General features: G+C 38.9%; 114 protein-coding genes and 3 pseudogenes (2 of these 117 running past the window's edge). 16 read left to right on the top strand and 101 right to left on the bottom strand.

What is annotated here, in order from left to right; all coding sequences use genetic code 11:
• The 12 genes from QSJ81_RS08125 to QSJ81_RS08070 form a co-directional block, all read right to left on the bottom strand.
• Nucleotides 1–452: the 5' end (the start) of an McrC family protein gene (locus tag QSJ81_RS08125; protein ID WP_285716909.1), read on the bottom strand. The gene continues 847 nt to the left of window position 1, outside the view; the window shows 452 of its 1,299 coding nt (coding positions 1–452); it begins with the start codon at nucleotides 450–452; its stop codon lies beyond the left edge, outside the window.
• Nucleotides 445–2,871: an MrcB family domain-containing protein gene (locus QSJ81_RS08120; RefSeq protein ID WP_285716908.1), complete on the bottom strand. Its 2,427-nt coding sequence runs from the start codon at nucleotides 2,869–2,871 to the stop codon at nucleotides 445–447. The genes QSJ81_RS08125 and QSJ81_RS08120 overlap by 8 nt, the downstream gene beginning before the upstream one ends.
• Nucleotides 2,872–3,113: 242 nt before the next feature.
• A complete protein-coding gene (locus QSJ81_RS08115) occupies nucleotides 3,114–3,737 on the bottom strand; it encodes a uracil-DNA glycosylase family protein (RefSeq protein ID WP_285716907.1) in 624 nt (207 codons plus the stop codon).
• Between the two features lie 128 nt (nucleotides 3,738–3,865).
• Nucleotides 3,866–4,123, bottom strand: coding sequence for a hypothetical protein (locus QSJ81_RS08110; RefSeq protein ID WP_285716906.1), 258 nt, complete (start codon nucleotides 4,121–4,123; stop codon nucleotides 3,866–3,868).
• 114 nt (nucleotides 4,124–4,237) lie between these two features.
• Nucleotides 4,238–4,495 carry a hypothetical protein gene (locus tag QSJ81_RS08105; RefSeq protein WP_285716905.1) on the bottom strand — a complete coding sequence of 86 codons (258 nt, stop codon included), beginning with the start codon at nucleotides 4,493–4,495 and terminating at the stop codon, nucleotides 4,238–4,240.
• A gap of 395 nt (nucleotides 4,496–4,890) precedes the next feature.
• A complete protein-coding gene (locus QSJ81_RS08100) occupies nucleotides 4,891–5,310 on the bottom strand; it encodes a hypothetical protein (protein ID WP_285716904.1) in 420 nt (139 codons plus the stop codon).
• 345 nt (nucleotides 5,311–5,655) lie between these two features.
• The gene (locus QSJ81_RS08095; protein ID WP_285716903.1) at nucleotides 5,656–6,333 is read right to left on the bottom strand and encodes a DUF2625 domain-containing protein; all 678 of its coding nucleotides are present in this window, start codon (nucleotides 6,331–6,333) and stop codon (nucleotides 5,656–5,658) included.
• A 275-nt stretch (nucleotides 6,334–6,608) separates the two neighbouring features.
• Nucleotides 6,609–7,373, bottom strand: coding sequence for a serine hydrolase (locus QSJ81_RS08090; protein WP_285716902.1), 765 nt, complete (start codon nucleotides 7,371–7,373; stop codon nucleotides 6,609–6,611).
• 371 nt (nucleotides 7,374–7,744) lie between these two features.
• The gene (locus tag QSJ81_RS08085; protein ID WP_285716901.1) at nucleotides 7,745–8,374 is read right to left on the bottom strand and encodes an HAD-IA family hydrolase; all 630 of its coding nucleotides are present in this window, start codon (nucleotides 8,372–8,374) and stop codon (nucleotides 7,745–7,747) included.
• 145 nt (nucleotides 8,375–8,519) lie between these two features.
• Nucleotides 8,520–8,855, bottom strand: a complete 336-nt coding sequence (locus QSJ81_RS08080) for a YddF family protein (RefSeq protein WP_285716900.1) — start codon at nucleotides 8,853–8,855, stop codon at nucleotides 8,520–8,522.
• A 1-nt stretch (nucleotide 8,856) separates the two neighbouring features.
• On the bottom strand, nucleotides 8,857–9,480 hold the full coding sequence (locus QSJ81_RS08075) for a dienelactone hydrolase family protein (RefSeq protein WP_285716899.1): 624 nt from the start codon (nucleotides 9,478–9,480) through the stop codon (nucleotides 8,857–8,859).
• A 142-nt stretch (nucleotides 9,481–9,622) separates the two neighbouring features.
• Nucleotides 9,623–11,056: a DHA2 family efflux MFS transporter permease subunit gene (locus tag QSJ81_RS08070; RefSeq protein ID WP_285716898.1), complete on the bottom strand. Its 1,434-nt coding sequence runs from the start codon at nucleotides 11,054–11,056 to the stop codon at nucleotides 9,623–9,625.
• 161 nt (nucleotides 11,057–11,217) lie between these two features.
• On the opposite strand from QSJ81_RS08070, the gene QSJ81_RS08065 reads away from it, so the two are divergent.
• Together QSJ81_RS08065 and QSJ81_RS08060 are read left to right on the top strand one after the other, a co-directional pair.
• Nucleotides 11,218–12,114 (top strand): LysR family transcriptional regulator, encoded by an 897-nt coding sequence (locus QSJ81_RS08065; protein WP_285716897.1) that lies wholly within the window; start codon nucleotides 11,218–11,220, stop codon nucleotides 12,112–12,114.
• Between the two features lie 198 nt (nucleotides 12,115–12,312).
• Nucleotides 12,313–12,564: a DUF4405 domain-containing protein gene (locus tag QSJ81_RS08060; RefSeq protein ID WP_285716896.1), complete on the top strand. Its 252-nt coding sequence runs from the start codon at nucleotides 12,313–12,315 to the stop codon at nucleotides 12,562–12,564.
• Nucleotides 12,565–12,669: 105 nt separating this feature from the next.
• Here the strand turns inward: QSJ81_RS08060 and QSJ81_RS08055 are convergent, their stop codons facing one another.
• From QSJ81_RS08055 to QSJ81_RS08010, 10 genes are all read right to left on the bottom strand, one after another.
• Nucleotides 12,670–13,641, bottom strand: a complete 972-nt coding sequence (locus QSJ81_RS08055; RefSeq protein ID WP_285716895.1) for an alpha/beta hydrolase fold domain-containing protein — start codon at nucleotides 13,639–13,641, stop codon at nucleotides 12,670–12,672.
• 10 nt (nucleotides 13,642–13,651) lie between these two features.
• Complete coding sequence (locus tag QSJ81_RS08050; protein ID WP_285716894.1) at nucleotides 13,652–14,173, bottom strand: phenolic acid decarboxylase; 522 nt, start codon at nucleotides 14,171–14,173, stop codon at nucleotides 13,652–13,654.
• Nucleotides 14,174–14,216: 43 nt separating this feature from the next.
• Nucleotides 14,217–14,648: a MarR family winged helix-turn-helix transcriptional regulator gene (locus tag QSJ81_RS08045; protein ID WP_285716893.1), complete on the bottom strand. Its 432-nt coding sequence runs from the start codon at nucleotides 14,646–14,648 to the stop codon at nucleotides 14,217–14,219.
• 208 nt (nucleotides 14,649–14,856) lie between these two features.
• Entirely contained in the window at nucleotides 14,857–16,038 is a 1,182-nt protein-coding gene (locus QSJ81_RS08040; RefSeq protein ID WP_285716892.1) for an acetyl-CoA C-acetyltransferase, read from the bottom strand.
• Between the two features lie 49 nt (nucleotides 16,039–16,087).
• Entirely contained in the window at nucleotides 16,088–17,410 is a 1,323-nt protein-coding gene (locus tag QSJ81_RS08035; RefSeq protein WP_285716891.1) for a TIGR00366 family protein, read from the bottom strand.
• 27 nt (nucleotides 17,411–17,437) lie between these two features.
• Nucleotides 17,438–18,091, bottom strand: a complete 654-nt coding sequence (locus QSJ81_RS08030) for a 3-oxoacid CoA-transferase subunit B (protein ID WP_285716890.1) — start codon at nucleotides 18,089–18,091, stop codon at nucleotides 17,438–17,440.
• On the bottom strand, nucleotides 18,091–18,753 hold the full coding sequence (gene atoD, locus QSJ81_RS08025; RefSeq protein WP_285716889.1) for an acetate CoA-transferase subunit alpha: 663 nt from the start codon (nucleotides 18,751–18,753) through the stop codon (nucleotides 18,091–18,093). Before atoD ends, QSJ81_RS08030 begins: the two co-directional genes overlap by 1 nt.
• Before the next feature lie 218 nt (nucleotides 18,754–18,971).
• Nucleotides 18,972–20,348 carry a sigma 54-interacting transcriptional regulator gene (locus QSJ81_RS08020; protein WP_285716888.1) on the bottom strand — a complete coding sequence of 459 codons (1,377 nt, stop codon included), beginning with the start codon at nucleotides 20,346–20,348 and terminating at the stop codon, nucleotides 18,972–18,974.
• Nucleotides 20,338–22,182: a two-component system sensor histidine kinase AtoS gene (gene atoS / locus QSJ81_RS08015; RefSeq protein ID WP_285716887.1), complete on the bottom strand. Its 1,845-nt coding sequence runs from the start codon at nucleotides 22,180–22,182 to the stop codon at nucleotides 20,338–20,340. The genes QSJ81_RS08020 and atoS overlap by 11 nt, the downstream gene beginning before the upstream one ends.
• Nucleotides 22,183–22,612: 430 nt before the next feature.
• Complete coding sequence (locus QSJ81_RS08010) at nucleotides 22,613–23,233, bottom strand: hypothetical protein (RefSeq protein ID WP_285716886.1); 621 nt, start codon at nucleotides 23,231–23,233, stop codon at nucleotides 22,613–22,615.
• Between the two features lie 622 nt (nucleotides 23,234–23,855).
• On the opposite strand from QSJ81_RS08010, the gene QSJ81_RS08005 reads away from it, so the two are divergent.
• On the top strand, nucleotides 23,856–24,026 hold the full coding sequence (locus QSJ81_RS08005; protein WP_285716885.1) for a hypothetical protein: 171 nt from the start codon (nucleotides 23,856–23,858) through the stop codon (nucleotides 24,024–24,026).
• A gap of 164 nt (nucleotides 24,027–24,190) precedes the next feature.
• On the opposite strand, the gene QSJ81_RS08000 is transcribed toward QSJ81_RS08005, so the two are convergent.
• The 39 genes and pseudogenes from QSJ81_RS08000 to QSJ81_RS07815 form a co-directional block, all read right to left on the bottom strand.
• Nucleotides 24,191–24,607 carry a hypothetical protein gene (locus tag QSJ81_RS08000; protein WP_285716884.1) on the bottom strand — a complete coding sequence of 139 codons (417 nt, stop codon included), beginning with the start codon at nucleotides 24,605–24,607 and terminating at the stop codon, nucleotides 24,191–24,193.
• A gap of 215 nt (nucleotides 24,608–24,822) precedes the next feature.
• Nucleotides 24,823–25,407 carry a nitroreductase family protein gene (locus QSJ81_RS07995; protein ID WP_285716883.1) on the bottom strand — a complete coding sequence of 195 codons (585 nt, stop codon included), beginning with the start codon at nucleotides 25,405–25,407 and terminating at the stop codon, nucleotides 24,823–24,825.
• Between the two features lie 19 nt (nucleotides 25,408–25,426).
• Complete coding sequence (locus tag QSJ81_RS07990) at nucleotides 25,427–25,804, bottom strand: VOC family protein (protein WP_285716882.1); 378 nt, start codon at nucleotides 25,802–25,804, stop codon at nucleotides 25,427–25,429.
• Nucleotides 25,805–26,122: 318 nt separating this feature from the next.
• Nucleotides 26,123–27,418, bottom strand: a complete 1,296-nt coding sequence (locus QSJ81_RS07985; protein WP_285716881.1) for an SLC13 family permease — start codon at nucleotides 27,416–27,418, stop codon at nucleotides 26,123–26,125.
• A gap of 49 nt (nucleotides 27,419–27,467) precedes the next feature.
• Complete coding sequence (locus QSJ81_RS07980; RefSeq protein ID WP_285716880.1) at nucleotides 27,468–28,319, bottom strand: DUF6282 family protein; 852 nt, start codon at nucleotides 28,317–28,319, stop codon at nucleotides 27,468–27,470.
• Nucleotides 28,320–28,493: 174 nt separating this feature from the next.
• Nucleotides 28,494–30,209, bottom strand: coding sequence for a methyl-accepting chemotaxis protein (locus QSJ81_RS07975; protein WP_285716879.1), 1,716 nt, complete (start codon nucleotides 30,207–30,209; stop codon nucleotides 28,494–28,496).
• Between the two features lie 120 nt (nucleotides 30,210–30,329).
• The gene (locus tag QSJ81_RS07970; protein WP_285716878.1) at nucleotides 30,330–31,010 is read right to left on the bottom strand and encodes a GntR family transcriptional regulator; all 681 of its coding nucleotides are present in this window, start codon (nucleotides 31,008–31,010) and stop codon (nucleotides 30,330–30,332) included.
• 633 nt (nucleotides 31,011–31,643) lie between these two features.
• Nucleotides 31,644–32,060 carry a hypothetical protein gene (locus QSJ81_RS07965; RefSeq protein ID WP_285716877.1) on the bottom strand — a complete coding sequence of 139 codons (417 nt, stop codon included), beginning with the start codon at nucleotides 32,058–32,060 and terminating at the stop codon, nucleotides 31,644–31,646.
• 12 nt (nucleotides 32,061–32,072) lie between these two features.
• Nucleotides 32,073–32,489 carry a tetratricopeptide repeat protein gene (locus QSJ81_RS07960; protein ID WP_285716876.1) on the bottom strand — a complete coding sequence of 139 codons (417 nt, stop codon included), beginning with the start codon at nucleotides 32,487–32,489 and terminating at the stop codon, nucleotides 32,073–32,075.
• A 4-nt stretch (nucleotides 32,490–32,493) separates the two neighbouring features.
• A complete protein-coding gene (locus tag QSJ81_RS07955; RefSeq protein ID WP_285716875.1) occupies nucleotides 32,494–32,781 on the bottom strand; it encodes a GH-E family nuclease in 288 nt (95 codons plus the stop codon).
• Nucleotides 32,782–33,020: 239 nt separating this feature from the next.
• Nucleotides 33,021–33,677, bottom strand: coding sequence for a suppressor of fused domain protein (locus QSJ81_RS07950; protein WP_285716874.1), 657 nt, complete (start codon nucleotides 33,675–33,677; stop codon nucleotides 33,021–33,023).
• A gap of 546 nt (nucleotides 33,678–34,223) precedes the next feature.
• A complete protein-coding gene (locus tag QSJ81_RS07945; protein WP_285716873.1) occupies nucleotides 34,224–34,715 on the bottom strand; it encodes a hypothetical protein in 492 nt (163 codons plus the stop codon).
• A gap of 28 nt (nucleotides 34,716–34,743) precedes the next feature.
• Nucleotides 34,744–34,866, bottom strand: a complete 123-nt coding sequence (locus QSJ81_RS07940) for a hypothetical protein (protein ID WP_285716872.1) — start codon at nucleotides 34,864–34,866, stop codon at nucleotides 34,744–34,746.
• 247 nt (nucleotides 34,867–35,113) lie between these two features.
• Nucleotides 35,114–35,566: a YrhA family protein gene (locus QSJ81_RS07935; protein WP_285716871.1), complete on the bottom strand. Its 453-nt coding sequence runs from the start codon at nucleotides 35,564–35,566 to the stop codon at nucleotides 35,114–35,116.
• Between the two features lie 270 nt (nucleotides 35,567–35,836).
• Complete coding sequence (locus QSJ81_RS07930; protein ID WP_285716870.1) at nucleotides 35,837–35,989, bottom strand: hypothetical protein; 153 nt, start codon at nucleotides 35,987–35,989, stop codon at nucleotides 35,837–35,839.
• 163 nt (nucleotides 35,990–36,152) lie between these two features.
• On the bottom strand, nucleotides 36,153–36,650 hold the full coding sequence (locus QSJ81_RS07925; RefSeq protein ID WP_285716869.1) for an SMI1/KNR4 family protein: 498 nt from the start codon (nucleotides 36,648–36,650) through the stop codon (nucleotides 36,153–36,155).
• 288 nt (nucleotides 36,651–36,938) lie between these two features.
• Entirely contained in the window at nucleotides 36,939–37,412 is a 474-nt protein-coding gene (locus QSJ81_RS07920; protein ID WP_285716868.1) for an SMI1/KNR4 family protein, read from the bottom strand.
• A gap of 170 nt (nucleotides 37,413–37,582) precedes the next feature.
• The gene (locus QSJ81_RS07915; protein ID WP_285716867.1) at nucleotides 37,583–38,113 is read right to left on the bottom strand and encodes an Imm21 family immunity protein; all 531 of its coding nucleotides are present in this window, start codon (nucleotides 38,111–38,113) and stop codon (nucleotides 37,583–37,585) included.
• Nucleotides 38,114–38,176: 63 nt separating this feature from the next.
• Nucleotides 38,177–38,296, bottom strand: coding sequence for an immunity protein Imm33 domain-containing protein (locus tag QSJ81_RS25795; protein ID WP_502929642.1), 120 nt, complete (start codon nucleotides 38,294–38,296; stop codon nucleotides 38,177–38,179).
• 466 nt (nucleotides 38,297–38,762) lie between these two features.
• Nucleotides 38,763–39,107 carry a hypothetical protein gene (locus QSJ81_RS07910; RefSeq protein WP_285716866.1) on the bottom strand — a complete coding sequence of 115 codons (345 nt, stop codon included), beginning with the start codon at nucleotides 39,105–39,107 and terminating at the stop codon, nucleotides 38,763–38,765.
• 147 nt (nucleotides 39,108–39,254) lie between these two features.
• Nucleotides 39,255–39,650 carry a DUF6572 domain-containing protein gene (locus QSJ81_RS07905; RefSeq protein WP_285716865.1) on the bottom strand — a complete coding sequence of 132 codons (396 nt, stop codon included), beginning with the start codon at nucleotides 39,648–39,650 and terminating at the stop codon, nucleotides 39,255–39,257.
• On the bottom strand, nucleotides 39,622–39,969 hold the full coding sequence (locus tag QSJ81_RS07900; RefSeq protein WP_285716864.1) for a hypothetical protein: 348 nt from the start codon (nucleotides 39,967–39,969) through the stop codon (nucleotides 39,622–39,624). Before QSJ81_RS07900 ends, QSJ81_RS07905 begins: the two co-directional genes overlap by 29 nt.
• Before the next feature lie 59 nt (nucleotides 39,970–40,028).
• Nucleotides 40,029–40,424 (bottom strand): Imm10 family immunity protein, encoded by a 396-nt coding sequence (locus QSJ81_RS07895; protein WP_285716863.1) that lies wholly within the window; start codon nucleotides 40,422–40,424, stop codon nucleotides 40,029–40,031.
• An 18-nt stretch (nucleotides 40,425–40,442) separates the two neighbouring features.
• Nucleotides 40,443–40,739 (bottom strand): annotated as a pseudogene (locus tag QSJ81_RS07890) (hypothetical protein); the annotation flags it as partial.
• A gap of 610 nt (nucleotides 40,740–41,349) precedes the next feature.
• Nucleotides 41,350–41,826, bottom strand: a complete 477-nt coding sequence (locus tag QSJ81_RS07885) for an immunity protein YezG family protein (RefSeq protein WP_285716862.1) — start codon at nucleotides 41,824–41,826, stop codon at nucleotides 41,350–41,352.
• Nucleotides 41,827–42,090, bottom strand: a pseudogene (locus tag QSJ81_RS07880) (DNA/RNA non-specific endonuclease); the annotation flags it as partial.
• A 95-nt stretch (nucleotides 42,091–42,185) separates the two neighbouring features.
• Nucleotides 42,186–43,043 carry a transposase gene (locus QSJ81_RS07875; protein ID WP_285716860.1) on the bottom strand — a complete coding sequence of 286 codons (858 nt, stop codon included), beginning with the start codon at nucleotides 43,041–43,043 and terminating at the stop codon, nucleotides 42,186–42,188.
• A gap of 20 nt (nucleotides 43,044–43,063) precedes the next feature.
• Nucleotides 43,064–43,285 (bottom strand): hypothetical protein, encoded by a 222-nt coding sequence (locus tag QSJ81_RS07870; RefSeq protein WP_285716859.1) that lies wholly within the window; start codon nucleotides 43,283–43,285, stop codon nucleotides 43,064–43,066.
• A 412-nt stretch (nucleotides 43,286–43,697) separates the two neighbouring features.
• Nucleotides 43,698–44,171, bottom strand: coding sequence for an SMI1/KNR4 family protein (locus QSJ81_RS07865; RefSeq protein WP_285716858.1), 474 nt, complete (start codon nucleotides 44,169–44,171; stop codon nucleotides 43,698–43,700).
• A 26-nt stretch (nucleotides 44,172–44,197) separates the two neighbouring features.
• On the bottom strand, nucleotides 44,198–44,806 hold the full coding sequence (locus tag QSJ81_RS07860) for an HNH endonuclease signature motif containing protein (protein ID WP_285716857.1): 609 nt from the start codon (nucleotides 44,804–44,806) through the stop codon (nucleotides 44,198–44,200).
• A gap of 160 nt (nucleotides 44,807–44,966) precedes the next feature.
• Entirely contained in the window at nucleotides 44,967–46,730 is a 1,764-nt protein-coding gene (locus QSJ81_RS07855) for a contractile injection system protein, VgrG/Pvc8 family (RefSeq protein ID WP_285716856.1), read from the bottom strand.
• A gap of 10 nt (nucleotides 46,731–46,740) precedes the next feature.
• Entirely contained in the window at nucleotides 46,741–47,121 is a 381-nt protein-coding gene (locus QSJ81_RS07850; protein ID WP_285716855.1) for a DUF4280 domain-containing protein, read from the bottom strand.
• A gap of 18 nt (nucleotides 47,122–47,139) precedes the next feature.
• Nucleotides 47,140–47,664 (bottom strand): hypothetical protein, encoded by a 525-nt coding sequence (locus QSJ81_RS07845; RefSeq protein WP_285716854.1) that lies wholly within the window; start codon nucleotides 47,662–47,664, stop codon nucleotides 47,140–47,142.
• A gap of 14 nt (nucleotides 47,665–47,678) precedes the next feature.
• Nucleotides 47,679–48,890 carry a pentapeptide repeat-containing protein gene (locus QSJ81_RS07840; protein WP_285716853.1) on the bottom strand — a complete coding sequence of 404 codons (1,212 nt, stop codon included), beginning with the start codon at nucleotides 48,888–48,890 and terminating at the stop codon, nucleotides 47,679–47,681.
• Nucleotides 48,891–48,953: 63 nt separating this feature from the next.
• The gene (locus QSJ81_RS07835; RefSeq protein ID WP_285716852.1) at nucleotides 48,954–50,918 is read right to left on the bottom strand and encodes a contractile injection system protein, VgrG/Pvc8 family; all 1,965 of its coding nucleotides are present in this window, start codon (nucleotides 50,916–50,918) and stop codon (nucleotides 48,954–48,956) included.
• Nucleotides 50,915–51,583 carry a hypothetical protein gene (locus tag QSJ81_RS07830; RefSeq protein ID WP_285716851.1) on the bottom strand — a complete coding sequence of 223 codons (669 nt, stop codon included), beginning with the start codon at nucleotides 51,581–51,583 and terminating at the stop codon, nucleotides 50,915–50,917. The genes QSJ81_RS07835 and QSJ81_RS07830 overlap by 4 nt, the downstream gene beginning before the upstream one ends.
• Nucleotides 51,584–51,626: 43 nt before the next feature.
• Nucleotides 51,627–52,376: a hypothetical protein gene (locus QSJ81_RS07825; RefSeq protein ID WP_285716850.1), complete on the bottom strand. Its 750-nt coding sequence runs from the start codon at nucleotides 52,374–52,376 to the stop codon at nucleotides 51,627–51,629.
• 537 nt (nucleotides 52,377–52,913) lie between these two features.
• The gene (locus tag QSJ81_RS07820) at nucleotides 52,914–53,558 is read right to left on the bottom strand and encodes a flavodoxin family protein (RefSeq protein ID WP_285716849.1); all 645 of its coding nucleotides are present in this window, start codon (nucleotides 53,556–53,558) and stop codon (nucleotides 52,914–52,916) included.
• A 38-nt stretch (nucleotides 53,559–53,596) separates the two neighbouring features.
• Nucleotides 53,597–54,586, bottom strand: a complete 990-nt coding sequence (locus QSJ81_RS07815; protein WP_285716848.1) for an NADH:flavin oxidoreductase — start codon at nucleotides 54,584–54,586, stop codon at nucleotides 53,597–53,599.
• A gap of 395 nt (nucleotides 54,587–54,981) precedes the next feature.
• On the opposite strand from QSJ81_RS07815, the gene QSJ81_RS07810 reads away from it, so the two are divergent.
• Complete coding sequence (locus QSJ81_RS07810) at nucleotides 54,982–55,890, top strand: MBL fold metallo-hydrolase (RefSeq protein WP_285716847.1); 909 nt, start codon at nucleotides 54,982–54,984, stop codon at nucleotides 55,888–55,890.
• A gap of 317 nt (nucleotides 55,891–56,207) precedes the next feature.
• Here QSJ81_RS07810 and QSJ81_RS07805 read toward each other — a convergent pair whose 3' ends face one another.
• From QSJ81_RS07805 to QSJ81_RS07770, 8 genes are all read right to left on the bottom strand, one after another.
• Entirely contained in the window at nucleotides 56,208–56,912 is a 705-nt protein-coding gene (locus tag QSJ81_RS07805) for a hypothetical protein (RefSeq protein ID WP_285716846.1), read from the bottom strand.
• On the bottom strand, nucleotides 56,912–57,607 hold the full coding sequence (locus QSJ81_RS07800; protein ID WP_285716845.1) for an ABC transporter ATP-binding protein: 696 nt from the start codon (nucleotides 57,605–57,607) through the stop codon (nucleotides 56,912–56,914). The genes QSJ81_RS07805 and QSJ81_RS07800 overlap by 1 nt, the downstream gene beginning before the upstream one ends.
• Nucleotides 57,600–57,977, bottom strand: a complete 378-nt coding sequence (locus QSJ81_RS07795) for a GntR family transcriptional regulator (protein ID WP_285716844.1) — start codon at nucleotides 57,975–57,977, stop codon at nucleotides 57,600–57,602. Before QSJ81_RS07795 ends, QSJ81_RS07800 begins: the two co-directional genes overlap by 8 nt.
• Nucleotides 57,978–58,235: 258 nt before the next feature.
• Nucleotides 58,236–59,315, bottom strand: a complete 1,080-nt coding sequence (locus tag QSJ81_RS07790) for an FUSC family protein (protein ID WP_285716843.1) — start codon at nucleotides 59,313–59,315, stop codon at nucleotides 58,236–58,238.
• Between the two features lie 225 nt (nucleotides 59,316–59,540).
• A complete protein-coding gene (gene thiT / locus QSJ81_RS07785; RefSeq protein ID WP_285716842.1) occupies nucleotides 59,541–60,194 on the bottom strand; it encodes an energy-coupled thiamine transporter ThiT in 654 nt (217 codons plus the stop codon).
• Nucleotides 60,195–60,379: 185 nt separating this feature from the next.
• Complete coding sequence (locus QSJ81_RS07780) at nucleotides 60,380–61,108, bottom strand: thiamine diphosphokinase (RefSeq protein WP_285716841.1); 729 nt, start codon at nucleotides 61,106–61,108, stop codon at nucleotides 60,380–60,382.
• A gap of 31 nt (nucleotides 61,109–61,139) precedes the next feature.
• Nucleotides 61,140–62,201 carry a hypothetical protein gene (locus QSJ81_RS07775; protein ID WP_285716840.1) on the bottom strand — a complete coding sequence of 354 codons (1,062 nt, stop codon included), beginning with the start codon at nucleotides 62,199–62,201 and terminating at the stop codon, nucleotides 61,140–61,142.
• A gap of 316 nt (nucleotides 62,202–62,517) precedes the next feature.
• Nucleotides 62,518–65,157 carry a bifunctional diguanylate cyclase/phosphodiesterase gene (locus tag QSJ81_RS07770; RefSeq protein WP_285716839.1) on the bottom strand — a complete coding sequence of 880 codons (2,640 nt, stop codon included), beginning with the start codon at nucleotides 65,155–65,157 and terminating at the stop codon, nucleotides 62,518–62,520.
• An 805-nt stretch (nucleotides 65,158–65,962) separates the two neighbouring features.
• Here QSJ81_RS07770 and QSJ81_RS07765 point away from each other — a divergent pair.
• Complete coding sequence (locus QSJ81_RS07765) at nucleotides 65,963–66,589, top strand: hypothetical protein (RefSeq protein ID WP_285716838.1); 627 nt, start codon at nucleotides 65,963–65,965, stop codon at nucleotides 66,587–66,589.
• A gap of 206 nt (nucleotides 66,590–66,795) precedes the next feature.
• Here QSJ81_RS07765 and QSJ81_RS07760 read toward each other — a convergent pair whose 3' ends face one another.
• The 10 genes from QSJ81_RS07760 to yjeM form a co-directional block, all read right to left on the bottom strand.
• Nucleotides 66,796–66,984: a hypothetical protein gene (locus QSJ81_RS07760; RefSeq protein ID WP_285716837.1), complete on the bottom strand. Its 189-nt coding sequence runs from the start codon at nucleotides 66,982–66,984 to the stop codon at nucleotides 66,796–66,798.
• Between the two features lie 138 nt (nucleotides 66,985–67,122).
• On the bottom strand, nucleotides 67,123–69,285 hold the full coding sequence (locus tag QSJ81_RS07755; RefSeq protein ID WP_285716836.1) for a peptidase domain-containing ABC transporter: 2,163 nt from the start codon (nucleotides 69,283–69,285) through the stop codon (nucleotides 67,123–67,125).
• A 4-nt stretch (nucleotides 69,286–69,289) separates the two neighbouring features.
• Entirely contained in the window at nucleotides 69,290–70,708 is a 1,419-nt protein-coding gene (locus QSJ81_RS07750) for an HlyD family type I secretion periplasmic adaptor subunit (RefSeq protein WP_285716835.1), read from the bottom strand.
• Entirely contained in the window at nucleotides 70,701–72,836 is a 2,136-nt protein-coding gene (locus tag QSJ81_RS07745) for a peptidase domain-containing ABC transporter (protein WP_285716834.1), read from the bottom strand. The genes QSJ81_RS07750 and QSJ81_RS07745 overlap by 8 nt, the downstream gene beginning before the upstream one ends.
• A 387-nt stretch (nucleotides 72,837–73,223) precedes the next feature.
• Nucleotides 73,224–73,913: a hypothetical protein gene (locus tag QSJ81_RS07740; protein WP_285716833.1), complete on the bottom strand. Its 690-nt coding sequence runs from the start codon at nucleotides 73,911–73,913 to the stop codon at nucleotides 73,224–73,226.
• A gap of 271 nt (nucleotides 73,914–74,184) precedes the next feature.
• Nucleotides 74,185–74,934: a gamma-glutamyl-gamma-aminobutyrate hydrolase family protein gene (locus QSJ81_RS07735; RefSeq protein WP_285716832.1), complete on the bottom strand. Its 750-nt coding sequence runs from the start codon at nucleotides 74,932–74,934 to the stop codon at nucleotides 74,185–74,187.
• A 93-nt stretch (nucleotides 74,935–75,027) separates the two neighbouring features.
• Nucleotides 75,028–76,140 (bottom strand): aminopeptidase, encoded by a 1,113-nt coding sequence (locus QSJ81_RS07730; protein WP_285716831.1) that lies wholly within the window; start codon nucleotides 76,138–76,140, stop codon nucleotides 75,028–75,030.
• 59 nt (nucleotides 76,141–76,199) lie between these two features.
• Nucleotides 76,200–77,456: an S-layer homology domain-containing protein gene (locus QSJ81_RS07725; protein WP_285716830.1), complete on the bottom strand. Its 1,257-nt coding sequence runs from the start codon at nucleotides 77,454–77,456 to the stop codon at nucleotides 76,200–76,202.
• A 29-nt stretch (nucleotides 77,457–77,485) separates the two neighbouring features.
• Entirely contained in the window at nucleotides 77,486–78,478 is a 993-nt protein-coding gene (locus QSJ81_RS07720; protein ID WP_285716829.1) for a type II asparaginase, read from the bottom strand.
• Nucleotides 78,479–78,573: 95 nt separating this feature from the next.
• Nucleotides 78,574–80,085, bottom strand: coding sequence for a glutamate/gamma-aminobutyrate family transporter YjeM (gene yjeM / locus QSJ81_RS07715; RefSeq protein WP_285716828.1), 1,512 nt, complete (start codon nucleotides 80,083–80,085; stop codon nucleotides 78,574–78,576).
• 546 nt (nucleotides 80,086–80,631) lie between these two features.
• On the opposite strand from yjeM, the gene QSJ81_RS07710 reads away from it, so the two are divergent.
• Together QSJ81_RS07710 and mrdA are read left to right on the top strand one after the other, a co-directional pair.
• Nucleotides 80,632–82,647, top strand: a complete 2,016-nt coding sequence (locus tag QSJ81_RS07710) for a sigma-54 interaction domain-containing protein (protein WP_285716827.1) — start codon at nucleotides 80,632–80,634, stop codon at nucleotides 82,645–82,647.
• Between the two features lie 180 nt (nucleotides 82,648–82,827).
• The gene (gene mrdA, locus QSJ81_RS07705; protein ID WP_285716826.1) at nucleotides 82,828–84,687 is read left to right on the top strand and encodes a penicillin-binding protein 2; all 1,860 of its coding nucleotides are present in this window, start codon (nucleotides 82,828–82,830) and stop codon (nucleotides 84,685–84,687) included.
• 17 nt (nucleotides 84,688–84,704) lie between these two features.
• Here the strand turns inward: mrdA and QSJ81_RS07700 are convergent, their stop codons facing one another.
• The 5 genes and pseudogenes from QSJ81_RS07700 to QSJ81_RS07680 all read right to left on the bottom strand — a co-directional run bounded on the left by QSJ81_RS07700 (nucleotide 84,705) and on the right by QSJ81_RS07680 (nucleotide 86,677).
• A complete protein-coding gene (locus tag QSJ81_RS07700) occupies nucleotides 84,705–85,268 on the bottom strand; it encodes a flavin reductase family protein (protein ID WP_285716825.1) in 564 nt (187 codons plus the stop codon).
• 290 nt (nucleotides 85,269–85,558) lie between these two features.
• A pseudogene (locus QSJ81_RS07695) lies at nucleotides 85,559–85,846 on the bottom strand (GNAT family N-acetyltransferase); the annotation flags it as partial.
• 18 nt (nucleotides 85,847–85,864) lie between these two features.
• Nucleotides 85,865–86,092, bottom strand: coding sequence for a hypothetical protein (locus tag QSJ81_RS07690; protein ID WP_285716824.1), 228 nt, complete (start codon nucleotides 86,090–86,092; stop codon nucleotides 85,865–85,867).
• Nucleotides 86,089–86,388, bottom strand: a complete 300-nt coding sequence (locus tag QSJ81_RS07685; RefSeq protein ID WP_285717204.1) for a DUF1294 domain-containing protein — start codon at nucleotides 86,386–86,388, stop codon at nucleotides 86,089–86,091. The genes QSJ81_RS07690 and QSJ81_RS07685 overlap by 4 nt, the downstream gene beginning before the upstream one ends.
• A gap of 133 nt (nucleotides 86,389–86,521) precedes the next feature.
• Nucleotides 86,522–86,677, bottom strand: coding sequence for a ribbon-helix-helix domain-containing protein (locus tag QSJ81_RS07680; protein WP_285716823.1), 156 nt, complete (start codon nucleotides 86,675–86,677; stop codon nucleotides 86,522–86,524).
• 151 nt (nucleotides 86,678–86,828) lie between these two features.
• On the opposite strand from QSJ81_RS07680, the gene QSJ81_RS07675 reads away from it, so the two are divergent.
• Nucleotides 86,829–87,116: a hypothetical protein gene (locus tag QSJ81_RS07675; protein WP_285716822.1), complete on the top strand. Its 288-nt coding sequence runs from the start codon at nucleotides 86,829–86,831 to the stop codon at nucleotides 87,114–87,116.
• A gap of 51 nt (nucleotides 87,117–87,167) precedes the next feature.
• On the opposite strand, the gene QSJ81_RS07670 is transcribed toward QSJ81_RS07675, so the two are convergent.
• The gene (locus tag QSJ81_RS07670; RefSeq protein WP_285716821.1) at nucleotides 87,168–87,422 is read right to left on the bottom strand and encodes a hypothetical protein; all 255 of its coding nucleotides are present in this window, start codon (nucleotides 87,420–87,422) and stop codon (nucleotides 87,168–87,170) included.
• 315 nt (nucleotides 87,423–87,737) lie between these two features.
• Here QSJ81_RS07670 and uxaC point away from each other — a divergent pair, with 315 nt between their 5' ends.
• Both uxaC and QSJ81_RS07660 read left to right on the top strand, forming a co-directional pair.
• Complete coding sequence (gene uxaC / locus QSJ81_RS07665) at nucleotides 87,738–89,147, top strand: glucuronate isomerase (RefSeq protein ID WP_285716820.1); 1,410 nt, start codon at nucleotides 87,738–87,740, stop codon at nucleotides 89,145–89,147.
• Between the two features lie 201 nt (nucleotides 89,148–89,348).
• The gene (locus QSJ81_RS07660; RefSeq protein ID WP_285716819.1) at nucleotides 89,349–89,537 is read left to right on the top strand and encodes a hypothetical protein; all 189 of its coding nucleotides are present in this window, start codon (nucleotides 89,349–89,351) and stop codon (nucleotides 89,535–89,537) included.
• A 124-nt stretch (nucleotides 89,538–89,661) separates the two neighbouring features.
• Here the strand turns inward: QSJ81_RS07660 and QSJ81_RS07655 are convergent, their stop codons facing one another.
• From QSJ81_RS07655 to QSJ81_RS07585, 15 genes are all read right to left on the bottom strand, one after another.
• Nucleotides 89,662–90,954, bottom strand: coding sequence for a sensor histidine kinase (locus tag QSJ81_RS07655; RefSeq protein WP_285716818.1), 1,293 nt, complete (start codon nucleotides 90,952–90,954; stop codon nucleotides 89,662–89,664).
• Entirely contained in the window at nucleotides 90,944–91,630 is a 687-nt protein-coding gene (locus QSJ81_RS07650; RefSeq protein WP_285716817.1) for a response regulator transcription factor, read from the bottom strand. The genes QSJ81_RS07655 and QSJ81_RS07650 overlap by 11 nt, the downstream gene beginning before the upstream one ends.
• 86 nt (nucleotides 91,631–91,716) lie before the next feature.
• Nucleotides 91,717–93,270, bottom strand: coding sequence for an ArnT family glycosyltransferase (locus QSJ81_RS07645; protein ID WP_285716816.1), 1,554 nt, complete (start codon nucleotides 93,268–93,270; stop codon nucleotides 91,717–91,719).
• 242 nt (nucleotides 93,271–93,512) lie between these two features.
• Nucleotides 93,513–94,727, bottom strand: coding sequence for an MFS transporter (locus QSJ81_RS07640; RefSeq protein WP_285716815.1), 1,215 nt, complete (start codon nucleotides 94,725–94,727; stop codon nucleotides 93,513–93,515).
• Between the two features lie 130 nt (nucleotides 94,728–94,857).
• On the bottom strand, nucleotides 94,858–95,199 hold the full coding sequence (locus tag QSJ81_RS07635) for a zinc ribbon domain-containing protein YjdM (protein ID WP_285716814.1): 342 nt from the start codon (nucleotides 95,197–95,199) through the stop codon (nucleotides 94,858–94,860).
• 410 nt (nucleotides 95,200–95,609) lie between these two features.
• The gene (locus QSJ81_RS07630) at nucleotides 95,610–96,332 is read right to left on the bottom strand and encodes a LutC/YkgG family protein (protein WP_285716813.1); all 723 of its coding nucleotides are present in this window, start codon (nucleotides 96,330–96,332) and stop codon (nucleotides 95,610–95,612) included.
• Nucleotides 96,333–96,336: 4 nt separating this feature from the next.
• Nucleotides 96,337–97,758 carry a LutB/LldF family L-lactate oxidation iron-sulfur protein gene (locus QSJ81_RS07625; protein ID WP_285716812.1) on the bottom strand — a complete coding sequence of 474 codons (1,422 nt, stop codon included), beginning with the start codon at nucleotides 97,756–97,758 and terminating at the stop codon, nucleotides 96,337–96,339.
• Nucleotides 97,748–98,485: a (Fe-S)-binding protein gene (locus QSJ81_RS07620; RefSeq protein WP_285716811.1), complete on the bottom strand. Its 738-nt coding sequence runs from the start codon at nucleotides 98,483–98,485 to the stop codon at nucleotides 97,748–97,750. Before QSJ81_RS07620 ends, QSJ81_RS07625 begins: the two co-directional genes overlap by 11 nt.
• Before the next feature lie 621 nt (nucleotides 98,486–99,106).
• Complete coding sequence (locus QSJ81_RS07615) at nucleotides 99,107–99,319, bottom strand: ATP-binding protein (RefSeq protein WP_285716810.1); 213 nt, start codon at nucleotides 99,317–99,319, stop codon at nucleotides 99,107–99,109.
• A 539-nt stretch (nucleotides 99,320–99,858) separates the two neighbouring features.
• Entirely contained in the window at nucleotides 99,859–100,608 is a 750-nt protein-coding gene (locus QSJ81_RS07610) for a LytR/AlgR family response regulator transcription factor (RefSeq protein ID WP_285716809.1), read from the bottom strand.
• 28 nt (nucleotides 100,609–100,636) lie between these two features.
• Complete coding sequence (locus tag QSJ81_RS07605; protein WP_285716808.1) at nucleotides 100,637–100,774, bottom strand: cyclic lactone autoinducer peptide; 138 nt, start codon at nucleotides 100,772–100,774, stop codon at nucleotides 100,637–100,639.
• A gap of 109 nt (nucleotides 100,775–100,883) precedes the next feature.
• Nucleotides 100,884–101,510 (bottom strand): accessory gene regulator ArgB-like protein, encoded by a 627-nt coding sequence (locus tag QSJ81_RS07600; RefSeq protein WP_285716807.1) that lies wholly within the window; start codon nucleotides 101,508–101,510, stop codon nucleotides 100,884–100,886.
• A gap of 32 nt (nucleotides 101,511–101,542) precedes the next feature.
• Nucleotides 101,543–102,880, bottom strand: a complete 1,338-nt coding sequence (locus QSJ81_RS07595; protein ID WP_285716806.1) for a sensor histidine kinase — start codon at nucleotides 102,878–102,880, stop codon at nucleotides 101,543–101,545.
• A gap of 585 nt (nucleotides 102,881–103,465) precedes the next feature.
• Nucleotides 103,466–103,975, bottom strand: a complete 510-nt coding sequence (locus tag QSJ81_RS07590; RefSeq protein WP_285716805.1) for a 3-isopropylmalate dehydratase small subunit — start codon at nucleotides 103,973–103,975, stop codon at nucleotides 103,466–103,468.
• Between the two features lie 10 nt (nucleotides 103,976–103,985).
• A complete protein-coding gene (locus QSJ81_RS07585) occupies nucleotides 103,986–105,239 on the bottom strand; it encodes a 3-isopropylmalate dehydratase large subunit (RefSeq protein WP_285716804.1) in 1,254 nt (417 codons plus the stop codon).
• Between the two features lie 317 nt (nucleotides 105,240–105,556).
• Between QSJ81_RS07585 and QSJ81_RS07580 the strand changes: the two genes are divergently transcribed.
• From QSJ81_RS07580 to QSJ81_RS07555, 6 genes are all read left to right on the top strand, one after another.
• A complete protein-coding gene (locus QSJ81_RS07580; protein ID WP_285716803.1) occupies nucleotides 105,557–107,434 on the top strand; it encodes a sigma 54-interacting transcriptional regulator in 1,878 nt (625 codons plus the stop codon).
• Between the two features lie 361 nt (nucleotides 107,435–107,795).
• Complete coding sequence (locus tag QSJ81_RS07575) at nucleotides 107,796–108,425, top strand: TetR/AcrR family transcriptional regulator (protein WP_285716802.1); 630 nt, start codon at nucleotides 107,796–107,798, stop codon at nucleotides 108,423–108,425.
• Nucleotides 108,426–108,549: 124 nt separating this feature from the next.
• On the top strand, nucleotides 108,550–109,683 hold the full coding sequence (locus QSJ81_RS07570) for an efflux RND transporter periplasmic adaptor subunit (RefSeq protein ID WP_285716801.1): 1,134 nt from the start codon (nucleotides 108,550–108,552) through the stop codon (nucleotides 109,681–109,683).
• The gene (locus QSJ81_RS07565; RefSeq protein ID WP_285716800.1) at nucleotides 109,680–112,772 is read left to right on the top strand and encodes an efflux RND transporter permease subunit; all 3,093 of its coding nucleotides are present in this window, start codon (nucleotides 109,680–109,682) and stop codon (nucleotides 112,770–112,772) included. Before QSJ81_RS07570 ends, QSJ81_RS07565 begins: the two co-directional genes overlap by 4 nt.
• A gap of 257 nt (nucleotides 112,773–113,029) precedes the next feature.
• On the top strand, nucleotides 113,030–113,485 hold the full coding sequence (locus QSJ81_RS07560) for a hypothetical protein (RefSeq protein WP_285716799.1): 456 nt from the start codon (nucleotides 113,030–113,032) through the stop codon (nucleotides 113,483–113,485).
• A gap of 19 nt (nucleotides 113,486–113,504) precedes the next feature.
• Nucleotides 113,505–114,821, top strand: a complete 1,317-nt coding sequence (locus QSJ81_RS07555; RefSeq protein ID WP_285716798.1) for a lipase family protein — start codon at nucleotides 113,505–113,507, stop codon at nucleotides 114,819–114,821.
• A gap of 260 nt (nucleotides 114,822–115,081) precedes the next feature.
• Here the strand turns inward: QSJ81_RS07555 and QSJ81_RS07550 are convergent, their stop codons facing one another.
• Nucleotides 115,082–115,343, bottom strand: the 3' portion of a protein-coding gene (locus QSJ81_RS07550) for a VOC family protein (protein ID WP_285716797.1). It continues 176 nt past the right edge of the window; only the last 262 of its 438 coding nucleotides appear in the window; the start codon falls outside the window, past its right edge; it ends in the stop codon at nucleotides 115,082–115,084.

The following is a 115,343-nucleotide window of genomic DNA, read 5'->3' as shown; positions in this document are numbered from 1 at the left end:
TTATTTTCTACCAACATATATGAAGCAGCTGCACCTCTAAGCAACTCTTTCTTAAGATTTTCTGCAAATAAATAGCCAAAAATCTCAAATAAGTTATGCTTAACGTCCTTTAGTTCACTAATTGCAGAGTAGTCTACCTCACAGTATCGACTATGGTAAAGCATATCCAGTAAGACTTTTCTACTATGCTCACCAGTGGCAGTACCTGTCTTAGGTAAGATTTCAATCGCGACTGTCGATAATCGAATATATCCTACATAGTTAATAATTCTCAAACTTTGTCGACCCCAAACAAAATTGCAATTATCTAAATTACTTTGTTTAATATAGCTAGCCATTTCATTCGCTTCTCGATTCGTTAAAGCATGTGGATCATTATCACATATAGGGATTTCCTGGTAGCATTCTTGTACAATTATTGTTTTTATACTACCAGCCTTCCTGTTAGCCATTTGATACATCTCCATAAATTCGTTGAAATGCTTTTACTGAAGGATTTTCTATTACACGGAAACGAACTTTCTTCTGTTCTTCCCTACCAAATGCCTTACCAAAGATCTTATCCGAATTTAACTCTTCTTTAACTAAAAAATAGCTATCATCTTCTTCTATTGCTGCCCCATCAAAAATTAGTTCAATCTTTTCCCAGTCTTCATAAAAATACTCTTGTAGTAATGGAATGACCTTGTATTTCATTACTTCGATAAGGTCATATATGGTCTTAGCACCAATAAAGTAAGCATGACCGATCATATGATCCCGATCATATAAAAATTCAATTCTCTCATTGAGTGTTCGTAGCATTTGCCTTACATCTATGCCGTCAATGTCATCCGATAGCAATGAATAATCCGTCAAAAGCTCCTTAAAGCAAAAGCGACGACGTAAGGCGGTATCAAGCAATGCTATGGAACGATCTGCTGTGTTCATCGTACCTAAAATATAAAGATTCTGCGGAACACCGAAGGTATCCCCTGAATATGGTAATGTCACCGTAATTTCATTCCTTGCTCCCAAGCGCTTGTCCGGCTCAATCAATGTAATCAGTTCACCAAAAATTTTTGATATATTACCCCGGTTAATTTCATCAATTATCAGGATAAATTTTTTCGGTAGTTGCTCTTTTATATCTGAAATATAACTTCTCAAATTTTCGAAGTTTATATCTACCTTGTTGTGCATATAAATGGTCTGTTGTGAAAAAACCTTATCTTTCAAAATTTGCTTCACAGGAATCATGGCATCCTTACTTATATATAGCCACTCGACCGATCGAAAATGGTTGTACCCTATACTAGTATTGGGATCATAGAAATATTCGCCCGTTATTCTTGCGATAGCTTTCAAATTATGGTTTCCATGAGATATAAACACCATATCGCCTATCTTAAACTGATTCTTAAATCGATCAATAGCAGTAATATTAAAAGTTTCATTATTATTGTTATATTTTGCTTTATACCGTTGTTCAACTAATTGTTTATCAGAGCAACCCTTATAATCAATATCACTACCCCAGCCTAGCGCAATCACATTGTTATCCAAACAATATTCATATATATCTTCTTCACCATCTAATGTATTACCTAATGACATTTTGCAAAAATCTATTTTATTCTCATCAAAATTATAACCAGTAACCAGCTCGGTTGTACTTGCCACCGCCGAATCACAAATTTGGCGAAAGATTCCTGGGGTTGGTATAAATCCCCCATTTGCACCACTACGTAATCCTTCCACAAACTCCTCATATCCGTAAGATTGGTGAAAAGTGCAAAAAGCAACTCTGCCATTGTTTACTAATCGTTTAAACTCTGCCATAGCTTCATTTCTCTTACTAGGATTATCAATCAAAAGCTCATATTGGGTACTATCCATAATCTCTAAACATCGATCAATAACACTATATGTTTTTCCTGTTCCTGGAGGACCGTAAAGGATGGTGTTATATTCGCATTGTTTTAACTCTTCTATAATTTCTATCGGCTCTTTTATATTATTTTCTGTATTCATTGCTGGTTGAGATTGATATGCATGTAATACCACATCAATGTCTTTTAATATATCTGAATCCTCAGGTACACTACCAGCTGCATAAAATTTATGGGCAATGGTAGATATATTATAGTTGGAGCCAATACCAGAATCCGACTTTAAATCAATGTCACTATCTAATGAATAACCTCTCTCTTTTAATGAGTCAAGCTCTTCACGAAGTATTTCTGCATTTTTAGCAAGAAATAAATGTCCTTCTTTTTTACCCAATTGCGCTACAGGATTTGTAATACCTTGATTATAGGTACAGTAAAAGCCACTCATATCTTTGCAGAATAAGATGACAAAATAAATCCCTTTTTTCATCGATGTCTTATTTTTATCCAACATTGCTAACCAAGGAATATTGGCCCAAGTACCCTTGCCAACCGACCATTCAACTTCTATATTTGGATACTTTTTCAACATATCACTTTGTTGTATTCCCTTTTTCACTTGCTCAATAGCAATGCAAACTGGACTCAAATAATTTAATGTTTCTCTTTTGGCTTCCCCGTAGTTAGCTAAAATAATTTCCAGCGCTTGTTGAATAGAATCTGGCTCCTCTTGACTAAGCTTATCATGTAATTTTACAATCGAGAACTCTCGCCTTTCTAGATAAGAATTTGCTTCGTAGCCACCATAAAATTTATTTTTGGGTGTCCCTGTGGCTCTTGATACAATCTCCTTTACTGGATATAGGACTCCCTCATAAGAAATCGCATATTTGTGATTTGCATGTTCATCCCAATTTACCCACTCTTTTGTATTCCTCAATGTAGTATCAAAAAATTGTAATACTTCAATAATTTTCTCTTTGCTAACATCTTGAATCATACACGCACATCCTTTAGATATCTTCAAAAACAAAACCTATAACGTTTACCGTTAAATCTAATACTGGCTTAGAAAAGAATATAAATTATTTCATCGTCTCTAACTCTTCCATTGTAAGATCTACACATATAACTTATTACCATATTTCGACCCTTTAACATCATGAGATAATCTAGTATTTGAAATTTCTATTGATATCTCATATAATAACTGAAAATAATTTATCCATCTTTCAAAATCGATTATTTAAAATAAGAATTTATACCACTCTTAAAACTTTTTACGGCATCACCATAGATATCAGCTACCCTAAAGGTTTTTATATGTAGGCAAGGTGTGTAATCAAAGGATACTCCCTGGACAGAAGCTCTTATTAAATTTCCCGAAAATGCTTGTTGCATCTTCTGAGGAACATTGTTCTGATCAAGAACAGTTCTAAACAACTTGTGAGTTGATTCACCTAACGTCATTACTAAATGAGGCTTGTACAATCCAATTTCCTCAACTACATACTTCTTACAATTTTTAAAGAAGGGAGTTAAATACTTAAACCCTCCCTCTAGCGTCTTAGATGGTGGAACTTTAAACGTACACTTAACAATATTTGTCGCATAAATAGAAACTTGGTCAAATTGATCATCAAATATATTTCTCAGCCATCTTGAAATTTGTCCATTTTCTTTATCAAGCATTAAAACCGTCTTAACTTTATTTCTGCCTTTAAAAATAGTTGGATCTTGCCCTATGAGCATTAGGCGTATATTACTTTCTACTCGTTTTTCGTAAAAGGGATGAACAACTTCTAAATTACATTCATCAACGTCCTTGCATAAATCACAGATTTGGGGATATCCAAAATCATTCATAAATACATTCCATCCCTTTTTAATCAATTTTGGGAACTGTAATTTCAACATAACAAAACGGTTTCATTCACCATCTTTTATTATCTTTTAGCTACTACTAGTACAGATCATCCTTCCCTAATGAAGCCTTATTCGTCTAACGTCATTCGAATCTCAATATGTTCTGATACGGTAGATATAAGGATATCAATTAGCTCTTGATCCATAAATTGATATTCATCTGGTATATTGAGACATACAACTTTTTTGTTTGGGAGCATATCACTGAAACTTTCTCTAAGCCGTCTTATATGTTTCTTTTCCATTACAAAGATGAAGTCTGCCCAGCCAATATGCCCTCTTGTTACTTTGATACGGGCTTTGTCCTCAGTCCCTGCCGACCTCACCTCATAGCCATTAACACCATGTAAGAAACATGGGGACAGGCACCATGTTTCAAGTAGACTCAGATCACCATCTTTTAGATATACTACTAAAGATCATCCTTCTTTAAAGAAGTCCTACTCATCTAACGTCATTGGAATCTCAATATGTTCTGATACGGTGGATATAAGAATATCAATTAGCTCTTGATCCATAAATTGATATTCATCTGGTATATTGAGGCATACAACTTTTTTGTTTGGGAGTATATCACTGAAGTTTTCTCTAAGTCGTCTTATATGTTTCTTTTCCATTACAAAAATGAAGTCCGCCCAGCCAATATGCCCTCTTGTTACCTTAATACGAGCCTTGTCCTCAGTCCCTACCGACCTCACTTCATGGCCATTAACACCATGAAATATTTTCTCGGCTGTTAAGCTTCGCCATTTGTTTCTACTGCATATAAATAGTAGTTTTATGCTTTGTCACCATCCATATATCTTTCAATTTTCACTACTATGTCAAATCTAAAAGAGAAGATACCCATAATCTAGTATCCAAGTAGATTATGGGTATCTTCTCTTTATTAAATGCTAAATCCTGCTAAAATTTTACAATATACATTGTTTTACCAAGATAGGGTTCTGTTTTAGGCTTTCCTCTTCGGGACAATTAACCTATCCCTCATAACTTTAATACTAAGCGAGAGTTTCTTTTATCTTTAATCACCAACTAAATGCCAAGTAATCGCCAACCAATCGCCAAGTTTATTCTATCTAGTTATATAAATCTACTCAAGTAGTTCGAATAAAAGCCAATAGATTCCCAAGATAAAACAGAAAAAGGCCGTTCCAAAATACAGTGTTTTCTTAGGAACTCTTTCCGGATTCGTGATGTGATTACCTACCCCTATTAAGATGATACCTAGAAAAATCATACCCATACTCGCTAAAAGCTGAGCAAATACAGAAAAATCATCTAGCTTACCCGTAATCATCATTACACCTACTATGGAGCCAATAATAATACTATACATTCCAGCAAAATTAATTATGTTATATTTTTTTCTGTCTGTAATGACGTATACGAAAAACACCAAAATTGCAAGAAGCATAGCCATAAGATTCAATGGATACTGTAAGTGTAGACAAATAGGCGTTATTATTGAACTAATTAGAAGGCCTTGCCAAACTGATAGCTCCTTGTCCATAATACATATCTCCTTTATGGATTGGTCTATTGTTTAGTCATCATGATTAGGCATGTCGATTCCATCTACAACTTCACATTCCATGTTTAAAGGAGCTTTTTAAATCGTAGGAGCTCCTTTAAGTTCTCCATAAATAACCAAGAATACTGGATTTATCAAAATTAGCACCAAAAACGATGCCTACGTAATCATTTCTGTACTTAAAGGGAGGTTTAAATTTATACTAAACGGGAATTTTTAATATCTGTAATCGCCATGTAATCGCCAACTAATTGCCAAGTAATCGCCAACTAATCGCCAAGATTATTTCTATCTAGTTATATAAATCTGCTAAAGTAATCATTATTAATAGGAACAGCAACCGAACTTTTCCCGATACATCATATTTAAGTTCCAAAGTTCTTCTATCGGTACGATTGACCTCGCTGGGTTAATTACCTCTTCGCCTCTCGTCCATATATGAGGATATATTTGTATTCCATGATTGCCATTGGTTTTTTTGACTCCTTCTTCCCAACGATTCCATCGAAAGGTCTCATAAAACTGTTCTAACTTTCCTGTGCAAGCCCAATACAAAAACTCAGAATATCCCATTTCTAGCCACTCCCATTCCAGTGTATCGGGAGCAAGATAAAATACATCTCCTATTTTCCCTTCAAATAATCCACGATTTAAAGCAAAGAATCCGCCTACTACATCGTCTGCAATGAGCAAACCGCCATCTAATTTTCTTGCTTTTCTTTGGGTATCAAATTGATTCCATGTTGATAAGTTTCTAGGCAGCAAGTTATGCCCTGAGCCCAAGAAACGCAACCAACCATTATCAAATAATATCCCACCTGTATGATAAGCGACTGTACCTAATGAGGAGCGAGTCGTAACCTGCAAATCGCATAGAACTGTTTCAGCTTGCTCTTTATTCACCGGAAGAACTTCCACCTTATTCCTTGCTTTTGAAAGCCAGTTTTGTATAAGAGGCCATGCAGAATCTTGATTATTAATCAATTCATCAAGCGGTTTCATAAATTCTCATTCACGCCTTTCTATTCAAATTCAAGTCTTAATAACATCAACTAAGAGCTCTATGATTACAAGTACCACCAGTCCAAAATTAATCGCTACTATAAAGGTAAGCAAATGGGTGTTATCACGATCCAATTAGAGCCCTCCCTTGCATGGTCCAAATCTTTCCTTAGAGCCTACACCGAATCCTCCCGCCCGATAATTGTCAACGGGTGGCTAGAGTAATAGGAAAGAACTGTGTTGAAACATTCGTTTCATCACAGTCTAACTTGCTACTATTTTCTCCTCAGGGCGTTATAAAGCTTTGCTGATTCGCTAGCAATAAAATTGCTGGAATAGGTATGATCCCCAGTCGCCGTAAAAAAGCTGATCAGGATCGGATCATGACCATCCTGGATTACCCCTACATCGCAAAGTATCTCATCCAGCTCACCTACTTTATGAAATACTGGAGTCAACATGTAGCGGGGGATTTCGTCATTATAAATCGTATTCGCCAACTCGTATTTCATCTGCTCACTTTTGCCCTTATTCAGGTACTTGTCGTTATAGATCTTCTCAAATACTTTCCCCATTTCGTAGGGTGTTGTTACACTATGGTATTGATATTTCTTAAAAGCATCTTCATTATGAATTTGGGTTTTGCGAAGCTCAAGATTCTTGACAGTCTGACTCAAAACATCCTTGTGGTCAGTGTCCATCTCATTTAACAATTCATCAAATGAATTGTTGTCACTAACCGTCATCATCAGCTGAATTTGCTGATCATATTGACTGGCCTTGGCTGAATCGGCCTGAGGATACAAATATTTATAGGTCGCTAAGGCAACCACTAATTTGCTGGTTGAAGCCGAGGGAAATATATCGTCCTTGTTAAATTCAATCGTCCGTCCAGTTTTCAAATTTTGAGCAAAGACGCCAACTCGGCCATCAAACTTTTGCAAATCATTTTTTATTTCTCGCTCAAGGGGAGAAGCTGCCAAAGCTTGAGCAGTAACGAGAGTCAATAATGTAAATAGTAACGTAACTTTTTTTATCATGTAGCCACCTCAAAATAATTTATCTTTGGAAAGTTCAATACGTTTTGTATGTATCCGATTTTCTTTCTTGTATAGTATAGAATAAAACCATGACCAAATTATGACAAAACAGCTGGATTCTGCTATTAATAATTCATCGAATTAAGAAAAACGCTACGCGTCCTTTTTGAACCACAAAGACACAAAGGTCACAAAGGGGTTCTATCCATTTCATTCCCATCTTCTTTGTGTGCCGCGATAGCGGCATTGTGTCTTTGTGGTTCAATCTTTTTAACTAGAAACTTATAAATTCTGATACCAGAACCAAAAAGAAGATACCCATAATCTACTAATAAGGTTGATTATGGGTATCTTCTCTATTTAATTATTATTTAAATCGACTGGCAAATACTTAAAATTTCATCTGGTTTATTCACGATATAGTTTGGATCTTCCTTTTTCGCATTATCAATATGATCAAATCCCCAACTTACCCAGATTACCTTGACACCACTTTTTTTGCCCGCAATAATGTCTCTTGCTTCGTCCCCTACATAAATCACTTCGGAATCTTTCAGGTCGTGTTTTTTCATAAATCTTTTAATATCTTCATTCTTGCCAAACATATTGTTTGAACAAATAATTTCACTAATAAAGCCAATCTGGTTACGCTCAAGACATTCTCTTATATTTTGCTCCGCATTTGTTGATACAATTGCCAGTTGCAAACCACTGGCGTTTAATTCTTCCAATAGTTCCTTAACTCCAGCAAACAAAATAAGATCCTTTATGGAGTGTTTATATAGTTTGTAAATATCGATGGCTAGAAGTGGGAGTTTATATAATTTTAAATCAAGAAACTTAGCTCTCTCCATAATCGATAATCCTTTTAGATAGGCAATATCCTTTTGCTCTATCTGATTTGACTTATACTCCCCAGCAAGCCGATTATACACTTCGATAACAACATGCAGTGAATCAACCAAAGTACCATTAAAGTCAAATATTACGTACTTTATCATGAAAATCGTATCCTCCTTTTTAACCTATAACCACCCCATATTCAGTAATATGTTACATCAAAAAGGAAGATACCCATAATAATCTAATTATCCGGTAGATTATTATAGATATCTTCCTTTTCTATTTCTATTATTATGTAAGCCTCTAGGAAAGCCTGGATAGTAACTGAAATTGGTATCCAAATTCCTCAATTTCATCACGAGTGAGGATGATACCCTCTGGGGGCCGAGTGTTGAGCTTGAACACCAGTGCCTGTTGCCCCGCTTCTTGATGGAAGTCAATTCGATTTAAAGCCACTTCTGTTTCCAGAAGGTCACTTATTACTTCTGCTGTTGCTTTGTGCCCTACGGCAGAAATAATTTTTGGTGCGCACTGAATCAGTTTTTTGCATTCTTCTAGGCTGATTGTGCGACAGGAATATTCTCCATCTGCTGTAATGATTGCACCGTTCAGGATAGCGATGGGTTGCTCATTTACCATTTTATATTTCTCCTTTGTAATCTAAAATGGACGCTTCTTTAATACATGATTGTATTTCCTTATAAGCTTTACTTGACGATTGTTCATTATAATTTCGCGAAAACCGGTTAGCAAATCCATGCTCACCAGGTAGTTTCTCTACTTGTATATTACTAACGTTATTTAACCGTGAAATCAATTCATCCACATCAAACGATTTTTCTTCACTAGGAAAAAACAATAGGACAGGGCATTTCGGCTTGATCTCAAGATAGTCTCGTATTCTCGAACCATAAAATCCGATACTTACATCACACAAACCAGTTTGACTACACAACCAAGCAAGTGTCGCTCCTACACTATACCCCAACACATACACCTTTTTATACTTATGTCGTACATTATGTAGAACCTCTTTTGCCTGCTTAAATGCACTTTCAAAACCAACAGTATTCATAAAATAATGATAAGCCGTCGTTTCTTGGTCATAACTAAATGGCTCTCTGCCATTCATCAAATTAGGAGCAATAACATCCATCTCATATTTTGAAAATCTTTCGCATACATCCATAATATGTTCGTCAAGTCCATAAATTTCATGTAGAATGACAATTACTGTATCAGAATGATGAATATAGGTTAACATCAATATCTCCGTCCCATTATTTCCTATATTTCTTGATTTATCTTTTCGAAAACATTCTTATCTTTCTATTTCATTTACCATTACAAATGCAAACTCCTGCAAACTAAACTAGTTTGCAGGAGAGTATTTTTAAAATTGCCTTCTAGATTTCTACTATTTCGCTACGTGTACGACGTAGTAATAAGATAAGTAGCAGTGCGAGAGCGAAAAAGAGGATGAAAAATAAGAAACTATTATCGATAGAATGAACCAAACTAGTTTTTATATTTTGATCCTGCGCCTCCAAACCTCCCATCAATGCCTGAGAAATGATGTCTGGGGCCACACTGAATTCCACTGCCGCCAACGCCAAGGTTTGGCTCAACGCACTACCCACATAATAGATGGTGTAAAACATCCCTGAAGCGGATCCGGAGTGTTCTCTTGGTGCAGCCGAAAGGACGGTCTTTGCCAGGGATGGCCAAGCAATTCCATTGGAAATGGAAATAATAATTAGTGGTACCACTACTGCAGCCATGGACAATTGCACTCCTAGGTTCCCCAAGAGAAATAAACCACCTGAGAGAAAGATAATGCCGATCATCATCATGCGCACTGGGCCAAAACGATCGGCAAGTACACCGCCTAAGGGACCCATAATAAGCTGTGGCGCTGATAACGGGATCAGCAGCATTCCTGACTGTAGAGGACTTAGATGTAGTGCTCCCTGAAGATAAAGGGTTAAAAGAAAAGTGATACCAAAGTAGCCAATGCAATAATTTAGCGTAATCCCCAATCCCGCTGAGTAATGTATATTGGATAATAGGCTAAAATTGAACATTGGATGCGTTACCCGTAGTTCAGTGATGACAAAGGCAATCCAAGCCACCAACGTTGTTAGAAACAAGCCAAGAGTTGCTGCCGAACCCCAGCCCCATGCCTGTCCCTCGGAAAGGGCGATTAATAGTGCGACCAATCCAATACCGAAAGTCGCCATACCCATCCAGTCCGTCTTTGACTTTACAGGAGCACTTGTGCCTTCGAGAACGAACCAAGCAGCGATCATGCCAATCACCCCAAAGGGCACGGTTACGAAAAATATAGCTGGCCATCCATATTGGCTGATTAGTGCTCCACCAACCACTGGACCTGCGATGGATCCAATGACCCAGGAAGTAGAGTTGATTCCCACTGCCAAGCCAAGTTGATGAGGCGGAAATGTCCGCACAATGATGGGTGTCGCTGTTGCTAGAGCCAAGGCAGCGCCAGCTCCTTGAATAAATCTAAAAATTATTAGCGAAGTTCCTGAGTTGGCGATGCCACATAGCACTGTAGCAATTGTGAAAATCCCAAGTCCCAAAATGAAAATAGGTTTCGTTCCTACCATATCGGCCCACCTTCCTGCGGGGAGTAAAAATATAGTGCTAGTAATAATATAGGACGTAATAATCCATAGTCCTGTTACCATCGTAATATGCAATCCTTCTACCATACTTGGTAATCCGATAATAACGATCGTGGCATCCACGTTAGTAATAAATGAAACTAACGTCACAACGGCCAAAACAATCCACTTTCGTGGCCATACAGTTGTCATATAAAATCCTCCTCTTATTCTGAGAGTGAGCAAAGGGTTTGCTCACTGCATTCCTTCAACTTATTGCCTACGCCTAGTTTACAGGAGATTAACTATCATGTAAAATGAAGGAATATGATTCAATGATTCGTTTTTAATGATAGATAAGAGGAGGACTTCACATGGAGAGCAATGAACTGCGCATTTTCCGGGCAGTGGCCCAGGAAGGCAGCATTACAAAAGCGGCACAAGCTCTAGGCTATGTTCAGTCAAATGTGACTGCGAGGGTGCAACAACTAGAAACGGAGTTAAAAACACAGCTATTTTATCGTCAACGAGGCATGGTATTAACTCCAACAGGTGAAAAACTGTTGTGTTACGCCGAACAAATTCTCCACTTACTTGACGAAGCGAAAAAAGCAATGAATGATTCGCTTGAACCTAGTGGACGCTTATCCATCGGCGCTAACCAAACGGTTTCCACACTCAATCTTCCACAAGTTTTAGCTCAGTATCACAAAGCGTATCCCAAGGTTGATCTGTCACTCACAACAGGTTCAACAGACGAACTTGTGCATAAGATACTACATTTTCAACTAGACGGTGCCTTTGTTAAAGCATCTGTCAAAGACGACAATATTGTAGAAGAGCTCGTATCTGAAGAAACCCTCGTATTGATTACCAGTCCTGAGGATCTTGATATGAAAACAATTTATTCCAAACCCTTTCTCATGAGCACTGTAGGATGTCCCAATCGAGACCAACTTGAAAGTTGGCTTAAAGCAAACGCGATTAACAATCTACGATTTATGGAATTCAATAATCTGGATGCCATTATTAGTGGTGTAATAGCAGGCCTAGGCGCGTCTTTCGTCCCTCAATCTGCCATTGAAAAACATGAAAAGCTTGGGCTTCTACGATCCTTTTCAATTCCTAAGCAATATAGTTCCGCAAAAACATTCTTGATTCGGCATAGGGCTGCTTTAATGACCAGCGCCCTGGATAAATTCATTGAGATGGTAGAAACAAGCACCCCTTATCATCCAATTGTATCTCTTGATTTATTAAAAACGCAGTAAACTCGTTTAACCATGCATCTGTACATTTTTTTATCTGCATAAAAAGAGATGGACTTGGTTTAAAAGTACCAAGTCCATCTCTTTCTGATTTTCTAATTTATATAAACTTTTTTTATTTCCGTAAAGAAAATCGTAACATACCTGTCACATTCAGCGATTATAATTAGCATGAATTAAAACAAATCGGAGGATCAACTTATGTTAGTAAAACCTAAAAAAAATTATTATTTAGATATCGCCTTACTCTTATTGGGAGTCGTGAGCATCATGACAGGAATTGCTCTATCAATAAAACCACCTGCTTTAATGCCATTTCTAAGGGCCATAAACGTCAAATCTTTGCATGAATGGGCAAGTTATGCCCTTACCGTTTTAGTTATACTTCATGTTGTATTCCATATGGACTGGATCAAAGCAATGACGAAAAACACGATTAACACGAAGAATTAGCGCTTCGTTTTAGACTAAGGGAATTATTAAAATATATCGCAAAAATGAAGGATGTTTCACCTTGTGAAACATCCTTCATTTTTTTATAATCACTTTATCAAATTCTTATTTTAAATGTTTGTCTAGGAAATCAATAACAATATTCATAACCTCAGGTTGAAGCCAATATGGCCCGCCATGGGCGGCACCTTTTACAATATATCGAGTGGAATCCACCCCTTTACTAATTAAAGCTTCGTGCAAAATTTCGGTTTGTTTTGGTGATACAACAGTATCTTGGTTTCCATGCATCAGTAAGAAAGGAGGAGCATCTTTCGTAATATATGTAATCGGATTGGCTGCTGCCGCTTTTTCTGGAACATCATTAATTGAACCTAGTTCACCAAATACGGAAGACCCATTTACCCACAAGGCTTCTGTTGCTCCAGGTGATTTATGTCTGTCTTGTATTTCTTGCGGAAAGCCATCAGCTACCTTAGTTAAGTCAGATAAACCATATTGATCGATGACTGCTTGTACATCACTGCTCTGATCAAGATGTTCTCCTTGATCAAACTTTTTAATGCCGTTTGTTACTCCCGTAAATGCGGCAAGATATCCTCCTGCAGATCCTCCCATTACCGCAATGCGCTGAGGATCAATGCCAAATTTCGCGGCATTCGCTCGCAGGTAGCGAACGGCCGATTTTACATCTTCAAGCGGTGCTGGAAATGTGCTGGTAGGGGCAACTCGATATTCAATACTAGCCACAACATACCCAGCATTGGCAATATCCATTCTTTGCTGGAGGTAATTATCCTTATTGGCATTGATAAAGCCTCCACCAGTAACAAATACAACCGCCGGTATCGCTTTTTTGCTAGCTGGTTGTAAAATATCCATTTTTAGAGGAACATTATCAAATCCACGCATGGATGGTTGGGAAAAAACAACATTTGAAATTAATTTTACAGGATTTCTAGTAAGGGAAACCTCCAACTCCTGACTGTCACGAGAAGAAGCCGATGCAATTGTATTACAAGAAATAAACAGAGTAGCAATTAATAATAAAATAGAGTACATACTTTTCATTTTCATCGTAACCCTCCTATAAATTCCAACTACGACGGCTGGCATATTGGGCCGGTAGTTCGCTGGGTGGGCAATTAATCACGTCATCGCGATTCGCACCACAGTCTTCAGCAAATGTAATAGTTGCAAACTCATCAATCACCAGTTTTGGATACGTCGGACCTGCATCCCGATATTGTTTCATGAGATCCAAGTGCTCGTTTTGGTAGCAAACAGTCTTTTCTGGTGCTTCGGCAACCCATCGCGGAAAGAAAATCACACCGTGCAAGTGACGCGCGGTTGTGTTGATGGACAAACTGACCGTTGTTCCTGTAGGCTCGTCCCAAGAAATTTTGAAAACATTGTCCGAGATAGCGACAATGAATGCTTTCTGATCCGTTACCCACCGACCGCCTACCATGCCGCTATGAATACGATAGTCAAAAGTATCTGCATTTTTAACATAAATTTCATATTGCCAGCCATTGTCATACGTGTAGATAAAATGCTTGCCGATAATACCATTCAATGCATTGTCATTTTGATACGTTGTTGTCATAATAATAACCCTCTTTCCTTACTATTTATTTACTATGGATCGACTATGACTTACTGTTTATATTTGTATTTATCTGAAAAAGAAATTTGCGTAATAACGCAATTTCATCTGCAGATAGTGAAGCACATACATCGTTTAATAATTCTTCATCTAGAGGTGCCAATTGTTTAATTAACAGTAGCCCATCATCAGTAACATACACTAAAAAAGAGCGTCGGTCTTGTGGATTCGCGATTCTTTTTACCCACCCTTTTCGTTCTAATTGATCTAATATTTTTGTAATATTATTTGAGTCTTTCTCTGTATGCTCTGCCAACTCCCGTTGGGAAATTCCATCTCGCTCCGCTAATTTATTTAATACTGACCACTGTTCCGAAGTAATATCAAACGACTGAAACCTTAAACTGAAATATTGGTTTAGCTTTCTGCCAGTGGTGCTGATGATATAGCCAATGGAATCATTAATACTTAGCATAAATTTCTCCTTTAGTACGTATATTAATAATCATTAATATTATTATACGCATACGTATTAATTTTGTCAATTAAAGGATATTATTTTCCAACAGGATTCCACCTAAATTTTGATATTTCAAATGGCAGGGCTCATGGACAGCACCTGTATAACAAACAGATGGACTTGGTATCGGCTGTACCAAGTCCATCTATGCAAAACCTATTTCCTATACTAACTCTACAATTGTTGCTACGCCTTGCCCACCACCAATACATAAGGTTGCCAAGCCCACTTTTGCATCTTTTTGCTTCATTCCGTGTAAGAGTGTTACCAAAATACGAGCTCCACTAGCCCCTATAGGATGTCCAATGGCGATCGCCCCACCATGGATATTCACCTTTTCCTTAGCAAAACCGAGTTCTTGACCTACAGCCAAGAACTGAGCTGCAAAAGCTTCGTTGGCTTCGACTAAATCAAGATCTGCTACTGTTAAACCAGCCTTAGCCAGTGCCTTACGAGTAGCCGATACAGGTCCCATACCCATAATGCTTGGATCGACACCTCCCGAGCCAAAAGAGCGAATCCTAGCCAAAGGCGTAATACCTAATTCTTTCGCTTTATCAGCCGACATAAGCAAGATGGCAGCTGCCCCATCATTAATGCCAGAAGCATTGCCAGCAGTAACTGTTCCTTCTTTCTTAAAGGCAGGTTTTAGCCCACTTAATTTTTCAGCAGTTGTCCCTGCTCTAGGAAATTCATCTGTATCAAAAATAACTTCACCTTTTTTCGTCTTAATAACAATTGGTACAATTTCTTCTTTAAAAACACCATCTGCAATTCCTTGAACAGCTTTTTGCTGAGATTCTACTGCTAATTGATCTTGTTGTTCACGACTAATACCATACTTTTCTGCAACATTTTCAGCAGTAATACCCATATGATAATCATTAAATGCGCACCACAGACCATCCTGAATCATTGAATCAACAACTTTTGCATTACCCATACGAAGTCCCCAACGCGCCTTAGTATCGAGTACATAGGCAGCATTGGTCATGCTTTCCATCCCGCCTGCTATTACAATATCAGCATCACCTGTCATAATTGCTTGTGCTGCTAAGTTTACGGATTTCAGTCCAGAACCACATACTTTATTTATTGTATAAGCCGATGTTTCAACAGGTATACCCGCTTTAACTGCTGCTTGACGAGCGGGGTTTTGCCCTAAACCCGCTTGTAATACATTACCGAAAATCACTTCTTCAACTTGGTCTACGCTGATACCACCACGAGCAATTACTTCTTTAATTACAATTGCTCCTAAATCAACTGCCGTAAAAGGTGCCAAGGTACCATTAAAACTACCTACAGCAGTACGTACAGCACTGACAATGACTACTTCTTTCATATCATCATACCTCCATTTATATATTGAAAAATCTCACTGACCCTATTACTCAAAAGAAATGTAAGCCCACAATAAAGATAATTCCAGAGAACAGCAAGGCTGTTACACAATATCCCATAATATCTCTAACACCCAATCCAGCAATGGCTAGTGCAGGCAGTGCCCAAAATGGTTGCGCCATATTCATCCAAGCTTCACCATAGGCAATGGCCATAGCAGCCTTACCCAAATCGGAGCCTAACGCCTGAGCTGCTGGCATAACAAAAGGCCCTTGTATCACCCAATGTCCGCCGCCTGATGGTACTGCAAAATTAACTAATGCTGAGCTAAAGAAAGCCATAAGAGGGAAGGTTTCTTTGGTGGCAACATCCACAAACCAATTCGTAATAATGCCTCCCAAACCAGAGTGCTCCATCATAATTTGAATCCCAGCATAAAAAGGAAATTGAATTAAAATACCAGAGGTACCACGGGTTGCCATTGTAATGGCCCTGGCATATGCCATAGGTGTTTTATGTAGTAAAATCCCAGCCGTTAAGAAAATGAGATTGACCGTATTTACATTAAGATCAAAGCCTTTTTGGGAAAAATACATTCCTAAATACACAATCCCAAAACCTCCGACAACAAGGGCTAATAAGCGGCTTTCTTCAATTTTTTCTGCCCAAGTAGCACTATCACCTAATTCTCTGGTAACTGCTGCTTCATCTTGTAAAAGAGCAGGATCAACGGCAATCACCTCACTCTCCTTAGGCATCATCATACGAGTCAAAAAGGGCAGCATGATAATTAACGCCACGGTAATAAAAATATTATAAGGAGTAAAAAGTGTCTCAGAAATTGGAATGAGACCAACCATTTTTTCCATAGGATTGCCTTTGGTAGCAGCCACCAATGGAATCGAAGCAGATAAGCCACCATGCCATGTCAAAAATCCCATATACGCTGATGCAATCAGCAAACGATAATCAGATTTTGGAATACGACGGGCAACTTCACGGGCAAACATAGCCCCAACAACCAATCCAAAACCCCAATTAATGGCACAAGCAACAGCAGACATAAAAGACACTAACATAACTCCCTGGGCTGGCGTCTTTGCAATTGATGCTAGTTTCGTCATGCCCTTCTTAACGGGTGATGAGCTAGCTAAGGCATGTCCCGTAACTAATACTAAAGCCATCTGCATAGCAAATCCCAGCAAGTTCCAAAAACCATTCCCCCATAACATAACCATATCCAATGGGCTCTTGGGAGTCATAGTAATACCTAAGAAAAAAACAAGAATCGTTAATAAGATAGCGAAAACCAACGGATCTGGTAAAAAGCGATTTACGATATTAGTGAAAAATTTTGCGATTGCATTGACCATATTTTTCTCCCCCTTTTTGCATTTTTTTTATGTAAGGTTCTGCATAGTTTTAAGATCTGGACTGATAATTAGTGTTGCTTCCGTTTTGGCTACGATATTTTCTACCTCTACCCCTGGAGCAATTTCTTCTAATACAAGACCTTCTGGCGCTACGCGAAATACACCTAATTCCGTCACAAGAACATTCACTTTTCCCTTACCAGTAAGGGGCAAGGTGCACTCTTTTAAAATTTTAGCAGTACCATCTTTCGCACAATGCTCCATAGCGACAATCACTTTTTTAGCACCCGTCACTAAATCCATAGCCCCTCCCATACCAGGAACCATTTTTCCTGGCACCATCCAGTTCGCCAAATTGCCATATTGATCTACCTGTAATCCACCCAGTACAGTGACATCAACATGTCCGCCACGGATTAAAGAAAAGGACATTGCACTATCAAAAGTAGCACCGCCAAGCTGAATACCACAATGTTGCCCACCTGCATTGACCAGATTATCGTCAGGAGTTGCTCCCACGCTGCACAGACCAACAAAACCATTCTCCGACTGTAGGATCACACTGATGCCTTCAGGCAAGTAATTTGCTACCATTGTAGGTAAGCCAATCCCTAGATTTACAACATCTCCATCCTGCATTTCTAGTGCTACTCTTCTAGCAATTATCTCTTTTGCGTTCATTATTTACTGCCTCCTATACATATGATTTGATCTACAAGTACGCCCGGCGTCATCACTTCATCAGGATCAATTTTCCCATTCTCTACTAATTCGTCAACTTCTACAATGACAAGATCAGCAGCTAAGGCCATAACTGGATTAAAATTGCGGGCAGATTTTTCATAAATCAAGTTACCAGCTCGATCCGCCTTTTTCGCTTTTAATAAGGCGATATCGGCGCGCAAGGCTTTCTCTAGGAGATACTCCACGCCATCAACGCACAATATCTGTTTATTTTTTTCCACGATAGTGCCGACACCCGTTGGCGTCAGTACACCGCCTAAACCTGATCCCCCACAACGTATTCTTTCTGCCAAGGTTCCTTGGGGCACTAACTCTACCAGCATTTCTCCAGCAATCATTTGCCTACCCGTTTCAGCATTCGTACCAACATGGGACGCAATCACTTTCTTCACCTGATGCTTAACGATTAATGGTCCCACCCCCTTATCTACAAAGCCAGTATCACTTGTAATCAAGGTAATTTCTTTAATCTCCTTGTCCAAAATCGCTTTTACTAACAACTCAGGTGCACCCACGCCCAAGAAACCACCAACCATTACTGTCATACCATCTTTAAAAGATTGACTTACTTGTTCAATGCTCACGTGTTTGTTACTCATAATAAACCTCCTAACTTAATTCCTAGTCTCTATAAATAAACTATTGCAAGATGCGCGCCAAAAAATAAAAGCTGCCTTATCTTTTTTCGATAAGGCAGCTGAAGCACTGTAAATGCTGTTCATAGCTCATAGTTCAGTATCCATTTGCTTACTTTTTTCTATTCCTTTGCCGCAAGGAGTGCGCATTTTCTTGCGCACTCCTTGCGGCAATTTTCACACTATTCAATTTCATACTCCTGAGTTTTATAGATTAAGGTCCGTCGACTAATTCCTAGTTCTTTAGCAGTCTTCATTTTATTTCCACGATTGCTTAGTAGTGCCTGCTTAATAAGCTTACATTCTTGTTCTTTAATCATTTCCTTAAGAGTATACCCTAGGGGGTTATTCTTTTCAGGTTTAATTTCACCAATCATACTATTTTTACGCAAAGCATCTGGCAAATCTTCTGTAAATATCATGCTACCAGTACTCATAATTACCGCACGTTCAATCACATTCGCTAACTCTCTCACATTTCCTGGCCAATTATATTCTTCTAATTTAGCAATTGCGTCATTATCGAAGCTTACAATTCCTCGATCATTTTCCCCAGAAAATTTTTGCAAAAAGTGATCGGCCAGCAGCCTTATATCCTCTTTACGCTCCCGCAGGGGTATGGAGTTGAGGCAGATTACATTCATGCGATAATATAAATCCTGACGAAATTGGCCATTTTGAACCATTTGTTCTAAATTTCGATTTGTTGCCGTAATGATACGAACATCTACCTTTACGGTTTCATTCCCGCCCACTCGTTCAAATTCTCGCTCCTGTAGCACACGCAGCAACTTAACCTGCAACTTCGTGGATATTTCTCCTATTTCATCTAAAAATAATGTACCTTTATCAGCTTGCTCAAACCTTCCTGATCGGCGCATTACAGCTCCAGTAAACGCACCTTTTTCATGACCAAATAATTCACTTTCCAATAGCCCTTCAGGCAAGGCACTACAATTAATTTTAATAAATGGCCCCTTACATCGAGGACTATTATAGTGAATTGCATTGGCAATTAGCTCCTTACCTGTACCGCTCTCCCCAACAATCAAAACACTTGCATTACTTTTGGCGACCTTATCAATTACTTGATATAGCTTTTCCACCTTTTTACTATTGGTTAATACTTTATCTGAACGATAGGAATCATTTAGCTCACGATGCAACACCGTAATTTCTTTTTCCATACGCTGTATTTGTACAGCGCGGTTAACTAATAAAGTAACTTCATCAATATCAAAGGGTTTAATGAGATAATCAAAGGCCCCAAGTTTTATAGCAGCCACCGCGGTTTCAACTGCAGCAAAAGCTGTCATTAGAATGACTGTCACATCGGAATGCTTTTTTTTCATTTCCGTAAAAGTGGCAATGCCGTTCATCGTAGGCATTCTAATATCCATTAATACTACATGGGGCCTAACTGTGTTATATTTTTCTAAAGCATCTTGCCCATCAATCGCACTCTCTACATGATAACCTTCACGCTTCAGTACCGCCATTAATAATTTTCGCACACTCTCTTCATCATCAACTATCAATATTGTATAGTTATCCTTCAACTTGCCTACCTCCTTGATGGACTATAGGCAGTTTCAAGATCACCGCTGTCCATTCATTGTCTTGGCTATCAATATGAATCTGACCATAATGAGCGCTGATAATACGCTGGACTACTGCTAGGCCTAGTCCGGTTCCAGCTGCCTTAGTAGTAAAAAAGGGATCGAAGATTTTGTGTTTATCTTCTTCCTTAATACCAATACCTGTATCTGTGACCCTAACACAAACCCAAGAAGGGTCAGGTTGCCAAGTATCAATCACCACAGAACCCTTGTCAGGGATAGCCTGCATAGCATTAATCAGTAAGTTGAGCAATACTTGTTTAATCTGTTCTGCATCAGCTTCGATAAGTGGTAGACCAGGAGCAAGAATTAAACGAAATTCCACCTTATGGCTCGTCGTTTTATTCTGAACTAGTACTAAGGTTTTTTCTAATAATTCATTGATATTCACCAGTGAATAATAGGTTTCAGAAGGTCTTGCAAAATATAATAATTCTTCAATTACACGGTTGACACGGTCTACTTCCTTTATAATAATCGGCATATATTCTTCTCGCTCTTCAATGCTATCCACATTCTGCAAATACTGTACAAAGCCTTTAATTGAAGTTAATGGATTACGTATTTCATGAGCAATACTTGCCATCAGTTCACCTAATGCAGCTAAGCGTTCGGCCCGATACACTTGTTCTTGCAGGATATGTTGCTGGGTTAAATCTTTATAAACAACAACTGCGCCAATGCTCTTGTTATGGCTATCGAGTAATATACTCGTGCTGACACTAATATAAATACTCTTGTCCTTAACTGGATAATTTACTTCAATGCCAATATGATTCTCCCCCGTTTCCAGGGTGTTTAATAACAAGCTATTAAATTGATGATTTTCACAAAATATTTCTCGGTATGGCTTCCCAATCACTTCTTCGAGTGTGAAACCTGTTATTTGTCTAGCTGCCTGATTCATTGTTGTGATAATACCTTGCGTATCCACGGTAACAACACCATCGGCAATACTGTACATAATATTTTCAGTCAGTGATCGGGCATCAATTAAAGACTGGGCCATATGATGAATTGCCTCAGCAATTTCTCCCATTTCTCCTTGCAGCGGGCCAATTTTTTTATGCAAATCAAACTTTATATTTTCTAGTCCAGTTTTTATTTTCTCTACATCTTTTAAGAAATTATTTGTTAAACCTGTAATTAGAAATATACCAACAATAATCCCAATTAAAACTGACAAATAGATATTTTTATCCATAACTGCCAGTTGGGCCTGAATATCATCGGTTAATTCATTGGCCCATATATATCCTATTATTTGTCCATCCCTTTGAATTGGGATCATGACATTCATAATATTCCCCCGTACTAGGGGGCCAAACTCAACCATACGATGACCCGTTTCCATGACTTTTCGTCCTGGATGCAACTCTTCAATGGAAATACCTACCTTATCAGCATAGCTGCTGCTAGGACCATACGTAATAATCGCATCGAGTTCTTTACTATAGTAACCTACACCAATTCCTACATCTGCACCCGCAACAATATCTGTATAATGAGATAATTCCTCATTAAGCGCTTTTATTTTTTCTACGCGATTCCCATCTACTGCATGCTTTTCTGCTAGAATTCTATTAAAACCAGCCCCAAGATGTTCATCCAGTAATCGAGCAATACCGAATAATTTTGTCTGCTTCTCTGCTAATAGAGCCTCTTTCGCTTGAATTTTTACAACATATCCTGTAAGCAAAATAGGTATGCTGACAATAATTAGCATCAATAATAACATTTGATAACGTAACGTTTTGGGGAAATATCTTCTCATCCTTATTCTCTCCCTATCATTGCACAATGCCTGTTTTTACTTGTTAGACGACTAAAATTCTGTTTGTTGTCTTGTCTATTATTTCTTCTTAACTATGTAATCAATATAGCGTTTTATATCCATATTCACCGAAAATCTCCAATGGTGGGCAATCTCCTCCTGCGCCGCAGCCTAATACGACTTGTTCTACTCCACTTTCTTCGCAATATTGCAAAAATTTCATATAATTACATCTGCCGAAATATAGTTTTCATGATACTCTCTAGAATAAGTATTTGTTAAGCTAATTCACTATTTAAAGATACTTCCTTTTATATTTCACCTTCGGTCTTTGTTTTCCTTGTTTAACTCTTTTACGAAATAAGCTTCTAAAAAAAAAGACATGAAACCATTTTGCAATGGCTCATGTCTTTTTTGCTTCTTTACAATATTAGGACGTTGCTTGATTTGCTTCCTTAGCCCAATCATCTAAACCTTTTAGTGTGGCTTCCAGTGTTTGCTTACTAATCTCCGGCAATTCACCGCCCCATGCCTTTTCAGCGGCTTTATAGCCTTCTTCTATACTATTTTTTAATAATGCGAACTTAGATGGATCTCCACCAGAAAGGGCTTTTGCAAACTCAATAACCCTTGCTGATGTCTGCTTAACTCCCCAATAACCATCTTCAGCAATTTCCTGTTGCGCATTAAGGCGAGTTGAATCATCAACCTCCATGTTTTGATAAAGCTCTTTTAGTTTACCATCATATTTCTTCATTATCTGATCATAGCTTAGCCCTTGAGCTTCACCATTTTTTACATTCTGCGTTGAAATAAGTTTTTCTACTACTGCACGAAAAGAAGATAGTTTCATTTCAGCTTGCTTCTTAATTTCATTTAAGGTCACTGTATCTCGAGTGTATGTCTTCGCGTCAGTATCATTTTTATCTGACTTTTCGTATATGGCAGCTTTTTCACTCGATGTAGCATTACTGGCAGTGACCTCACTGGAAGTATTTTTCTCATTGTTCTTGTCATTTTTTAGTGATATAGAAATTGGATTAATAGCCATAAGAAATCCTCCTTTTCCTTTCAAGATACTGTCAGATCTATTACTAAAAGCTCTCATATAATATATCGTGATTTTTTGTTAAAAAGATAATGTCATATCACCCTTTCAGTACCAAATAGTTACATTATTGTGTCATATTTCTGTCAAAATATTGTTATATAATAACAATATACACGCATAGTGAATCAAAGAGTACATCTAGAGAAACCAACAGTCCTTTGTCTCTTTGAAGATAAGATAGGTTCTTAATCTCACTATTAGTTAAACAATCGCAATCGTGATATTTTCAGTATAAAGAGAAGGACTCAATGAAAGGAGAATTGTATGGGCGAAAAATTCTACTATATTGTAGAAATTATAATATTTTCGTATTTAGCACTATTGGTGGTTACTAATCCTATCTTTTTAGCAAAAGGTATTTTAAAATCTTTTACAAATATAAAGTACCGCATACTAATCGCAATTGTAGCAATGCTTAATGTTATCAGATGTTCAAATGAACTTTTTAAATAGAAACTGTTCTATGGTAATCGGCTTTTATCCCGCCATATTTTACCAATAGACTTTTTTACGTCGAAGAAGCTATACTAAAAACAAATATTTTTTAAAATGAGGTGATATTTTGAAACATATTAAACGTAATATTAGATTATCAGCTGTTGAATGGTCTAAAAAAGCATATCCTGATTGTACTAGCGAATGGGATAAGCAACAGCAAGCATTGAAAAATTTGAAGCCGGTCGCTGTATTACTACATAAGAAACCACAAGATAATAAAACAATTAACGAATAGGTGACATCCGTCACTTTTTTTTTGCCTTCAGGGTACAAACTGTTTACTATAAATGTTTGCTAAATCAGCAACTAAAAGACAAAGCATAATGAAAACATGGATCTGGTCATAAAACCGATCCATGTTTTTTAGTGAAACGTATTTTATATTTTCATAAAGGTTTTTTAGCCTTTAGCATTAACTTTGGCAATGTCATAATAAGGATTCTCAGCATACTTTTCCATAGCTTGTATTTTTTCCTGTGGATTGTTTCTTGGTAGTGCTGCCGTTATTGACTGTTGATATCCCATCAACGTTTGAACGTTATTTGACATTGTATGGACGTTTTTCTTATCTGTTGCATCTCCCGTTTTTTTCTCATCTTTATCTTTATCTTTATCTTCATCCTTAGGAACTCTGCCAACCAATATCTTGAAGTCGCCTATGACGACATAGGTGTATTCATAGTTTCCCTCTGTTTCCGTAACATATTTACTTTGATTCTTACTTTTCGTGTTTTCCTTCGCACCATTTTTATCATTTTGATCAATGCTAGACTTACTTTGCGGTGACAAAGAAATCCCCACTACGTCTAAACTCATAGCAAACCATCATTCCCTTCGTGAATTATGTTTAAAGGCTAATGCAAACCTGTCATCCTTATTGTAGAAATGACTCAAACCTTCTATAAGTAATATCGCATAAAATATGGAATATCTTTAGCTATTTTTACCAAATTTTTTTATTGATTTAATTTTAAAAAAGACGAGGGGATCAGTTGATGTCCCCTCGCCCCTTTCAGACTCTTATGAATAAATCATTTTATGATAGTTACAGTACCTTCTTTACGTGGGGTCGCCTTTGGCTGATTGCCTGCTGCATATCCCAAAGCTGCGGCACCACAAACTTTATAATTTTCTGGAATGCCAAGTGAAGTTAGCAATTCTCGCATTGCTGGTTCGTCACCAAACCAGGTCAATTGGTTGATCCAGCAGGAACCAATTTTTAATGCATGAGCAGCTAAAAAGATATTTTGAAGCGCTACTGAAGAATCGGCCATAGCATTGGAATACTCCCGATCATTGGACACGATTATTAGAGTAGGAGCATGGTAATAAAAATTATACTTACTATTTTCCGCCGCTTTTTTCCCTGCTATCTTTGAACGATACGTTCTATCATCAACTATCAAATCCTTAAAGGACTCACGAACAAGAGAATTGAGCTGATTAAGCTTTTCTTCGTTCTGTACAACAGTAAAATGCCAAGACTGGGAATTACCACCACTTGGTGCATATTTGGCTGCCTCTAAAATAGCCTCTAACTCGGCATCTTGGATTTGCTCTTTCGTATAAGTTCTAATACTTCTACGGGTCAAAAGGTTCTCTATAATTTCATTCACTTACTATCCCTCCTACTAATTATAGCATTCCCTGTATGAACTCCAATCGCTCTCCATCAGGCCCTAGGAAAAAGAAGTTTTGCAAACTTTTCCCCAAAGAATTTGGTTTATCAGATAAGAGAGTGACTCCGGCAGCACGCAGCCTTTCCATTTCTGCTGAGACATCCTCTACTTCAAAGGCAATGTGGTCTACTACTCCAGCTGTACGTTGCTCTGGTACACTCTCTTGTAAACGCTGTACCAATTCGATAATTTGCCCACCAGAATTGAGGAAAACCAACTTTATCCGCTCATCTTGATAGGAATTAACCAACTCACATTTTAAAATCTGCTGATAAAACAAGCTCGATTGATCTGCGTCCTTCACGACGAGTCCAACATGTGCTACTTTGTACATTTCATTCACTCCATTTCTATAATACTCTTCTGCTGATAACAACAGTTTTCTTTGAAAAACAAATCCATATTCTCATTGTATTTACCATTAAAATACAAACTCCTGCAAGGCCAAGCTATGAAAATAAAAGATGAGCAATAAACCAATTTCTTTGGCTCGTTGCTCATCTTTTTCCCTACTTATAAAGAAGACTTGATTCAGATGGAGTTTTAACTCCATCTGAATCTTAGTCGCACTTATCCAGGGACTTAGCCGCTCTTAACTCCCACTTATGAAAGATGGGAGTCTTAGAGCGGTTTAGTCATCGGATAATTTTAATTATAGGACAATAAAGATTATTATACTTACGATTGTAGAGGTTGTAAGACATAAAGGAACCGCACGGAACATTAGCCGAGAAAATAAACTATTACGATCTTCCTCAGTAGTACATGAACCTAATAGCAGACTTCCGCCGGAAGAAAAAGGAGAAATCGCCGTCGCTTGGGCACCAATAACAACACAGGTAAAGAGGATCATAGGATTAATGCCTGTTACAGCTGCAATTGACGGGATGATGGGAAAAAGAGCCGGACAAACGACCCCCAGTGTACTGCTGAAGAATGACATGATTCCGCCAACAATACATAGAGCAATCGGCACCAATAAAGTTGGAATGTTGGTACCAATCCAACTTGCCAAAATCGTAATAGTTCCTGCTTTGATTGCCACGGAAATGAGCATGCCGACACCGCAAATCATAATCAATGTGCTCCAAGGAACCTGGGCAATCACCCTTTTCTCATCAGCAAGCTTGAGCATAAGTGCCACTACAGAAAGCACTATGGCAATAAGACCAATGTCCATTTTTGAATTGATAAAGGTAATATTCTTGTTAAGAGGAAGGATCATGTGTAAAATAGGAGCGGCTAATACGATTACCATCATCAAAACAATAAGATACAGGGTTATCTTCTGCTTCTGATCAAAAATTTCCGGCCTTTCGATATTCAAGTTTTTACTAAGTATCTTTTTATTATTAGTGAATAATAAGAGCCCGGAAATAACCAAAATAGGGATAATCATAGTGGTTATGAAGATAGTCGTTGTATAAGCAAAAGCCGTATCATGATAGCCGGCGGCTTCAATCAAACTTTTAAAGATAATACCACTTTGACTGGTCATAAAATTAGCCCCGGCCAGTGCGCCATAGTTTACGGCCACTGCACCGATCATTTTGCTCATCCCTGTTTTTTCACATAACAGGAGCGTAATAGGAGCCATAAAGGCCATGACTGTAAAGAAGCCTGCTCCCAAACCAGCAATCAGTGTTGCTGCAAAGAAAATAGCGAAGGGTAACATCTGCGGGAATTTGCGACAGCCATACAACAAATGCATGGAGAGCTTTTCCAATGTGCCGTTTACAAGAGCAACGTTATAGAAAAGAGAAACTGCAAAAATAACAAAGAAGATATTAATTGGCCACATGCCAACCACTTCACTCGATTTCAAGTTTAAAATGAAGCATCCAATGATGTAGGAAAAGGAAATAGCAAAAAATCCGGTGTTGATCTTGGTCCGATAACCTAAGATGATGGAAATTGCGATTGCTAGTACCACAACTAAGCTAATCATAGTAGTCCCCCTTATGTATAATGCATTTTTTATAAAGCATTAAAACAATTTATAATCCAAGTAGCATAGATGGAATTTTTCTTGTCATTACGTCAAGCTTCTCTTCTGTAATGCCGTTGTTAGCCAGGTACTGCATATACTCCTCCAAAGCTAGTTCCCAATGAGGATTTTCAACCTGTCCGCCATCTGTATCCACCATTACATTTTTATAACCCACTTCGTTTATGATCAGTAGATTGTCTTCAAGATTGCTCTTGTAAACACCGCCACCCATTGGCTGAGCATAACATCGTTCTAGATACACATCATAGTCTTTTACGATTCTTATCTGATCTTCGTGTGACATTCCTACCACCCAAAACTCAGGATGAGTTATGACGATTTTATTCAGTCCCATGCCTTTCGCCTGATCGACAACAGGAAAAATTTCTTTTGGAGACAAATGGCCTGTCCCAAGAACAGCATCATACTCCTTAACCATTTTAAAGATTTCCTTGAGTGGCTCCTTTACCTTCCCATTGTCTAAGCATTCAATACCGCCTGTTTTCCCATCTTTCTGGAGTTGATTTGCAGCATGAGTTGTTGGCAGCCAGACTACTTTCGCGCCCATTTTCAGCCCGGTTTCTACCGCTACGGGATTCAGACCTCCAATGGCGTTGTTCAAAGTTACGCTACCAAACATAGTAAAGTCGTTGTCCCCTTGATGAACCATTTTGTTATGTTCATTTACCAGAAACGCACGGTTCATTGTTGTGCCATGGTGTGATTTGATTACAATTGCCCGCGCACCAACTCTGATTGCTGCTTCCATCAGCTCGAAATCGTTATATGCTCTTTGCCTGATATCTGGCATTGAATGAACATGCATATCAATGACATTTTTTAAAGAAATCTTTCCCATAATACTCCTCCTCGTTCCCCTTTTTATTTGCTATCTCTGATGGTATACGGTATACCATATAATAAAAAATTAAAGTTTAATTCAATCCACTTTAAACAATACAACTTATCGATTGAAACTTCTTCAGCATCAATTACATAAGTTATATTGTTTTAAGTAGATTGTTTACAAGCATTAAATGTGAAACTTGCTCACAGCTTCTCGAAGGTCCATCGCTAGATTCGCTAATGCTTGACTGGATGAAGAGATTTCTTCCATTGCTGCCGATTGTTCTTCTGTTGCAGCCGATACGGTCTGTGCTTCACCAGATGCGTTTTTACTAAGTATGTCGATTTTTTCCACAGAGCCGACAATTTGTTGACTCCCAGTAGCCATCTGCCCGATAGCATCCGATATTTCCTTTGTTTGAGCCGATACTTTATTTATTAAAGCTGTAATTTCTTGAAAGGCTTTTCCAGAAGTATTGACCACTTCCGCTCCCACCTTAACTTCTCTAGTACCATCATTCATAGCAAGTACAGCTTTATCGGTGTCTCTCTGAATTTCACCGATCAGTATGGCGATTTGTTTAGCTGATTCTTGTGATTGTTCAGCAAGCTTACGGACTTCTTCTGCAACTACGGCAAACCCTCGCCCCTGCTCTCCTGCCCGGGCAGCCTCAATAGCAGCATTTAAAGCAAGCAAATTCGTTTGACCCGCAATGCCGGAAATCGTATCTACAATCTGTCCAATTTCTTTCGACCGTTCCCCTAGTTTTGCTACTACCTGAGCAGAGGAGGTAACTGTCTGCTCGATATAGACCATTTGATTTACTGCCTTGTCCACCGCTTCGTTGCCAACCTTAGCTTTTTCAGCTGCCTGTGCTGATTGATTAGCTACCTCATTCGCATTAGAAGATACTTGCTGAATTCTAGCTGACATCTCATGTACAACAACGGAAGTATCATTAGCTGCGCTCAGTTGCTCTTCCATGCCATTTGCCACATCAGTAATGGAACCAGCAACTTGGTTAGCTGCCTGAGCCGACTGATCCGCACTAGCAGTTAACTCTTCTGAAGCTGCTGCCACCTGCTCAGCCGACTCAGTGACACGTTTCATCAGTTTACGAATACTATCTCGAGTATTTATTAAAGCGTCGCCCAATTGACCAAATTCATCGTTTCTAGTAAAGCGGCGCGGCTTATTAGTAAAATCACCAGCTGATAATTCCTTACAGAATAATACCATTGCCTGTAGAGGGTTTGTTATGCTCTTAGTAATGTACCAGCCAATTAATCCTAGTATCAAGCAGGACACAAAGAGGATACTGAGTGTAATATGCATTGCTTTTTCGAAGGCTTGATGATTATCTGTATTCATTTGCTCTGATAACGCAGTATAATAATCCATCAGATTACGTAAACTGCCGGTAAGGTCATTCGTTAATGGTTCAACCTCGTTTAGATATACTGTATAGGCTTCTGCATTTTTGTTCTCTTGGGCCAGCTTAATAACTTTCTCTCTGGCCTTTACTTGTTTTTCTAAAGCCGCTTGCACTTTATCAATTAACTCTTTTCCGTTGGGATCAGAAGATTTGTTTTCAATTTCCGCAAGAGCATTTACAATTAATGTTGAGCGACTATCGATATTACTTTTTAGCTTTTCAATTTTATTCTTATCTGTTGTGATCATCAATTCCATGGTTGCTGCAATTGACCCTCTAACATTCGTAGCACTTTCATTTACAAGTTTTACAGGAATCAATCTATCCTTATACATCACATTCATATTTGCATCTGACGCTTTTAGATAATGATATCCTGTATAGCCGATAAAACCCATACCTAGAAGACCAATAAGAAGTAGCATAATTAATTTAAAGCTTACTTTCATGTTTTCAATAAATTTCAATTCATTTTCCTCCCTGTGCTTAGTAAGTATTATAATATCCTTACTCCATTCTTCATTAAATTTGGCATACGGTATACCAAATTTAATGGAGAATGGAATGACTTCCAATCTCTTCTCATTTTACTGTTTTTGTAATTGATAGTTCTTCAACAATTCTTCCTTCGAATTATTAATATGTTCAATTGTTAATTTTTCGGCCTGTACAACATCCTTATTAATGATAGCTTGTAATATTGCTTTATGCTCGCTAATCGCACTTTGACGCCGAGGTGCTTTTGATAAATTTATTTTTCGGTATCGAATCAAAGATTCTCGTAATATATGAACAAAATTCTTCATTAAAGGCATTTGAGCTGTGTTGAGAATCCACTCGTCAAATTCATTCAACCCTTTTGAGGTAGATTGAATCAGATCTCCCTTTTCTGCCTTTTCCAACTCTTCCAAAATATCTTTCATTCGGTGAATATCATAGTCAGCTATGTTCTTAATAGCATGACGTACTGCTAGGCACTCTAGTTCTTTGCGAATTTCATATATTTCTTCTATTTCCGTAATATTAAAGCCACGAACAACGACTCCCTTGCGGGGTAAGTGTTCAACAAATCCTTCTGATTCTAATTTTCGCAGTGCTTCTCGAATTGGTGTCCGGCTTACATTCAGCTTTGCCGCTATTTCTCTTTCTATCAACCTATCATCAGGCTTAATTTCACCATCAAGAATTTCCTGTTTCAAATGTTCAAATATAATGTCACGAAGCTGTTTAACCTCGGAGATTTTTTCGACAATCTTCATTTCCCGCATTTTAATCTCTCCATATATATTTTTATTGGTATACGGTATCCCATATCCTATATATTCCAATATTATCTATATACTTCGATATTCCTGCAACTAAATCAGAAATTCTTCATGAATCTTAGTCGCACTTATCCAGGGACTTAGCCGCTCTTAACTCCCACTTATATAAGTGAGCCTTGGATTCGAAAATCCTTAGAGCGAACTTACTTCGAGGTTTACAGACTGTTATCCTAACCAGAGGGCAGGATATTACAGGCTGTTAACGAGATGAGATGGGATGGGAGTCTTAGAGCGGTTTAGTCATCGGATAAATCTATTACATGAAAAGAGGAGTTACATTAAACTATAGCATGTATGGATTGGATTAACATCTATAGAAAGGTATAGACACTATCAAATGGAACCTCACTCATCACAACCTAATTCTATATTTTTCTTGTCTCGTTTACCAAAAGTAAAGAGGTTAGCAGATTTGATCTGCTAACCTCTTACTTGTGGATAGGATTATCTACAAAGATACGGACAAAGACCAGCTAACTAAAGTCAAACATAAAAAAAATGTTTGACTTTAGTTAGCTGGTCTTTTGCTTCTTCCTAGTATCACAATTATGTAGTCAGTCAGATTTTTCAGCGAGACTACTTTTTGAAAAATTTGAGATACTTCGTGTCTTCATCCTCAAAGCATCGACCTTCCGATTTTTTGTCAGCAATGCTGAAAAATTCTTTAGCTACTTCTAATTCACCTAATTCGAATGCTATTTTCCCTGCATAAAAATCTCTTTCGCCAGAATCTATTCTTGCAAATCCTGTTAAAAACATTTTTTCCGACCATTCCTTAGCTTTACTAAAATCTTTATTGATAAAACAGGTGTCAATTATGTCTTTAACAATATGATAGCTATCCTCGTAAAGTCCCTTAGGCGCAGGTATTTTCCCCCAAGCATCTTCTAGCAATTGTATAGACTGAGCATGATTGGCCTTTTCAAATTCTTCATTACTTTTGGAAATTAGGGATTCAATTTGCTCTTTTATAGGTGATTGAAGTGATGTCATTATCCATTCCTCCTAAATTAAGCCTTTAATTAAATTAAAGTATTTCTTATCCTCGTCTCTAAAAATTTTGTAACCTTCTAACATAAAAGCCCTTAGTAGATATTCTTTAGCTTTTTCAAACCCCTCACATTCAAACAAACTCTCTCCTAGCCTTAATAAAATGAATGGGTTGTCTACACCATCTGGACAGTTCATCGCATTATAGAAGTATTCCTTTGCTTTTTTGTAATCCTCTTTTAAATAATACGCATCTCCTATCGAGGCATAAAGCCATGTACTTGCCTCCCAATCATGTTTAGGTTGAGGAATCAAATCAAGTGCAGCGTTAAATTTATTTATGGCTTCATCATATCTGTCATCATCTATAAGCTCATTACCTTCGTCGGATAATCCTTCAATTTTTTCATATATTTTGTTATCTAACTCCATTTAGTCATACCTCCAGCTTATTTGAGTGGTGGCAATATCGGTCTAGTAGTTTTGCAACCGCAGAACGATTTATACTGTAATGTTCTAAATAATAATTTTTAGAGTTTCGCATCCATTCCCGTACTTCAGGAGACTTTGCACCATAGTACCTACCAGTTTCATTCCAATATTTTGCTGCATCAGTTTTGTGAGCCATGTCTGCTTTATCGAGATCATACCACCGCCCATCACTCATAAACTCCGTTTTACCGCTACGTGTAGTCCTTATTTTAGGTGGTACCTCATTTTTCATCCGTTCTATTACTCCTCGCCCTGTACGTGACTTCTTGCTTGGGTTTTTCCCTAAATATTGTAATCTTAGTTTCTTAGCTTTACTCGACCCCTTGGATACTGACGAGTCTTACAATATAGAGGAAGTAAATAACTCAAGCCTGACCCCATGGATTTCCTGACGAGTTTTACAATATAGAAGAAGCAAGGTACGCGTCCCCTTGCTTCTCTTTTATCTTGAAACACTGGTAATCCATAGTACTAAATAACTGATTTACGGAACAAATCAGAAACTTCGATTTTATTTTTTAATAATAGTTTTTCTAATTCTTCTGGCCCATTTTTTTCATAATATGTAAGTTCTTTATCAGAAATTGGAACACAGAACAACCAATCAATTTCTTTGCCATCAATTACGGTCGATTGTAGTTGTTTACTCAAAAAAGTCGAAGTCATAAAAAAAAGATGCTCCATATCACTGAATTGGTCGTAAGAGTTCGAAAAATACATCTTCCATATATCTCCCGGGAAAAGGTAACTTCCTTCTATTGCCATATAGCAACATAAATACATTAACTGATCTTCGTAAAAATTTTCCTTATCTTCCGAATCTCCTGTGAGTTTCTTAAAATCGGTGTCATCCCTTAAAATACTCACTAATTCAACTCGACGCGGTGGCTTATTATGTTGATCGTCTTTTAGTAAATACTCAGATAAACCTAATGTAGCATATGTTGTCACACCACTCTGTGGTATGTTCTGAAAAGTAAGAATGTCAAAACTTAATTTTTCTTTCCAACCAGCACGTCTCGTGAAAGTTGATTTATCGGTGAAGAAACGTCGAATTTTAGCATTTGACTCCAACGCGTATTGAATATAGCTGATCAATTTTGAATTGGTTTTTTCGGTATCAACCATTATATCCGCCTCCTAATTTATGAAATAGAATTTAAATGGTATACACTTACTTTCGAAAAGGGGATTACTCTTCATCATCACCATCGTATAACTTGTTGCCAAGAAAATCGCAAATATCAACAGCTAGAAAATACATATTACTCATATCTGGATAACCCAAGACACGGGGACGGTGGTTGTGTCTTATTTTCTTTTCATCCTGGAGATTTTTCTAATAGATTAATCCAGATCTTTAGCTTTATCTTACCCTTTATAGAGTAACTGATTTTTCAAATCTATACCTCTAGCAAAAGGTATAGATTCCCAAATCTGCTTAAAGAGATCAACAAAGAACCGTCTCACCATGAAGGTAAAGACGGCGAAGAGTTACGATTAAATTGATCCCACTTTCTAATCGCAGAGTGCGGTAATTGAGTCTTGTTAACTTCTTTCAACAATCCCTTTACATACCACTTCATGATTTTTTCGGCAAGACACTTCCACCGTCCCCTTGTCTTTCTTTTTATCCAGTTCATTCATCTATTTCTCCTGTTCTTTCACATTTTATTAATAAACTATTAGCTTTCCATTGGACCAATTTCCTTCCCAACCACAAGGGAAATTACCTTTTTCATATATAGCTAATAAATCTAGAAAAAAGATTGGTCGATTTTTGCATCCTCTATAGGCGTATTCCATTATTGCTACTAGTATATCCCAAGTAACAGTACTAACAATACTATTATCTAAATTGTTTTTTGTTATTACAGGTTCCAATTTAGGGACTACTTCTTTATTTAAATAATTTCTCGCTTCAGCGGTAAGAATATTCCAATTCGAATATTCTCTACGATATTTATCATTCAAAAATATGGTTAACCTATTCTTTGCCTCAAGCGTTACATCCTCCCAAATGGGTTGATTGTAATATTTTTTTGCTACATCCCAACCATTAATAAATTTAACTTCATAAGAGAAATCGATTGGTATCACTTTTCCACAGTTATTAAACCACTCAATTTTATTTATTCTATCAAAAATTTCATTTTCTATATTCAAGGCAAGACCTCCTCCTGTAAACAAAAACTTATTTCGTTTGATTAATCCTTCCTGGTATTCTTGGAACTTCATCTCCACCTAATAAACCATGCTGTATCCGTTGCCGTGCAGCTTGTCTTGTTACAGAAGCGGGGGGACGGTTTTTTTGCATCCTTGACTCCCCATATTACCTATTGATTCTCATAGTCTGAAGTTCTCCAACGCCCGTCGTTAAATATTTATGTAAGAAGTAAATGAGCTGTCCGCACTGATTCCTTCACCTACCAAAACCTTCGCCTTTTTATCGAACCTACTGATAGGATAATCCATCTTGGTAGTTATTTTGTTGACAATTCCATTTTACGTTTGAAATCAGTGATATTGTGTTATCTGGTCTTTCTTTTCATATAGCCTGTTGTCTAAATAAGACTATCTTTAAGTGCTTTTTCTAACATAGAATCAAAATCCTTAAATTCATGCATTAATGTTCCTGAAGGTTTATCAAGCTCAACATAGATTCCCTTTGTAATATCTAAACAATACCAGCTAATATTAGTATCTCCAAAAAACATATACTGTTTTTGATAGTCATTTTCGTACCAAAGTTCATTCGTCTCTATATATCCTGGAATCGATGGATTGTCTTTATCTTCTGTTAAAAAACTATCGACCCCATAAATTATAAATCCATTAAAGTCAATTCCATTAACATTTTGAAGAAAATTAATGTACTGATCTGGTAAAATATGATTTAATCTTTCTTTAACGCTCTTTTTTAAGAATTCTATTTGTTCATTTGAAGCAGGGACATTAAGACTATCACCATATTTCTCTTCAACTTTTCTAATTTGTGATAATTGTTCATTCCACAAAATAAAACCCTTCCTTCTTAATCTAGATTAATTACTCGGCGGATAAATATTTCCGTTTGGTATCGGCCAATCAAAAGATTTAGTTTCACCTGGGAGCATGCCTTTCGTTGAGGCATTCTGATAATTTGTTATAACCTTATGATATGGGTCATTTTTAATTAATACTAAATTATTCATATCATTCGTTCCACTATCATTCAAAGGAAGCTTGTGGTACACTTGCCACCCTTTAGGATTAAGCCCATCCTGCATTCTAGCAATATCTGCATCTCACATACCTGCGTTCTTAAGTCTCTCAGTATCTTTCGATAAGCCGTGTAAAAACTGCTTTCTCTCAGTGTTATCAAATGCTTTACGCAATTTTTCTGTTTCTTCGCCAGTCCTATTTGTATAGTTTATTTCCTCCGTTTTAACGCCTGGCAATCGGACTTTTTCACCTTTTAATGTTCCTACAAAATCTTCTCCAGCTTTCCTCGACCCCTTGGATGCTGACGAGTCTTACAATATAGAAGAAGCAAGGTACGCGTCCCCTTGCTTCTTTCTTTGCAGTCAATTTTTATTGAAAATCGGCCATCTTTTTGCTCAGTTATTCCTCTAAGTAGTCCGAATCTTTTTTTGCATCCGAAAGTCTCTCGGCAAGAAATTCTATAAAGTTACTCGCTTCTTCACTACCAAAACCATCTATGCGATCCCAAGAAATGACTGGGCATTCGTTGTCTTTCATCTTGTCGGTAGCAAGACAATATACAAATTCATCACAATCTTCAATCACTGCGTATTTCGATGGTAATCCAAAGCTGTTACGATACCTCTGTGTCTGAGTAACCACTGAAGGAGGAGTAAATTTTCCAAATCCTAAGATTCCAACCCCATAAATTCCACCCATACCAAAAGTCTGCAAAAACCATTTGTAACTACTTGAAAGGGTTACCTTTAATTCCGTTTCAATATATTTGACCTTTTCTTCATCAACACCACCAGTAAAGTAACCCTCAGCGAAATGACCACCAGTACACTTACCATCAATGAATTCAAGATCTTGAGAGTTTTCCTTAATAAATTCTATTAACTCTTCTCTATTCATATACATCACCTCTTCGAGACAATTGGGGACGCTTCTTTTTTGTCACTATTTCAATGATAAAATAGAAACGTCCCTTCTGTCGCTCTCTAATAGGATAATCCATCTTGGTAGTTATTACCTCCCCTAAAAGGTGTAGACTTGATGTCTTTCAGTAAAATACAAACTTTTTCATTTGCTTTCGAGAATAAAAAAGGACTATGTTCTTGCCATTCGGACAAAAAACTTAGCCTTTTACCTTAAGAAGCAAAGGAATCATCCCTTTGCTTATGTCTTCTTCCTGGCAACTTCTTATAGATTTATAAAATAGTCAGTCTCAACATCCATTTTCTTAATAAAATCTAATAGAGAATCTGCAATTTTATCATCAAAATATAGCACAGGGCAAATTCCATTCTCATCTTGTTGAGTCAAATCCAAAGTCAAATACACGCTTTCACCTAATTCGAAGAACACCATTTCTTTTTCAATGTCAATCATATCGCGATATTCATCGTATTCGTATCGATCTTCTCGCAGAATAAAATCTGCAATACTTCCAGGTCCCATAATCCTATCAACTGAATTACGGTCTTGACTACATAAAAATCCATATCCAACTTGTTGATACAGTGTTTTTAGTTCTTTTGGAAAACACATGTTTATACTTTTTTCTGCATCCCTTATGTCATCATCTGACACTTTATAAAACACATGTTTGCTTGCTGACTTATTATCATCACTTAAGTCAAAAACGTACTTTTTTAAAAAATTAAAATCTGTCATTTATAAAATCCTCCTGGATTTTCTTTAGAGTAAGACATTGGGACGTTTCTTTTTCCATCAACTTTTCGCTATAGAGACATTAGGACATTTAACACCTTGTTGTCAAAAAAGAAACGTCCCTTCTGTCTCATTTTGCACAAAATTTACCTTAGGCCAGGGATTGCGCCTTCTTACGAGCGCCTAAGCCTATGTATTCTAAAGCTACATTCGTCAAAATCGTAGCTGTCGATAGTATCTATAGAATATATACCTGGCTTGAGTTGGATCTCAGCGCATCCATATAACCACTCTGGACCACAATCACATGCAGCAAATAAGTAAACATAATTATCTTGTACGGAGAACTGTAAATTTGTAGCTTCAAAAAGCGACCGATCTACTGTCCTTATTTTATTAACAATCAAACTCTCGTCAACATCATCACCTATGTAGTTTAATACTACTAAAAATCCACCATTTCCATCTTCAGAGGCAATCCAAGTACTTTTTGCGACGTCTTCGCTTACTACAAGTCCACATCCATTACTTACAGGAATAATTCCAATATAGTCTTCAATATTACATGCGCGGTCATAGTCGGTTGCTTTATCATCATCTTGAATATCTGTTGTTCCCATCCAGTGTGGTACTAAACGTTTTTCTAAAAGTAAATGGGGTCCCCCATCACATTCGATCCATTTAATGATTTCGCGTTTGTTCATTTAAGAAATCCCCTCTATTCCTGATCTTATTACTAAAATACTTTTCAATTGTATTCCTTTTTATTAACTATCTTCTAACACTTTTTCATCAAACCATATGTCCTTTTCTTGTTGCGACAGATAAAAACGATATCCAAACGGTAATGGGAGATATTTAAGTAAATCTGGCCGCTTAAATGCCACATTAAAGTAAGGCTCAATTATTAAAGAATCTGGAAAAGACACGGGGACGGTGGTTGTATCTTATTTTCTTTTCATCCTGGAGATTTTTCTAATAGATTAATCCAGATCTTTAGATTTATCTTACCCTTTATAGAGTAACTGATTTTTCAAATCTATACCTCTAGCAAAAGGTATAGATTTCCAAATATGCTTAAAGAGATCAACAAAGAACCGTCTCACCATGAAGGTAAAGACGGCGAAGAGTTACGATTAAAATGATCCCACTTTCTAATACAGAGTGCGGTAATTGAGTCGTGTTAACTTCTTTCAACAATCCCTTTACATACCACTTCATGATTTCTTCGGCAAGACACTTCCACCGTCCCCTTGTCTTATTCTGTAGTTTAATTTACATCCACTAAATTATTGTATTTTTGCAGCGAATCTTTTCTAAATTTTGCAGTAAATTTTGCAGTAAATTTTACAACTATTCCTTTAGCTCTTCCACGTACTCTAAAAATGTATCTTGTAATTCCCCATCAGTATCCTTGCCATCCAGTAATAACTTAGTTTTAATATTACATCCATTAAGTGTACTACTTCCATCAATTATCCCAAATATATTTGAAATCGTGTCTATCATAGTTTGCTCAATAATATTCATTAATGCTTCTTTATTATCTTTTGATAAATTATTGTAAAGATTTAACGATTGCTTCCAATATTCGTCTGTCCTTTTATCTATAGTTGTATTATTAAATAAATCTTTGTACAGCTCTTTATTTTCTTCAACTACCGTTTTGTAAATACCTTTAATAAATACTTTATTCATTCTACTTCCTCATTTCTGGATATAATTTTTTATTCATATTAATTAATTCTTTTAATTTTGAATTCGGGATATCAGATTCTACCCTTTAAGCATAAACTTTATCTATTTTGCAGCGAGTTTTATTTAATTTTGCAGTAAGTCTTTACCTTATTTATCCCCCATAATTTCACAACTCAAGTTAAATCCTGCCTCTACAACTTTTCCATATGCAAAATTTAGAAATTCCTCTGCTCTTTCAGACAATTCATATTTTGCGTAGATTTTAATATCAAACTTTTTCCCCTTAGCTTGAGGGTAGCTTTCATAAACCTCACCACTTTCAAGAAAACTTAAATATGTATTTATTTTTTCCTGAAGCATTACCAAATGGTCATATTCGTTGTCCCAATCAAGATGGTCCGCTATAGCTAATGTAACGACACCCGTTTCTTTATTTATCCCCATACTATCAATTTTGTCTTTATCTTCTACCGACATATAGGCATCCTCACCTTCTAGTTTTTCCTTACTAGGCTTATTTAGTAGGCGGAATTTCAGTCCCACCTACAAACGGCTCTTTACCTTTTCCTACTACAGTAGCTCCTGATTCAGCTATTTCTGGATGAGCAATTTCCTGATTCTTGGTCAAAGGTGCCGTTGGTGAAGCTTTATATTCTTCTATTACGACTTCGCCTGTCTTTTCGTCTACTCCGATACCGTCCAACCTTGTTTTAGTTCCACTTTTGGTTTTTACTGTAATTTGCTCCACTACATTATCATTGTTTTCTTGCATTTTTTCTAATGATTCTTTTTCAAATGCTCTTCCAGTTTCTCTATTTTTAGCTAATGTCTCAGCTTTACTCGACCCCTTGGATAATGGCAAGTCTTACAATATAGAAGAAGCAAGGTACGCGTCCCCTTGCTTCTTTCTTCCCGAGCGAATTATGCTTCACTTTTAAAGACACCGTCTTTATCAATAAACATTTGAGCCAAATAATGCTTTACTTCAGCTAATTTTGCATCATTGGGAGAAAATACAATTTCAAGCTGTTCATCTATACCTAATTCACTTGCTGTTCTAGAATCAAATGTAATTTCAGCAAGACCATTTTTCAATACAAACTTTAAAATGTCTCCATATGCGGAGTGTACTTGATTACAATAGGTAATATGAACTTTATCGAATCCTAATTTCTTATCTTGTTCATTACTAACTGATGACTTTTGAAACAAAACATAGTCCTTTGTTTCAAATTCATCATCAGCAAAACCTACCATAATAACGTCATTTTCATCAACTTGTGCATATAAGAAACTTGATTCAAATTTTGTTGTCATAGCTTATCTACCTCCTATTTATGGCCATTTTTGGGTTTTTCCATCTTGCCGCCATTGATAGCGAATGTCTGCTCCCGTTTCTTTCATTGCTCTATTCATATATCCTTTGCAAGAAGGACAAGGTGGACGTTGACCAGTAATAGTCATTGTTTGTCCCTCTTTAAGAGGCGTTTGTGTGACCGCCCTTGCCTCTGTATGACTTGCAAGTGTATTTTTAGGAAAGCCTAATGCTTTTTCTTCTACAGTCATGTTACCACTTACTACACGCTCATGCGATATTACTTTCCCATCTACATCTCTTACCATTACATTTGCATTATGATGATTTGGGTCGACACCTTTTGGTCCAGTTCTTTTTACTACAGCTTTTCTCGTCCCCGTACGCTTGAACGCTTGCGCTGACTTGGCAAGTAGTCACTCTGTTTCAGCAGCTTTCTTTAATTTTCTGGCACCAACAATCCCTTTACCTAATTTTCTTAGACTCTTAATTGTTTTACCGGATTTAAAGAGTTTTTTAATTAACTTAGCAAGGACAATTTGGGGTCTACTGGAGTTTATCTTACCCTTTATAGAGTAACTGATTTTTCAAATCTATACCTCTAGCAAAAGGTATAGATTCCCAGATGCATTTTAAGAGATTAATAAAGAACCGTCTCACCATGAAGGTAAAGACGGCGAAGAATGCGTAGTTGAGTCTTGTTAACTTCTTTCAACAATCCCTTTACTTACCCCAGTCACTCTGGATATTTGTCTGATAAATAAGCCACGTTCTTTTAATTTTTTGTTAAAGACATTTCGGTCTAATGCACTAAAAAGACGGTGGCACTGCCACAAGACAGTACCACCGTCCCCTTGTCTTAGGCCAAAGAGAGAGGTCAAGGGATTATCACATCCTTTGACCTCTAGCAACTAATTCAACACAATCTTATTTCAAGCTCCGTAAATAATCTTGAAGTATTTTCACATCTCTCTTTCTATCGGCAGGTGGCTCAATTCTAAGGTTGTTATATTCCCAAATTATTTGTCTTTCATAGTCATCTATCTCTGATAATTCTGTATAGTCATAATCTATTTTGAACTCCCCAGTACTCTCAAGTATGAATGTAAGATTGGTCCATAAATCTTGTTTACTATTTTTAAATTCTTCCCAAAGTTCCTTACAGCAATTGCATAGATCCAATGTAAGCATATCCATGGAATCCTCATCAACATCAAATATATCTACAATATCGGGGCTGTACACTGTATTCTTCTGACCTTGTGGATAGTAATGAAAATAAAAGGATTGAACCCCTTCACTTACCTGTGCATACAAATATACTTTATCCCACTCCTCAGGAATCATTTCGCTGACAATATTGGCTATTTTGCCATAGATATCTTCCATAACGCTTGTTTCCATTTATATCCCTCCTGGCGAATTATTAAATATTACAGGCTTTTGCTTTCGACCATCTATTGTTGAATTTATTATATAACTCGAAGGTCTTGTAGAATCCCCTTGATAAACTGGTTTTATTTTTACTTCTACCTTTTGTCCATTTTTCAAGGCCGTCTCCCATGAATTTTCTAACTTCTTAAACTCTCCTCTATTTAGGTTTGAGTTCATTGGGACAATATTATCAACTTTACCAGAACCATCAAACCTCGTTCCTATCAAATGACCGCCATCATCGGTTTTAGCCTATCAGCACCGCCAGCTTTCTTTTGGTGATTTGGGACAATTTAGGGTCAGGCTTGAGTTATATAAAAATTGACTTATTACCTTCTAACTTTCAGTAACTCTTGCCAAATCCTTGTAATGTTCGCTGGATCAATCTGTAATACTTTGGCTAACTGCGTTCTTGTCATTAGATTTCTCTCTATCACTTCATAAATCAATCTCTTTCTGGCTGCCACCACCTGCCGTATTCGACACTTTCCTAGCAACTGCTCTTGATTCACTTGTTTCTCTATAGTGATCATTTCTACTAGCTCTTCCCACGTTAGTTCCATCCCTGTTCTTTCTGCTTCTTCTTTTATGATAGTTCTCTGATCTTCGTTTACTTCTACGCTTTCATTTTTATATTCCGGTTTATCAACTACTGTCTCCACTAACTTCAGGTATTGCTCCATTGCCTTATCATGATTGGAACTCAATATATTCAATATAAATTCCACATTTACTAACCCTTGTACTCTTCTAATATATGATTTATGACTGCTCCACCTATGGTTGATTCCCTCTGGTATGTTTGCCCGTACTGGATTCTGATGTATATAGCATATAAGAGCCATTAAATAACTCTCTTTTTCGCATAAGAAGGCCTTGTAGCGTTGTTCAAATACATGTCCGCTGTGTTTACAGTGCCAATTGTAATACTGCGTATATCTCTGTTGGATACCTTGCATTATTTTTGACAATGGATTTTTCCCTATTTGAAGCAGTAAGTGAACGTGATTGTCCATAATCACATAAGCGTATAATTGAAAGTCATATCGTTCTTTATAGTCTGCTACGATTTCTATATACTTTTCTTTTTCTTCATCTGTTTCAAATATATTTGATCGATTATTTCCCCTAGCTATTACATGATAGAGTGCACCGTCGTAATGCACCCTTGGCTTTCTTGCCATCATTTCCACCTGCCAATCCTACTTTATCTCAGATTAGCAGACCATCTACTATAAGTCAATTTTCTAAATAACTCAAGCCTGACCCCATGGATTTCCCGAGCTTGCGCTGACACACGGGCAAAGAAATACTCAAATCCACGGATGTCATGAGTGATTTCAAATTGCTCTACGATCCCATTAGGGCCACCGATAGCAACAGCATGTTTGTGACAACCTACATCTACGCCAACTAATAATTGTTGCATTTGCTTGTCCTCCCACATTTCGTTGTGCGCCACCCTTTTTGTTATCCAACATTACGTCTACTAACAGAGCCACTTCCCACTGGACGGCATCATCCCGGTCAACGTCACGGATAACAAAAAAACGAGGGCGGCATTTCAGAGCTGAGTCAACTCACTTTCGCAAGCAACTAACCCCATGAGCCACACCCTCGTCTATTTTTTATTATATCACTTTATTTCGGGAATGTGTCTCATAAATACTATGGTAGACCCCATGGACCTCCCTGACGAGTCTTACAATATAGAAGAAGCAAGGTACGCGTCCCCTTGCTTCTTTCCACTTCCTGACAATCGTAGTTCTGTAGTAAGTTTGGTTGCAGTTAGATCTCACAGAATTGATTACAGGAAATTTTTCTTGTATCCTACCACATTCTTATAGATTTATGAAATAGTCAGTCTCGGCATCCATCTTCTTAACAAAATCAAGTATCGAATCTGCAATCTTGTTCCCAAAGCATAAAACAGGACACACACCATTTTCATCTTCTTGAGTCAGATCCAAACTCAAATACGAGCTTTCAGCTACTTCAAAAAATACCATTTCTTTCTCAATATCAATCATGTCCCTATATTCATCATATTCAAATCGATCTTCGCGTAGAATAAAATCTGCAATACTGCCTGGATCCATAATTCTATCATTCAACTTTTTATCTTGTTTACATAAAAAACCATATCCGATCTGCTGATAAAACTCTTTGAGTTCTTTAGGAAAACGCCTATTTATACTTTTCTCTGCATCTTCTACTTCATCATTTGATAATTCATGAAACGCGTGCTTGCTTGTTAATCGTTTATCATCCTTAAGGTCAAAAACATATTCCTTCAAGAAACTAAAATCCGCCATTTATAAGTTCCTCCTGTAAATTATTATTAAGGAAAAAGCTCCTTTGCAATACTTCCCGAGCCATGAATCCCTGCTTGATGCTCTATCGGATTAGAAGCTGGATGTGAATTCCACCAAGTGTTTGGTCCGCCGTATTTTCTTTCAATTATATGATGCAAATCATAATTATCGCCTTCATAAAGATAAGGTTTACCATTTTTAGAATATACATCCTCTTTATACTTTGGCCATTCTTGGTCTGTTTTTTGGGACCACTCATCTCGCATTTTATCTCTTTGTTTATAATAGTCAGTTGTATGATCCTCATAAGCTTTTTTATCTAATGGTTTAGAATAATCCCCATTTTTGATGGCATTCTTCAATTCTCTTATTTGATTCCTTGGTATTTTTCTACCTGTCTTTTTCTCAATCTCTCTAAGGTATGCTCTATACTTCAAGGCATTTTTCAGGTTAGCCTTACTCGTCCCCGTACGCTTGAACGCTTGCGCTGACTTGGCAAGTAGTGACTCTGTTTCAGCAGCTTTCTTTAATTTTCTGGCACCAACAATCCCTTTACCTAATTTTCTTAGACTTTTGATGGATTTACCGGATTTAAAGAGTTTTTTAATTAACTTAGCAAGACTCCCTAATCCCATATCCGTATGTCTCCATTTAATTTTACCAAATTATTCATATGACCACAATGTATATGTCCTTGGTTCATTCTTCTTCCTCTCCATCTGTTTTCATATCACACTGAGCTAACTCTCAGTCTATTTCTTTTTTATCGAATAGTACTGTTGTTGATAATGTGTTTCACTTGCTGTATACTCTAGCTTTTGGGGAAGATGCTCCACTTTCATGGGCATAGGTGCCTACTGCCAGCCCCCCTTCTACTGCGATTCTGGCTCCCGTTGTTAATACTTTTCCACCAGGAATGAGACCGACAACAGCGGTAGTTGCATGGAGGGCACCTCCTACCATGTCTCCTGATTTAAAGCATTTGTAGGCATCATAGGCGTCTACCACTGATCCTACTACCGGGATGAGGCCAACGGCAGCCACTAGAATGGGATGTTCTTCCTGAAAATTGTCTATCATGTTTTCTAGCGTTGCTTCTTTTTGTTTTAAAGGAGAGAATTCACTTTTGGCAACACCGTCTATTTGCACTTTGGTGGGTCCAAAAACATCAGCCTCTTCTTTGAGGATGATACTGCCATCACCACAGACTACGTAAGCTCCAAGAGCACCTTCCATTTCAATGTTTTTTCCGGCTGTTAGCTTTAGGTTGACGTCGGCTCCCATGCCGATATGTTGTTTACTTTCGATGAAGATGCCGTCTGGATCGGTCATTCGGATCGTGATTTTGTCACCAGCGCTTTCATCTGTGGTATAGGATAAGGTCTCCGGAGATAAAAAGAGTTCTTTGCGTTCGCTGTTGGTGAAGTAGCGGTTATTGTAGTCTGCCGTTTTTTTGCAGCCACCGCCGTTCTTCCTTGCACCACTGACACCGATAGCGTTTGCCTCCCAGCCATCTCTAAAGTAGAGGTTGATATCTTCTCCATTATGGGGCATACAGTACAGGAAGTTATTGGTGGGGGCAGAATAGGGAAACCATATGGCAGTCGCTTCGTCCTGTTCCTCGTCAATATCCAGGTGGATTTTGGAGTGGATGTTACTGCTTGTTAGGACTTTTCCTGTGAGGGCTACGCTTCTGAGGTTGTGATTTTCGGTATGAGATAGAGCCATTTTTTCTGAGAAAGCCAGGGTGTAGGTGTTTTTCAGGAGACCTTTTTCTATTTTAGTGATGATTTTAATGATGGTCAGTTGTTGGCCGTTATAGTCAACTCTTTCCCCGAGTGTCAGAATTTCATAGCCAACGTCTTCATAGGTGATAAGGTCTGTTTCCTTGATCTCTTCACTCAGGTTGTTGGCAAGAGCCAGATATTTTTCAATATCTCTGCTGGCTATCTTTTTGGCTGTGGCGGTTAGCGACTTTGACGGAGCATCAGGCAGTCCCAGATAGAATCGTGGCCGATGATTGGCATCGGAGTAGTCAGGCAACAGCACGGTGCCTTCTCTGGCTGCTATGCGTTTTAGAAATTCCCAGTCTGTTTCCCAGTATTGTACAGCAAAGGTGGTATAAGTTTTGCCTTCAGGCAGGTTGATCCTATAGTCTTTTTCCGGATAGTCTTTAAGAATATCGGCTACCAATTCGTTGTAGGATATACCAAGGTTTTGATAGGAACGGGATTTTTTGTTGACGTCCAGTTTCGACGTCCAGGAATGGCCTGTAATCTCCACAGTTTTAAGGTCAGCCTGATAGGTCATGCCTATACTCGTACATATCCCGGTAAAGAAGGGCAGGTCACGACCGGGAAGGTTGATTTCTATAGGAGATTCTGGTGCAACGCTTTCTATATCAGAGACTTTCAGGGTGTCAGGGGCTGTACCTGTTAGACGCAGCTTCACATGTTCACCAATGGCTTGGATTATGGTTAGCTCGACAAGGCTTTGCAGGGGTACCGGTAGGATGCAGGTTATATCACTGTAGCTAAAGGCTTGTTGCTTTTTTTCCATCTCTTTACTCCTACTCCTGACCGTCTTTAGTAATCTTGATAACGCCACCCTGTACACAGAAGTTAACGCTGGTGTTTAAGAGCGCCTGCTGCTCTTCAATGAGCACATCTTTTTTTCCATCTGTCCAGGGTCCTAAAATACTGGGACTACAAGGGGGCAATCCTGGTTTCAAACAGGTTCCGAAGGGCATTATATTGGCTCCCGGCTGATAATCCATGATGTTGAGCTGCGGTTTGTCTTGAAGATACACGCCATGACATCGGGGAAGGTCTAGCTGGCTAGGAGAGGTTCCCTTGGAGCAAGTGACTTTTGCTCCTCTTACCACATAGCTTTGGGCTTCTGCCCCACCTACCATTTCGATGAGGTCCTTAATAGTCTGCAATACATCCACTTACATTCACTCCTTCGCTCACTGATTGGTTAGAACTGGTTTTAGTCCAATCCCATAGAATTCCCGTCGTAGAAGACTTTCGGCTACGTCAAGGCGAACGACAAAATATTCCTCCAGGATACCACCAATTCTAAATACAGGGATGCTCCTAACCTTTTTCTCATCCAGCACCATTTTTTTTAGGGTATGGTTTGGATGAAAGACGGTTTCAGAAGCTAAACAGTCTGCTATTTTTACATCGATTAGCCAATAGAGGTGTTGCTCCATTTTTTTTATATCATTGAACATTACTGGGGTAGATTGGATATTCCGATCATATTGCACGAGTATATTTTTCACTCCGGTGTTTACAAGATAAACAGACTGGTCGATGATGGCACTGTATTCCCAGTCCTCGCTGTTATGGAGGGAAAAAGCCATCGCTTCTGTTATTTTTATATCTTTTTTTGTGCTGGTGATTTTTCTAGGAACGATCTCGATGAGTTCCTTCGGTACCCTCGGGCCATTAATCCGGGTGTCTTGGGTAAGAATGAAGTATTCCATTTTGAGCCTCCTGTCTATGAACTAATTTGCCTTTTTTGTTCTTCGTCCAGGTTTATGCTAGTGAGGCAACCTGAAGGAAACCTCGCCTCACTAAGATCAGCATCTTCAAATCGGCAGTTGATTAAGACGGCTTTTTGCAGTTGGGCATGGCTTAGGTCGGCACCGCTGAAGTCACAGCCAATCAAGATGGCTTCCTGAAAATTGGTTTTATCCAGGCTGCTGTAGCGAAAAGATACCTGTTCTAGCTTGGCTCCGTTGAAATCAGCTCCTGTAAGTTCGCTGTAAGAGAAGTCCGTTTCTGTGATCTGCGTATGATGAAAGCTTGCTCCTGCCAATATATCAATGAGCATTTCTTCTTCTGTACCTTCCTCATGATATAGGTCTGTTTGCGAGCCACGACTTTGTAGAAAGGTTGTCCCTTTGATAATCGCGTCATCAAAAATGGCACCGTTCATCTGACTGTAGGAAAAGTCACTGTCATTTATGACGCACTGACTAAAGTCGCTACCATATAGTAAGGTATCACTAAGATTGACTTGCTTTAGTAGGCAGTGATTCAGTCGGGCGTAGCTTAAGGTATTGCCTTCATAGTCTCCATGGGATAAATCAAGGTCGTTCAGTACAGTGGCAAAGTAGCTGTCTTCGATCTTTTTCTCTAACCATCTCTTGATATTTGCACTGTCTTTGACGGTTACGTCATACGAGTACACGGTTTCACTAAGATCCTTATATTCTCCCACCCAGATGTTGACTCGTGACTCTTTATTGATAGCCGAAAATTCTTCACTGAACACGGCCTGCTTTAATGCCTGCCGAGCCGTTAAAATCATATAGGGAAGATAGGCAAAAGCCTGCCTACGTTTAATGGTATCTACATAGCAGGGGTTGATTTTGCCGGCGTATTTTTTTCGTTCTTGTTCCAATCTACGGCAAGTTTGATACAAGGGGCTAAATAGCCAAGAAGTATCAAAGCGAAGAGAACATTCTTGTTCATCGTTATAGCCATTTTTATCATAGGCATCCAGCCGCCAAACTGGTTTTTCCTGCAGGAGAGCTGTGTACAACATAGAGCAGCAAAGGTAACTCACTGTTTTTTTTTGCCCTGCATCCTGCATTTGGCGGACTTGGCGGAAAAATTCTATAAAAGTTGCTGCCAACTCTTCCGCCAGTCTGTCTCTGTGCTGACGATAGTACTGGTCGACCTGTTCTAGAGCCTGTTTGCACATATCTCGAGCGCAGGTCTGCCAAAAATGCTGTTGTGCTTCTTCTCTTGTCATACGCGCCTCCTGTTAGTTTGTCTTCACTTTGTCACCTTGTATTTTTATAATGTTTTCCTTGTCCATCGTTATGGTGGACGTGCGACCTTTTAATGTAAGGCTTTCGCCTGCTGTAATCAGAAGTTCTTTATCAGCTTTAAGATAGATGTTTTCTTTCGCATTGATGGTAATATCTTTTTCACTGACAATGGTGATACCATCAGCGTCAGTTAGGTTAATAAAGATTTGGCCTGCTTTATTGGTGATATAGATACCGTCCGGTGTAAACAATACTTCTTTGCCATATTTGTTACTGAAGGATTTTTGGTCTGGATCAGAACGGGGCTCGTCGTCGTCTTTATCACGGCTTTGCCCAGCTAAGGACTGATCACTGTTGACAGAGCTTGCAGCTACAGAATCTTCTTCCTTGTGATTGGGAAAGTGTATGTGTACCGTGTCACCGGGTTCCGGCATACAATACCACCCGCTGCCATCAGGTGAAGAAAAGACAGTGGAATAGGGGAAATACCAGTCAGCATTGCCATCCCATTCTGGATCAATTTCCACAATATGAGCTTGGACTTTGTCTTTTGTTATTACTTTGACCTGAGCCATTAACGATACGCCAATAAGTTCTTCGTTAAAAAGATCCTTTTGCACTAATCCTATTTTGCTTACTAGGGTATAGCTATATTTGATAATGCCTTGTTCCAATACTGCGGCAATCTCCCGGACATAGAGGGTATGATTCAGAAAACTCACAGCATCACCTATGGCCAGTCGGTCAAAGCTATCTATTCGGTAAGTAATGAAATCGGTATCGTCCAGGCTGGGATTTGAATGGGTAACATCATTGGCTTGAACGGTCTGATAATCCCCTAGGTTCTTTTGTACACTATAGGCAGCAACTTTGATTTCTTTGGCTTCCTGGCCTATGGATACACCAAAATAAAGCTGCGCCTCGTCAGAATTGGCTACCGGCACCAGCCCCGTGTTAAAGTGAGATGCCATACGTTTTAAAAACTCCCAGTCCGTTTCTTTGTACTGGACAATCAGTTTTCCTGTCTGTTTCGTATCTTCACAATTTTTAACGTTAATTTGTCCCTCAGTAACCTGTTGAATAATGTCATCATAACTAGCAGTAGTCTGTTGGAAGGATCGGCTATTTTTCTTTATATCCAAAACATAGCTTGGACTAACAATTTCGGCTTCAATGTATTTTAGTTCACTGGTCTGTGTTTGTTTCACATTTAGAATAAGTCCCTGAAAAAGACGTTCAATATTTCCTTCTTCATCAACACTGTATAGGGCGGCCGCTTTTCCAGCGTTTGTATCTTGAATAGTTTGATCCTCCGCTTTTGCTGGCTGGTCACCATCTTTTTGCTCGGCAGAAGGAGCAAGAACTCCTCTGATATATAGTTTGGCATGTTGATTAATAGTCTGAAACATTTGAACTTCTAAGATATCCGCCAGTTCATACGGTTCAAAACGAATTTTATGACTGGTAATGGACGGCCCCACTGACGGAGGCGGTCCGCCTTTCTCTTCTTGTTTTTCTTCTGTTGATGAGTCCTTTTGGGGAAGGATACCTTGTTTTTTAGCTTTATCCAGAATACTGGGTAAGTGGTTTATTATATTGGCAGCATTTAGGCCAAGAGATTTAGCACTAGAAATCAGTGTGGCGGCTTTGTTCATATCTGCCATACCTTGTGAAAGTACTCCGTCGTTTACAGCACTGATAAGACAGTCGTTTACGGCTGTCGACGTAAGTTTGCCACTACTCAGAGCACCAGTATCAGCAGCAGTTTTCAAAAAGTTTGTTAATGGAACTGCGTTTTCATCTTTCATGAGTCCCAAACCAGAAGCTGATTGGACAAAACCCGATATATTGCTCAGATCATTTTTTCCCAGTGCTGCCATTTTGCTGCCCAAAGTTGTGTTAGATCCGGCCATAGATGAAATGGAGGGAATAGATGGGAAGCCTTGCTTTATATTCATATCTCTTCCTCCATTTCACTATCTGACTTTTCAATGTCTCGACTGGTAATTTTAATGGTATGCAGAATATCCAGTGCAAGGGGTTTCCATCGGGTCTTTTGTTTGTCTGGACAATTGAGGCTTACTATTAGTGCTCTATTCTCCAGGGATGTACAGAGAACGAAGTTATAAAGGTCCTCACCTAAACCAGGCACAGAAAAGTCATACCACGCTACCCAGAGGCCATTATCCGTTTTGACCAGCCCATCTTCAAAAAACCTAGCTTTCGTGGCTTTATTCGTCATCGTTATCATATCATCAGCAAAACTAGCTATTTCTCCTTCACCTTGCCGAAGCAAATTGATAGTATGGTTAATCGTAACGTTGATGGCTGTCGTTGGATCGCTTAGAATAATAGGCGGCCTGCCTTCATAGGGATATTTAAGTTTGGCTAATTCCAGCGGCAAATCCATCCAATTTTGAGGTAAAATGATTTCCAGCTTATTATCAAAGAATTTCCGTGGAACAAATTGCACGCTTTCACCATAGATAGTTGCTTGTCCTTCTGTGATCTTCTGGGCTGCTATTTCTGCAGCTAGGGTTGCTTCTGTAGTCTCTTCCACTGCTACATCCGCTATTTGTTTACGTACTCTTAGAATTTTTTCATCCAGATATTCGCGGGTCATAATCTCTGCCTCCTCACTCTTAATGTATTACCTAGCTTTTTAGCTACATTTCTGCCCTACCATCCAACTCTATTGTTTCATTCCTATTCTTCTTGCTTGTATAATCTAAGTTAAGAAAAAGAATCGTTGTTGCAACAATATAAAATCCAAATACAATAACATACATGCATATACCAAATATCATTCTAATCACTTCAGGTAGTAAAAATGATACAAATCCGAGCCCAAAAGACATTGCAATATATATTAAACTTATCACAAACAATATCCAAAATACTTTCCACCAACGTCCTTCGACTAAGGACTTACTGTAATCTAAGGCAGCTTTCCCACCTATTCCACGTAAAACAACTACTTGCATAAAAAACACATAATATAAAGTCCAAATTATCCCTGGAATTACTAATAACAAAGAAAGTCCAAACAATATTAATGATGCTAATAGGCTTGTTCCTATGTAACTTCCTAATCTAGAAAAAGCCTTACGAAGAACCGTTTTCCAATTCATTCGATTCTCATCAGTCTTTACCGTGTTCTCTACAACTAAGGCAACCCCCAACATTACCGTGGAACTCAGAACCATTCCTATCATTATGAATACGAATAGCAACACTGCATTCTTCGAATCTAGCTTTCCACCTTGCTCAACTATAATAGAATTCATCATTACACTCGGCAAAAAAAGAGTCATTAACATTGCTGTTATCAATTTAAATTGTTTACAATACACTGACCAGGTCTTTGCTAGCACATCACTTACACCAAATTCTTGTTCATTTATTTCTTTTAACACCTAAACACTCCTCATACTTTTTCATTCTCTGTTTTATCCTATAGTCTACTTTAATAATCAGCTTGATTTTTGCACTATTGCTTTCTCTGACCCAAGATTACAAGAATCATTTTTTACTGCTACTCACGGATCCCAGATATTTCCTAATTTTAAAACTAAGTTCTTTAGATTTATCTTCCTCTACTCAATTCCCTTATAGAATAAACGGTTTTTGAATTTATTACCTCTAGCAAAAGGTATAGATTCCCAGATTTATTTAAAAATAGCAAAAAAAAGAACCGCCTCTCCCTGAATAGGAAGACGAACATCTTCTGCATCTTCCGTTTTGATAATCTGCGGTCGATCACCGAAAGGGGATTTGAGCATTGGCATTTCAGCTGGCATATTAAAAAGAGTGACATTTTATAACTATGCGACAAAAAAAATTACCTTAATAAGGCGAATTTCAGCCAAGAAAAGTTAAATTTCAAAGTATGCAAAAAAAGCCCGAGTCCGCATAAAATATCGGACTCGGGCTTCTATATGACTTTTATATTTTCATTTCGTTGCAAATCTTACTCCCATGTCAAACGCTGTTTTGCAATCCTTAGGAAATACTTCTTCGCGTCTTAGAGCCTTTTTCTCAGGATCAAACCTTGGTGCAACCACCTTTGAATAATCATTAAACTGATACGTATCATAGCTAATAAGAGATTCTGCGTTTCCAAATATGCGACGCATCATATTTTCATTAATCATAAACTGTTGACCATAACCATATTCTTTTGCCTGCTCCTCAGTTGCATTCATTGTATAAACAAATCCTGCGGGCAGCGCCTTGGGGAAAAGTGATTGGGGAGGATTGGTATATGCCGAATATTGAAATAGAAAACGATCTAGAAATGCTGCCATTTCACCAGTTACCCTTCCCAAATAGATTGGAGATCCTAAAATAACAGCATCCGCTTTCTCCACTTTTTGAAAAACTGATGCTAGGTCATCGGGTATTGGACATCTACCATAACTTTTACCATCTTTGGTTTTGCATGCAAAACAGCTGATACAGCCTTTATAATTGAGGTCATAAAGATGAATCAGTTCCGTTTCTGCTCCTTGGGATGCTGCCCCTTCCAGTGCTTTATTTAAGAGTGTAGCAGTATTCCAAGTTTTCCTCGGGCTTCCGTTAATTGCTATTATTTTCATAAAGTCCTCCAATTCATGTTCTTATATTGATTAGCCCATCAACTACTCATTTGGGCAGGGCATTTGGTATGATCAGAAAACCATAAACATTTTCTGATAGTACCACCACAGTTACGGCACTGCTGAATCGACTCATTTGCAAGAACTTTATTTGCCCAATTTTCATCGGCAAAGATACCCCTGCCTATAGCTACAAAATCCACATATTCATTTTCTACTAAGAACTTTGCTTGCTCGGCTGTAAATATTTCTGACACTGCAATTACTGGTATGTTGACATGCTTTTTAATCTCGCTACCATTAAATGCGATAGTACTACAGATGAAATCATCTGGCACAGTATTGTTAGGCTCTTCCATACCAAATGAAACATGAAGCAGGTCTATTCCTGCCTCTTCAAATACCTTGGCTACTTTAATTGCTCCTGCTACATCAGGGATATTTCCACCCATTCGAATACTCACAATGAATTCTTCGCCAACTTCCACACGAATCTGAGGAAGTATTTCAGTTAAAAAGCGTACTCGGTTTTCTAAAATCCCACCATAGCTATCCGTTCTTGTGTTTGATATTGGATCTAAAAATCTGCATAACGTATATCCATGAGCAAAGTGATATTCAACACCGTCAAACCCTGCCTGTTTCGCTCGTGAAGCGGCAGCAATACAGTCTAACTGCATCGTATGTATTTCTTCTACCGATAATTCATTAATGTTTATATCGCCGTAAGAAAGTTGCATCATTACAGCAGCTCCATAGTTGTGGCAGTTGTGAGCGATTGTTTCCAGCGGTTTCATCTCTTCATCACTCCAAACATCAAGCTGCTTTGCTGCACCCAGAGCAGAAGTTGCTTGTACGATGATCAAGCCTGTACCGCCTTTGGCTCTTCTCGTATAGTGATCAACATACTGTTCGCCGTACATTCCCCCATTATCGCCTTTAAAGGAAAAGCACATCATCGGAGGCATAACAATTCTGTTTTTTATTTTCTTTCCTCTTATGACTATCTCATCCAATAACTTACTCATGCTTCACACTCCTTTTTATTCTATGTTGTAATCATATCTACAGAAAGAATAAATAACAAGTATGTACTTATTTGTACTATAGGATCCTTTTATATACCGACTACTATACAAGAAGCTGCTCTATTATATTATTCCTCTAGGATGGGGATAATACTCCCGTTCCCCTATTAGTCAGCTTTAATAGGCTACCGTTTATACTATTGACAATAAATTGAAGATAAAATAAAATATAATAACATCACTTCGATACTTTTCGAAATATAGCATAGCAATAAGCTGTAAAATTAAATCCTACTAATTCAACATATAGGTGAACCTCACTTTAAAGCTATTCGATTCTATTTTTCAGTATTTATCTAACTATCAAATTACACTAAGAGATGGAGATAACGTAAATGTTAACAATAATTAGAGACTTATTTAAAGCAAATCCAAGAAAAAAACCACATAAAGCAATCCCGGTAGAACCATTGGATATAAACGCCCTAACTTCTAATAAACAAGCAAAAGTTATCTGGTTTGGTCATTCTGCTTTGTTATTAGAAATAGAAGGAAAGAGGCTATTATTAGATCCTACATTTGCAGATTCACCTTCCCCCTTCCCCTTCGTCGGAGGTAAGCGTTTTAGCAAAGTCTTACCTATCAAACCAGAGTTGCTGCCACCTATTGATGTTATTATTCTGTCCCATGATCACTATGACCATATGGATTACCACTCGATCATGCTACTTAAGAACAAAACCAGTCAATTCTGCGTTCCTTCTGGAGTCGGAAGTCGTTTAAAAAGCTGGGGAATTGCTCAAGAAAAGATCAGAGAATGTAACTGGTGGGATAAAGTGGACTTCGCTGGACTAACATTGGCTTGTACACCCGCGCAGCATTTTTCAGGCAGAGGGTTATTTGATCGTAATAAAACATTATGGTGTTCTTGGACGATTGTAGGTAAACAAACACGAGTTTTTTTTAGCGGGGATGGTGGTTACGGCCCTCACTTTGCAGCAATTGGTGAAAAATATGGACCATTTGATTTGACGTTAATGGAGTGCGGCCAATATGATAAACGCTGGGCTGCTATTCATATGTTGCCAGAAGAATCAGTACAGGCCCATCTTGATCTGAAAGGCAAATTGATGATTCCGATTCACTGGGCCGCTTTTAGTTTGGCCTTTCATGATTGGATAGAACCGATTGAGCGTGCAACAAAAGCAGCTCTTGATAGAAATGTTACCATTTCAACACCTCGAATTGGGGAGATCGTTAACTTTATGGCTGCCGAATATCCTAAAACCTTCTGGTGGAAATAAAATAATAGATAAGAACGCTGATCGATAGAACAATTCCTTTGTCTATCGATCAGCGTCTTTTTACTAACTCTTATGTGTAACCTTTTTTATCCGATGACTAAACCGCTCTAAGACTCCCATCTTCATCTCGCTAACAGTCTGTAATTCCCTGCCCTTGACGGTCAGGAAAACAGGCTGTAAACTCGAAATAAGTTCGCTCTAAGGGTCTCCGGACCCAAGGCTCACTTATATAAGTGGGAGTTAAGAGCGGCTAAGTCCCTGGATAAGTGCGACTAAAATTCAGATGGAGTTAAAACTCCATCTGAATCAAGTCTTCTTTATAGATCTACCTTGTGCTCTAGTAAATAGGAAGTAGCCATTAATAATATGGCAAAGGTAACGATATCAAAGATAGTCATCCCCACATTAACCGTAACAGTAGTAAAGGAATGTAATTGGATTATTTGTGGAAAAATGTTTGAAATCATCAATGTTAACCCATTCCTTACCATACTAAATACAAAGAAGATGATAAAGGAACCTATTTTCCCTACCTTTTTTCCTCGCAAGGCGATTTTGCCAACTACCATACAAAAATATATAAATGTTAAAGCTGAAACAATGGACCATAGAAACATAAGTAAAGAATACAGTAACTCAGATACCTCACTGTTATGCATAATGATATTAAACATTCTTCCTTGATCAAGTAGGCAGAACATCAGTAAGGACACAATCGTAACAATGCTTATTTGCATTACAGCAGCTACTAATCTAGAAACCATTATAGATAAACCTGTTTGCGGAAGGGTAAATAACAAGTATCCTTGCTCATTATATAGGTAATCACTCATTAGTGTTAGTGAGGATAAAAACATAACGATTAGGGCACCAATTCCAATAACTCCTGATAGTACAGAAGCCCCGACTTGCCAGGAATCGATCTTTGTCATCAGGAGGAGATTTCCCATTATAACCGTAAGACTAATGCCAAGGATGGTTAAAAACTTTCCTCTTATTTCATATTTTATAAGATTAAGCATTATTGAAATACCTCCCTATACAATTCATCAATCGATTTGTTCTTGTTCAATCTTAATTCTTCTGCGTTCCCCTGTAATACGACTTCCCCATCAGATATAAATGCTACGTCATCAAAGATTCGTTCAATATCATTTACAAGATGGGTGGTTATGATCATAGAGCTATCTTCGCTAAAGTTATTGATAATTGCATCTAATATTTTTTCTCGCGCAGTAGGATCTACACCACCAAGAGGCTCATCAAGTATATAAAGCTTGGCTTTTCGCGAAAGCACTAATGTTAGCTTTAATTTTTCTTTCATGCCTTTTGATAGACTTTTAACACTACTATTACCATCAAGTTTCATAAATTCTAGCAACTGGGAAGCTTTCTTTTCATCAAAGTCTAAGTAAAAATCCTTGAAATATTGAACGGCATCTTTTATTTTCATCCATTTGAAAAGGTATTCTGTGTCGGGCAAATAGGACACGATGGATTTTGTATAAACTCCTGGTTTTTGACCATCTATAAGTATCTCTCCTGAAGATGGATGTAATATGCCCGCTGCTATTTTTAGGAATGTAGTTTTCCCGCTACCATTTGGGCCAAGAAGCCCCACTATTTTTCCTTGTTGTATCGTTAGATTTACTCCTTGCAATGCTTTCTTATTAAAATAAGCCTTACATAGGTTTTCAGCTATCAATATATTATCCATGTTGTTTCACCTCTATTATATTTTTAGAAATCCTCTCAATGATCTCTTGTTCAGTAAATCCTAAGCGTTTCATTCGTAAAATAAATGAATCCATAACTTCCCTAGCCATTTCCTGTTTTAACTCATCTACCATAGTATCCCCTTCCCCCACAAATGTTCCCATTCCCCTTTGTGTATATACAATTCCGAGTCTTTCGAGTTCTTGATACGCTCTCTGCAACGTATTGGGATTGACCTTCAAAATCGTCGACATTTCCCTTACTGATGGTAATTTATCATTCGCTTTTAACTTCTGGGTAACAATATCCATTTTTATCCGGTCCATAATTTGTAGATATATCGGCATCTTATCATCAAATTCCAAATCCATGCCTTCACTCCTTAGTTTTCTGTATGCCCACTGAGTGTATTAGTAAAATAGTACACCAAATCATTCATATTGTCAAAATTATATTTGCAAGTAAGTATACCAAGAGATAATAAAAGACTTGGCTTGTGCCAAGTCCTCGGACGCAGGCAGAAGCCTTAGTCGTTCTTACTTGGAATCAAGAAAGTTTTATACTTTCTGATTCCGTAAAAACAACTCCTGCAAGGTTAAGTTACTTTGCAGGAGTTGTTTTTTAAAAATTTATTCTTTGTTTTCTACGCTTTCTTGCAGCAATATCTTGGCTTGTCTCGTAGCCCACTTGATCTCATTTGCAGTTACAGCGATTTCAAGTAAACCATGCAAATAATAGCTACCAGCAAGTCTTTGCTGCCATTGCTCGATTGCAGTAGTAAGGCTTTCCCAATACTCCTCACTGATCTCTTCGGGACTGACTACACCTCCATCAACAATAACTGACCTAATTTTCCCATTCACACGAACAACGATTGTACATCCACTTTCCAATATTTCTAAAATTGCTTTGAATTCCTCGCTGACAGGTGGAGCATCCGAATTCAACCTTCGCTCCAATCGCGTCGGCAAAAGATCAAAAATACGATCACCTTTTTTTATAATCGATTCATTGTAATCAATTAGCTTTTCTGCTAGAGTAATCCACTCTCTTGGCTCAGTTGATTCCGCAACTACTGGACGCTCACTGCTAAGTAGATCCAATATCACTCGCGCTTCCTTATTTAGTTTGTACACTCTCTTTCTTTGTTCCGTATCAATGTGAAGCTCTTTGCTGCTATCAAGACCAACATAATCCTGCACTGCTCGGCAGAAGTAAAGAACCGCGGCCTCGTTACTCTGCCTTAGTTTCTCTTTCAGTAGCTTGGTGTACCTCGGCGGCCATAATAATACGTTGACAAGCATGGCTGATCCAAGGCCAACGAATATCACTCCTGATCTAGCAAGAGCATGCATCATGAACTCTTCCGTACTAGAACTTAAGACAAAGAGGGCCGCAACGATCCCCATAGTGATACCGCTATGCAGTCGTAATTTTATGTATATTGGTATTAACAAAATAACAATTAAACCTGCTGAAAACGGGTTAACACCAAGAAAATAACCAAAGAAGAAACCTGCTGCAATGCCAAGAAGATGAACCAAGATTTGATCTCGTGCTGCCCTTAGCGTTAAAAAAATGGATGGCTGCATATTAATTACAGCAGAAACAGCACCAAAGAAGGCCGGCTCCAGGCCAAGGAACTTACAGCAAAACATTGTTATTGCAACGGCTATACCAGTTTTGAGAACACGTGCACCAATTTTCATTTATTTCATCTCCTAGTCTTCAAATACTTTGACTTTACTGGATAGCCGCGGGGACGATCCTCATTTTTCATAATTAAGATATTAGCTATATAAAAGGATACTCCTGCCAAACCTCAAATTGAAATTCGGCAAGAGTATAGTATCTAGAGGATCATATTAATATAAACCTATTACTATAAAATATGTGTCACTAGACGATACCTGAGGTAAGTCGGTGAGCAGTCTTCAATTAAGTGTGATTAGCCCGTAATAATTTTGATTTTTCATTTGAAACAGTATGCGTTTCACTGGCAGTACGCGTAAAATTACGAGACAAATAAACAATTCAGGGACAAGATATGTTGCATTGAATACCAGGGAATACCAATAGGGTGATGTTCCAGGGGGTGCATAACTAGCAAAGAAAACTGCCCCCGATATAAAGTGGCAAAGAAACCGGCCACAGCTGGCAACAACAGCTCCCCAAAAAATTCGTTCTTTAAAATAACCTGCCATGCCAATTGCCATATAAGGCAGAGGATAATCAAAGAGAACTTGAATTGGATGCAAGATATAAGGATCTTGCATTAAATTCATCAATCCATAGATAAAACCTGCCAGGTATCCAACAACAGGTCCATAACGAAAAGCAATCAGTAGAAGGGGGATCATTCCTCCTAATGTTACACTACCACCTTGAGGCATATGGTATAGGCGAAGATTATGCAGGATTACAGTTAATGCAAGCATTAGACCAATATGAGTAATCATTCGCGTATTTAGTTTGATTTTTTTTATGTATACAAAAGCAAAGATCAAGGCAACCAGTGCTACTAGGGCGAAAATACTGGTTGGTTGATCCAAAATTATTGCTACTTTACTACTAAAATTTGCTTCCACACCACTCGTCTCCATTCTATTTTTTACTCGATATAAGGAAATTTAACACCACATCCCTATCTTAGGAACGAGGTGCTCATTGCTGATCCGCTTCCCTACGCTGGGATTACCAGAAGAGGGAAAGGATTATGGGTTTATTGCATCTATTTTATTTGCATATCCAATATTTGTCAACCAAAATAATGTTATTTATTCAGACCTTTTTCATCCCAACACATATATATCCCTAACCATCCTGCTTCAATGGTCACTGTGATGGATGTACCCAATTGACTGGGACGATTGCTGACAGCATAGGGTAAGGTATCATGCAATTGAACATCGACCAACGGCCAATGAACCCCATCAATACATACACCGTAACATTCCGAAGATAATGGCAGCAAGGAAACAACTTCTGGATGAGTTACCATATCTATGACTACAGAATCTTTGCCTTTTAATAGAATGAGCACCTCTTTTTCGTCCGCACAGCAACCCCGTATCCCAAAAGGCTCACAACCCTTTAAAGAATAGATGTTACTAAAAGCATGGTCAAAACGGCCTCCCCATACGCCAGTTACAACAACCATAGCTTCTCCATGTAGTGACCCTACTGTTTGTAATGCTAGTTGTAAATCGGTCAAGTTTTTTTCTGGCGGATAGGTCTCCACGGGAATCCCCAATCCCTTCCCCCAGGACCACCCCTGAGATGTAGCACTATCCCCGTCACCAATAAGCCGCTCTGGGATAATATTATTCATGTGACAAATGTCAACGCCACTATCTATACACCAAACTGGAAATTGGGTGGCCGCTTGAGCAAGCCATTCTGATGCAGGCTGCCTTCCACCGGCAACAAGTAAAACCCGCGAATCTGGCAGTTTTTTTTCAAAGGAACATCGTAGTTGTGGCAGTATCAATTGGTTCTTCATTCCATCAATCTCCCGAATCTTTTTCCTAAGCTTACTGTGATAAAATAACGAGTTTTACCGGCAGGTTGGATGCTCCTGGAGGGCTGAATGTAAAGGATAGGAATTCACTTTTGTCATAAGTACCCAAAAAAGAAAAATCTTGCTTATTATCCCCGAAATATACCTTTCCCCGCGGTGTTGCCATAGGACTCCAATCTACTTCCGGGTGGTGTATCCCAATGGCACCAGCATAATACCCGCCTAATGGTACGAGATAGTAGGAAATTCTCCGGTTATTTCTCCCAGGAGGTTCAATTTGGTAGACTACACCATAATTACCATAATTGACAACTTTCGTTCCATCCGTAGCGTCAATGCCCTTTAAGTAAGGATCTATCTCATTATCAGCCAACGTAATCCCTACTGCTTTATAAAGAACTGGATCATAAGCATCTACTGAAGAAAGTTTTCGATTTGCTCCTTCAAAGGTACCACGCAAACGGCACTCGTCAGTCGGCAGTACCTTAGCTGTTTGAGAAAATTTAATACTATCCTCAAGCATAGGCAACATCATCACTTTAACATTGATCGGATGATCCACTGTAAAATCATAAATACCATTAATCAACATATTCGGCAGAACTGCGGTCTCACTGATGCTTGTTGATAATGGCAGCGCTCCACCTGGGGGGATATTGATTTGATATGACGCTGTTTTACCAAGATAAGATGTCATTGTCTCCTTCCCCACGACGAGCCAAGCGTAACCTGGCCCACCTAAACTAGATTGACTTACCTTAACATGGGCAACCTCAGTACCTTTATTCTCCAAAATTACGTCCATTTTCTTAGCAGTTTTTGCTGCATTTACATGATAAAAAAAGAGACGGACGTTTCCTTCTACCTTATCCTGATACAAAATACCATCGTTTTCTACCATTTCAGGGCTGTCCGAAAGTAGAAGTTTACCACCAAGTGAACTATTTTTCATTTCCCACTCTGGCAGCTGTTCTACATTATCCATTCGGATTGGTTCATAAGCCGCAGCATTCGATCCATTTCCCATAATTGCTATCATCATTATAATTAGTACTAGCTTCGTTGCATATTTCATCTTGTTCCTCCAACCCTACAATATATCTAATAAATTGAACTCCCTTGCGGCAAAAAAAAATTATCCCCCAAGACGCATCCTAGGGGAGAATAAATTTCACTACTGCCCTAATGTCAGTTTCATTTCTAACTATAAGTATATTTCCATTCTCTGCCACTGTCAATTCCATAACTTAACACATTAATTCATTAACTATATCATTAATGAATTAATGTGGCATCTGTAAAAGGGTATAATCGTTACAATAAATAATAAATACTGCCGGAGAGCCATCTCTGTTGTCCCTTAGTCTTTCTTACTTGGAATCCCAAAAGTGTTATACTTTCTGACTCCTTAAAAAAAGTAGTGCTTCCTCTTCTGACACAGGTTTACTAATAATAAAGCCTTGAAGAGAGTCACAACCACACCGTGCCAAATAAGCAATTTGCGTTTCTGTTTCTACTCCTTCTGCTACTACAGTCATCTCCATAATATGAGCCATATCTATGATGGTTGCAATGATTGCCTTCTGCGCCCGATCTGTCAAGATCATGTCTATAAAAGCTTTATCGATTTTCAAAGTACTGACAGGCAAACGTTGAAGATAGGTTAAAGATGAATATCCTGTACCAAAATCATCTAGAGACAATCTCACGCCAAGCATTTTTAATTTTTTGAGTATGTGGGTACTTTCCTCGAGTGAGGATATCAATGCATTTTCTGTGATTTCAAGTTCCAGCTGTTGTGGCTCAATACCAGAACCCAAGAGGATTTCGCTAACTCTATCTATGAACTTATTGGCACACAATTGACAGGGTGATACATTTACAGCGACATGAAGATGCCCCCACCCCATATCATTTAAACGCCGGGCAAATTGACAAGCTTCTTTTAGAACCCAATCTCCAATTGTTTGAATAAGTCCGCTTTGCTCGGCCAATGGTATAAAGCGTCCTGGTGATATAGAACCATGTTCTGGACTATTCCAGCGAAGTAAAGCCTCGAAGCCGATGGTAATACCATTGGTACTCATTTGTGGCTGATAATGAAGCAGCAATTCGTTATTTCCGATAGCATGCCGCAGACTGTTAATCAACAATATCTTCTCATAGGCTTCCGCCTGCATAGTCGGCTCATAAAAGCGCCAACAATTTTTACCAGACTTCTTGGCAGAATACATAGCATTATCCGCATTTTTGAAAATTTCCTCCACTGTATCGCCATCTTGTGGATATACAGCAACGCCCACGCTAGCCGAAGTATGGAATCCAATCCCAAGGGCTTCCATATCCTGACTAAATGCTCCAATTATCTGATCGGCACGATCAGATATACTTTTCTGATCATATTCGCCAGACATGATAACCATAAATTCATCTCCACCAATGCGTCCAATAAAAACTCCATCACCAAACGCCTCTACAATACGATTCCCAGCCATCTTAATGAGAGCGTCGCCATATGTATGGCCAAAAGTATCATTTACCATTTTTAGATCATCTAAATCAATAAAAAAGAGGACACCTGCCGATTGACCTAGGCGGGTCTTTTCCATCTCTTCCTCAAGTCTTTCATTCAAATGGGTACGGTTGGACAAACCAGTAAGCTTATCGGAGTAAGCCAATTGCCGGATCACTTCCGTCTTCTGACTCAATGCATCTTGCGCCATTTGACGTTCCATGATCTCTTCTTCCAATGCCGCATTCATATTTTGCAAGTCTAACGTCCGCTCTGTTACTTTGCTTTCCAATTTGGCATTTAAATCTACCAAGGCTTGCTGAGTTGCTTCTCGCTCCACTACTTCCTCTTCCAAACAATGATTCATTGCTTGAATTTGCAGCATTTTATTTTCTAGCGTGACTTCATTCTCTCTGAGCAAACCGACGGTATTTTTGATTTTGTAGCTCATTTTAACAAATGTTTCACATAGGGTTCTAAGCTCATAAGGTATGTTATGCAAAGGCATGTCTTGACCAACTATTTCGTAGTTTTCGGTTGCTACCCGATTTGACTGCCTGATCAACCAGTCAATAGGGCTCTTGATCCGATTCGTTATCAGCGTTGCAAGTGGTAGAATCAATAGTACTAGGAAAATGGTACCACAGGCCATTATTGCCAACTGTTTGTAAATAGGAGTAAGTACTTCTCCTTCGTTGATTTTGCCGACTAGCGTCCAGCCTCGCTCAGGCATGTAATGATAAGCTCCTAGAATCTTATCGCCTAAGTAAGAGATCCAAGTGGCAGTACCAGATTGTCCAAGCTTTATATTTTCAAGAGCATCGTCAGATAATTTCAGCTTCATTATGGCAGTTTCTTTGACAATTCCTTTGTTAATTAGCAAATCGAGAGATCGCGGTTCAGCAAGGAATATTCCCTCACGATTGACAAGGAATATATCTCCCGTTTGACCGATCCAGTTCTCACGTAAAAGCATTTCTAATGTTGCCGTTTTTACAGACCCAAGGATTAATCCTTGAAAATTACCAGCGTAATCATAAATAGGACAAGAAAAATTAATGATGGGTAAGCCGCTATTTCGCCCAATAACCACATCTGAAATATATTCTTTCCCTACCAGAGCCGCTTCATAATAAGGCCTGCCAATTACCGATGGATACTGTATTCTCGACGCGAGGGTAGACATCTTAAAGAAACCGTCTTTGTGGATGTACGACAAAGAATCAAAATTAGTATCACTTTGTTGCCTTAAATAAAGAGCACTTTGCATCTTTTGTTCATCTAAGTTTCTAAATGCCTCTGTTTGGCTTAGTTCGCGAATGTTTCCAGCCCGCTCCTCTATCCAGTAGTTGATGAGTCGTTCTTGAAAATGTACCTGCTGCTGGATTAGTTCTAAGTTTTGACGCTTCGCTACTGAAATTTGTCCAACGGTGTAAATCACCATAATTAGAAGACTGGGAACAACTACAACCAAAACTGTCCATAATCTAAATTGGCGCTCTAATGTCTGTTTATTCATATCTTGACTCCTTATATATAGTCACGATAATCACCTGATTTACAATAAACTTTCCCGCTGACCGCCTATTTTATGGGAATATTCTTATTAAACTGAGAGTGTTTTGTCACCTATAAATTATACATCTCATCTACCAAATCCTTCTAAAACTGAATTTTTGCTCAAATTAAATACTATTTTGTAGAATCAATAGACGCTTTATATTTTGATAGAATATAATGTCGTTTTCTTCAGCTTTGATAACTGTTTCTAATTTAATCCGATGACTAAACCGCTCTAAGACTCCTATCTTATCTCGTTAACAGCCTGTAATATCCTGCCCTCTGGTTAGGATAACAGTCTGTAAACCTCGAAGTAAGTTCGCTCTAAGGATTTTCGAATCCAAGGCTCACTTATATAAGTGGGAGTTAAGAGCGGCTAAGCCCCTGGATAAGAAGGGCTAAGATTCAGATGGAATTAAAACTCCATCTGAATCAAGTCTTCTTTATTGGCTGTATTATTTTTTTAATTTTTTCCTATTTGCCAAAGACTAACGATCCATTAATTTGGGAAAAAGCAGAAGTGACGTTATGCTGCAATTTTGTTATTCTATATGTCTCGTTAATTTTTCTTTAGAAGAATCCCCAGCATATTGGAATAAGCATTTCTATCGAAATGGAAGTTGGTGGAAAGCAGCTTTAGATTTCTTCTTTTTTCTAATGATATTCAAAAATAAATCCATTATATTTTGATCATAGCAACTGCACCACAAGGAAAACAAACAAAAAACTCTGGTTGCAGTTTAAAATTTTTAGGAGGAATTATCGTGAAAAAAATCATTCTCCCAACACTTGTTTCTTTAGCATTTGCTAGTACTGCATTAGCAGCAACACCCCCAATCGATTTAGGAGCCGGTCAGGCTCAAATTGGATATTCATTCAGTAATTTGCAAACCAGTATGAATGGGATTGGAGATCTTGGAACGTATCATGGAAATGGCTATCAATTTGCTTATGGCTTAAATAGTAAGTTAGCGATTACTGGCGACCAGCTCGCTACAAATTCGAGAAACTTTAATATTTATAATAATGGTGTTTACCAAGGTACTTTTAATGGTCTAAAATTTGATGCAACCACTATTGGCCTTCAATATAAAGTAAATGATAATCTTGCGGTTTCAACCGGTAGTGTAAAATCAAGTGTTAAATCAGATTCGGACTCCAATTCTTCCTCTGAAGTATATGGCGGTATTGCTTATAAACAAAACTTTAGTAAAAACATGAATGGATACGCATCTTATTTAAAATCTTCTAATGTACAAGATTGGAAAGCAGGTGTAGCTTATAACATCGGCAAAGATACAGCTGTGGATGTAGGCTATCGTGATTACCAAAGTGATGGAACTGGGGTTTCCGCCAAAGGCATGAGTTACGGCGTAAGTCATAAGTTTTAGTAGTAATCGATGACTTGCAGTATCTAACAATTGCGAATATAAACAGATATTTAATCAAAATAAGATGCTCCCCTTTCGGTAGACAGGTTAAATAATAAACCTGCTAGCGGAAGGGGAGCATCTCTATCTACATAATTCACGAAACTTGAGTCTTTGTGTATCTCTGGCAGGTGACAACTAACGGCGATTGTTAACCTGGCTCTTTACTATTTTTCCGGCTGTACATCTTCCCATACCCCTCTCTTACCTAAAAAACATCTTTCAACTTTAATGTGCGTAGTTGTTGTTCCTGTTCTTTCTTGCTTATAATTTGCTACGATCCTGTATTTGTATCTTTTAATATCATAAGTTGATAACAGCGGTTTCCTATATTGATTCGTAGAAATTTCACTCATAAACAACCTCCAGAATTTATATCTACTAGTCTTATACTTTTATAGTACAGGAAATACGTGACAATTTTATGACAAATCATGCATTTTTTGTAAAAAGAAAGAAATCCCAATAGGCGGGGATTTCTAAATTAACTTCTTTTACTTTTCTTGCAGCATATATAAATCATAATATGCACCCTTTAATGCCAGTAATTCAGTATGGGTGCCCTTTTCTATAATTTTTCCCTGTTCCATAAAAATAATAGTATCACAGTCACGTATCGTTGTTAAACGATGAGCTATCATAATTAACGTTCGCCCGACTGCCATCTTTCCAAGATTTTCTTTTATAATACTTTCTGATTCATTATCTAAAGCACTTGTAGCCTCATCAAAGATAAGGATTCTTGGATCAATAAGGAGTGCCCGGGCAATCGCTATGCGCTGTTTCTGCCCTCCTGATAAGGTGGCACCTCGCTCACCAACAATTGTGTTATATCCATTTGGCATTTCATTTGCAAATTCATCTACCCCAGCAATTTGTGCTACATTTATTATTTCATCCATACTAGCATCTAATTTAGCTAAGGCAATGTTATCTCTGATACTCCCATTAAACAGATAGGTTTCTTGGAGTACTACCCCGATTTGCCTTCTCAGCCATGCTGGCTCAACTTGGGCCATATCTACGCCGTCAATTAATATCCTGCCTGTTTCTGGCACATACAGCCTCTGAATAATCTTAGTTAGTGTACTTTTACCCGATCCCGATCTTCCAACTATACCAATACTAGTGTTTGCTTCTATTTTTAGATTAATTTGATTAAGTATCTCATTTGTATCTTCTCTATATCGAAAGGTGACCCGATCTAAGATTATTTCTCCACGAATTGTAGAAAGAGTGGTTCTATCCGGGTCAAAAACAGGCTCCGACTTTTCACTCATAATATCACCTAGTCGGTTAACAGATACTCTTGTTTGTTGAAATCTTTGCCAAATATCTACCAACCTCAATACTGGAGATACTACAGAATTTGAATACATCTGAAAGGCTATTAATTCACCTACTGATAGCTGATTCTCCATTACTTGGTTTACACCTACCCATAGTATCCCAATCATAGAGAGTTGTTGAATTAGGGTCGCTACATTATTACCGATATTATTTATATTCGCAGTAACAAAGACCGACTTTATATATCTTGACAACATTTCATCCCACTTTTGGATAAAATATTTTTCCACCGCTAAGGATTTTACCGTTTGTATTCCTGTTATGGCCTCTATCATAAACGTTTGATTTGCCGTATCTAGTTTCGATTTTTCTTTCAATTTTCTCCGAAATAAGGGAGTCAATACTAAATTAAGTAGGATATATAACCCCAGAGCCACTAAGGTTACTATGGTGAGGTAACCGCTATACATAACCATTATGCCAAGATACATCAATGAAAAGGCACTATCGAGAATTACTGTAAAAGCGGATCCAACAATAAATCCCCGGATATTATCCAATTCTCTTATCCGAGATACAATTTCACCAACCTTATATTTCTCGAAAAATTTTATTGGTAAAGCCATTACATGATGAAAGATTTTTGCACTAAGGGTAACATCTACTTTACTTATGTGATGATTTAGCATACAACTTCTTAATCCGGTAATCCATGCTTCAAATATGCAAATTGCTAGCACACCTACAACAAGAATGTTTAAAGTACTTAAGCTATGATGCACTAGTACCTTGTTAATGATTACTTGTGTAAACAAAGGAGTGACAAGACCAAACATCTGTAAAATCAATGAAAATAATAAGATCTTTCCAAATGCCTTTTTATACTGCATGATTACAGGAATAAACCAGGCTAAGCCAAATTTCGTTTCTTCCTCTTCTACCAAACTAGGGCGTTTTGCAATAAGAATTGTCTTACCACTCCATTGCTCGATAAAAGTTTCTTCTGAAATACTCACCTGATGATCTCTGTATGGATCAAATACAATCGTATTTTCACTATTTCGACTCAGTATTACTATATAACAACCATTTTCTAAAATCCCAATTGCGGGCAGTGGGAAAGATGCCTTGGCTTTTTTATTACTGTAATTAACGTAATGAGCCTTGAGCCCCATTTCTTTCGCAGTACGGACGAGAGTTGCTAAATCCATACCGGCTTTTCCTATAATATGAGCACGCCGTATTTGTTTTTCATCAGCTGCGACCCCAATTATTTGGGAAATCCTCAAAAGACATTGTAAGGCTGAATCAACAAAAACAGTTTCTTGTATTTCCTCTTGTTCTTCTTGCATTATTTGTTTAGACATTTTGTTATCTCTCTCTCAAAGATTCGCTTTGGTACTTTTTAAATGGTTCTAGGAAAAATTCATATATTTTCTTTTGCCTAATTTTAATTTCAGCGCTGACCGTCATGCCACTATTCAAACGTACTTCACGATTGTTTACAACGACATAATCCCTATCCATTTGTAATAATACTCTATATACACGACCCTTTTCACTATCTTCAACTGCGTTCTGACTCACATTTTCAATAATAGCGGGCACAGTACCATATTTCTGAAAACTAAACGTCTCTACCTTAAGTTCGGCAGTCTGTCCTTCTTGTATAAAACCGATATCTTTATTTGCTACCCAAGCCTCAACTTCTAGATTTACCATATTAGGCACTACCTCTAACAGTACTTGAGCCGGTGTTACAATGCCACCAATTGTATGCACTGATAAATTACTTACATAACCATCATCTGGTGCTACAATCTTTGATAAACGACTCTTAACTTCTGCCTTTTTTAACTCTTCATTGCAATAGTAGAGTTTCTGCTTCGCATTCACTAATTGTGTATCCACGTCCAAGTTACGTTCAGCTATAACCCGACCTAAAGATGCTTGACTTTTTAGCAGCAAGGCTTGTTGTGCCAAAATTACCGATTCTTGTTCTTTCAAATTGTCCTCAGCTTCCGCCCTTTTACTTTGCTGATCAATCAAGGTGAATTTCGATATGGCATTTTCATTTACTAATTGTTCTAGTTTTCTTTCTTTCTCTTCTGCAAGCTGATATAACTTTGTTTGTTTTTCTTTCTCGGTACGAGCACTACGCAAATTTTGTTCATATTGCTGCACCATTTGCCGTGCTTCTTCAATTTTTGTCTGATATTCAAAATTACGGCTATTATAAAGTCCAGTTTGGGCTAACATATCTTCTTCACTTGCTCCAGCTACGTTTTGCGGCCGAAATTTTCGGTTTTCTTTTTCGGCGGTTAAACGCTCCACTTCCAGTTTAGCGTTATCGGTCTCTTTTTTCAGTTTAGCAAGATCCGCCGCAGAATATGTCGTATCTAATTCTAATAATAAATCGCCTTTATTCACTTTTTGACCTTCTACAACGTAAATGTTCTTAATAATTCCCTTATCCTCAGCTTGAAGCACTCGAACATAACCATTTGGGATTACTTTTCCCGGTGCTATGGCTACTTCATCGACACTACCAAATACTACCCAGAGCAATCCAATGATTGCTAAGCTGAAGAATGTCCATAGTACAGTTCGACTGCCATAGGATGGCGGAGATTCTACAATTTCTAAAGCCGCTGGTAAAAATTCCGCTTCCTTACTTTGATATTTTTCTATGTTTCTTATTTTCACTTTCTCATAGAAATGTTTTATTTTCTCTGGAAGAGTATCAATCACTTTATTATTTTTTATATACCCGATTATTTTCTTAAACATGGCTGTCTCCTTGCTGTTGATAGAGATTATAATACATGCCTCTAAGACTTGTCAGTTCATCATGTGTCCCTTGTTCTATGATTTTACCACGTTCCATAACAAGGATTAGGTCGCAATCTTTAACATTTGCCAGACGGTGAGCAATGATAAACATAGTACGCCCAGCAGCAATCTGATCAATATTTCCCATGATTATCTTTTCAGACTGATAATCTAATGCACTTGTCGCTTCATCAAATATAACAATTTTCGGATCGGAAATCAGTGCCCGGGCAATGGCAATCCGCTGGCGCTGACCACCAGATAAAGTGGCACCGCGTTCCCCTACAAGAGTATCATATCCTTCTGGAAGATCGAGAATAAACTCATGAGCACCGGCAAGTCTAGCCGCATCATTGATTTCTTTCATACTTACACCTTGGCGGGCAAGAGCAATATTTTCCCGCACACTGCCATTAAACAGGTAGTTATCTTGTAACACTACACCAATTTGCTGCCTTAACCAAGCTGGATCAGCTTGCCCTATATCCACATTATCAATTAAAACTCTGCCAACTTCAGGCGTGTATAAACGTTGAATAATTTTGGTTAAGGTACTTTTTCCTGAACCCGATCGTCCTACTATACCTACTTTCATGCCTGGCTTTACGTGTAAATTAACTTGACGCAAAACCTCGTCACTCTCGATATAATACCTAAAAGTTATATTTTCAAGCTTTATTTCTCCCTTTATTTCTGGCAATCGAATGGCATCTGGCGAACATGTTGGTTCTGGTACTGCATTTAATATATCTCCGATTCTTGTAACAGCCAACTTTGTTTGTTGAAAGGATTGCCACATCCCAACCAAGCGTAATAAAGGTGCACCAGCCTGATTTGCCATCATCTGAAAAGCGATAAATTGACCGATTGTTACCGATCCATCAATCACCATAAAACCACCAAACCAAATAATTAGGTAGCTAAATAACTTCTGTATAAAGCTTCCTCCATTATTTAAGACAACGCTGAGCTGCGCTTTGTCCAAATTGGTACTAACACTTCTTGCCACCATTCTTTCCCATCGATACTTAAACTGTGGTTCTACTGCCAAAGACTTTACGGTATGAATACCTGTTATTGCCTCTACAAGAAAAGCATTGTTCTCTGCACTAGCATTCCAAGAATCTTGCAGCCTTCTTTGAAAAATAGGCGTGCCGAGAATATTGGTTAGCAATTGAAGGGGTATTGCAGCAATAGCAATTAAAGTCAAAGGTGCACTATAGTAAAACATTACAGCAAAAAATACTATAGAAAAACATAGGTCAATCAACACAGTTACTGCAGTACCTGTTAAAAATTCACGAATATTATTTAAAGCGGATACTCTCATAAGAGTATCTCCGACTCGCCTTGTTTCAAAGAATTGTATTGGTAGGTTCATCAAGTGGCGAAACATTCTATTGCCTAAGATTACATCAATTTTATTTGTGGTATGGGTAAATAGATAGGTTCTTATCAAATTCATTACTGTTTGAAATAAAACTACGAATACCATTCCTACTAAAAGTACATTTAAGGTGATATACCCTTTATTTACAATTACTTTATCAATAATCACTTGCGTACATAAAGGTGCTACCAAGCCAAAAAGCTGAAAAAGAAATGCTGCTCCTAAAATTTCTAGGAAATATCTTTTATAGCGAACTACAACAGGTATAAACCATGTCAAATTGAATTGCCTACTAATGTCTTTTAAATTAAAAGACCGTTTAAAAACGATAACTTCTCCAGTCCACTTACTCAGAAAATCTTCTAATGGGATTACAATGGAATGTCCGTGCTCAGGATCAAATAGTAGTATTTTTTTAGAATTGTTTTCTCCAATAACTACATAAGTCCCATCATTTTGAATCGCTATTGCAGGAATAGGAAGCACAGATAGTCCCATTTTCCCTGGTTTTAACATTTTGGCCTTAAGTTGAATCTTTTTTGCAGCTTTTATTAAATCTTTCGGATCGGCTAGCTCTTCAGTAATTCCATATTTATTTGATAAAGCTTCCTCATCGATTGGTATCCCAAATCCTTTTGCTACTACTGCTAAACAGGTTTTCGCAGTGCTTGCATAGGTTGACTTTCTCTTTTCCATCGTTATATCTTCCATCACTATTCCTTTCCTTTGTGCTTACATATATATCGTATTTTCAACTATCATTCATCATAGTCTCGTGTTATTTTTTGTCGTTATTTCAAATAAGTTCCATATGGTTATAGATTCTGTCACATATTTTGCGCTATAGCAAGACTTTTCGAACAACACTTTACAACATTTTACGACATTTCTTCATATACAAAAATAGATTAAAAAAAATAAATTGCTATCTTTGAGTACATTTACTGAAAGGTAGCAATTTATTTTTTAATTACCGTTTATCTATAATCAGAAGCAAATAATACTGTTTTGTCATTATTATGTCATACTTTTCCTGTATCTTGTTACTAGAGAGAAAACATTGTTTATGAGGTCGAAATTATCCTATTCACTACCCGATTGATCTACTACCCCATCACCACTAGCACTTAAAATTTCTCCTACCGAACCATTAAGCTTAATTCCATTCGTATCCTTTCCGATGAAACGTATCTCTGTTTCATCAGAAGACTCTGCCATACCCGCCCCGATGCAACCATCTAATTGAATGTTTCTGTAGGACTTATCCCAACCCCCACTTGAAACCTCTTCGATTGCTGATGCTATTGTTTTATCTATATCACCAATGACTTTTCCAATACTCTGTGTTTCTGGTTGAAAGTATTTATTATAAAAGTCTGTAACTATTTTGATTGCCGACCCAAATATACTCCCACGCTCAATCCAACTCTCACCATTACCAATCTCAATTTCATCACACAAATCTTCTATAGACTCATCATCATAATCATAAGAACTAGTAACAGCTCCTAAATAAGCTTCTCCCCCAGCAATTCCTTTAGTATTGCCACGATTCGTATTTAACATATCTAAAAATGAATCTACCCCGGCTTCGTTTCTTGAAATTCCCCCGTAATTACTATCCAGATCCTTACTGGGAGTCTCTACACCAAAGCCGCAGCTAGAAGTACTATTTGAAATTTCTGATCCCAAGCCATTACTAGAAGTACCATTATTGGAATTCTGAACTCCAAAACAAAAATCAGATTTATTCTCAGAATTTTCGCAACTCACTAGATCACTCCTATCTTACTGATAGTTTTCCCATATGTAAAGGGTTCAGTTGATCCGTTAAAATATAAACGAATCTAAACCAATTTTATATCTTCCTTAATTTATTAATTTTATAACAGGTCGACAGAATATGCAAATTAGGATTTAGTATCTATTCTCTATACACTGGCTGAAACACCATCTAACCTTAAAATATAAAGAATTCCTGCAAATTCTCATTTGAGTTTTTGCAGGAATTTATTATAATTATTTTCTCATTGTTGCTGCTGTTTTAATAAGGGCAAGAACTAATTCCTTTGGCAAAATCAATAAAACTGCGAAAAATTTTCTGCATGGAAGCATCTTTTTCCATCATCATTTCGGGATGCCATTGTAATCCGATAACAAACTCTTCTCCTATTCTCTCAAAACCTTCGATAATACCATCTCTTGCTTTAGCATTGATGACAAAACCAGGAGCCAGATCTTTAATAGCCTGGTGGTGAAAGGTATTAATTTTAGTATCATCTACGTTCATGATATTACGCAGCTTGGTATTGGGAATAAACTCTACAGTATGACTGGCAGTATCGGTTTTGCTTTTTTGTTGATGCTTAAAATGTTTTAATGAATACTGCCCTAGATCTTGATACAAGGTGCCACCACAAGCAACATTAATGATTTGCATTCCCCGGCAAATACCAAGAATGGGTTTATTCATAGCAAGAGCCATATGAATCAATTTAATCTCATATTCATCTCGTTCTGGAAGAATATATTCAAGTTCAGGCAATGGTTCTTCTCCATACAAAAGTGGATTTACGTCGTAGCCACCAGAAAGTAGTAGACCATCAATCTGTTGTAGTTGTACTTTTATAAGAGAATCATCAGTCTCAACGATTGGCAGTAATAAAGGTGCCGCTCCGACAGAAGTTAATGCTTTTACATAATGTTTATTAACATAGGCCTGTTCATTACCAAGACAGGATCCGTCTTCAGTAACCAACATACTAGCGGAAATTCCGATCACTGGGATATCCAATTTTAAAATCCTCCTTGAAATATATATTTCCTCAAAAAACAGTAACTCAGAAAAGTTTAGAGGACTTTTTTCCTGTGCAATTAGGAGATGTTTTTAGATAAGTTTTTCTGGATTTAGACCTTCTAGTTCTGCAACAACGAAAATTCCATCTTTACGAATAAGTCGGCCATCAAACCATATTTCGCCACCGCCGTACTCGGGAGTCTGAATACATACTAGATCCCAGTGTATAGCAGATTTATTGCCATTGAAGGCATTATCATACGCATTCCCTGGAGTGAAGTGAAAACTCCCCTTTATTTTTTCATCAAATAGTGTATCTTTCATTGGAGTTGTAATGTAGGGATTTACACCTAAAGCAAACTCACCTATATAGCGAGCTCCCTCATCCGTATCCAATAGTTTATTAATTTTTTCGGTATCATTTGCAGTGGCTTTTTCAATTTTTCCATTGGTAAACTCAAAGCGGATATTCTCGTAAGTAAAACCACCTTGAATAGAAGGGGTGTTATAGGAAAGATAGCCGTTTATTGAATCTTTTACCGGTGCAGTATATACTTCACCATCTGGGATATTCATATTACCTGAACATTTTATTGCTGGAATGCCTTTTACTGAAAAATTCAGATCGGTACCAGGGCCAATGATACGCACTTTGTCAGTCTTATGGATTAATTCAATCAGAGGGTCCATTGCTTGCGCCATTTTGCCATAGTTCAGATTGCATACATTGAAATAAAAGTCTTCAAAAGCTTCTAAACTAGTATTTGCTAGCTGAGCCATAGCATTATTAGGGTAGCGAAGAACACACCATTTGGTTTTTGGCACACGGATATCTGTGTGCACTGGTTTGTTCCAGTATTTTTGGTAAAGCTGTATTTTTTCTGATGAAATATCAGCTAGCTCACTGCTATTCTCTGCAGCTCTAATACCGATATAAGCATCCATACTGTTCATACGTGCTGCTTCCCATTCTGCAATCATGGTCAACTGATCAACGGTAGCCTCTTTCAATAGTTCCCTGATTACTTTATTGTTTTTTACCGTAACAAAAGGAATTCCCCCTACCTGGTATACCTCTTCTACCAAAGCCTTCGTCAATGGTAATCCATCATCAAACATTTCAATTAAAATTTTCTCACCCTTTTGTAGATTGGTCGAATAACCAATTAAGTTTTTGGCTAACGTTCTAATTCTCTGATCCAAAATAACCCCTCCTCTAGGTTACGTAAGAGCATCTGGCTCTTTATGTAACGTAAATTTCACTAGAATTTATAGCTAAGGTTACTGATAAAATATTGTCGATCATTGCTATCATTTCCGGCATAATTTTTCATGGCACCATAACTTACATGAAGTATTGCGCCTTTTACAGGAACATAATCTACAGCGTACTCAATGCCTTGAATATCATTCATGGCATTAACATCCATAGCATAGGTGGCATCTGCCGTACTCCAGTATTGTGGATCAAAGCCTGGCGCTGCCTTTCTATAAATTACGCCTACATCCCAAGAGCCTACTTTTTTACGGTCAGCCTGCCTAAATGTCAGACCTGTCATCCATGCTTTGGCATTTTTAACATTGTTTTTGCCATATTCACCAACGACTGCAACATTTGTAAACCCGTTGTAGCCAAACCCAGCTGTCCAAGCCTTATATTGAGCAGCAGTTGTTTTATAGTCAGAATCCTTTATATAGGATGCAGTAACGTCTAAATCTTTGGTCAAATTAGTTGTGACATCGGTAAAAAAGTACTTTTTCTTATCCGCTGCTCGTGCATAACCGATCTGAGTTTTGATCTTGTCGCCAAAATTAAACTTAGCCCCATCCCAATTCTTATCGGTATCTACTAGCAAACCTTTCCCCAATGCTAGCGGTAATCTACCGAAGGCTACACCAACATCACCAACGGTACCTTTTACAAAAGATAAATCTATTTTTGTAGTCGAACTTCCACTGTCGTCATTACCGTCAAATGCAGTAATGTTGTTGCTATTAACAAATCGAGTACTAAACTTCCAATTTTCGTTCATGTCAACATCAACGTTAAATCGTGTTCTAAAATTGACGTCATCCGAATATTTTCTACTTTTTGTATACTCATAACGAAAACGAGTATCACCAGAAATCTTAACTTTATCAACAGGGGCAACAGCAGGTGCAGCAGATGGTGCAGTAGATGGTGCAGTTGCCAAGGAATAAACTCCAAGATTACCTAATTCAACCTTAAATTCTGCGGCTAATTTATTAATAGTGGCTTTTTGTTCTGTATCCGCCTTATTTTGATTTGCCATTGCCTTGCCTACAAAAGTGGCCAATTCATAACGGGTAAAAGTTTGCTGTTTACTAAAATTCATGTCCCTATAGCCTTCATAAACACCAGCTTGAACAAGTTTGTCAATTGCATCGTAAGTCCAGTTACTCGTCGGAACAAGTTCAAAAGGATTGGCGGCAAAAGCCGTTGCTGAAATGCTCATTAAGGATCCTAAAATTAAGGATTTAAGTAATTTTTTTCTCATATTATTCTCTCCCTTTATTCTCTATTTTTTTAGTAGTCCCAAAACATTCGTTGTATTTCGTTAGAGTTATTTGTTTTTGTTAGAGCCAACATAAGAAGAATTCTTGCTTTTTGCGGACTTAAAGTATCCGATGCAACAAAATTATAAAGATCATCATCTACTGCCCCATTTCGAGTAACGATTCCACTTGCCACTCGAGTACTCCTAACTATAACAATGCCTTGCTTTGCAAGAATTGAAAGTGCATCTCTCACGTCTTTTGACATACTGCCATTCCCTAATCCAGCATAAACAATCCCTTTGGCTCCTGCTGCTACGGCAGCCTCCGCTAGCAATGGGCTGCTATTTAAATAACCATAAATAATCTCAACTTGAGGTAACTCTGTCAGCTTTGTTACATCAAATCCCGAATTGATCGTATGTTTACGTGCAGGAAGTCGATAAAAATGGGGTTCACTCCCTTGTAAATAACCCAAATACCCGATATCGGGAGATTGAAAACTATCCTGCAATAACGTGTTTGTCTTCGTCACCTCGCGACCGCAGTTAATCGTATTGTTTAGTGAAACTAGTACACCTTTTCCGATTGCCGCATTACTTGCTGCCAAGGTCACTGCTTTATAAAGATTCATTGGCCCATCGGCGCTCATGGCAGAAAAAGGGCGCATGGCTCCTACCAGAACGACAGGTTTTTCACTTTTGATTACCAAATGTAATAAATAGGCGGTTTCTTCAAGTGTATCAGTGCCGTGAGTAATCACGATCCCATCCACATCACTGGTAGCAAGAATTTCGTTAATACGCTTAACTAATGTTAGCCATAATTCACATGTCATATCACCACTATCGACTTGCGATAGTTGTTCACCAGTTACGTTTGCGATACTCTGTATTTCTGGAACCTCCTGAATTAGGTTATTAATTGATACCATTGCCGCTGTATAGCAAAGCGTTTCTGTGGAACAGGAAGCTTTGCCAGCAATGGTACCCCCTGTACCAATAATTACTATATTTTTTTTCATGAAAATTTCTCCCTTATAAGTAATTTAGACCTAAAATTGAATGATATTTGCTGCTTTTCAGGAGGTCTGACCGACTAGAGCATAATCATTAGATATTATTGTTTGAGTGAGATTGTTTCTTCCAATACTTCTCTTTTTTCATAACGAGAATACATAATCAATGCCAATATACTAAAGAATAACGGCCCTACAATACACCAAATCGTAGATTCGACATCACCATTTATTGCTGGTTCAATGATGGTGAATATGTTAGCAAAGCCAACCGTTAAAGTAACAACAACGCTAGCAATCAAGGCGCTATTGTAAGTTTTAAATACTTCAAAAGGTTTATCTATCTGAGTTTTTTTCTTAAAAGGAGCAAAGGCACCAGATAAAAACATGTATGGTAGAGTCATGGCTACGTTAGTCATAAGTATCAGTTTATTGAAGAATTTAGATGCTCCCTCGCCACCAAAAGTAATTAGCAAAATAAAAGCAATTATCATATAGCATTGAATCCACATCGCATTAATTGGCATTCCATTTGTAGCCTCACCCATTTTCCCAGGCCACAATTTAGTCGGAGTACCTTCAATGATTTGTTTCAAGGGTGCATAGCACAGTGTGAAAAAAGCACCAGTAAGGGCTAAAAACATAGAAAATCCAACCAACCGCGCCATCCACATCCCTAATGATAAGGAAATCCCATTATCAAAACCCATACTATGGCCTAGTTGATATCCAAGATTCTTCATAAGTATGTAGGCAACATTACCCATGTGGACGTCTTTTGAAGATAATACTTCATTCCAATTGCTAAATATCCCACAAAGAAAGATTCCTACAGAATAGCCAATTACTATAATCCCAGCAGAAAAGATGATTCCCTTTGGAAAGTTCTTTTCTGGGTGCTCTGTTTCATCAACCAGCCCGCCAACAGCTTCGATACCGCCGTAAGCGAAAAGAGCGAATACTAAGAATGATAAAATCGAAATAGATGATTGATATTTAGGACTAGGGGAATTAGTAAAAGCATCCGCATTCACTGCTTCGGCAAATTGTCCTCCATTTGCAATAAATACGGTAATTGCTCCTAGTAGTAATACAATATTAAGTAGTGCAACGGCAGTACCACCTATGGAAGTGAATTTTGTGATTTTGTCTAATCCTTTTGTCGCAATAAAGGTTACTGATAAAATCCACATAATTCCTAAGAGTCCTAACGTTTGTGTTGCTTTTAATCCGAAGATTGTCCAAGTAGATGTCATATCAGAGCCAAAAAGAAAGTTAGAGAAAGGAATCCAAATAGAGGAGCTAATGTTAACCATCCAGACAACGTAGGACGCATACCACATAAAGGTACCCACGAAGGCATACTTAGCTCCAACTGACTTTTCCATCCATGAATAGATCCCACCCTTTTCTTTTTTAAAGGCAGCACCATATTCAGCCATCATATACGCAAAAGGAATGAAAAAAGTACACGCGGAAAGAACATACCATGGAATCGCACTATAACCCATGAGATAGAAGGATCGAGGTATATTGGTAAAGCCAAATACCGATGTAAAGATCATTAGAACTAGCGGAATTAATGTTAATTTTTTCCCCGTAAGTTCAGACATGCTTATCCCCCCTAAGAATAGTTTTAGATTCGCTATCTTGCAGTAAACGATCTACCCTCCTTTTTAGAAATGAGTCTATCTCGAATACACGATAAAATTTTTAGAATATTCAATATAGACCGCTATTTATTTATATTGCAACTACTGTGCCAAAAGAAAAATACCAATTCATTTATGCGAAAAATAATTTTACCCCCCCTTGTTAACTTGAATAAAAGTCATATAATCCAGTAATTACCAGGTAAAACCTTACAATAAAAAGACAGTTGCCTAACATAAGATTAGGTAACTGTCAAAAAGGAATTATCCCTTTTATTAATTTAAGCTGGGTCTTAATAGGAGTAATAGGCATTTAACCTCACCTATTTATTAGCCAATTAGGTCTTTTTTTATAACTATTTTCATAATTTTTAGATAAATCTCAGTACAAAAACTAATGATTGTGATAAAATGGAAATCGATTCTCAGCTAATTCTTTTAACCCTAACACTGGGTAGATCGAAATTATAGAAGAATTCTCATATAATGGGGAGGATTAAAATAGACATGAAAACAATTGGCATCCTTACTCTAGTTCCATCCAACCTTAATGAATTTATCCAAAGCAATTTAGAAGAAGTATTTAGGGACTATGTAACCATAAATAATTACTATGTATCCCATTTTAACCCTGGCGATACCATCAACGATGACATTGTTGTTGTTACAGCTCAGAGCCACGCGATGAAAGCCCGAAATTATATTTCTGCCAATAGCCGTATTATCGTTTTACGTCGTTCTCTTCCTAGTAGTGAGATTTATAAAATTACTGCTATCCCTAAGGGGACTAACGTACTTGTAGTGAACGATTCCTTGGAAACGACCAGTGACGCAGTGGCTTTTTTATATCAGATCGGTATTACTCACCTAAACCTCGTCCCTCATGATAGTGCCAAAGAATTTCTTGATATCAATATTGCAATTACCCTAGGAGAAGCTAATACAGTTCCTCCTCATGTTAAAGTAGTCATCGACGTAGGTCATCGCTGCATTGATATTTCTACATTTCTGACAATCTTAAATCATTTTAATATTGATTCACACGAAACAAGCCGACGCCTTATCAAATATTCAGAAAGAATCGTTACAATGGATAGCGGCGTTCAAAATCAATATAAAGATCTTTTTATGAAAAACATTCAACTGGACACCATTGTTAATCTTTCTCATGATGGGATTTTACTAACTGATAAGGATCATTTCATATTGCTATACAATAAGAAATTCAGTGAAATATTCGAAGTTGACGACAATATTATTGGGAAGCACCTCTCTCATGTAATTTCCGATTCTTTGCTCCCTAATTCAAGCCAAAACATTTATACTAACGAATTAATTGAGTTCAAGGAACGATCATTGCTTGTAAACAATAGTAAAATCGAACACCTCGGTGAACCGGCCGGAATATATTATGACTTTCAAGAAGTAACCCATATTCGCCATTTGGAAAAAAGTCTTTCAAAGAAGTTACGGGATAAAGGCTTAGTAACCCGCTATTCTTTTGCAAGTATTCAAACTAAATCGGCTAAGATGGAGGAATGCATCAAATTTGCTAAGCGAATCGCTCCAACAAATTTAACGGTACTCATTACAGGGGAAAGTGGTACCGGCAAAGAACTTATGGCTCATGCTATTCATGATGCTTCTCCCCGATCGATATACCCATTTGTGGCTATCAATTGCGCCTCCTTTCCTGAAAACTTACTGGAAAGTGAACTATTTGGTTATGAGGCAGGTTCTTTCACTGGTGCAATCAAAGAGGGGAAATCAGGTTTATTCGAGCAGGCTAACAATGGTACTATTTTTTTAGACGAGGTAGGAGACATGCCTCCATCGGTGCAAGTACGGCTACTAAGGGTACTCCAAGAACGTCAGGTTATGCGTGTCGGATCCCAAAGGGTAATCGACGTAGATCACCGAGTGATCGCAGCCACTAATAAAGATCTACAAGCCGAAATACAAAAGGGAACTTTTCGCCAGGACTTATTTTACCGTCTGAATGTCCTCCCCATCGTCGTCCCACCGCTTAGGGAACGCCCCGAGGATGTCATCCACTTATTTCATTTATTAATGAAAAATTATCATAATAAAAATATTACTCTGACTTCGCAAGCTGCAAGTATGTTACTGAATTACAAGTGGCCAGGCAATATTCGGGAGTTAACCAATGCAGTGGCATATATTTCATTAACGACAACTGATGTTGTAGATCTTGACAATTTGCCTGCATATATATTGGATACCCAAACTGATTTTAATCAAGAACTTACATATTTAACGAATCGCTGCGACTGTGAAAAAATTCTTCAAATACTTACTAACCTTTCTCACCATGCCCTTGGCATCGGAAGAAAAGCTCTGGAAAATCAATGTGCCGCATCCTTGATAAATGCTACGGAAAGCGAAATCAGACGGATGCTGTCAGTACTTAGTGAGCTGGGGCTAGTTGATTCGCAAGTAGGTAGACGGGGTAGCCGCATTACATCCAAAGGACTACTTTTCTTGAATTGGATGAAACGTTAAAATTACCAATATGTTCTACATTGCTGTTAGTGATATTCTTTGGTAAACTAAATATATTATGTTAAGTTATTATTACTAATACTCAGAAATAGTACTCCCACCTATTTCTAGTACCACCTTAATTTCTCGTTTCTTAGGTTTGTGATCGTATTTATTCGGTTAAATGAAAGGTTGGTACTCGTGACAAAAGGATCTACTAGTCAACGCCTCAACGTACTCACATTTATTATCGTTTCTATCTTTATTGCTCTGCTCAGTAGACTAGTGTGGCTACAAGCTCTTCATGGCGAGGAGTTCAAACAGAAGGCCGAGAATAACCGAATACGACTGCTACCAATTACAGCTCCTAGGGGTACTTTTTACGATAGGAATGGCGTACCTTTGGTAAATAATCGACCTGGTTTTTCTATTTCTCTCGTACCAATCAAAGGGCCTATTCCTAGGGAAGTTATTGTAAGACTAGCCGAAATACTCGGAATGAATCCAGAAGATATTCAAAAGAAAATGAGCCAACAAGGTAATCCTCTTCTACCAACAAGAATCAAATCTGATGTTGGACCTGAAATTATCACTAAAATTGAAGAACGTCGAGAAGATCTTCCTGGTGTAGTCATTGAGGTTCAAGCAGTAAGAAGCTACATATATAATGAACTCGGTGCTCATACCTTCGGATATGTTGGTGAAATTAGTGATTCTCAATTGGCAAATGGAAAAGCAAACGGCTATAAATCCGGAGACATGCTGGGAAAAACGGGGCTAGAGCAAGTATGGGATAAGGAACTGCGTGGTGTAGACGGCGGAGCTCAAGTAGAGGTTAATGTTTCAGGCAAGCCTGTACAAATGCTTGGCAAAAAACAGCCTATCGCGGGAAACGATCTTATTCTAACGATTAATGCTAAAATCCAGCGAGCAGCTGAAAAGGCTATGGATGAACGTTTAAAATACCTCCAAGATAAGTTGGGTAATCCTGAAGCAAAAGCTGCTGCTGCCGTCGTAATGAATCCCCAAACGGGAGAAATACTTGCAATGGTAAGTCGCCCAACATTTGATCCAAATAAATTTAATGGTGGTATTTCTGCGAAGGACTGGAAAGAGATTAATGATAATCCAAATAATCCAATGCAAAATAGAACCATTGGTGCATCATATCCCCCCGGCTCTGCATTCAAGATTGTTACTGGAACTGCTGCCTTAGAGACTGGGAAAATAACCCCAGAAGAAAAGATTTTTGATGCTGGCAGGCACAGATTAGCACCTGCAAAAGGGAATTCCCACAATGCCGCTCTGGGTTGGATTGATTTCAGAGTAGCTCTTGCCAAATCAGATAACGTCTACTTCTACGAATTAGGAAATCGCTTAGGTATTGATACGCTAGAACAATGGGCTCGTAAATTTGGCCTTGGAGCAGTCACTGGCATCAATTTACCTGATGAGGATGACGGACTGGTTGCAAACCAGCGGTATAAGAAAAAGGTATACGATGAAGATTGGGTTATTTCCGAAACCTTCGATGCCGCAATTGGACAAGGATTTAATTTAGCAACACCGATCCAAATGGCTGTAGTAACCAGTATAGCTGCCAATGGCGGCCATCGCTATCGTCCGTACTTGGTAAGTAAAATGGTCTCACCAGACGGTCAAGTTCTACAAACTTTTGAACCGGAAGAGTTAGGTACTGTCCCCATGTCGCCTTCTACGTTAACTGCCATTCGAACGGGTCTGCGTGATGTTGTTACCCCCTCTGGTACTGCTGGATACATATTCGAAGGCTTTCCTGTGCCGATTGCCGGAAAAACGAGTACAGCAGAAAATCCCCATGGAGATGATCACGGATGGTTTGTCGCGTACGGTCCTTATGACAATCCAACCATTGCAATCGCCGTTATCGTAGAACAAGGTGGTTTTGGATCCGACTCAGCAGCACCTATTGCGCGGAAAATAATGGAAGCCGCCTTCGATTTGCCACCTAGCAGAGATGCGGCAGATATATATGCCGAAGAATGGCAGACAAAACAAAACAGTAAGGTTACCGCGCAATAATAAATATATAAAACGCCCTATTCATTTTGTGATTTTCTAAATTCTACCCCCTCTTTAAATACCTGGCCTACTGCTTGCCCCAAACTAAAATAACTCGTCCCCATCATAATGATCGGGTTGACTTTTAAAGGATCTAGTTTATCTTCAGTTATACATTCTTCATTTCCATACACAGCCACAATTTCCCCGAAGAACATTTCAAATCCAAACATCGGCACACTATTAATGACTTTGCAAAGTATATTCATCGGGCATTCCCTGATCATGGGCGCTTTTCCAATGTCATCGTAAAAAGACGTAAATAATTTTGACTTGTCTATGGTTTTTCCTGATACAACACCGCAGTAATCTGTTTTTTGCACCATATCTGTTGAAGGTATATTAACACTGAAATACCCATTTTCTCTGACTCCTAAAGTCGAGTGATGGGTATTTTTTAATGATATATATAGTACACTCTCAAGGCTCACGACACCACATGCACCAATTGTAACGTAATTAGGCTTACCATTAACATCCACGCCAACAAGCATAGTAGGAAATGGTCCGAATGGTCTGTTCGGTAACTTAACTTTTTTCACTAAAATAACCCCTCCTTTAATTGACTCAATAAAGTGTAAACCAATTCGATGATGATTCCATTGTATAGTATACCCGTGTTAAAATATCAGATTCTAACTCATTATTGTTTATCAACTCCTCATGTACATTTAGTATCTAATGTCAAGTGACCATTTGTTCAAAAATCAATTGAAAACTTTGTATGTCAAAAGGGCTCAACATACAATTATCCATTACATGTTGAGCCTTAAAACTATTAATTGAATTTTTCTAGCCATTTTGAGGTCTACAAATTTATCTTATTATACTTTCACCTTTTTTGATCAACTCTGCACTCGTCGTTATTTGCAAAGTCAGCTAACGATAGGACCATTACCAATCTATCTTCGCCTTCACCATACTCGTCTTTCCGGCAATCCGTCACCTTGAATCCTAATTTGCTCTCATAAATTTTAACTGCTGCAACATTATTTCGACCCACTGTTAATTCCACTTTTTCAATGTTTTCCCTATATAAAGCTTTTAAGCTCTTCTTAAGTAATTCAGTCCCTAGACCTAGCCCCTGAAAGTCCTTGGATATTGAAACTCCGACCATATAAGCTTTTTGGGGACTATCCTAATCCAGCATATACTGAATGAGTCCAATAACTTCTAACTCTTTTTCTAAAATATAGACACGCCCATGCCGAATTAGCGGTACAAGATGCCACGCATTCATTCCACCTTCGCCAAAAGCTTCTTTTTCTAACTGAACTAAACGCTGAATCAATTTAGGTTCAATTTCTCGCACCAGTTCAATCATTGGTTCCCCCTCCAAATCGCTTTCCCACATACTTTGAATCACTGACTGAGAGCACCTCCCCATCGGTAAATGAAGTAACAACAGGTGGCATTAATTATCAATAGAAAGGGTATACCTATGATAAAACTCCAATGACGCGTCTTATGACGAAACATATACATACCTATAAGTATACCTGTTGCACCAAAAAATAAGGCACAAAGAAATAAGGTACGTTCTCTGATGCGCCAATATTGTTGTCGCGCACGTTTCTTATCTAACATAATCAAGAAAAAAGTTACTATGTTCCAAAAAACATATGTAAAAAGCCATATCCGAGAATTTAAAAATAAATGCATCAAATTATGTCCTCCTCTTGTAGGTAAAGACCGCTATAGTGTAATTTTCAAGAAAAATTAGCCATCGATATTTCAATAATAACAAAGAAACTAGCATTCTATTAAAGTCTGCTAGTTTCTTTATTAGTCGAATTTACTTTGTTGTTTCGACTTTATCGAGATAATCCTCTAAAGCCTTATTGATAATCTTTGTAATTGAAACATCTGTCCTAGTACTATGTTCTTTAAGTCTATCTGAAAGAGATTGTTCAATACGAGTAGTGTAGGATACCATAACTTTACCTGCCATGTCAATTCACTCCTATGTCTTAGTATTTATATATTACACCACAACTATATTTTTTAAGCAAGTTTAAAAGAGATTGTCATGGTTTTGCCATACTTTTATATTATTCTAAACTTGGTAATTTTAAGTAATTCCCCTGAAAGGTGTGGTATAAATGGAAGACTTCTATAAAGTATCCCCCATTAAGCAAATTAATGCTCGATATCTTCAAGTAGCGAATCATGATATGATTGCATATAAAGATTATCAATATAATAAAAATAAACGCAATTTTTATTCAAGGACTAAACCGCAAAATTTAGATATTGTTGAAATCAGTGCCCAAGGTTTACATGCCTTACAGCAACATGAACAACCAATATCGCCTACACAAATTGATGCAGCTACAATACCGTATATTTCAAACCTAATCGCAAACTACGAAAAATGGGGATCAACCTAATGTAACAATCAAAACTCCTGCAAGGTGAAATTACCTCGCAGGAGTTTTGAGTTACAAACCACATTCAGATCTCATCTTACTAAACAATCCATATTGTATTACGGCTTTATGCTCTACCGTGTCCCGTTCAACATTTTCCCATACATCATTCATATCTAGAGGGCATTTCTCAACGTTAATGCGCCCACCTGTCATTCCTGTATTTTCTTGATTACAATTCACAACAATCCTATATTTGTACTTTCCAATATCGCAGGTTGATAATATTGGACTTCGATATGTAGTCGTAGACATTGCACTATTCATAATTACCTCCAACTAATTTACCAATAGTGGCATTAAAAATCACTATAAGCAGTTTATATTAATAATAATACAAGAAAAATATGACATTTATATGACAAGTAAAATTACCAATAAATCTTCTTCCTTTAGATTATAATAGATATAGCGGTAAAATCAGTGATATTTAACCCTTAAGCCATATTATCCATTTAATGAACTATCTTTTTAATTATACGTTAGTTAATTTATTTAATTAAGTAACAAGGATTTTTCAACATTATATAGAATAATAAGAATTATATAACTTTTAGAAAAAAATATATTGGAGGAAGACGTATGAAACCTTTTATGGATGAAGACTTTTTATTAACCAATAAAACTGCAGAAAAACTTTACCATGATTACGCAAAGGATATGCCAATTTTTGATTACCACTGTCATCTAAATCCGAAAGAAATTAAAGACAATAAGAGATACCGAAATATTACTGAAATATGGCTTGGCGGCGATCATTACAAGTGGCGTGCTATGCGAAGTAATGGTGTTGATGAAAAGTATATAACAGGAGCTGCACCTGATAAAGAAAAGTTTATCAAATGGGCCGAGACAATGCCAAAATGCATCGGCAATCCTTTGTATCATTGGACTCATCTAGAACTGAAAAGATTCTTTGGCATAAATGAACTACTTTCACCCAAAACTGCTGAAGTAATCTGGGAAAAATGTAATGAAATGCTGGCAAAAGATGAGTTTACTGCACGAGAACTTATCAAACGTTCGAATGTAAAGGTGATTTGCACTACCGATGATCCTGCGGATTCCCTCGAGGACCATATTGCATTAGCTAAGGATAAAACTTTTGATGTAAAGGTACTCCCTGCATTTAGACCTGATAAGAGCTTTAATATCGATAAAGCAGGTTTCGTAGAATGGATCGAAAGACTTAGTAACGTTGTTGGTCAAGACATTCAAACTTTTGCTAGTCTGAAAGAGGCTTTAAAACAACGCTTGGATTTCTTCCATGAAGTTGGTTGCAGAGTTTCTGATCATGCCTTAGATCCTATTGTTTTTGAGGAAGGTACGGAAGAGGAGATTACCTCTATCCTGCAAAAAGCGTTGAAAGGAGAACAACTTACCGAATCTGAGATAAAGAAATATAAAACTGAAGTTATGGTCTATCTTGGAAAACAGTATACCCGTTTGAATTGGACCATGCAGATCCATATCGGTACCATCAGAAATAACAGCAAACGAATGATGAGACTACTCGGACCAGATACCGGCTTTGATGCAATTGCAGATTATACTTTCGCTGAAGCTCTTTCAAAATTTCTTGATAAATTAGACGATACCGATGAGCTGCCAAAGACAATTTTATATTGTCTAAATCCTCGCGATAACGAAATCTTGGGGACAATCATAGGCTGCTTCCAAGGCGGCGGGATTCCAGGCAAGATTCAAGTTGGTTCTGGATGGTGGTTTAATGATCAAAAGGACGGCATGACAAAACAAATTATCTCCTTGTCAAATCTAGGCCTTCTGAGTCTCTTTGTCGGCATGCTTACTGATTCAAGAAGTTTCCTTTCCTATACGAGACATGAATATTTTAGACGGATTCTTTGTAACATCATTGGGGAATGGGTAGAGTCTGGTGAAGCACCTAATGACTTTGAACTTCTCGGCACAATGGTACAAAATATTTGCTTTGACAATGCCAAAGAATACTTTGGTATCAAAATACAATAAATCGAATTAAACAAAAATGTCCTACTAGATTCTTTAGAATTTAGTAGGACATTTTTTCCATATAAAGAGATAGATCCTTTTACATGTATATATTTATGGTACATTGGATAAAGCTAACTTGAGGTAATAAAAATCTATATAAAGGTTATACAAATAAGTTTAGATTTCATGGTTCATTAAATAATACGGGAAGTGACAATTTTGAGTTATAGGCAAAAGGTAACTTACCAAGAGAAAAATACTTTCGCAAATAAGGCATCTACCAAGGTTAAAACTTCAAACAATGCCCATAGAGATGAAAATAAACTTGATGAAGAAGAAAGTGCTTCACCGGTCGGGCCTGCAAAAGACACTTACGGCTACATAGGATTTACTAGTCAGGATTCGTAAATCATATCATAAGAAAAGACTTGGCTTAGGCCAAGTCCTCAGACGCAGGCAGAAGCCTTAGTCGTGATTCCACAAACTGAAAGACCTCAACGTACGTGTTGAGGTCTTTCTTTACATAATAATATTAACTCGGTAAATTGACGATGAATGTACTTCCTTCTTCTGGCGCGCTTTCCACTTTTATCGTCCCACCATGGGCATCCACTATCCATTTAGCGATGGACAAACCAATCCCTGTACCGCCTTCTTCTCTCGATCTTACTTTATCTACCCTGTAGAATCGATCGAAAATTAAGCTTTTGTGCGTATCAGAAATACCTACACCCTGATCCCGCACAGTAATGCTAATACCTGGTTTTGCCCCTGCCACCCTTCTTAGCAACACATCTACCCGACCTCTAGTTGGAGTGTACTTTATCGCATTATCAAGCAAAATCAATAGCAATTGGTTGATTCTCTCCTTGTCGGCGAAAATCACCATTTCCTCACCACTGTCCAATCCCAGCTCCAATCCCTTTTCATCGGCCACTGGCTGAAATGAGCGAATAACCTGTTCAGTAACACTATATAAATCAAATCTTTCTTTAATAATATTGGCTGCCCCTGCATCGGCTCGTGCAAGAGTCAGTAAATCAGAAACCATTTTTGACATCCGTTTCACTTCGCTTTTCATATCATCCAATACTTGAGTAGAGAAGGAGGAAAGGTGGCTACTGTCATCCGTCTGGACAACCTCGACGGAACTCAATAGTATGCTAAGAGGAGTACGTAATTCATGCGAAGCATCTGCGACAAATTCACGTTGCCTTACAAACGATTGCTTGATCGGAATGATTGCTCGCCCTGCTAATAAATGTCCTATGAAAGTGGCAACAAGCAGAAATAAGATGGCAATTACAATTAATACAATCAGTAATGTCTTAAGTAGTGCATAATAGGCCGTAATGTCTTCACCAACAAAAACGTTGCCGAGAAAATCTTCTCCGTCGTAGATCTTCATACTGCACATAATTAGGATGACTCGTTCCCCTTCTGGGAGATAGAATTTCCTAATTGTTCCTTCGCCATCTGCTACATTCCAGTTGCTAATAATCTCCTGAACTTTGGGGCGCATTTTCACAGCTGGTTCATTGGTATCAATAAGTTGTCCTCTATCATCAAACACATAAAAGAAAATTTTTCCACCCATAGCATCGATATTGTTTCCTTCTTTTAACTCTATTTTATTCTTTTTTTGTTTGAGCATCATTATATGCTCTTTTGCTTCTTCTTCGGCAAAAGACCGTATATCTTGTTGTTCTTCATGATGAAGCACCCAAACAACCCCAGCATCACTTACTGCAATAAATGCTAGAAGAAAGACTGCCATAACTACCGTATAAAGCAGCGTTAAACGATTACGTATTTCAGAAAACATTATGAGCCTCCAATTTGAATCCGATACCCCTAATGTTTTGTAACTCTACATCATCATCTTCGGCAAGACTGATTTTTTTTCGGAGCAGCCGAACATAGGCATCAAGATTATTGGATGATACGTTTGCCTCTAGCCCCCATATCCGATCTAAGATGACTTCCCTAGGTACTACCTGTCCGCTATTGTGCATTAGTAAATCCAGTACTTGAAACTCCCTCGCAGTAAGTTGTATTTCAGTATCTCCACGATGCACACTACGAGTGGTACGATTTAAGACAAGGCTACCTACTTGTAATATTTCTTCTTTTATTTTTAATCCACTACGTCGAGACAGGGCACGAACTCTTGCAAATAGTTCTGTGAATTCAAAAGGTTTGACAAGATAGTCGTCCGCCCCTGTATCCAATCCTAGAACTCGATCGCTTACAGCATCTTTGGCTGTAAGCATTAATATAGCTCCATGATAGTTTTGTTTTCGCAGATGATCACATACTTCGAGTCCTGTTTGACCAGGCATCATCCAATCCATAATAATTACGTCATAGGGAGAGTGAAGCGCATAATCGATAGCTATATCACCACGCAAAACCCAGTCGACCTGCGCCACCGATTTCTCCAACATATGTTTAATTAACCTTCCAAGCTTAGCATCATCTTCGGCAAGTAATACACGCATATGAACTTCTCCTTTTGCCATAACTACCCAAGGGATATATTTTCATATATTCTAGGCGATAGCAATTCGAATGTCAACACTATTTCCTAATTAGCTTCGTAGACAAAAAGGGCTTTATCTTCAACAATTGTTAACAACTTTATCTTGCCCTGAATTGACGGTGGCAAATTCTCGTAATATTTCTTTTGCGCAATGAAATAGGATTTACCTGCCTTGTCTTGTACTGCTTTCTGTAACTCATCTGACTTCAATTCGATACCCGGCATGCCACTATAAAACATAAAACCCGGGCGGTAAAATTTTGCGACATATACGGGAGACTGTCCGTCGTAGTACTGTTTAAAATCATTAACAAGATCCTTCACCGCAAGACTAGGTGCCAGAACAGGAAGCATTTGTGTTACTAGAAATGCGGTGAAAAATATCATACCGATAATATTGGCTACAATGACACCCCGAAAATTACTACGATAACTTAGCCACCATATAGAAGCAACAAGCAGAAAAAGAATAATTGCCGTTATTTTTACTAGTGGAACTAATTGAGCCGCTAAAACCCCTCCTGCCTTAAACAACCCAGCTTCGAGAGCAACAACTAGGATTGCGAAAATCATACTAGACCATTTCAAAACGCTACTACGTTTTTCCCTCCAAGCTTTATCAAAATACCAACCGACCAATAATGCTAAAGGAGGATACATTGGTAAGATATAAGAAACCAGCTTAGTTTGTGACACGCTAAAGAATAAGAATACAACCGAAGCCCAGATAACTAGAAATATGGTGTAATTCTTTTCTTGCCCCTTATTTCTCAATCCCCCAATAAACGCCTGGGTCAAAAATGCAGTCCAGGGGAAAAAGCCAATAATTAGTACGGGGATGTAATAATACCATAAAACGCCTGACTGATGCTCAGGCTGCAAAAATCGCGTCACATTATGAAAGCCTAGGAATGTGTCCACAAAATCCATGCCGTGGTAATAATACATGATCCAGTACCAAGGTACCGCGATCGCACTAAACAATACTCCACCACTAAATAGTTTCATACGTTTTAGCAGCCCAATGTTACCTGTGAGTAATAAGTACAGACCTACAATTGCCCCACAGAAAACTACACCAATAGGTCCTTTGGTAACAACAGCGAGTGCAGCGCAAGCATAAAATAAGTAGTTTTTTCTAAGAAGAAAAGCAAGCAATGCCCCTGTAAGGAAAAAGGTCAGAGTAATATCTGTAACGGCGGCCTTACTCAGGTAAAAATATTCCAAGCTAGTAGCAAGGACTAATGCTGAGAGTAGTCCGGCGCGATCATTGAAAAGTTTACGCCCCGCTAGATATAGTAAAACCGATCCTAATGCTGCCAGTAACGCAGAGGGAAACCGTGCGGCAAATTCGCTAGCACCAAATACTTTAAATGCTCCCGCCACGAGCCAATAGTACATTGGCGGTTTATCATACCAAAACTCACCATAAATCCTTGGGGAGATAAAGTCTTGATTTTGTATCATTTCTAGTGCAGTTTCGGCATAAACCGGTTCATCCGGATCTAATAACGGTAAATTACCCAAATAAAAAAAGCTAATTAACCAGGAAACACATAAAATTATTGCGATATTAATCCATAATTTTCTATCTATCATACTATCACTTTCCCTTCATAGCATCTAAGTATAAACTAGTATTCTGAAAATAAAATGAAAGTATTAATACCTATCAGTAAAATTCTTATTACATACTATCAAATATAATCATTAGTGCCTAAATAAGAAAGATCCGCCCAAGGCTTCTACAAAGAGTAAAACAGCTATTTGTTCATTTGGACAAATAGCTGTTTTACTCTTTATATGCAATTTCAAATATGAATGGAAAAAGTAAAAACTTGTTAAGCAGACTGAATTAGTTTTTCCTCTCGTATTGGAAGGTTAACCAGTGCTGCCGCGGATGCCAATATAATATCTGCGTACCACATCCATAGATAGTTACCATCATGAGCCATAGCAAGTCCCCCGAGCCATGCACCCAAGAAACCTCCAATTTGGTGGGTCAGAAGTGTTAAACCAAAAAGTGTAGCCAAGTATTTCGTACCGAAAAGTTTCCCAACTAGACCAGCGGTTGGTGGTACTGTCGCTAGCCAGGTAAATCCTAGAGAAGCAGCAAAAATATAGAAAGTCAAAGGCGTTTTTGGTGCCATAAGATATAATCCAATCATCACAGCACGACTGCCGTACATCACGGCAAGTATGTATTTCATCCGATATCGTGAACCAAGGGATCCAGCAAATAAGCTACCCGCTATATTGAACAAGCCGATGATAGCCAATGAAGCAGCAGATACACTTGCTGAATGACCACATAAAGCAACTTCCCCAGGCAGGTGGGTTACCAAGAATGCAATATGAAAGCCGCATGTAAAAAATCCTGCATGCAGACATAAGTAGCTTGGATTCTTCATAGCTTGACGAACTTGCTGCACTAACCCTCCCGTAGGCTGTCCAGAAGTAGAAGCAACACTCTTATCTGTTGGTAAGTCACCTCGCAATAATGAGGCCATGGGGATGGTAAGGAGTGTTGTTACCGCCATGGTGAGCATGGCAGCGACCCAGCCAAAGCCACTAATAATTCCTTGTAATAAGGGTGCAAAAATAAACTGACCGAAAGAACCTCCTGCATTGATAAAACCGCCAGCAAAAGCACGTTTCTCGAGAGGCAGCTGCCGAGAAGTGGCACCAATCAATATTGAGAAACTTCCCGCCCCTGCACCTGCCGCACTTAAAATACCCATAGTTAATATGAGCGACCATTCCGAATTTACGAAAGGTGTCAAAGCCAATCCCCCTGCAAGTATAAAGGCTCCCGCTATAAGAACACCATAGGAACCCTTTTTATCAGCGATGGCACCGAATATAGGCTGAGCTAAGCCCCAGACGAACTGCCCCACAGCAAGGGCAAAGCTAATGGAAACAATGCCCAATCCTGTAGACGCATTTATCGGTGAGACGAAAAGTCCAGTTGACTGCCTGACCCCCATAGTGATTGCTAGAATTGCCGCAGAACTTATCATTAGCACCCAAGCCGAACGAGTTGATTTAGTTTGCATGTTTGGCTCCTTTACTCAATATTATTCTGTAATTAATTAGCGAATATTTAATGCAGCAGTATAGTAAAAAAAGTCCAATTCCTATCCAGAGAAAGGGAATTGGACTTAAATCTGCAGCAAGGATGAAGTGTTATGCCTTTTTAACAAACTCAGATTTTAATTTCATAGCTCCAAAGCCATCAATATGGCAATCGATATTATGATCTCCATCAACCAAACGTATGCTTTTTACTTTCGTACCTACCTTTAAAGCTGATGAACTTCCTTTTACTTTAAGATCTTTGATTATGGTTACAGAATCACCATCATTTAAGACATTTCCATTTGCATCTTTGACAACTTGTTTATCTTCACTATTTTCGCTTTCTAATTTTAAAGTCCACTCATGAGCACATTCTGGACAAACAAGAAGATTTCCATCTTCGTATGTGTATTCAGAATTACATTTTGGGCAATTTGGCAAATCATTCATAATTCATTTTTCTCCATTCGTTATTGTTAATTGTAATATACTATCATAGTTTTCTTATATTGACAAACCTTCCCTGTAAGCTTTCTCCTAGTCCTTTTTCTATCCTTTTTGAACCACAAAGACACAAAGGTCACAAAGGGGTTCTATCCATTTCATTCCCATCTTTTTTGTGTGCCGCGATAGCGGCATTGTGTCTTTGTGGTTCAATCTTTTTGACTAGAAACTTATAAATTCTGATACCATAAGAAAAGACTTGGCTTAGGCCAAGTCCTCAGGCGCAGGCAGAATCCTTAGTCGTTCTTACTTGGAATCAAGGAAGTGTTATACTTTCTGATTCCGCAAAAAAAAATGGCCTAATCCTCGCATTTCCTAAGGATCAGTCCATTTCTTGTCGTAAAAGGTGATGTAGTTTACGTTCCTTCATCTAAAATCAAAGCATAAACAAACCTTGAGCCATGAACGCCAATGGTTAAAACCATTTCGATATCAGTAGTACGGCTAGGACCAGAAATAAAGGTAGTTGTGGTAGGTAGATCGGTTCCGTACCGCTCTTTAAAGGTTTTGACCACTCCGGCAAATCCATCCACTAATTGAGCGGTTGTAAAGATGGCAATAAGGGTAAGTGGTAATACAGATATCGATGCAGGCTGACCGGGAGATGCCGCTGGTAATACAAGGGTACCTGTTTCGGCCATCACCATATCTCCCCAAACAATGCCGGCTTCCATGGCAGCTGCTTTGCCAATCCAGTCACTATAATTTTTTTCTAACGGCCACCGTGATAAGGATGCCTGCGTATCTGCAAAGATGTCTTCTAATTTTAGTTTTTCCAGTTCAGGATGATCCCAACGCATTGCCCTATGAAGCTGTCTCTCTTGAATAATTTGTTTAATAACTTGTCCAAGTTCCGTTTGATTTTTAATACTAAAAGCTTTCCCGCCCAATGTAGTCCACTCATGGATAAACCTTTCTCGTAGCTCTCGGCGTTCTTCAATATTTGTTTGGCGCTGAGTAAATAAACCATTCATTGGGTTCTCAACGCGTGGGGCTTTCCCACCAGGTGGCGTTTTTATATTTTGGCGTATGGTGGAAAAAAACGCTTCGCGATTACCAGTTAATACTCCTTGTGCCATTTTTCTACTCCTTTCTGTCTTTGTTCATCTCCGGCCATATTTCATGGAAGAATTTATTCGGAAGAGCGGGCATATCGCGATGCTTTAACCAATCAGAAATTGGCGGTGGACCAAAGGCAATTTTCTCCGCCTTGACTAGAGGGAACTGAAACCGCCTAGCCATTCGTATTGAGAAACGATAGCGGCTCATACTTGCAAAAGTAGCACTCCAACCTTTGTAGGCTATATCTTCGGCAAGTTCTCCTTTCTTTTCAAGCTCCACCTTGTCGTTCCGCAGTGCATAGAGCATATCATGTAAAGGAATTTTAACCGGACAGGCAAAGGTGCACGCACCACAAAGTGTTGTAGCATACGCCAGTTCACCATATTTATCCATGCCTTGATACAAAGGAGATAACACCGCTCCAATTGGCCCTGGATACACCCAGCCATAAGCATGTCCACCAATATTTCGATAAACCGGACAAGCATTTAAACAAGATCCGCAGCGAATACAGTTAAGAATTTTTTCATATTTTGTTCCTAACTGTTTAGAGCGGCCGTTGTCGACAATGACCAAATGAAATTCCTGAGGACCGTCGAGTTCTTCTGCCTTTCGCACACCCGTAGAAAGTGTATTATAAACTGTTAATTTTTGCCCAGTAGCGCTACGCGCTAGTAAGGAAAGCATAACTGTAAGCTCTTCTAATCCAGGTAGAATCCGCTCCATTCCCATGATAGTAACCAATGTTGGAGATAACGCGGATATAATACGAGCATTGCCTTCATTGGTACAAAGTGTTATAGCACCCGAATCCGCTAACGCGAAATTACAGCCAGTAATCCCAATATCAATCCCCAAGAACTTTTCCCGCAAATATTTTCTGGCGAATCCGCATAGATCGGCAATTTCGGTGGGAATTTTTTCATCACTAACTGCATTAAAGAGATCTGCCACCTGAAATCTATTTTTATGCATAGCCGGTGCTATGATATGGGATGGTGTTTCACCTGCCAGCTGAATAATCCATTCTCCTAAGTCAGATTCGATTACTTTACACCCTTGCTTTTCCAGTGCCGGATTCAGGTGAATTTCTTCTGACACCATTGACTTAGATTTTAGAATGGATTTCGCATTCTTCTTCTTAGCCAGTTCGGAAATATACTGGACGGCCTCCTCGCCAGTTTTAGCAAGGCACACATGACCACCTTTTTTAAGTACATTATCAATAAGCTGTTCTAAGTATTGATCCAGGTGCTGGATTACATGCATACGAATAGCCTCTGCTCGATTGCGAAACTCCATCCAGCGCTCCGCCCCCACTGCTTCAATTGCCGTAGCCCGCTGTCCTCTTAGACGTCCTGTGCCATTTTTCACGGCTTTTAACATTGCTGTATCACTTAATGCTTTGTGGTAACGCTTGCGAAAACTCGGTTCAATATGCATTTTTACCACCTCCCTGATCCAGTACTTGTGCTAAATGCATAACTTTAATGGGAACACCCCGGCGACTTAGACGGCCGCCTATATTCATTAGACAGGTCAAATCAGATCCAGCCAATACCTCAGCACCAGTCGAGATGATGTTATCAACCTTTTCTTCGACAATCGCAGCCGAAATGTCCGCCATTTTCATAGAAAAAGTTCCTCCAAATCCGCAACAATCATAGGCAAAAGGTAGGTCGATAAAATCAATTCCTTTTACGTTTTTAAGCAGTATTTTAGGCTGTTCTTCTACACCTAGTATTCGACTCATGTGACAGCTAGAGTGATAAGTTACTTTCTTGCTGAAAGTGGCCCCTACATCAGTTATACCAAGGATATCAACGATGAATTGTGAAAACTCATAGGTTTTAGCAACAAATTCTTCTGCTCGTTTTTTCCACTTTGGATCATTTTCAAATAGAATCGGATAACCATGATGTATCATTGCCGCGCAAGAACCAGAGGGAATAACCACCTTCTCACTATTTTCGAAAACCTCAATCATCTTTTTTGCTACAATCGCAGTTTCTTTATAATACCCACTCGAGAAGGCAGGTTGGCCACAACAAGTTTGTCCCTCTGGAAAGTCAAGCTCTACCCCGTTACGTCTCAATACCTGAACTACACTTTTACCAACGTCTGCGTACATCATATCGGCAATGCAAGTTACGAATAAGGATGCTTTCAAATTAACCCCCCCATACATACTTCTTTCTATTGTCAATTCTCTTCTTAATATTATGTCAGGATAATGGTTCTTTTTATTCTTGATACATAAAAAAAGTATGATCCTTAGCATTTCTGCAAGGTCCATACTTTTTTCACTACCACAAGTAAAAGTGCTTTTTGCAATGAATTCACTCAAGTGTTATTCAATTTGCCATTAGAAAGTTTAGATCAAGGTCGATTTACAAACAAAATTTGCATTTTTTAGTTACAACCTAACACTAAAGTAAGGACTTAGCGTTATAATTTTTATAAATCCTTTCCCATGAATAGCATCATCTATTATTTTCATTGTAATATAAGCCATATATAATGCTAATATTGTACTCACTAACATAAACAACATTTCATAAGTATGTAACTTTATATATTTGCCCATCATTTTTAGTAGTCGCATTACGTTCTTCTTCTTTGACTCGCTAAACAACTTCGTTCCCTCATTTCGGTTGCATTATTGCCAATTACGCATTTTAAAAATTAAATGTCTGTTAATCTTTAATCATTACATCCGAATGAATCCATTAGGTGCCCTAAAAATCAGCCAACTAAACCAAGTAGGTTTTATTTCCTTAGAAGATAAGTTCTATATCCCGCGGTTGCCAGATTGCCCTAAAGGGATTACAACCCGAAAGTATGTACCCTTGCCATCGCTTATTACGTGAATATTGCCGCTATATTTATTAACAACTTCTTGGAAGCATAAAGCAGCCCCATACCTCTCTCCTCCCATTTCGTTGAAAATCACTTCTAAAATTTCAAGTACGATATCTTTTATTTCCTCAATCCTAGTAGACATAATCTTACCTCTTTCTTATATTTGTTTTCTACGCATTTCTATAATTGACTGTCTGCTAATTTCTTTAAGCATCAGTATTCGAATTAACCCACTAAACGGTCTAATAATTAGCCAATACATTCCAAACAGCAATTTCGCTGCATTCCCATAGGTTTGAATATGAGCTTCAGTAGATAAGGATATACCTCCACCCTCTCTTTTTTGAACATATAGTCATCAATTTTCAATTCCCTCCCCTCTTTTCATCACAATAACTATTTCATCTTATTTTTACCAAAGATCTGGCTGTTTTTCCATAGATGTTGTCTGAAAAGATAACTTTCTTGATCATAGAATCGACTAAGGTCAAATTTAGGAAATTTATTATTGCTAACTGCCAAAATGTATATTAGAAATTATAAGGCACCTCTTCAGCCAATTATTAAAAATTCTATTAGAATAAAAACAACTTCTTCACAGGAACAAAAAATCTCCTTGGTAGATAAGCAGAATGTATAACATACCGCTTATCTACCAAGGAGACCACTCTAATTTTTTTGTTATAAACAATATAGTTGCTGAAATTCCTTAGCGTGTTCCAAGGTCATCAGCGCAGTTTCTTTTGTATTAGCCAACTTAACTAAGTAGGTTTTATTTCCCCAGGGAGAAAGCTCTAAAACCATATCTGGATTAATGATAAACCCTTTGTGACAGCGAAAGAATCGATGTTTCTCTAATCTTTCTTCCATTTTCTGAAGCGGATCATAAGATTGAACAACGACATCTCCTACAGCATAAATCATAGTTTTTCGCTCATTGCGCGTAATCAGAATAATATCGGGAACGTTAATAAATGTACTTTTATCATTGGATAGAACTTTGAGTTTAAAATTTTCTTCTCTGCGCAATGGTCTTTCTTGTTGCAAAAAGCCAACTTGTTCTCTTTCCATTTTCAATTCTTTAATTCGTTCTACCGTTCGCCGAATCCGTTCTAGGTTGAAAGGCTTAATTAGATAATCAAAGGCATAGACCTCAAAGGCCTCATGAGCATAGCAATTAAAACCAGTGGCAAATATGATAAAAATATTGGGATTAATATCAAAAATCTCTCTGGATGCTTCGATACCATTCACTTCTGGCATATCAATATCCAAAAATACAATGTCCGGATTCAATTCTTCCACCATTTGCACAAGTTGCCGCCCGTTTTCCGCTTCACCGATAAGATCTATTCCTTTAATCCCCTCAAGGACACGTTTTAAAATCAGCCGCATAGCTGGATCGTCTTCGGCAAGAATGACTTTTAACATATGAAATACCTTTTATGCCCTACTATTATTATTCGTGATCTTGTAAATGCTCTGGAACTTGCGGTTGGTACATGCCAGTCATGCACGCTGGAAGAATAAATAGAGTTGAAGCGGCAAGCATTGATGTAGCTGCATAACGCAACAAGTATAGTTTTAATTTTTGCAATTTAAATCCTCCTTTTCATATAAGTATTAAACCATTAAATTTATCATAAAGTTAAATTTTGTTAAATACAAGGAGTCTTGTCTAAAAAGGCTATGATATTGTCTAAAATTCAATTTAGCTTGTCAATTAGCGTCTCTATCGTGGCAACAAAATGATATCCAGTTGGAGTAATGCTAACGATTTGCCAACCAACCCCTCCTACACTTGCCAAGATTAACGCAGTAACTTCACCACTGGTAATCGTTAGTACGCTCAAAGCAATTGCCCAAACAGCAATAAAAAGGTAAGAAAGTTTTCTATATCTTGCTTTTTTTGCAGGCGAAGTAACTGGTTTTGCCACTGTATCAGCAGGCACCCATTTATGTATGATATAACCACTTCCAGCGACTACAAAAGCAAGTACGAAGAAAAACAGCGTGTGTGGTACTAGCAGTATAGTAGCAGCCTTACCAATACATACCATAATGATCGTTCCAAGTAGTAGACACCGAAGATAAGTAGAACAATGTGCCCCTCCCGAAACAAGCCGCAGGATACTTGACGAGACTAATGCGGATAGAACATAAGGTACAATTCCTAACCACCATGCAACTCCAATTATAAACGCAATATTTATAATCGTTCCTAAAAATGTTTCTAATCCAAACCTTACGGCCGCAGTATCTCTGGCATCAAGTTGCAATTCCTCTTCTAGATAGCGCGCCACACCTACAGCAACTTTTCCTAATCCACTCATTTTTACCATCTCCTCGAAGCTATGTTATTATTTTATATTCTGCGATTTCCAGATTGCCCTAGAGGGATCACAACCCGAAAGCATGTGCCCTCGTTATCGCTTATCACGTGGATATTGCCGCTATATTTATTAACAATTTTTTGGACATTATAAAGCCCCATACCTCTCCCCTCCCCTTTCGTTGAAAACCCTGGCATAAATATACTAGCTACCATAGGGGACGGAATAAGCGGTCCATAATTTTTCACTTCCAACACATAACCATCCAAACCTTGCCCAATAATAACCTCTACCCGTCTTTCCGGCACAGGTAATTTGTCTGCTGCCTCCAGGGCATTATCAATCAGATTTCCTAAAATCAGATTGATATCTCTCGCTTCCAAGGGAGAATTCTGCAAACTGGTTTCCACTGTAATATGCAAATTGATCTTTCGAGCTTCTGCCAAACCAGTCTTAGTATACAATAGTGCCGTAACACCTAGATTGTCGGTCTTCACCAATTCAGAAGTAGCCGCAACTTCCTCCACACTCTTTTTTAAATAGCTTCTGGCCTCTTGGTATTCCTGCACTTCCAGCAAACCGTATATCACCTGTAATTCGTGACTAAAATCGTGGCGCTGTCCCCGCATCGTATTCAGTAGTTCCTCAACATGGCCGAGTGTGCCAAGTTGTGCTTTATTCTCCGCCTCCCGACGAATGAAGGCCATGAATTGCCTGATAATAATCATAGTTATGAGCGGTACTATTGCATTTATCAAGATAAAATATAAATGTATAGGAGCTTGGAAATAATCCGTGTAAGCAAGATAATATCGCCAACAAAAAAAGTTTATTAATAACGACTGTGTAAGTAATAGAGCCGCTAGCCAAAGTAACTTCTTGTTGCGTCCAGCGTCCACTCCCTCTGGCAGCCCAAAATTAAACCAACGTATCAGAAAAATAACCACTATGTCAATTAACATTTGCAAAATGAAATAAGGCATCCGTAACCACCAGTTATTTGAAAAAGCGGTAACAGAATGTCCTGTTACAAAAATGTATAAAGGCATCACCCAAGATTCAATACAGCTAAAAATACTAATTCCTAGCAAAGCAGCTAAGCAACTACTTTTATATGGAATTCGCATTATAGCATACATTAGTAACGAAAGAGTCACCACCTGTATTACCGTATGTACGCCGAAGGGAATAGACGTCCACTTTCCGAGAACCAAAAAAAGAAACATTACAACTAGAGTCTGCCCTCCTCCAATCAACAGAATTTGGCGAAAGCTAGGCCTCATCCCCAGAAGCGACAAACTTAACCATGCTAACACCATAGCTTCTGGAAAAGAATTAAACATAATCATGGTAAAATCAATTTCTGGCATTTTTCTTCCTTCCATTTCAAAAGCATTTTCATCAACCTAATATTACATTTAAACTAAGTATGTTTAGCTGTGAAGGCAATCTCTGCCATTAACTAAATCTAAAATACATTCTCTATATGTTTTATCTATGAATACATTTTTTAATAGTAATAAAAAAAGCAAGACACACGCCTCACTTTTTAAGCGTCAATTTGGTAATTGCAGGTTCGAAAACCTTCAGACCCATGCGCTCTTATCTACGATACACTATATCTATATAATTGTTAAAATTATACAGCGATTAGAAAATTATGTCAATATTTATTGTCTACACTCCAGAAGTCAGTTACACTACTATATAGTTTCTAAAGGCTATTCTTTAGATAACGCCGATCATGCAAAAAAACATAAGCAAAAAGGTCCTGCAAAGCTCTACTTTACAGGACCTTTCCCCTTCTTTCCATGCTCCAGCGTCATCTGCTTGCGCTCAGAGATTGTACTATTCCCTTGCCTAAATAGTACCTTATACCATTTGATTTCGAAAAATACTATTAAAAAAATCAAAAGAGATGTTACTCTACTCACTCCGAACTTTCAGCAAACCTCTCAGCTCTGATTTTCCATTTGTTTTCTGATCAGAGGCTTTATACCACCACTGTTAATGATGTCCATTACATATTCAGACATGGGCTGGGCTTTTACTGTGAGACCTGTCGTTTCATTCCTAATCTGTCCAGACTTTATATCAATTGATACATTATCGCCTTTTTTAACCATGCTACTGATCTCAGGACAAACCAATACTGGTATCCCTAAGTTAATTATATTTCGATAAAAAATCCGCCCAAAAGATTCCGCCAGAATAACGCCGACACCGATTGCTTTTAATGTAATTGCAGCATGTTCACGACTTGATCCACAACCAAAATTTGTGCCAGCCACAATGATATCACCTTGCTTAAATTCCTTAACTAGATTAGGATCTGCTCCCTCCATCGCATGCTTTGCCACATCTTGTACATCTGTCAATTCTACGAAACGCCCTGGATATATTTGATCTGTATCAACATTCTTACCAAAGACAAAAGCTTTACCTTTAACTACTGTTTCCATCATATAACACTCCTTAATCAATATATTGGGACGGATCAACAATTTTACCTTCTAATGCAGCTGCGGCTACTGCGGCTGGTGATCCGAGAAAGATTTCTCCTTTTGTGTGGCCCATCCGCCCTGGAAAATTTCGATTCGTAGAGGTAATGCAGGTTTCACCTGCAGCAATCATACCTTCATGAGTACCTAAACAACAGGCACAGCCAGGAGTGACGAAAGTAGCACCTGCTTCAACAAGAGTCTGAATATAGCCCAGTTTCATAGCTTCCAGAAAAACTCCCTTGGATGCTGGAACAACAACGAAACGAGTGCGTGGATGAATCTTTTTGCCAGCTAAAATTTTAGCAGCTACCGCCAAATCTGGTACACGTCCACCAGTACATGATCCTAAATACGCTTGATCTACCTTTCTATCAATAAAATCCGTTATATCTGCTACATTATCAACACTGAAAGGCGCTGCTAATTGTGGTTTTAGACTCGATACATTAAAGGTATGATCCGCGGCATACTGATACCCTGTATCCGTCGTGTAAATTTCGTAATTGCCTGTCACTTTTGCTTTCAAATATTCCATGGTTATTTCATCCGGCTGAATATAGCTTGTTTTGGCCCCCATCTCTGTAGACATGTTACACAAAGCCATCCGTTCGGAAATGCTTAACTGTGAAAGTACAGACCCTGTAAATTCTACTGCCTTGTATACTCCATAATCAGCTCCTAGTTCACCAATTACATGCAAGATAATATCTTTAGCGTAGACTCCTTTAGGCACTGTCCCTTCAAGATTGATGCGAATGATTTCAGGGACTCTAAACCAAAGCTTCCCAGTAAGCATAATAATAGCCAAATCAGTAGCCCCCACCCCTGTTCCAAAAGCACCAAAAGAACCGTGAGTTGTCGTATGGGAGTCTGTTACTACAACAATCTCTCCGGGATACACTAGGCCCTTATCCGCCAAAACCTGATGACATACTCCTTGATCAATATCCATTAATAAATCAATACCCTGATCCCAGCAAAATTCACGAAACTGTTTTTGATTGTCCGCTTGTACGATAGTAGACGGCGGCGAGTAATGGTCAAAAAACATGATAATTTTACTTGGGTCATACACTTTTTTGCCACCCATCTCAAAAAATGAACGTACTGTTTGTAGATATAAATCATTGATACCAGCAAGGTCGACACTACAGTTTACAATTTCGCCTGTTGAAACAGATTCTTTTCCCGCCTTTTTCGCTAGAAGTTTTTCAATTGCGTGCATAATAATCCTCCATGTTTAGTTTATATCGATAAGCTTTTTCCATAACTAATGCAAAAGTCGTGCCACATCGGATTCTTTCAAGCAATGGTGCTATTTAGCAACATCTGCTGGAAAAATGCATCTCAAAAACGTTTCAAACTACGACATTCGTCTCATTTTGTTTCATTGGGTTTTCTTTGCAACACTAACTTTCTATTAAGATAAGCAATTTATGTATCTTAATACTATAATCACCTCACTTCATCTTGTTGCAAGTGAGCCATTAACCTTTTATAATAGGAGAAAAATGTTGCATCTCGTTTCACAGGAGGCAAATTATGTCCCTTATCGCATTTATCGCTCCAGACATGAGCTTGTTTGAAAGTGCTCGCCAATTATTTAAGGCTCATCATAACGATATACATATCGTGAAAGGATTACTCCACGAGGGCGTTGCTATTGCCACTGCTCTTTGTTCCAAAGGCACCGAGATTATCATCTCTCGCGGCGGTACTGCTACTGCCATCAGAAATTCAGGGCTGGAAGTTACGGTTGTCGAAATTCCCATAACAGGGTTTGATATTATTCGTACCGTTGAGAAAGCTAAGTTACACGGCCACACTATCGGAGCTGTTACCTTTTCTTCTTTACTCCAAGAAACCGATTGTTTGAGCCCTATCCTGGGAGTAGACATTCGGCTTTATCCGATTGATGCTGAAGAAGAGGCAGAGACCCAAGTATCTCAGGCTTTCCAAGATGGTGTGAACGTCGTTATTGGCGGATTTATTACAAAACAGATCGCCCAAAAACAGGGCTACCCTTTCGAATTAATTGGAAGTGGTGCGGAAGGAATCCTACAGGCAGCACAAGAAGCAAAACGAATTGCCCATGCACGTAATTTAGAAAAAGAAAAGACCAGCCTATTCCGGGCAGTCCTGAATTATGCCTATGAAGGGATCATCTCTGTTGACAGTCAGTATCGTATCACTTTTTTCAACCCCATTGCAGAGCAGATTACAGGCATTAGCAGCAGTAAGGCTACGGGTAAGAACATTGCTAAGGTTTGGCCTGAACTTAACCTGAAGCAAGTTATGCATATGGGAAAAGATGATTTAGCACACATTCTCAAAATTAATGAGGTTGACGTTCTTTGCAACAAAATCGCCATTGTCGTCAACAATACTACGGTAGGCGCTGTTGTCACATTTCAAGATGTAGCTCAAATTCAACAAATGGAAGCTCGGGTAAGACGTCGCATTTATGACTTCGGGCATATTGCAAATTATTCTTTCAAAAATATTGAGAGTACAAGTACAGAACTAATATCAACCATTGAAATGGCGAAGGATTTCGCCTTAACTCATTCCTCTATTTTAATTATTGGTGAAACAGGTACGGGCAAAGAGGTATTTGCCCAAAGTATTCACAATTACAGTGAACGTCACCAAGGTCCCTTTGTCGCTATTAACTGCGCTGCCCTCCCTAGTCAAATACTGGAGAGTGAATTATTTGGCTATGTAGGAGGAGCTTTTACTGGTGCTAATCCAAAAGGAAAACCTGGATTATTCGAAGTCGCCCATGGTGGTACCATTTTTCTCGATGAAATTGCCGAGATGGAGTATGTGACACAAAGTAAGCTACTACGTATTGTACAAGAGAAAAAAGTGATGAGACTCGGCAGTGACCGTGTCATTCCAATTGACGTTCGCGTTATTGCTGCCACGAATAAAAACCTGAAAAATCTCGTAAATGAAAATAAATTTAGAGCGGATTTATATTATCGCCTCAATGTTTTACAACTTAGAATTCCTCCCTTGCGGAATCGAAAAGAAGATATTAAATTACTAGCTCAATTCTTCTTAAAGGAACATCAAGGTATTATTAAACATCACTTAAAACTTGCTCCCTCCGCCATAAAAGCGCTTACTGAATATACGTGGCCTGGCAACATACGTGAATTGCAAAATATAATTGAACGAGTCATCGCCGTACATAAAATTGAAACGATTGATGCAACCATCATTAACCGATTACTTGGGGATCAACAAGACAATAAGGATGACCATGCTGATATACTACCTAATGAGTTAGAGGAAATCAAAAAAGCTCTCGCCCTGACGAAAGGAAAATATGCAGCAGCAGCAAAAATCCTTGGCATAAGTCGCTCTACTCTTTGGCGTAAGCTCAAGCATTTTGGTATAAGCAAGACGTTATGACTAATTTAATGTCATAACGTCTTGTTTGTATTTATTATTTAAAAGCTTCAGCCAAATCCTAAAATGGCAATAGTTTTTCCTCGTTCTGAGCGCAAAAAAAAATAAACAATCCGTTGCTCATCGTCGCAAGCCTTCGCATTTTTGCTACTGAAGATTTTCAGGACAGACCGCAGGAATGTAAGGGAGTGGCTATATATACATCTCCCTAATTATCCGCCCGCCATACTACATGTCTAAGCGTGAATAGTGTCAGAATGAAATCACGTGTAATCATTTGCTAACAAAATGGAAAATTAATCCTTGACATAGTTTTTCAACAAGGTTTATAATTTGAACATAATTCAATTTATTGAGGTGCATTATGGCCAGAACTCCGCAAGATCCTCAAATTCGCATCACCGAAATTTTAGATGCTGCCGATCAGCTGTTCTTTACTAAAAGTTACCAGGGAACCACCATCAAAGATATCGCTAAGAAAATGGGCGTTGCCCAGGGAATGCTGTATTACTACTTTAAGTCAAAAGAAGAGGTATTAGAAACCTTGCTTGATCGCCATGCCTCTGCTCTTATTTCGGAAATCAAGGAGATAACTTCTTTAAACACCATTTCCCCGTCTGAAAAAATGGGCTTAACGGTAGCTGCCGTGTTACGTAAAACCAGTTATAAAGACGGGTTTCTGCTCAATATGCTATATGATACCCAGAACCTGCATATTAAAGACAAATTGTTTCGCCAACTTGCCGTCTCCCTCTCACCTTGGTTGTTGAATATCATTGAAGAAGGAACTATGAATCGGGATTTTTGCGTATCCCATGCTCCGACCACTGTGGATTACATCTTGGTGATCATGGACTTTTTAAGCGAAGCACTCTATGAAAAAACAGCTGCTGACATCTTGTCTTATCGCTTGAGAATGGCAGAAGCTCTTATTGAAAAAGCGCTGGGCGCACAAGAAAAAACAATCCATATCATACTAACCGGGCAAGTTTAAAACATAATGAAGGAAAAAATTCCGCCATCCAAACAGCTTTTGGGGTGAGCGGTTTTTTCCGGGCAATTAATTGAACGTAATTCAATTAATTGCCCGTATAAATTAGTAAAGGAGTAATATCATCATGCAATTATTTAAGCCATTCAATTGCTTAAAAACAATCCCCAAAAAGAAATTATCTTACGTTTTGGCAGCAGCCGCTTTATGCATTGCCAGTATTCTTTTCTGGAAAGCTAACAGCCAACCAACCGCCGCAGTTGAAATGATCCCCATGGTACGCACTGCTGTAGTCAGCGCTGCCGGGGGATCAAAGAGTTATACATATGCCGGGGAAGTGCGTGGGCGCTATGAAAGCCAGCTTGCCTTTCAGGTGGCCGGTAAAATCATTAAACGTAATGTACAGCTCGGCAGTGTTGTCAATGCCGGCGACGTTTTGCTTCAAATTGATCCCAGAGATCTTAAACAAACGGTTAACAGCAGTTCGGCGCAAGTCTACTCCGCCGAATCCCAGCTAAAGCTGGCGGAAAGCAACTTGCAGCGCTACCGGCAATTGTACGCCGAGAACGCCATCAGCCAGGCTCAGTTGGATCAGTACGAAAATGCGTATGAACTGGCTCAGGCTGCCGTGCGGCAGGCATCCGCCCAATACGGGCAAAGTTCCAACCAATTGGATTATAGCCTGCTCCGTGCAGATGTCTCCGGTGTCATTGCCGGCATCAACACGGAGACCGGGCAAGTAGTTAGCGCCGGCCAAACGGTAGTAACCATCGTCCAGAATGGTGAGCGCGAAATGGAAATCAGTGTGCCGGAAAACCGCATTGAAGAATTGAGTAAAGCTTCGCAGCTCACGGTGTCTTTCTGGGCGCTCCCCAATGTAAAAGTTAGTGGCAAAGTGCGTGAAATCGCACCCATGGCCGCTTCGACCACCCGAACTTACCAAGTGCGTGTCAGCTTGCTGAACCCGCCGCCGGAAGTTAAACTCGGCATGACGGCTGCCGTGTCTTTGAACAGTGCCAGCGATCAAAACGTCCATCTGATTGCCATTCCCCTATCTGTCATCTATCAAACCAACGATACACCCGGCGTTTGGGTGGTGACTGATTCTACCGTCCGTTTACGTCCAATTCAAATTGTCAGCCTTGACAACAACCAGGCACAGGTGAGGGGCCTGGTTGCCGGTGAAATCATTGTCACGGCCGGCGTGCACAAACTCCGTGAAGGGCAGCAGGTCCGGTTACCGGAGGGTGGCCAATCATGAAATCCTTTAATTTGACCGAATGGAGCCTCAACCACAAACAACTGATTTATTATTTCCTCACTGTCATTTTCCTTGGAGGACTGTTCGCCTATCAGAATCTCGGTCGGATGGAAGACCCGGACTTTACCATCCGCCAGATGGTCGTATCGGTGGCGTGGCCTGGCGCAACCGCCCGCCAGATAGAGGAACAGGTAACCGATAAAATTGAAAAAAAATTACAGGATACACCGGGGCTGGATTACCTGAAAAGCTATTCGTTGCCTGGACAATCCGTAATATATGTAACCCTGAAAGAAGATACGGTTACCGCGGACAAGGTACGGCCCATCTGGCTGGAAGTGCGCAATATGGTCAATGACATCAAGACCACCCTACCGCAGGGCGTCGACGGTCCTTACTTCAATGACCAGTTTGATGATGTGTTCGGCTGCATCTACGCCCTAACCGGTGACGGCTACAGCTATGAAGACCTGCGGGAACAGGCAGAAACCATCCGCCGAACCTTACTGACAGTACCCAGTATAAAAAAAGTGGATCTGCTTGGCGTACAGGCGGAGAAGATTTATATTGAGATCGAATCCGCCAAATTGTCGCAATTGGGGCTTGCCCCATCCGACATTACCAGTGCCGTGACGGCGCAAAACGCCATGGCGGCGTCTGGCATGATCGAAACCGCTTCCGATAACGTTTATCTGCGTGTCTCCGGTATGTTCGAAAATATCGATGATTTGAAAAATCTACCGCTGCGTTCCAATGAACGCACCTTCCGTCTTGGTGATATCGCCAAAATTGAACGCAAGTACATTGACCCACCGGCGCCGAAAATGTTTTACAACGGACAGCCAGCTATCGGTTTGGCACTTTCCATGGAAAAAGGAGGTAACGTTCTTGCCCTGGGAAAATCCCTGGAACAAAGCACGGCTCAAATCAAAGAGAATCTGCCGCTCGGACTGGAGCTACATACGGTTACCAATCAGCCCACCGTTGTTAAAGAAGCCATCAACGAATTCGTCAAAACGCTGGCGGAGGCGATAGGCATTGTCCTTCTGGTTAGTTTTGTCAGTCTGGGCCTTCGTTCCGGCTTCATTGTGGCACTCTGCATCCCGCTGGTTATTACCGGCGTATTCATTATCATGGACATGCTGGGCATTGCCTTGCACAAAGTCTCTCTGGGGGCGCTGATTATCGCCCTGGGCCTTTTGGTGGATGACGCCATTATTGCCATTGAAATGATGATCGTGAAGCTGGAACAGGGCTGGAGCCGGTTTGATGCCGCCTGCCACGCTTATACAGCAACCGCCTTTCCCATGCTGACTGGCACTCTTATCACCTGCGCCGGATTCATTCCAGTCGGTTTTTCCAAGGGAAGCGCCTCCGAATTTGTCGGCAGCATTTTCTCGGTCATCACCATCGCCCTCCTGATATCCTGGGTGGTCTCCGTTATGGCCGCTCCCCTATTTGGGTATCGGTTGCTTAAGGTTACCCCTGCCGATCACGCGGCAGAACAGGATGTGTACAATAAATCCTTTTACCGCCTGTTTAAACGTCTGCTGAGCTGGTGTCTGTCCCATCGTCGTCAGGTATTGGCAGCCACCGTCCTCTGCTTTGTCGGCTCGCTCCTCCTCATGGGACTACTTAAACAGGAATTCTTCCCGGCTGCCACCCGTCCCGAACTCATCGTGGAATTGCAGCTACCGGAAGGCGCCTCCCCGCAGGCAATCGAACAGGAAGCCGCGAAATTCGCCAATCGGTTTGCCGAAGATGATAGAATTGCCAGCTATACCTATTATCTGGGAGGCGGAGCACCGCGTTTTGTGCTGACAGCTGACCCAGCTGTTGAGAATTCAAATTTTGCCCAATTTGTTTTTGTCGCAAAAGATTTAGCATCCCGCCTAGAGCTGCAGAAAAAAGTCCAATCCCTCTTTGCCACGGAATTTACCAGCGTGCGCGGGCACACCAAGATTATTCAGTCCGGCACGACCGACCCTTATCCGGTTATGCTCCGGATCAGTGGCCCAAATCACGACAAAGTCCGGAACATTGCCGGGAAAGCTAGGAATATCCTCGCTTCTGACCCCAACCTTACCGATATCAGCCTGGACTGGAATGAAAAAAGCAAAGTTCTGCGCCTGGACATAGATCAGGCCAAGGCCCGTGCTCTGGGCATAGATAATCAGGCGTTGTCAGCCAGCCTTCAGGCGCTGTTGTCCGGCGTGGGTGTCGGGGAATTCCGGGAAAAGGATAAAACGGTCGGTATTGTGTTCCGCGTAGACCCGGAAAGCCGCCAGGACCTTTCCCGCCTCAAGGATCTTAATATTCACATCGGCGGCGGCCGCTTTGTACCGCTGGATCAGATCGCCAAAATCCGTTATGAGGCTGAAGAAGGCATGATCTGGCGGCGTGATTTAAAAACGATGATTACTGTTCAGGCCGACACTGCGGAAGGTGTCCTGGGAGAAGATGCGGCGATAGGTGCTTATGAACGCTTACAAGAGCTTCGCACTTCCCTGCCGTCAGGCTACAGCATCAAAATCGGCGGTTCCGCCGAAACCAGTGAAAATGCTATACGCTGGCTGCTTCAACCTGTACCGGCCATGGTCGTCATCATCATTACCCTGCTGATGTTTCAGTTACACAACATTCCCAAGATGCTCATGACCCTCTTGACAGCACCGCTGGGAATGATCGGCGTAACCCCGGCGCTCTTACTGACCGGACGCCCGATGGGCTTTGTCGTGCAACTGGGCATTTTGGCACTCGCCGGAATTATCATCCGAAACTCGGTTATACTGATTGATCAGATTGACCGGCATATCGACGCCGGCGAACCGTTATGGGATGCGATCATCAATGCAACCGTCAGCCGCTTTCGTCCCATCATGCTCACTGCTGCAGCGGCGATCCTGGGCATGCTTCCGTTAGTATCCAGCATTTTCTGGGGACCCATGGCCGTCGCTATCGCCGGCGGGCTCTTTGTTGCCACTATTTTGACCCTCATAGTTTTACCGGTCATGTATGCGGTTTGGTATAAGTCCACGCCATCCTATGAAAACCTCCCCGATATCACGCCACCAATTGGGAGGCCATAAATAGGTATAGAAAAGTTTTACTATTTTTTTGTATTTTTCTATCTTTTCGCCTGCTCAGCAGGACCCATCACCGCCATACGCCGACTTCAACTGCCACACCACTCTAGCCGTCGTTACCGGCAACCAGAGCAACGACACCTGGTCCGCCGCTAGTGACCTACAATAGCAATACCGGTGCGTGGAACAGCCCTTCCAGGCTGCCTGCATGCCGGAATCTGTAAGACCAATATCCGAGAAAATAAAGGAGGAGCCACTGCGTGGAATGGTTGGATGCCCTAAAAATTTTTGTGTTGCTTGCACCGGAAGCAGTTTTTATTTTGGGCACTCTCTTCATCGTCAGCGCCTTTTATGTCTCTTATGCCTTTTGGAAATTATATCATGACTTGATTGACTATGAGCTTGACGATGAAGAGATCCCAGACCGACTGTCGGTACCATGCCTAACACGAAAAACACCGTCTAACAACGACTGTATATCTAACAACTACTGTATAAAGGAAAGCAAGCGAATGACTACGGAACAACAACGATACTACGCTGAAAAAGAACAACTGCTGGCAAGAACAGACTGCTTAATCCGGGAATTGGCCCAATTGCAACAAACCGGACCAACGGAATGCATCCTCTGCCTAACCAATCAGTTGGTAGAACGCTTAAGAGAGCTATCTGCTTTACGGCAGACCAGCGCCTGCCGCCGTAGGCGGTACGAATGAACTGCGGAGGTGCCAGGAATTGAAACGCTTATTGCTGTTCTGCCTTGTCATTTGCCTGCTGGCCTATCATCCGGCCCCAGGCCATGCCGGGGCGAAAGAAGACTATGAAGAAGCCTATATCCTCTATTTGACTGCGGCTGCCAGCGCAGCGGCCTATAATGGCCGTATCGGCGAGCTGGTCAATCGCTATCTGGAACAGGACGGCTGGCAAATCGATCATTACGTCCAGTCCCAGGGCCATACCGGCGCCCGCTACCTGATTGCTCAAAAAAAAGATGTCCCCTATTATCTGGTGTCCATTGTCGGCACGGAAAATGATAAGGATATTGAAACCGACCTCAAATTTGATAAAATATATTTCGCCGGCAGCAATGAAGAAGAATTCGCAGCCAATGCTGCTAAAAAAGATGTTCTCGGTACCGAACCTAAGGTGCACAGAGGATTTAATCAATTTGTACAAGCCGGCCTATCAGCTGTCTTACGCAATCCCCGGCAGGCTAGTCTCTCGCTTCCCGACTTGCTCCCAGCTGATAAAACCCGCAAATTGTACATAACCGGCCATAGTCTCGGCGGCGCAGCCGCCACCTTGGCCGGCGCTAGACTACTTAGCGCCGGCATCAGCCCGGAGCAGTTGGAAGTCATTACCTTCGGCGCACCCGCCGTAGGCAACGACGCCTTTGCCGCTAAATTCAGCCCCACTCTCCATCTAACGCGCATTGTCAACTCCGGCGATATGATAACCGGCATCCTGCAAACCCTGGTTGGCGGCTACCGGCAGTTTGGCCGGGAAATTAACTGGCAGCCGCCCGACACGGTGAGCGACGCGCATCAATTAATTGGCTACATTGATTGCGCAATAAAAAACTACTATGACAAACGCCGCCTGGCTGTTGCGGCCGGAATGCAGCTACCCGTCCCGTCCGTCGGCAAGCAAAAAAATCTCGGGCGCGTCTATATTACCCCACTCGGCAATAACCTCCCAGCCGACCTGATGGAAGATTTTTTATACATGCAGGAGGCATTGCAGGATGAATACCAGCAGACATTACCGGACTATGTTACAGCTAATGCCCAAACTGACTGGCGGGAGGCAGCCAGCGCCTCCGGATGCCGGTGGGCCATTGTCTCCGACGTAAGCGCCATGCGTGTAAAACAAGAAAAGAACACCTACTACATCACATTAACGCAAACTGTCTATGATGTTACAACCGGTACCGCCGCTACCACCGCCACTTTTTCGACCGCAACCTATAATCTAACTCCCCTTGAAGCCTTCATTCATACTTTCAAAGGAATGCATGCTCATTTTACGGATCATTTTGCAAACACAAATTGATTTTGTTGATCATTTCGCGGAAATCGCCGGCTACACTCTTACATTGCTTACGAGCCTCCTGCACTTAACCTCTGCTCCACAAATTGAAAAGGAAGCCTGATGATAGAATCATCAGGCTTCCTTTCGCTTTTATTTTTATCTATTCCAATGATTAAAAATATTGTTTTAGGTGGCTGACCAGAAAAATCCGCAAATATAACAGTTCCATGTTCAATATAAAATACTCCACGGCATAAACCGCGAGGGTAGCATTTTAATTTCTACTTTTGATAATTTGAAATCTCTATAAGGTTTTTATCAGGATCCCTTATATAAACTGATTTTATAGAACCAAGAGCTCCTGTTCTCATAACAGGGCCGTCTTCAATCCCAATACTATTAGCTTTAAGGTGTTTTATGACATCCTCCAGCAGGATATTTGTAATAAAGCACAGATCTGCTGAACCTGGCATAGGTACTTTCGCTTTGGGTTCAAATTCTTTTCCCACCTGATGAAGATTAATCTTTTGATTGCCAAAAGAC

This window comes from Pelosinus sp. IPA-1 (assembly GCF_030269905.1).
Lineage (GTDB): Bacteria > Bacillota > Negativicutes > DSM-13327 > DSM-13327 > Pelosinus.
The sequence above is the reverse complement of the archived record's forward strand: the minus strand, read 5'-3'. Positions and strand labels throughout refer to the sequence as shown.

Excerpts from the sequence above, each read along its gene's own strand:
- QSJ81_RS08120 (WP_285716908.1), bottom strand. The coding sequence starts at position 2,871 with ATGATTCAAGATGTTAGCAAAGAGAAAATTATTGAAGTATTACAATTT.
- QSJ81_RS08115 (WP_285716907.1), bottom strand. The coding sequence starts at position 3,737 with ATGAATGATTTTGGATATCCCCAAATCTGTGATTTATGCAAGGACGTT.
- QSJ81_RS08100 (WP_285716904.1), bottom strand. The coding sequence starts at position 5,310 with ATGGACAAGGAGCTATCAGTTTGGCAAGGCCTTCTAATTAGTTCAATA.
- QSJ81_RS08095 (WP_285716903.1), bottom strand. The coding sequence starts at position 6,333 with ATGAAACCGCTTGATGAATTGATTAATAATCAAGATTCTGCATGGCCT.
- QSJ81_RS08090 (WP_285716902.1), bottom strand. The coding sequence starts at position 7,373 with ATGATAAAAAAAGTTACGTTACTATTTACATTATTGACTCTCGTTACT.
- QSJ81_RS08085 (WP_285716901.1), bottom strand. The coding sequence starts at position 8,374 with ATGATAAAGTACGTAATATTTGACTTTAATGGTACTTTGGTTGATTCA.
- QSJ81_RS08080 (WP_285716900.1), bottom strand. The coding sequence starts at position 8,855 with ATGGTAAATGAGCAACCCATCGCTATCCTGAACGGTGCAATCATTACA.
- QSJ81_RS08075 (WP_285716899.1), bottom strand. The coding sequence starts at position 9,480 with ATGTTAACCTATATTCATCATTCTGATACAGTAATTGTCATTCTACAT.
- QSJ81_RS08070 (WP_285716898.1), bottom strand. The coding sequence starts at position 11,056 with ATGACAACTGTATGGCCACGAAAGTGGATTGTTTTGGCCGTTGTGACG.
- QSJ81_RS08065 (WP_285716897.1), top strand. The coding sequence starts at position 11,218 with ATGGAGAGCAATGAACTGCGCATTTTCCGGGCAGTGGCCCAGGAAGGC.
- QSJ81_RS08060 (WP_285716896.1), top strand. The coding sequence starts at position 12,313 with ATGTTAGTAAAACCTAAAAAAAATTATTATTTAGATATCGCCTTACTC.
- QSJ81_RS08055 (WP_285716895.1), bottom strand. The coding sequence starts at position 13,641 with ATGAAAATGAAAAGTATGTACTCTATTTTATTATTAATTGCTACTCTG.
- QSJ81_RS08050 (WP_285716894.1), bottom strand. The coding sequence starts at position 14,173 with ATGACAACAACGTATCAAAATGACAATGCATTGAATGGTATTATCGGC.
- QSJ81_RS08045 (WP_285716893.1), bottom strand. The coding sequence starts at position 14,648 with ATGCTAAGTATTAATGATTCCATTGGCTATATCATCAGCACCACTGGC.
- QSJ81_RS08040 (WP_285716892.1), bottom strand. The coding sequence starts at position 16,038 with ATGAAAGAAGTAGTCATTGTCAGTGCTGTACGTACTGCTGTAGGTAGT.
- QSJ81_RS08035 (WP_285716891.1), bottom strand. The coding sequence starts at position 17,410 with ATGGTCAATGCAATCGCAAAATTTTTCACTAATATCGTAAATCGCTTT.
- QSJ81_RS08030 (WP_285716890.1), bottom strand. The coding sequence starts at position 18,091 with ATGAACGCAAAAGAGATAATTGCTAGAAGAGTAGCACTAGAAATGCAG.
- atoD (WP_285716889.1), bottom strand. The coding sequence starts at position 18,753 with ATGAGTAACAAACACGTGAGCATTGAACAAGTAAGTCAATCTTTTAAA.
- atoS (WP_285716887.1), bottom strand. The coding sequence starts at position 22,182 with ATGAGAAGATATTTCCCCAAAACGTTACGTTATCAAATGTTATTATTG.
- QSJ81_RS08010 (WP_285716886.1), bottom strand. The coding sequence starts at position 23,233 with ATGGCTATTAATCCAATTTCTATATCACTAAAAAATGACAAGAACAAT.
- QSJ81_RS08000 (WP_285716884.1), bottom strand. The coding sequence starts at position 24,607 with ATGAGTTTAGACGTAGTGGGGATTTCTTTGTCACCGCAAAGTAAGTCT.
- QSJ81_RS07990 (WP_285716882.1), bottom strand. The coding sequence starts at position 25,804 with ATGTACAAAGTAGCACATGTTGGACTCGTCGTGAAGGACGCAGATCAA.
- QSJ81_RS07985 (WP_285716881.1), bottom strand. The coding sequence starts at position 27,418 with ATGATTAGCTTAGTTGTGGTACTAGCAATCGCAATTTCCATCATCTTA.
- QSJ81_RS07980 (WP_285716880.1), bottom strand. The coding sequence starts at position 28,319 with ATGGGAAAGATTTCTTTAAAAAATGTCATTGATATGCATGTTCATTCA.
- QSJ81_RS07970 (WP_285716878.1), bottom strand. The coding sequence starts at position 31,010 with ATGCGGGAAATGAAGATTGTCGAAAAAATCTCCGAGGTTAAACAGCTT.
- QSJ81_RS07965 (WP_285716877.1), bottom strand. The coding sequence starts at position 32,060 with ATGACATCACTTCAATCACCTATAAAAGAGCAAATTGAATCCCTAATT.
- QSJ81_RS07960 (WP_285716876.1), bottom strand. The coding sequence starts at position 32,489 with ATGGAGTTAGATAACAAAATATATGAAAAAATTGAAGGATTATCCGAC.
- QSJ81_RS07955 (WP_285716875.1), bottom strand. The coding sequence starts at position 32,781 with ATGAAAAATGAGGTACCACCTAAAATAAGGACTACACGTAGCGGTAAA.
- QSJ81_RS07950 (WP_285716874.1), bottom strand. The coding sequence starts at position 33,677 with ATGGTTGATACCGAAAAAACCAATTCAAAATTGATCAGCTATATTCAA.
- QSJ81_RS07940 (WP_285716872.1), bottom strand. The coding sequence starts at position 34,866 with ATGCAAAAAAACCGTCCCCCCGCTTCTGTAACAAGACAAGCTGCACGG.
- QSJ81_RS07925 (WP_285716869.1), bottom strand. The coding sequence starts at position 36,650 with ATGAATAGAGAAGAGTTAATAGAATTTATTAAGGAAAACTCTCAAGAT.
- QSJ81_RS07920 (WP_285716868.1), bottom strand. The coding sequence starts at position 37,412 with ATGACAGATTTTAATTTTTTAAAAAAGTACGTTTTTGACTTAAGTGAT.
- QSJ81_RS07915 (WP_285716867.1), bottom strand. The coding sequence starts at position 38,113 with ATGAACAAACGCGAAATCATTAAATGGATCGAATGTGATGGGGGACCC.
- QSJ81_RS07910 (WP_285716866.1), bottom strand. The coding sequence starts at position 39,107 with ATGAATAAAGTATTTATTAAAGGTATTTACAAAACGGTAGTTGAAGAA.
- QSJ81_RS07895 (WP_285716863.1), bottom strand. The coding sequence starts at position 40,424 with ATGACAACAAAATTTGAATCAAGTTTCTTATATGCACAAGTTGATGAA.
- QSJ81_RS07885 (WP_285716862.1), bottom strand. The coding sequence starts at position 41,826 with ATGGAAACAAGCGTTATGGAAGATATCTATGGCAAAATAGCCAATATT.
- QSJ81_RS07875 (WP_285716860.1), bottom strand. The coding sequence starts at position 43,043 with ATGATGGCAAGAAAGCCAAGGGTGCATTACGACGGTGCACTCTATCAT.
- QSJ81_RS07870 (WP_285716859.1), bottom strand. The coding sequence starts at position 43,285 with ATGCAACAATTATTAGTTGGCGTAGATGTAGGTTGTCACAAACATGCT.
- QSJ81_RS07865 (WP_285716858.1), bottom strand. The coding sequence starts at position 44,171 with ATGGCGGATTTTAGTTTCTTGAAGGAATATGTTTTTGACCTTAAGGAT.
- QSJ81_RS07860 (WP_285716857.1), bottom strand. The coding sequence starts at position 44,806 with ATGGGATTAGGGAGTCTTGCTAAGTTAATTAAAAAACTCTTTAAATCC.
- QSJ81_RS07855 (WP_285716856.1), bottom strand. The coding sequence starts at position 46,730 with ATGGAAAAAAAGCAACAAGCCTTTAGCTACAGTGATATAACCTGCATC.
- QSJ81_RS07845 (WP_285716854.1), bottom strand. The coding sequence starts at position 47,664 with ATGGAATACTTCATTCTTACCCAAGACACCCGGATTAATGGCCCGAGG.
- QSJ81_RS07840 (WP_285716853.1), bottom strand. The coding sequence starts at position 48,890 with ATGTGCAAACAGGCTCTAGAACAGGTCGACCAGTACTATCGTCAGCAC.
- QSJ81_RS07835 (WP_285716852.1), bottom strand. The coding sequence starts at position 50,918 with ATGAATATAAAGCAAGGCTTCCCATCTATTCCCTCCATTTCATCTATG.
- QSJ81_RS07830 (WP_285716851.1), bottom strand. The coding sequence starts at position 51,583 with ATGACCCGCGAATATCTGGATGAAAAAATTCTAAGAGTACGTAAACAA.
- QSJ81_RS07820 (WP_285716849.1), bottom strand. The coding sequence starts at position 53,558 with ATGAAAATAATAGCAATTAACGGAAGCCCGAGGAAAACTTGGAATACT.
- QSJ81_RS07815 (WP_285716848.1), bottom strand. The coding sequence starts at position 54,586 with ATGAGTAAGTTATTGGATGAGATAGTCATAAGAGGAAAGAAAATAAAA.
- QSJ81_RS07810 (WP_285716847.1), top strand. The coding sequence starts at position 54,982 with ATGTTAACAATAATTAGAGACTTATTTAAAGCAAATCCAAGAAAAAAA.
- QSJ81_RS07805 (WP_285716846.1), bottom strand. The coding sequence starts at position 56,912 with ATGCTTAATCTTATAAAATATGAAATAAGAGGAAAGTTTTTAACCATC.
- QSJ81_RS07800 (WP_285716845.1), bottom strand. The coding sequence starts at position 57,607 with ATGGATAATATATTGATAGCTGAAAACCTATGTAAGGCTTATTTTAAT.
- QSJ81_RS07795 (WP_285716844.1), bottom strand. The coding sequence starts at position 57,977 with ATGGATTTGGAATTTGATGATAAGATGCCGATATATCTACAAATTATG.
- QSJ81_RS07790 (WP_285716843.1), bottom strand. The coding sequence starts at position 59,315 with ATGAAAATTGGTGCACGTGTTCTCAAAACTGGTATAGCCGTTGCAATA.
- QSJ81_RS07780 (WP_285716841.1), bottom strand. The coding sequence starts at position 61,108 with ATGAAGAACCAATTGATACTGCCACAACTACGATGTTCCTTTGAAAAA.
- QSJ81_RS07775 (WP_285716840.1), bottom strand. The coding sequence starts at position 62,201 with ATGAAATATGCAACGAAGCTAGTACTAATTATAATGATGATAGCAATT.
- QSJ81_RS07770 (WP_285716839.1), bottom strand. The coding sequence starts at position 65,157 with ATGAATAAACAGACATTAGAGCGCCAATTTAGATTATGGACAGTTTTG.
- QSJ81_RS07760 (WP_285716837.1), bottom strand. The coding sequence starts at position 66,984 with ATGAGTGAAATTTCTACGAATCAATATAGGAAACCGCTGTTATCAACT.
- QSJ81_RS07755 (WP_285716836.1), bottom strand. The coding sequence starts at position 69,285 with ATGTCTAAACAAATAATGCAAGAAGAACAAGAGGAAATACAAGAAACT.
- QSJ81_RS07750 (WP_285716835.1), bottom strand. The coding sequence starts at position 70,708 with ATGTTTAAGAAAATAATCGGGTATATAAAAAATAATAAAGTGATTGAT.
- QSJ81_RS07745 (WP_285716834.1), bottom strand. The coding sequence starts at position 72,836 with ATGGAAAAGAGAAAGTCAACCTATGCAAGCACTGCGAAAACCTGTTTA.
- QSJ81_RS07725 (WP_285716830.1), bottom strand. The coding sequence starts at position 77,456 with ATGAGAAAAAAATTACTTAAATCCTTAATTTTAGGATCCTTAATGAGC.
- QSJ81_RS07720 (WP_285716829.1), bottom strand. The coding sequence starts at position 78,478 with ATGAAAAAAAATATAGTAATTATTGGTACAGGGGGTACCATTGCTGGC.
- yjeM (WP_285716828.1), bottom strand. The coding sequence starts at position 80,085 with ATGTCTGAACTTACGGGGAAAAAATTAACATTAATTCCGCTAGTTCTA.
- QSJ81_RS07710 (WP_285716827.1), top strand. The coding sequence starts at position 80,632 with ATGAAAACAATTGGCATCCTTACTCTAGTTCCATCCAACCTTAATGAA.
- QSJ81_RS07685 (WP_285717204.1), bottom strand. The coding sequence starts at position 86,388 with ATGCATTTATTTTTAAATTCTCGGATATGGCTTTTTACATATGTTTTT.
- QSJ81_RS07680 (WP_285716823.1), bottom strand. The coding sequence starts at position 86,677 with ATGGCAGGTAAAGTTATGGTATCCTACACTACTCGTATTGAACAATCT.
- QSJ81_RS07675 (WP_285716822.1), top strand. The coding sequence starts at position 86,829 with ATGGAAGACTTCTATAAAGTATCCCCCATTAAGCAAATTAATGCTCGA.
- QSJ81_RS07670 (WP_285716821.1), bottom strand. The coding sequence starts at position 87,422 with ATGAATAGTGCAATGTCTACGACTACATATCGAAGTCCAATATTATCA.
- uxaC (WP_285716820.1), top strand. The coding sequence starts at position 87,738 with ATGAAACCTTTTATGGATGAAGACTTTTTATTAACCAATAAAACTGCA.
- QSJ81_RS07655 (WP_285716818.1), bottom strand. The coding sequence starts at position 90,954 with ATGTTTTCTGAAATACGTAATCGTTTAACGCTGCTTTATACGGTAGTT.
- QSJ81_RS07650 (WP_285716817.1), bottom strand. The coding sequence starts at position 91,630 with ATGCGTGTATTACTTGCCGAAGATGATGCTAAGCTTGGAAGGTTAATT.
- QSJ81_RS07645 (WP_285716816.1), bottom strand. The coding sequence starts at position 93,270 with ATGATAGATAGAAAATTATGGATTAATATCGCAATAATTTTATGTGTT.
- QSJ81_RS07640 (WP_285716815.1), bottom strand. The coding sequence starts at position 94,727 with ATGCAAACTAAATCAACTCGTTCGGCTTGGGTGCTAATGATAAGTTCT.
- QSJ81_RS07635 (WP_285716814.1), bottom strand. The coding sequence starts at position 95,199 with ATGAATGATTTGCCAAATTGCCCAAAATGTAATTCTGAATACACATAC.
- QSJ81_RS07630 (WP_285716813.1), bottom strand. The coding sequence starts at position 96,332 with ATGGCACAAGGAGTATTAACTGGTAATCGCGAAGCGTTTTTTTCCACC.
- QSJ81_RS07625 (WP_285716812.1), bottom strand. The coding sequence starts at position 97,758 with ATGCATATTGAACCGAGTTTTCGCAAGCGTTACCACAAAGCATTAAGT.
- QSJ81_RS07615 (WP_285716810.1), bottom strand. The coding sequence starts at position 99,319 with ATGTCTACTAGGATTGAGGAAATAAAAGATATCGTACTTGAAATTTTA.
- QSJ81_RS07610 (WP_285716809.1), bottom strand. The coding sequence starts at position 100,608 with ATGTTAAAAGTCATTCTTGCCGAAGACGATCCAGCTATGCGGCTGATT.
- QSJ81_RS07600 (WP_285716807.1), bottom strand. The coding sequence starts at position 101,510 with ATGAGTGGATTAGGAAAAGTTGCTGTAGGTGTGGCGCGCTATCTAGAA.
- QSJ81_RS07595 (WP_285716806.1), bottom strand. The coding sequence starts at position 102,880 with ATGCCAGAAATTGATTTTACCATGATTATGTTTAATTCTTTTCCAGAA.
- QSJ81_RS07590 (WP_285716805.1), bottom strand. The coding sequence starts at position 103,975 with ATGATGGAAACAGTAGTTAAAGGTAAAGCTTTTGTCTTTGGTAAGAAT.
- QSJ81_RS07585 (WP_285716804.1), bottom strand. The coding sequence starts at position 105,239 with ATGCACGCAATTGAAAAACTTCTAGCGAAAAAGGCGGGAAAAGAATCT.
- QSJ81_RS07580 (WP_285716803.1), top strand. The coding sequence starts at position 105,557 with ATGTCCCTTATCGCATTTATCGCTCCAGACATGAGCTTGTTTGAAAGT.
- QSJ81_RS07575 (WP_285716802.1), top strand. The coding sequence starts at position 107,796 with ATGGCCAGAACTCCGCAAGATCCTCAAATTCGCATCACCGAAATTTTA.
- QSJ81_RS07570 (WP_285716801.1), top strand. The coding sequence starts at position 108,550 with ATGCAATTATTTAAGCCATTCAATTGCTTAAAAACAATCCCCAAAAAG.
- QSJ81_RS07565 (WP_285716800.1), top strand. The coding sequence starts at position 109,680 with ATGAAATCCTTTAATTTGACCGAATGGAGCCTCAACCACAAACAACTG.